General features: G+C 40.8%; 113 protein-coding genes (1 of these 113 running past the window's edge). 74 read left to right on the top strand and 39 right to left on the bottom strand.

What is annotated here, in order from left to right; translation table 11 throughout:
• The 6 genes from gyrA to dnaA form a co-directional block, all read right to left on the bottom strand.
• Positions 1-1363, bottom strand: the 5' portion of a protein-coding gene (gene gyrA, locus H605_RS0111705) for a DNA gyrase subunit A (RefSeq protein WP_029054394.1). Its footprint begins 1172 nt before the window's first position; the window shows 1363 of its 2535 coding nt (coding positions 1-1363); the start codon lies at positions 1361-1363; the stop codon falls past the left edge of the window.
• Positions 1364-1431: 68 nt separating this feature from the next.
• Positions 1432-3354: a DNA topoisomerase (ATP-hydrolyzing) subunit B gene (gene gyrB, locus H605_RS0111700; RefSeq protein ID WP_211225432.1), complete on the bottom strand. Its 1923-nt coding sequence runs from the start codon at positions 3352-3354 to the stop codon at positions 1432-1434.
• 48 nt (positions 3355-3402) lie between these two features.
• Positions 3403-4521: a DNA replication/repair protein RecF gene (recF, locus tag H605_RS0111695; protein WP_029054392.1), complete on the bottom strand. Its 1119-nt coding sequence runs from the start codon at positions 4519-4521 to the stop codon at positions 3403-3405.
• A complete protein-coding gene (gene yaaA / locus H605_RS0111690) occupies positions 4511-4750 on the bottom strand; it encodes a S4 domain-containing protein YaaA (protein ID WP_029054391.1) in 240 nt (79 codons plus the stop codon). The genes recF and yaaA overlap by 11 nt, the downstream gene beginning before the upstream one ends.
• Positions 4751-4869: 119 nt before the next feature.
• The gene (gene dnaN, locus H605_RS0111685) at positions 4870-6006 is read right to left on the bottom strand and encodes a DNA polymerase III subunit beta (protein WP_029054390.1); all 1137 of its coding nucleotides are present in this window, start codon (positions 6004-6006) and stop codon (positions 4870-4872) included.
• A 171-nt stretch (positions 6007-6177) separates the two neighbouring features.
• Positions 6178-7527, bottom strand: a complete 1350-nt coding sequence (gene dnaA, locus H605_RS0111680; RefSeq protein WP_029054389.1) for a chromosomal replication initiator protein DnaA — start codon at positions 7525-7527, stop codon at positions 6178-6180.
• Positions 7528-8031: 504 nt separating this feature from the next.
• Between dnaA and rpmH the strand changes: the two genes are divergently transcribed.
• The 11 genes from rpmH to H605_RS0111625 all read left to right on the top strand — a co-directional run bounded on the left by rpmH (position 8032) and on the right by H605_RS0111625 (position 18456).
• Positions 8032-8166, top strand: a complete 135-nt coding sequence (gene rpmH / locus H605_RS0111675) for a 50S ribosomal protein L34 (RefSeq protein WP_029054388.1) — start codon at positions 8032-8034, stop codon at positions 8164-8166.
• 119 nt (positions 8167-8285) lie between these two features.
• On the top strand, positions 8286-8624 hold the full coding sequence (gene rnpA / locus H605_RS0111670; protein ID WP_029054387.1) for a ribonuclease P protein component: 339 nt from the start codon (positions 8286-8288) through the stop codon (positions 8622-8624).
• A gap of 93 nt (positions 8625-8717) precedes the next feature.
• Positions 8718-9494, top strand: a complete 777-nt coding sequence (gene yidC, locus H605_RS0111665; RefSeq protein WP_198040303.1) for a membrane protein insertase YidC — start codon at positions 8718-8720, stop codon at positions 9492-9494.
• The gene (gene jag / locus H605_RS0111660; protein WP_029054385.1) at positions 9491-10315 is read left to right on the top strand and encodes an RNA-binding cell elongation regulator Jag/EloR; all 825 of its coding nucleotides are present in this window, start codon (positions 9491-9493) and stop codon (positions 10313-10315) included. Before yidC ends, jag begins: the two co-directional genes overlap by 4 nt.
• Before the next feature lie 554 nt (positions 10316-10869).
• Positions 10870-12255, top strand: a complete 1386-nt coding sequence (gene mnmE / locus H605_RS0111655) for a tRNA uridine-5-carboxymethylaminomethyl(34) synthesis GTPase MnmE (RefSeq protein WP_029054384.1) — start codon at positions 10870-10872, stop codon at positions 12253-12255.
• A 30-nt stretch (positions 12256-12285) separates the two neighbouring features.
• Positions 12286-14175, top strand: coding sequence for a tRNA uridine-5-carboxymethylaminomethyl(34) synthesis enzyme MnmG (gene mnmG / locus H605_RS0111650; protein WP_029054383.1), 1890 nt, complete (start codon positions 12286-12288; stop codon positions 14173-14175).
• Positions 14176-14226: 51 nt separating this feature from the next.
• Entirely contained in the window at positions 14227-14949 is a 723-nt protein-coding gene (gene rsmG, locus H605_RS0111645; protein WP_029054382.1) for a 16S rRNA (guanine(527)-N(7))-methyltransferase RsmG, read from the top strand.
• Positions 14950-15025: 76 nt separating this feature from the next.
• Positions 15026-15898 (top strand): nucleoid occlusion protein, encoded by an 873-nt coding sequence (noc, locus tag H605_RS0111640; protein ID WP_029054381.1) that lies wholly within the window; start codon positions 15026-15028, stop codon positions 15896-15898.
• A 194-nt stretch (positions 15899-16092) separates the two neighbouring features.
• Positions 16093-16854 (top strand): ParA family protein, encoded by a 762-nt coding sequence (locus H605_RS0111635; RefSeq protein ID WP_029054380.1) that lies wholly within the window; start codon positions 16093-16095, stop codon positions 16852-16854.
• Complete coding sequence (locus tag H605_RS0111630; RefSeq protein WP_029054379.1) at positions 16847-17680, top strand: ParB/RepB/Spo0J family partition protein; 834 nt, start codon at positions 16847-16849, stop codon at positions 17678-17680. Before H605_RS0111635 ends, H605_RS0111630 begins: the two co-directional genes overlap by 8 nt.
• Positions 17681-17751: 71 nt before the next feature.
• Positions 17752-18456, top strand: a complete 705-nt coding sequence (locus H605_RS0111625) for a DUF554 domain-containing protein (protein ID WP_029054378.1) — start codon at positions 17752-17754, stop codon at positions 18454-18456.
• Here H605_RS0111625 and yyaC read toward each other — a convergent pair.
• Entirely contained in the window at positions 18367-19008 is a 642-nt protein-coding gene (gene yyaC / locus H605_RS0111620) for a spore protease YyaC (protein WP_029054377.1), read from the bottom strand. The genes H605_RS0111625 and yyaC overlap by 90 nt on opposite strands.
• A 113-nt stretch (positions 19009-19121) precedes the next feature.
• Between yyaC and H605_RS0111615 the strand changes: the two genes are divergently transcribed.
• The 3 genes from H605_RS0111615 to ychF all read left to right on the top strand — a co-directional run bounded on the left by H605_RS0111615 (position 19122) and on the right by ychF (position 21433).
• Positions 19122-20060 (top strand): mechanosensitive ion channel family protein, encoded by a 939-nt coding sequence (locus tag H605_RS0111615; protein WP_051210565.1) that lies wholly within the window; start codon positions 19122-19124, stop codon positions 20058-20060.
• Entirely contained in the window at positions 20041-20238 is a 198-nt protein-coding gene (locus tag H605_RS0111610; protein WP_029054375.1) for a DUF951 domain-containing protein, read from the top strand. The genes H605_RS0111615 and H605_RS0111610 overlap by 20 nt, the downstream gene beginning before the upstream one ends.
• A gap of 94 nt (positions 20239-20332) precedes the next feature.
• On the top strand, positions 20333-21433 hold the full coding sequence (gene ychF, locus H605_RS0111605; protein WP_029054374.1) for a redox-regulated ATPase YchF: 1101 nt from the start codon (positions 20333-20335) through the stop codon (positions 21431-21433).
• A 223-nt stretch (positions 21434-21656) separates the two neighbouring features.
• Here the strand turns inward: ychF and H605_RS0111600 are convergent, their stop codons facing one another.
• Complete coding sequence (locus H605_RS0111600) at positions 21657-22199, bottom strand: DUF3267 domain-containing protein (protein ID WP_029054373.1); 543 nt, start codon at positions 22197-22199, stop codon at positions 21657-21659.
• Positions 22200-22354: 155 nt separating this feature from the next.
• Between H605_RS0111600 and rpsF the strand changes: the two genes are divergently transcribed.
• From rpsF to H605_RS0111520, 16 genes are all read left to right on the top strand, one after another.
• Positions 22355-22642, top strand: a complete 288-nt coding sequence (gene rpsF / locus H605_RS0111595) for a 30S ribosomal protein S6 (protein WP_029054372.1) — start codon at positions 22355-22357, stop codon at positions 22640-22642.
• A 48-nt stretch (positions 22643-22690) separates the two neighbouring features.
• Positions 22691-23212, top strand: coding sequence for a single-stranded DNA-binding protein (gene ssb, locus H605_RS0111590; protein ID WP_029054371.1), 522 nt, complete (start codon positions 22691-22693; stop codon positions 23210-23212).
• A gap of 45 nt (positions 23213-23257) precedes the next feature.
• The gene (gene rpsR / locus H605_RS0111585; protein WP_029054370.1) at positions 23258-23494 is read left to right on the top strand and encodes a 30S ribosomal protein S18; all 237 of its coding nucleotides are present in this window, start codon (positions 23258-23260) and stop codon (positions 23492-23494) included.
• Between the two features lie 252 nt (positions 23495-23746).
• On the top strand, positions 23747-24685 hold the full coding sequence (locus H605_RS0111580; RefSeq protein WP_029054369.1) for a DUF2232 domain-containing protein: 939 nt from the start codon (positions 23747-23749) through the stop codon (positions 24683-24685).
• 11 nt (positions 24686-24696) lie between these two features.
• Complete coding sequence (locus tag H605_RS0111575) at positions 24697-26673, top strand: DHH family phosphoesterase (RefSeq protein WP_029054368.1); 1977 nt, start codon at positions 24697-24699, stop codon at positions 26671-26673.
• Positions 26670-27116, top strand: coding sequence for a 50S ribosomal protein L9 (rplI, locus tag H605_RS0111570; RefSeq protein WP_029054367.1), 447 nt, complete (start codon positions 26670-26672; stop codon positions 27114-27116). Before H605_RS0111575 ends, rplI begins: the two co-directional genes overlap by 4 nt.
• Before the next feature lie 24 nt (positions 27117-27140).
• Positions 27141-28490 (top strand): replicative DNA helicase, encoded by a 1350-nt coding sequence (dnaB, locus tag H605_RS0111565; RefSeq protein ID WP_369823697.1) that lies wholly within the window; start codon positions 27141-27143, stop codon positions 28488-28490.
• 279 nt (positions 28491-28769) lie between these two features.
• A complete protein-coding gene (gene yycF, locus H605_RS0111560; protein WP_029054365.1) occupies positions 28770-29480 on the top strand; it encodes a response regulator YycF in 711 nt (236 codons plus the stop codon).
• 6 nt (positions 29481-29486) lie between these two features.
• Positions 29487-31310 carry a cell wall metabolism sensor histidine kinase WalK gene (walK, locus tag H605_RS0111555; protein ID WP_029054364.1) on the top strand — a complete coding sequence of 608 codons (1824 nt, stop codon included), beginning with the start codon at positions 29487-29489 and terminating at the stop codon, positions 31308-31310.
• On the top strand, positions 31301-32629 hold the full coding sequence (locus tag H605_RS0111550) for a YycH family regulatory protein (protein WP_029054363.1): 1329 nt from the start codon (positions 31301-31303) through the stop codon (positions 32627-32629). Before walK ends, H605_RS0111550 begins: the two co-directional genes overlap by 10 nt.
• Positions 32616-33428, top strand: a complete 813-nt coding sequence (locus H605_RS0111545; RefSeq protein WP_029054362.1) for a two-component system regulatory protein YycI — start codon at positions 32616-32618, stop codon at positions 33426-33428. The genes H605_RS0111550 and H605_RS0111545 overlap by 14 nt, the downstream gene beginning before the upstream one ends.
• Positions 33429-33439: 11 nt before the next feature.
• Positions 33440-34228 (top strand): MBL fold metallo-hydrolase, encoded by a 789-nt coding sequence (locus H605_RS0111540; protein WP_029054361.1) that lies wholly within the window; start codon positions 33440-33442, stop codon positions 34226-34228.
• Between the two features lie 106 nt (positions 34229-34334).
• Positions 34335-35579: a S1C family serine protease gene (locus H605_RS0111535; RefSeq protein ID WP_029054360.1), complete on the top strand. Its 1245-nt coding sequence runs from the start codon at positions 34335-34337 to the stop codon at positions 35577-35579.
• 411 nt (positions 35580-35990) lie between these two features.
• Entirely contained in the window at positions 35991-36470 is a 480-nt protein-coding gene (gene rlmH / locus H605_RS0111530) for a 23S rRNA (pseudouridine(1915)-N(3))-methyltransferase RlmH (protein WP_029054359.1), read from the top strand.
• A gap of 174 nt (positions 36471-36644) precedes the next feature.
• Positions 36645-37511 (top strand): ion transporter, encoded by an 867-nt coding sequence (locus H605_RS17790; protein ID WP_232321184.1) that lies wholly within the window; start codon positions 36645-36647, stop codon positions 37509-37511.
• A gap of 417 nt (positions 37512-37928) precedes the next feature.
• A complete protein-coding gene (locus H605_RS0111520) occupies positions 37929-38654 on the top strand; it encodes a 3-ketoacyl-ACP reductase (protein ID WP_029054358.1) in 726 nt (241 codons plus the stop codon).
• Positions 38655-38794: 140 nt separating this feature from the next.
• Here H605_RS0111520 and gshAB read toward each other — a convergent pair whose 3' ends face one another.
• From gshAB to H605_RS0111505, 3 genes are all read right to left on the bottom strand, one after another.
• On the bottom strand, positions 38795-41056 hold the full coding sequence (gshAB, locus tag H605_RS0111515; protein ID WP_029054357.1) for a bifunctional glutamate--cysteine ligase GshA/glutathione synthetase GshB: 2262 nt from the start codon (positions 41054-41056) through the stop codon (positions 38795-38797).
• A 254-nt stretch (positions 41057-41310) separates the two neighbouring features.
• Positions 41311-42153: an S-formylglutathione hydrolase gene (gene fghA / locus H605_RS0111510; RefSeq protein ID WP_029054356.1), complete on the bottom strand. Its 843-nt coding sequence runs from the start codon at positions 42151-42153 to the stop codon at positions 41311-41313.
• Between the two features lie 4 nt (positions 42154-42157).
• Positions 42158-43276 carry an S-(hydroxymethyl)glutathione dehydrogenase/class III alcohol dehydrogenase gene (locus H605_RS0111505; protein ID WP_029054355.1) on the bottom strand — a complete coding sequence of 373 codons (1119 nt, stop codon included), beginning with the start codon at positions 43274-43276 and terminating at the stop codon, positions 42158-42160.
• A gap of 125 nt (positions 43277-43401) precedes the next feature.
• Here H605_RS0111505 and H605_RS0111500 point away from each other — a divergent pair, with 125 nt between their 5' ends.
• From H605_RS0111500 to H605_RS0111490, 3 genes are all read left to right on the top strand, one after another.
• Positions 43402-43764: a winged helix-turn-helix transcriptional regulator gene (locus H605_RS0111500; RefSeq protein WP_029054354.1), complete on the top strand. Its 363-nt coding sequence runs from the start codon at positions 43402-43404 to the stop codon at positions 43762-43764.
• A gap of 74 nt (positions 43765-43838) precedes the next feature.
• Positions 43839-44363, top strand: coding sequence for a YehS family protein (locus H605_RS0111495; protein WP_029054353.1), 525 nt, complete (start codon positions 43839-43841; stop codon positions 44361-44363).
• Between the two features lie 44 nt (positions 44364-44407).
• Positions 44408-45091: a peptidylprolyl isomerase gene (locus H605_RS0111490; protein WP_029054352.1), complete on the top strand. Its 684-nt coding sequence runs from the start codon at positions 44408-44410 to the stop codon at positions 45089-45091.
• A gap of 131 nt (positions 45092-45222) precedes the next feature.
• On the opposite strand, the gene H605_RS0111485 is transcribed toward H605_RS0111490, so the two are convergent.
• Positions 45223-46011, bottom strand: coding sequence for a DUF817 domain-containing protein (locus H605_RS0111485; RefSeq protein ID WP_418346786.1), 789 nt, complete (start codon positions 46009-46011; stop codon positions 45223-45225).
• A gap of 121 nt (positions 46012-46132) precedes the next feature.
• Between H605_RS0111485 and H605_RS0111480 the strand changes: the two genes are divergently transcribed.
• Positions 46133-46909: a TatD family hydrolase gene (locus H605_RS0111480; RefSeq protein WP_051210564.1), complete on the top strand. Its 777-nt coding sequence runs from the start codon at positions 46133-46135 to the stop codon at positions 46907-46909.
• 51 nt (positions 46910-46960) lie between these two features.
• Here the strand turns inward: H605_RS0111480 and H605_RS0111475 are convergent, their stop codons facing one another.
• The gene (locus H605_RS0111475; protein ID WP_029054349.1) at positions 46961-47449 is read right to left on the bottom strand and encodes a hypothetical protein; all 489 of its coding nucleotides are present in this window, start codon (positions 47447-47449) and stop codon (positions 46961-46963) included.
• Between the two features lie 338 nt (positions 47450-47787).
• Between H605_RS0111475 and isdC the strand changes: the two genes are divergently transcribed.
• The 9 genes from isdC (at position 47788) to H605_RS0111430 (ending at position 56143) form a co-directional block, all read left to right on the top strand.
• Positions 47788-48438: a heme uptake protein IsdC gene (gene isdC, locus H605_RS0111470; protein WP_029054348.1), complete on the top strand. Its 651-nt coding sequence runs from the start codon at positions 47788-47790 to the stop codon at positions 48436-48438.
• A 2-nt stretch (positions 48439-48440) separates the two neighbouring features.
• Complete coding sequence (locus tag H605_RS0111465; RefSeq protein ID WP_029054347.1) at positions 48441-49856, top strand: NEAT domain-containing protein; 1416 nt, start codon at positions 48441-48443, stop codon at positions 49854-49856.
• Between the two features lie 90 nt (positions 49857-49946).
• Entirely contained in the window at positions 49947-51158 is a 1212-nt protein-coding gene (locus H605_RS0111460) for an NEAT domain-containing protein (protein WP_029054346.1), read from the top strand.
• A gap of 48 nt (positions 51159-51206) precedes the next feature.
• A complete protein-coding gene (gene isdE / locus H605_RS0111455; RefSeq protein WP_037561978.1) occupies positions 51207-52085 on the top strand; it encodes a heme ABC transporter substrate-binding protein IsdE in 879 nt (292 codons plus the stop codon).
• Positions 52086-52118: 33 nt separating this feature from the next.
• A complete protein-coding gene (locus H605_RS0111450) occupies positions 52119-53084 on the top strand; it encodes a FecCD family ABC transporter permease (RefSeq protein ID WP_029054344.1) in 966 nt (321 codons plus the stop codon).
• A gap of 6 nt (positions 53085-53090) precedes the next feature.
• Complete coding sequence (locus H605_RS0111445; protein ID WP_029054343.1) at positions 53091-53861, top strand: ABC transporter ATP-binding protein; 771 nt, start codon at positions 53091-53093, stop codon at positions 53859-53861.
• 11 nt (positions 53862-53872) lie between these two features.
• Entirely contained in the window at positions 53873-54646 is a 774-nt protein-coding gene (srtB, locus tag H605_RS0111440; protein ID WP_029054342.1) for a class B sortase, read from the top strand.
• Between the two features lie 110 nt (positions 54647-54756).
• Positions 54757-55377, top strand: coding sequence for an NUDIX hydrolase (locus tag H605_RS0111435; protein WP_029054341.1), 621 nt, complete (start codon positions 54757-54759; stop codon positions 55375-55377).
• Between the two features lie 19 nt (positions 55378-55396).
• Entirely contained in the window at positions 55397-56143 is a 747-nt protein-coding gene (locus H605_RS0111430) for an alpha/beta fold hydrolase (RefSeq protein ID WP_029054340.1), read from the top strand.
• 95 nt (positions 56144-56238) lie between these two features.
• Here H605_RS0111430 and H605_RS0111425 read toward each other — a convergent pair whose 3' ends face one another.
• Positions 56239-56661 carry an organic hydroperoxide resistance protein gene (locus H605_RS0111425; protein ID WP_029054339.1) on the bottom strand — a complete coding sequence of 141 codons (423 nt, stop codon included), beginning with the start codon at positions 56659-56661 and terminating at the stop codon, positions 56239-56241.
• A 162-nt stretch (positions 56662-56823) separates the two neighbouring features.
• Between H605_RS0111425 and H605_RS0111420 the strand changes: the two genes are divergently transcribed.
• The 5 genes from H605_RS0111420 (at position 56824) to H605_RS0111400 (ending at position 62816) form a co-directional block, all read left to right on the top strand.
• Complete coding sequence (locus H605_RS0111420; RefSeq protein ID WP_029054338.1) at positions 56824-58017, top strand: DUF4317 domain-containing protein; 1194 nt, start codon at positions 56824-56826, stop codon at positions 58015-58017.
• Between the two features lie 245 nt (positions 58018-58262).
• On the top strand, positions 58263-59774 hold the full coding sequence (locus H605_RS0111415) for a malate:quinone oxidoreductase (protein WP_029054337.1): 1512 nt from the start codon (positions 58263-58265) through the stop codon (positions 59772-59774).
• A gap of 241 nt (positions 59775-60015) precedes the next feature.
• Positions 60016-61038, top strand: a complete 1023-nt coding sequence (locus H605_RS0111410; protein ID WP_029054336.1) for a LytTR family transcriptional regulator DNA-binding domain-containing protein — start codon at positions 60016-60018, stop codon at positions 61036-61038.
• A 225-nt stretch (positions 61039-61263) separates the two neighbouring features.
• Positions 61264-62112 carry an ABC transporter ATP-binding protein gene (locus tag H605_RS0111405; protein ID WP_029054335.1) on the top strand — a complete coding sequence of 283 codons (849 nt, stop codon included), beginning with the start codon at positions 61264-61266 and terminating at the stop codon, positions 62110-62112.
• 8 nt (positions 62113-62120) lie between these two features.
• On the top strand, positions 62121-62816 hold the full coding sequence (locus tag H605_RS0111400) for an ABC transporter permease (RefSeq protein ID WP_338062907.1): 696 nt from the start codon (positions 62121-62123) through the stop codon (positions 62814-62816).
• A 42-nt stretch (positions 62817-62858) separates the two neighbouring features.
• On the opposite strand, the gene H605_RS0111395 is transcribed toward H605_RS0111400, so the two are convergent.
• Together H605_RS0111395 and H605_RS0111390 are read right to left on the bottom strand one after the other, a co-directional pair.
• A complete protein-coding gene (locus tag H605_RS0111395) occupies positions 62859-63395 on the bottom strand; it encodes an ECF transporter S component (RefSeq protein ID WP_029054333.1) in 537 nt (178 codons plus the stop codon).
• Positions 63396-63939: 544 nt separating this feature from the next.
• A complete protein-coding gene (locus H605_RS0111390) occupies positions 63940-64728 on the bottom strand; it encodes a TspO/MBR family protein (protein WP_029054332.1) in 789 nt (262 codons plus the stop codon).
• Positions 64729-64883: 155 nt separating this feature from the next.
• On the opposite strand from H605_RS0111390, the gene H605_RS0111385 reads away from it, so the two are divergent.
• Together H605_RS0111385 and H605_RS0111380 are read left to right on the top strand one after the other, a co-directional pair.
• On the top strand, positions 64884-65276 hold the full coding sequence (locus tag H605_RS0111385) for a (deoxy)nucleoside triphosphate pyrophosphohydrolase (RefSeq protein ID WP_029054331.1): 393 nt from the start codon (positions 64884-64886) through the stop codon (positions 65274-65276).
• A 24-nt stretch (positions 65277-65300) separates the two neighbouring features.
• Positions 65301-68204 carry a DEAD/DEAH box helicase gene (locus H605_RS0111380; protein ID WP_029054330.1) on the top strand — a complete coding sequence of 968 codons (2904 nt, stop codon included), beginning with the start codon at positions 65301-65303 and terminating at the stop codon, positions 68202-68204.
• 31 nt (positions 68205-68235) lie between these two features.
• Here the strand turns inward: H605_RS0111380 and H605_RS0111375 are convergent, their stop codons facing one another.
• Complete coding sequence (locus tag H605_RS0111375) at positions 68236-70011, bottom strand: multicopper oxidase family protein (protein ID WP_081657922.1); 1776 nt, start codon at positions 70009-70011, stop codon at positions 68236-68238.
• A 158-nt stretch (positions 70012-70169) separates the two neighbouring features.
• Here H605_RS0111375 and H605_RS0111370 point away from each other — a divergent pair, with 158 nt between their 5' ends.
• Together H605_RS0111370 and H605_RS0111365 are read left to right on the top strand one after the other, a co-directional pair.
• Complete coding sequence (locus H605_RS0111370; protein ID WP_029054328.1) at positions 70170-71027, top strand: YitT family protein; 858 nt, start codon at positions 70170-70172, stop codon at positions 71025-71027.
• A 255-nt stretch (positions 71028-71282) separates the two neighbouring features.
• Positions 71283-72737 carry a protein adenylyltransferase SelO gene (locus H605_RS0111365; RefSeq protein WP_029054327.1) on the top strand — a complete coding sequence of 485 codons (1455 nt, stop codon included), beginning with the start codon at positions 71283-71285 and terminating at the stop codon, positions 72735-72737.
• Positions 72738-72783: 46 nt separating this feature from the next.
• Here H605_RS0111365 and H605_RS0111360 read toward each other — a convergent pair whose 3' ends face one another.
• The 9 genes from H605_RS0111360 to H605_RS0111320 form a co-directional block, all read right to left on the bottom strand.
• Complete coding sequence (locus H605_RS0111360) at positions 72784-74082, bottom strand: hypothetical protein (RefSeq protein WP_029054326.1); 1299 nt, start codon at positions 74080-74082, stop codon at positions 72784-72786.
• Positions 74083-74368: 286 nt separating this feature from the next.
• Positions 74369-75907, bottom strand: a complete 1539-nt coding sequence (locus H605_RS0111355; protein WP_029054325.1) for an AbgT family transporter — start codon at positions 75905-75907, stop codon at positions 74369-74371.
• 11 nt (positions 75908-75918) lie between these two features.
• Positions 75919-77103: a M20 metallopeptidase family protein gene (locus H605_RS0111350; protein ID WP_029054324.1), complete on the bottom strand. Its 1185-nt coding sequence runs from the start codon at positions 77101-77103 to the stop codon at positions 75919-75921.
• 522 nt (positions 77104-77625) lie between these two features.
• On the bottom strand, positions 77626-78564 hold the full coding sequence (locus H605_RS0111345) for an ABC transporter permease (protein WP_029054323.1): 939 nt from the start codon (positions 78562-78564) through the stop codon (positions 77626-77628).
• Complete coding sequence (locus tag H605_RS0111340) at positions 78542-79465, bottom strand: ABC transporter ATP-binding protein (protein WP_029054322.1); 924 nt, start codon at positions 79463-79465, stop codon at positions 78542-78544. Before H605_RS0111340 ends, H605_RS0111345 begins: the two co-directional genes overlap by 23 nt.
• 84 nt (positions 79466-79549) lie before the next feature.
• Positions 79550-80221: an ABC-2 transporter permease gene (locus H605_RS0111335; RefSeq protein WP_029054321.1), complete on the bottom strand. Its 672-nt coding sequence runs from the start codon at positions 80219-80221 to the stop codon at positions 79550-79552.
• Positions 80218-81078, bottom strand: a complete 861-nt coding sequence (locus tag H605_RS0111330; protein WP_029054320.1) for an ABC transporter ATP-binding protein — start codon at positions 81076-81078, stop codon at positions 80218-80220. Before H605_RS0111330 ends, H605_RS0111335 begins: the two co-directional genes overlap by 4 nt.
• Positions 81079-81083: 5 nt before the next feature.
• The gene (locus H605_RS0111325) at positions 81084-81455 is read right to left on the bottom strand and encodes a GntR family transcriptional regulator (RefSeq protein WP_029054319.1); all 372 of its coding nucleotides are present in this window, start codon (positions 81453-81455) and stop codon (positions 81084-81086) included.
• Positions 81456-81579: 124 nt separating this feature from the next.
• A complete protein-coding gene (locus H605_RS0111320) occupies positions 81580-82908 on the bottom strand; it encodes a TrkH family potassium uptake protein (RefSeq protein WP_037561965.1) in 1329 nt (442 codons plus the stop codon).
• A gap of 130 nt (positions 82909-83038) precedes the next feature.
• On the opposite strand from H605_RS0111320, the gene H605_RS0111315 reads away from it, so the two are divergent.
• The gene (locus H605_RS0111315) at positions 83039-83266 is read left to right on the top strand and encodes a hypothetical protein (protein WP_029054317.1); all 228 of its coding nucleotides are present in this window, start codon (positions 83039-83041) and stop codon (positions 83264-83266) included.
• A 34-nt stretch (positions 83267-83300) separates the two neighbouring features.
• Here H605_RS0111315 and H605_RS18970 read toward each other — a convergent pair whose 3' ends face one another.
• Positions 83301-83456 (bottom strand): hypothetical protein, encoded by a 156-nt coding sequence (locus H605_RS18970; RefSeq protein WP_155979523.1) that lies wholly within the window; start codon positions 83454-83456, stop codon positions 83301-83303.
• Between the two features lie 75 nt (positions 83457-83531).
• Positions 83532-84449 (bottom strand): patatin-like phospholipase family protein, encoded by a 918-nt coding sequence (locus tag H605_RS0111305; protein ID WP_029054316.1) that lies wholly within the window; start codon positions 84447-84449, stop codon positions 83532-83534.
• Between the two features lie 170 nt (positions 84450-84619).
• Here H605_RS0111305 and H605_RS0111300 point away from each other — a divergent pair, with 170 nt between their 5' ends.
• Positions 84620-84967 carry a DUF378 domain-containing protein gene (locus tag H605_RS0111300; RefSeq protein ID WP_029054315.1) on the top strand — a complete coding sequence of 116 codons (348 nt, stop codon included), beginning with the start codon at positions 84620-84622 and terminating at the stop codon, positions 84965-84967.
• Between the two features lie 139 nt (positions 84968-85106).
• Here H605_RS0111300 and H605_RS0111295 read toward each other — a convergent pair whose 3' ends face one another.
• Together H605_RS0111295 and H605_RS0111290 are read right to left on the bottom strand one after the other, a co-directional pair.
• Positions 85107-85868, bottom strand: coding sequence for a purine nucleoside phosphorylase YfiH/LACC1 family protein (locus H605_RS0111295; RefSeq protein ID WP_029054314.1), 762 nt, complete (start codon positions 85866-85868; stop codon positions 85107-85109).
• Positions 85865-86998 (bottom strand): amidohydrolase, encoded by a 1134-nt coding sequence (locus tag H605_RS0111290; RefSeq protein WP_029054313.1) that lies wholly within the window; start codon positions 86996-86998, stop codon positions 85865-85867. The genes H605_RS0111295 and H605_RS0111290 overlap by 4 nt, the downstream gene beginning before the upstream one ends.
• A gap of 511 nt (positions 86999-87509) precedes the next feature.
• Here H605_RS0111290 and H605_RS0111285 point away from each other — a divergent pair.
• Entirely contained in the window at positions 87510-88991 is a 1482-nt protein-coding gene (locus H605_RS0111285; RefSeq protein ID WP_029054312.1) for a BCCT family transporter, read from the top strand.
• Between the two features lie 285 nt (positions 88992-89276).
• On the top strand, positions 89277-90833 hold the full coding sequence (locus tag H605_RS0111280) for an ABC-F family ATP-binding cassette domain-containing protein (RefSeq protein WP_029054311.1): 1557 nt from the start codon (positions 89277-89279) through the stop codon (positions 90831-90833).
• Between the two features lie 172 nt (positions 90834-91005).
• On the opposite strand, the gene H605_RS0111275 is transcribed toward H605_RS0111280, so the two are convergent.
• Entirely contained in the window at positions 91006-91872 is an 867-nt protein-coding gene (locus H605_RS0111275; protein ID WP_029054310.1) for a LysR family transcriptional regulator, read from the bottom strand.
• Between the two features lie 115 nt (positions 91873-91987).
• Here H605_RS0111275 and H605_RS0111270 point away from each other — a divergent pair, with 115 nt between their 5' ends.
• From H605_RS0111270 to H605_RS0111260, 3 genes are all read left to right on the top strand, one after another.
• Positions 91988-92683, top strand: coding sequence for a CoA transferase subunit A (locus H605_RS0111270; protein ID WP_029054309.1), 696 nt, complete (start codon positions 91988-91990; stop codon positions 92681-92683).
• Positions 92684-92698: 15 nt separating this feature from the next.
• Entirely contained in the window at positions 92699-93349 is a 651-nt protein-coding gene (locus H605_RS0111265; RefSeq protein WP_029054308.1) for a 3-oxoacid CoA-transferase subunit B, read from the top strand.
• A 71-nt stretch (positions 93350-93420) separates the two neighbouring features.
• Positions 93421-94353, top strand: coding sequence for a 3-hydroxyacyl-CoA dehydrogenase family protein (locus H605_RS0111260; RefSeq protein WP_029054307.1), 933 nt, complete (start codon positions 93421-93423; stop codon positions 94351-94353).
• A 43-nt stretch (positions 94354-94396) separates the two neighbouring features.
• Here the strand turns inward: H605_RS0111260 and H605_RS0111255 are convergent, their stop codons facing one another.
• From H605_RS0111255 to H605_RS0111240, 4 genes are all read right to left on the bottom strand, one after another.
• Positions 94397-95404, bottom strand: coding sequence for a FecCD family ABC transporter permease (locus H605_RS0111255; RefSeq protein ID WP_029054306.1), 1008 nt, complete (start codon positions 95402-95404; stop codon positions 94397-94399).
• The gene (locus tag H605_RS0111250) at positions 95401-96408 is read right to left on the bottom strand and encodes a FecCD family ABC transporter permease (protein ID WP_029054305.1); all 1008 of its coding nucleotides are present in this window, start codon (positions 96406-96408) and stop codon (positions 95401-95403) included. The genes H605_RS0111255 and H605_RS0111250 overlap by 4 nt, the downstream gene beginning before the upstream one ends.
• Before the next feature lie 70 nt (positions 96409-96478).
• Positions 96479-97411 carry an iron-hydroxamate ABC transporter substrate-binding protein gene (locus H605_RS0111245; RefSeq protein WP_029054304.1) on the bottom strand — a complete coding sequence of 311 codons (933 nt, stop codon included), beginning with the start codon at positions 97409-97411 and terminating at the stop codon, positions 96479-96481.
• A 3-nt stretch (positions 97412-97414) separates the two neighbouring features.
• Positions 97415-98209 (bottom strand): ABC transporter ATP-binding protein, encoded by a 795-nt coding sequence (locus H605_RS0111240; protein ID WP_029054303.1) that lies wholly within the window; start codon positions 98207-98209, stop codon positions 97415-97417.
• A 122-nt stretch (positions 98210-98331) separates the two neighbouring features.
• Here H605_RS0111240 and H605_RS0111235 point away from each other — a divergent pair, with 122 nt between their 5' ends.
• The gene (locus H605_RS0111235) at positions 98332-99378 is read left to right on the top strand and encodes an NAD(P)/FAD-dependent oxidoreductase (RefSeq protein ID WP_029054302.1); all 1047 of its coding nucleotides are present in this window, start codon (positions 98332-98334) and stop codon (positions 99376-99378) included.
• A gap of 52 nt (positions 99379-99430) precedes the next feature.
• Here H605_RS0111235 and H605_RS0111230 read toward each other — a convergent pair whose 3' ends face one another.
• Positions 99431-100051, bottom strand: a complete 621-nt coding sequence (locus H605_RS0111230) for an MOSC domain-containing protein (protein ID WP_051210567.1) — start codon at positions 100049-100051, stop codon at positions 99431-99433.
• A gap of 119 nt (positions 100052-100170) precedes the next feature.
• Positions 100171-100503 (bottom strand): DUF5658 family protein, encoded by a 333-nt coding sequence (locus H605_RS0111225; protein WP_051210563.1) that lies wholly within the window; start codon positions 100501-100503, stop codon positions 100171-100173.
• 176 nt (positions 100504-100679) lie between these two features.
• Here H605_RS0111225 and H605_RS0111220 point away from each other — a divergent pair, with 176 nt between their 5' ends.
• From H605_RS0111220 to H605_RS0111205, 4 genes are read left to right on the top strand one after another with little or no spacing between them, the layout of a single operon-like run.
• On the top strand, positions 100680-101042 hold the full coding sequence (locus H605_RS0111220; RefSeq protein WP_037561973.1) for a GntR family transcriptional regulator: 363 nt from the start codon (positions 100680-100682) through the stop codon (positions 101040-101042).
• Positions 101042-101950, top strand: coding sequence for an ATP-binding cassette domain-containing protein (locus H605_RS0111215; protein ID WP_037561962.1), 909 nt, complete (start codon positions 101042-101044; stop codon positions 101948-101950). The genes H605_RS0111220 and H605_RS0111215 overlap by 1 nt, the downstream gene beginning before the upstream one ends.
• Positions 101922-102671, top strand: coding sequence for a hypothetical protein (locus H605_RS0111210; RefSeq protein WP_029054297.1), 750 nt, complete (start codon positions 101922-101924; stop codon positions 102669-102671). Before H605_RS0111215 ends, H605_RS0111210 begins: the two co-directional genes overlap by 29 nt.
• On the top strand, positions 102668-103378 hold the full coding sequence (locus tag H605_RS0111205) for a hypothetical protein (RefSeq protein WP_029054296.1): 711 nt from the start codon (positions 102668-102670) through the stop codon (positions 103376-103378). The genes H605_RS0111210 and H605_RS0111205 overlap by 4 nt, the downstream gene beginning before the upstream one ends.
• A 60-nt stretch (positions 103379-103438) precedes the next feature.
• Here H605_RS0111205 and H605_RS0111200 read toward each other — a convergent pair whose 3' ends face one another.
• On the bottom strand, positions 103439-104308 hold the full coding sequence (locus H605_RS0111200; protein WP_051210562.1) for a dimethylarginine dimethylaminohydrolase family protein: 870 nt from the start codon (positions 104306-104308) through the stop codon (positions 103439-103441).
• A 232-nt stretch (positions 104309-104540) separates the two neighbouring features.
• Here H605_RS0111200 and nhaC point away from each other — a divergent pair, with 232 nt between their 5' ends.
• A complete protein-coding gene (nhaC, locus tag H605_RS0111195; RefSeq protein WP_029054294.1) occupies positions 104541-105983 on the top strand; it encodes a Na+/H+ antiporter NhaC in 1443 nt (480 codons plus the stop codon).
• 42 nt (positions 105984-106025) lie between these two features.
• On the opposite strand, the gene H605_RS0111190 is transcribed toward nhaC, so the two are convergent.
• The gene (locus tag H605_RS0111190) at positions 106026-107276 is read right to left on the bottom strand and encodes an HTH domain-containing protein (RefSeq protein ID WP_029054293.1); all 1251 of its coding nucleotides are present in this window, start codon (positions 107274-107276) and stop codon (positions 106026-106028) included.
• Positions 107277-107364: 88 nt separating this feature from the next.
• Between H605_RS0111190 and H605_RS0111185 the strand changes: the two genes are divergently transcribed.
• From H605_RS0111185 to H605_RS0111145, 9 genes are all read left to right on the top strand, one after another.
• A complete protein-coding gene (locus H605_RS0111185) occupies positions 107365-108477 on the top strand; it encodes a mandelate racemase/muconate lactonizing enzyme family protein (protein WP_029054292.1) in 1113 nt (370 codons plus the stop codon).
• Positions 108474-109130, top strand: a complete 657-nt coding sequence (locus H605_RS0111180) for a GNAT family protein (RefSeq protein ID WP_029054291.1) — start codon at positions 108474-108476, stop codon at positions 109128-109130. Before H605_RS0111185 ends, H605_RS0111180 begins: the two co-directional genes overlap by 4 nt.
• A 141-nt stretch (positions 109131-109271) precedes the next feature.
• Positions 109272-110318, top strand: a complete 1047-nt coding sequence (selD, locus tag H605_RS0111175; RefSeq protein ID WP_029054290.1) for a selenide, water dikinase SelD — start codon at positions 109272-109274, stop codon at positions 110316-110318.
• Between the two features lie 21 nt (positions 110319-110339).
• Positions 110340-111374, top strand: a complete 1035-nt coding sequence (gene mnmH, locus H605_RS0111170; protein ID WP_029054289.1) for a tRNA 2-selenouridine(34) synthase MnmH — start codon at positions 110340-110342, stop codon at positions 111372-111374.
• A 222-nt stretch (positions 111375-111596) separates the two neighbouring features.
• A complete protein-coding gene (locus H605_RS0111165; protein ID WP_029054288.1) occupies positions 111597-112025 on the top strand; it encodes a YugN family protein in 429 nt (142 codons plus the stop codon).
• 169 nt (positions 112026-112194) lie between these two features.
• The gene (locus H605_RS0111160) at positions 112195-113487 is read left to right on the top strand and encodes an MFS transporter (RefSeq protein WP_029054287.1); all 1293 of its coding nucleotides are present in this window, start codon (positions 112195-112197) and stop codon (positions 113485-113487) included.
• A gap of 126 nt (positions 113488-113613) precedes the next feature.
• On the top strand, positions 113614-113856 hold the full coding sequence (locus H605_RS0111155) for a PepSY domain-containing protein (protein ID WP_199083962.1): 243 nt from the start codon (positions 113614-113616) through the stop codon (positions 113854-113856).
• A gap of 94 nt (positions 113857-113950) precedes the next feature.
• Positions 113951-114430, top strand: coding sequence for a GAF domain-containing protein (locus H605_RS0111150; protein WP_029054285.1), 480 nt, complete (start codon positions 113951-113953; stop codon positions 114428-114430).
• Between the two features lie 650 nt (positions 114431-115080).
• A partial coding sequence (locus tag H605_RS0111145) for an IS3 family transposase (protein WP_029054284.1) occupies positions 115081-115343 on the top strand: 263 nt, incomplete at its 3' end.

The raw sequence follows: 115343 nt of genomic DNA, 5'->3' as shown, positions 1-115343 counted from the left end.
GTAATTCAGCAATAAGTGTCAGCAACTCCTGGTACTCTGACTCGATTTTGTCTCGTTCTAATCCAGTTAAACGTTGCAGACGCATGTCGAGAATAGCTTGAGACTGGCGATCAGATAACTCGAATGTCTCCATCAAGTTTGCTTTTGCTTCAGCCGTTGTCTTGGATGCACGGATTAGTGCAATGATCCGATCAATATGATCAAGCGCTATACGTAATCCTTCCAAAATATGTGCACGATCTTCTGCTTTATTCAAATCAAATTGAGTACGTCTGCGAATGACTACCTTTTGGTGTTCTAAGTAATGGTATAGAATTTCCTTCAACGACAATACTTTTGGTTGCTTGTCTACCAGTGCCAGCATATTGATTCCAAAACTAGTCTGCAAGGCAGTTTGTTTATATAGATTGTTCAATAATACGTTGGCATTCGCATCTCTTCTTACTTCAATGACAATACGCATACCTGTACGGTCTGATTCGTCTGCTAAGTGTGTAATGCCGTCAATCTTCTTATCACGCACGAGCTCTGCAATTTTCTCAATTAACTTCGCCTTATTTACTTGGAATGGAATTTCATTAACGATAATCGTTTCACGGCCATTTGCGGCTGTCTCAATTTCCGCTCTTCCACGAATGATCAATGAACCCCGACCCGTTTCATAAGCACGACGAATTCCACTACGCCCAAGTATCATACCGCCAGTTGGGAAATCGGGACCTGGAATGATTTCCATGAGTTCTTCGGTTGTAATTGCGCTATTCTCTGCCAAAGCAAGTACAGCGTCTATCGTTTCACCGAGGTGATGGGGTGGGATGTTTGTTGCCATACCTACGGCAATTCCCGATGTACCGTTTACCAACAAGTTGGGATAACGACCTGGCAAGACGGCAGGCTCTTTTTCCTGCTCGTCATAGTTTGCTTGGAAGTCGATTGTATTTTTATTGATATCACGCAATAACTCCATTGCAATACGAGACATACGAGACTCCGTATACCGCATTGCAGCCGCTCCGTCACCATCAACAGAGCCGAAGTTACCGTGTCCATCTACTAGCATATAGCGATAACTGAAATCTTGAGCCATCCGTACCATCGTGTCATATACCGCACTATCGCCGTGCGGGTGGTACTTACCAATAACGTCCCCTACAATACGGGCTGACTTTTTATGCGGTTTCTCCGCAGTGATGCCCAAGTCATGCATAGCATACAAAATGCGGCGATGTACGGGCTTCAAACCATCTCGAACATCCGGAAGCGCACGAGAAACGATAACGCTCATCGCATAGTTCAGAAATGAAGTCTTCATTTCCGTATTAATATTTATTTCCTGCACTCCGCCTTTTGGCAAATCTGCCATGTTGTCAAGCTCCTTTCACCACTTACATCTATGAGTTCGGTCATTGCTAAATAATCTGTCACGATTAATCAAGTATCGATATTTTGTACGTAAACTGCATTATCTTCAATGAACTTTCTGCGTGGTTCTACTTCATCACCCATTAGTTCTTCAAACGTTTCATTAGCTTCTATTGCGTCATCCATACGGACTTGTAGGAATGTGCGTTTATCAGGATCCATTGTGGTTTCCCATAGTTGCTCAGGATTCATCTCACCCAAACCTTTGTATCGTGTAATATCTGGCTTTGGTGAGGCAGGCATACTGCTCAGGATTTCTTGCAACGTTTCTTCGTCATAACAATATTCTTCTCTTTTTCCTGAACGGACACGATAAAGTGGTGGCTGTGCAATATATACATAGCCAGCTTCAATTAGCGGACGCATGAAACGGAAGAAGAAGGTTAATAATAATGTACGGATATGGGCACCATCAACGTCAGCATCTGTCATGATGACTAGCTTATGATAACGAGCTTTATCCAAGTTAAATTCAGGTCCGATTCCTGTACCGAGTGCCGTAATAATCATACGAATCTCTGCGTTCCCGAGAATACGGTCCAAACGTGCTTTTTCTACATTGAGGATTTTTCCTCGTAGCGGCAAGATTGCCTGGAAGTGACGATCGCGACCATTTTTCGCAGAACCTCCGGCAGAATCACCCTCAACGATATACAATTCACTGATAGCTGGATCTCTTGAGGAACAATCCGATAGTTTTCCCGGTAAACTCGAAATTTCTAACGCCGATTTGCGACGTGTCAATTCACGAGCGTTTTTCGCAGCCATACGTGCTCTTGCAGCCATCGTACTCTTACCTACTACCTGACGCGCTACTACTGGATTTTCAATTAAGAAACGTTGCAGTGCTTCGGAAAACAAAGAGTTCGTAATCGTGCTAACTTCTGAGTTACCCAATTTCGTTTTGGTTTGACCTTCAAATTGAGGATCAGGGTGCTTGATGGAGACGATAGCCGTCAGGCCTTCACGCACATCATCTCCGGTCAGATTGTCTTCTGACTCTTTCAATAAACCGTTTTTACGTGCATAGTCGTTAATCACGCGAGTTAAGGCAGTTTTGAAACCTTGCTCGTGTGTTCCGCCTTCATACGTATGAATATTATTAGCAAATGACAATAAATTTTCACCGTAGCCGCTGTTGTATTGCATAGCGACCTCAACAGTAATACCATCGCGTTCGCCTTCAATGTAAATTGGATCTTCAAAGATCGGCTCTTTATTTGCATTCAAATGCTGAACGTATGATTTAATTCCGCCCTCATAGTGAAACATTTCGGATACGGGTTCCTCACCACGTTCATCGGTAATACTAATACGCAAACCACGGTTTAAGTACGCAAGTTCACGCAAACGTGTGGCTAATATGCCATACTCGTATACCGTTGTTTCGGTAAAGATTTCAGAGTCCGCCTTAAAACGGATTGTAGTACCTGTTTCATCCGACTCACCAATGACTTCAAGCTCTTTTGAGACAGGGCCTCTAGAAAACTCAATTGCATATAACTTTTTATCCAGTTTAACATAGACTTCCGTCTTCTCTGACAAAGCATTGACGACTGAAGATCCTACGCCGTGCAAACCACCGGATACTTTATATCCACCGCCACCAAACTTACCACCTGCGTGAAGTACGGTCATAATGACTTCAACGGCTGGTCTACCTGTTGACTCCTGAATGCCGACTGGAATTCCACGGCCATTATCGGCTACTTTAATCCAGTTATCTTTCTCTATAGTTACTTCAATATGGTCACAATAACCTGCGAGAGCTTCATCGATACTATTGTCTACTATTTCCCACACAAGATGATGGAGCCCTTTTGCACTTGTTGTCCCAATGTACATACCAGGACGTTTACGGACAGCTTCAAGACCTTCCAACACTTGTATCTGACTTGCATCATAAGAAGTCTGCATATCCTTTTCTTCCATTGCCAAGGTGTTCACCTTTCCTTTCCAATACTATCAAACCGCAACAATCTAATCTCTAGGTAAAACAGATCCATCATGCACTTCAAAAATAGCTGCTTCCTGGATCGTGTTATGATCAATTCCTGCGATATTGGTTGTCGTCACAAATGTTTGAACTTGTCCTTGCATCGTACTCAACAAGTGTGACTGTCGGTAATCATCCAATTCGGATAACACATCATCCAGCAATAAAATTGGAGTTTCGCCCACTTCTTGCTTTACTAGCTCAATTTCCGCCAGTTTCAAAGAAAGTGCAGTCGTCCGTTGCTGTCCTTGTGAACCGTACGTTTGAATATCGTACCCATTGACAAAAAACTGCAAATCATCACGATGTGGACCTACCAGTGTAAGCCCTCGTTCTAATTCGCGTCTTCGCACACTCTTTAACTGATCAGCAAAAATCGTCTCCATCTCTTCAGCAGTCTGCCCAGAATGTAGGTCTTTTAAAGTCCCATATGAAACTTCCAGTGTTTCAAGACCACGTGAAATTCCTTGATGAATAGGATTTGCCCATTTTTGTAGTAATTCCATAAAGTAAAAACGCTTTAGAATAATTTGAACTGCCACTTGAATATACTGTTCTGTGTAAATATCGAACATTACATCCTGGAGATCCAATTTACCGCGATTTGCTTTTAACAATGCGTTGCGTTGCTTTAATATTTTTTGGAAATTGACCAAGTCATGCAAATAGACTCTCGAGATTTGTCCAATTTCCATATCTAAAAAACGCCTGCGCAGCTGTGGACTGCCCTTTACGATATTCAAATCTTCAGGCGCAAACATGACTACATTCATTTGGCCGACATACATACTCAAACGATTTTGTTCCAAATGATTGACTTTGGCTTTTTTCCCCTTTTTAGAAATCGTCAGCTCGATCGGCATATATCCAAATTTACGTTGGACGTCCCCTTCTATTTTACCACACTCTTGTTCCCAGCGTATCAGTTCTCGATCATTTGATGTGCGGTGGGATTTTGCCATTGCTAATACGTAAATAGCCTCCATGACATTGGTTTTCCCTTGTGCATTTTCACCGATCAATACATTCATCGTAGGAGAGAAATTTAATTCCAGAGCCTCATAATTTCGATAGTTCGTTAATTTAAGACGATCAATATGCATCCGACTGTCCAGATTCATCCGCTGACAGTTTGAATTTTCCTGCGCCCGGGATATTTACTACATCTCCGTCATATAATTTCTTACCACGTCGTTGTTCTGGTTCGCCATTCACGTAGACAATGTTTTCACCTAAAAACCATTTAGCCATTCCACCTGAGCTAATAACATTCGTCATTTTCAATAATTGACCTAGCGTAATATATTCTGAATTAAACTGTACGGTTTCCATTTTTACTCAATCCCTCATAATGTATTCTGTCTCTCTAGTTTACCTAACTTTTCTCAATAAGTAAAAAGGTAGCCAACATGTTGACTACCCGATTACAAGATATTTTCTTTAGTTACAAATTAAAACGTTCTAACCGGCAAAATTAATTGTAGAATTGCTTCGCTGTCAATTGACTTCAAGATGAATGGGCGCATGCTGCCGGTGAAATGAATCTTTAAATCTTGGCCATCAATTGCTTTTAAGGCATCCATCATATATTTTGCACTGAATGAAATTTTCAAAGGTTCCCCTTCAATATCCACAGCTTCTACCAACTCTTCTACATTTCCGACATCCGGTGAGTTAGAAGAGATTTGCACATGTGGACTACCATCTGTTGAGAAGTGCACGATATTATTCCGATCTTCACGAGCTAATAAGGACGCGCGATCAATTGCTTGTAATAAATTGCGTCCATTAATTGTGATAGACGTTTTGTATTCAATTGGGATCAGACGAGATGTGTCAGGGTAATTACCTTCCAGTAGTCTTGAATAGAACAAAACGTTGTGAAGCTTAAATAATACTTGTTGATTCGCAATAAAAATTTCTACAGCTGTAGAATCGTCAGGTAATATTTTGCTTAGTTCCTGAAGACTTTTACCTGGTATTACCGCATTGAATGGTGAGTTTGCTTGAATCTCAGGTGTCACAATTCGTCTAGCCAATCGGTGACTATCCGTTGCAATACAATACAGCTCATGCTCTTTCATAATCCATTGAACACCTGTAAGAACTGGGCGTGTCTCTTGTTGGGATACTGCAAATACAGTCTCTCTAATAAGTGATTTCATTAAGTCCGCAGGCATTTCAAAACGCTCTGCATCTTTTACATCCGGCAAAATGGGATATTCATCAGCACTTTGGGCAATGATATGAAATTCAGACTGTCCAGAACGAATATGCGTTTTCATTCCATCACGTAACTCAATCATGACTTCATTTGTTGGGAGCTTGCGAATAATCTCGTTGAAGACTTTTGCTTGTAACACCAATGTACCTGGTTGGATCGTTTGAATAATTTGAGTACCATCTTCTTCTACTGGAATGAAAGTGGATATCGTAATATCTGAATCACTTCCAGTCATCGTTAATCCCTTTTCAGTAATCTCTAATTTGATACCTGTCAAAATAGGCGTCGTTACTTTTGAACTGATCGCTTTCACTACATCGCTCAATCCATCCAATAATCTGTCTCTCATAATTTCAAACTGCATATAGATACCTCGCTTATATAATAATAATTAAGTAATTAAATATAGTAGTAATAGTAGTAGGGCCTGTGGATATGTGGAAAAGCCTTTTGAATGTATGAGAATCATAGTTTCCCACATGTGCATAATACGTGGACGACCCTGCACTACTTGTCCACAGTTATCCACAATACATTATGCTCTTCCTAATACCTTTTTAATATCTTGAATATCTTGTAGCAATGCTTTGTCTTCATCGAGCTGTTTGGAAATCTTCTCATGCGCGTGAATGACAGTTGAATGATCTCGGCCACCAAACTCCGAACCAATCTTCGGCAATGAGGAATCTGTGAGCTCTCTTGATAGATACATCGCAACTTGACGTGGAAATGCAATAGCCCGCGTCCGTTTTTTTGCTACAAAGTCTTCTAGTCTGATATTAAAGTGCTCACCGACTGCCTTTTGGATGTCCAGAATGGATATAATACGCGGGCGGGAATTTGGAATAATATCCTTTAATGCTTCAGCTGCCAGGTCAGTGGTGACATCAGCATTTACCAACGAGGAGTATGCAACGACGCGGATTAACGCGCCTTCAAGTTCTCTAATATTGGTATCAATCTGATTAGCAATATACAACATAACATCATTTGAAATGTCGACTAGACCGTCTGCTTTTGCCTTTTTACGTAAAATCGCAATTCTCGTTTCCAAGTCAGGTGGAGCTATGTCTGTGATCAATCCCCATTCAAAGCGGGAACGTAAACGGTCTTCCAGTGTAGGAATCTCTTTTGGAGGACGATCACTGGAAATAATAATTTGTTTTGATTCTTCATGCAACGTATTAAATGTATGGAAGAACTCTTCTTGTGTTTGTTCTTTTCCAGCTAGGAATTGAATATCATCAATTAAAAGAATATCTACATTGCGGTAACGATCTCTAAAATCGCCCGCTTTATTGTCCCGTATGGAGTTAATGAACTCATTCGTGAATTTTTCAGATGATAAATAGACTACCTTTAATGCAGGGTTTTGCTCCAGTACATAATGGCCGATTGCATGCATCAAGTGTGTTTTTCCTAATCCAACACCACCATATATAAAAAGTGGATTGTAGGCTTTTGCAGGTGCTTCAGCAACTGCAAGGGAAGCAGCATGGGCAAAGCGATTTCCTGATCCAATGACAAATGTATCAAAGGTGTACTTTGGATTTAGCATACCGGCTGAGTTGATCATAGGTGCTTTCTCTACTGGTTTCGGCTGTGTCTTTGGTAATTTAATATCGTTCTCCGCCAGATCTTGCGGAACGATAAATTCAACGATTCGATCTTCACCTGTCAATTCGGATAAGATCCCCGTGATCAAATGGACGTAATGTGTCTCGAGCCAATCTTTGGCGAATGAATTTGGAACAGAAATAGTTGCATGTTCAGCTTCATACGTCAGTAATTTTGTCGATTTTAACCACGTTTCAAAACTGGGTTTCGAAACCCTAGCTTCAATATTCTTTAATACTTGCTCCCATAAACTCGATAGATTTTCCAATCGTGTGCCTCCTTTACAATAAAATATTAAAAAGCCCGGAATACGCTTATGCACAGTATCCAAGGCTGTGGATAAAAATTATCGAAACATGTTGAAAAAACTATCCACACTGTATTCACATATGTGGATAAGATTTTAGCTATAAATTATATACACAACAAAAGCTTTTTAATTGTAACAGGGAAACTGAATATTGACAAGGAGTCTGATGATTTATGCACAATCCCATTAACTGTGCATAAAGTAGTTATCCACAGACCTGAATATGTGAAAAACTTGTCGACAAATGCCGGATTAAAAAATCCACAAATATAGGCATCAACATTTCATCCAGAGCATAACTTTCTCCCGCTGTGGATAAGTATTGTATGGAAATAGAAATGTTGTGAGTAGATCTCCCGAGTAGGAATAGAAAAGCATTGACATTCTTTTACTGAATCGCTATACTATTCAAGACTGTCATAGTAGGAAAAGAGACAATCAAAGCAGGAGGTGTCTTACGAAATGAAACGTACATTCCAACCAAATAAACGTAAACGCGCTAAAGTCCACGGCTTCCGCCAAAGAATGAGTTCGAAAAACGGCCGTAGAATTTTAGCAGCTCGTCGTCGTAAAGGAAGAAAAGTTCTTTCAGCATAAGGCCACTGACATCAGTGGTCTTTTTTTTAGCTATTAGAGCGATTTCAATTAACTAGTAGGTCTCCTCTATATAGTGGAGTAGCAGATTAAGACGGTAGAAAATAAAAGCAGGTGCTATTATGAAGAAAAGCCAGCGAATTAAAAAGAATAAAGAATTTCAAACAGTATTTAAAAAAGGAAAGTCTTTTGCCAACCGACAGTTTATTGTCTATACCTATAAGAAGGAAGATCAGCAAGAATTTAGAATTGGCCTATCCGTCAGCAAAAAGGTCGGTAATGCCGTTACGCGTAACAGGATTAAGCGTTATATACGACAATCGTTCCTGGAAATGAAAGATGAAGTCAAATCTGATCTAGATTATGTTATTATCGCAAGAAATCAAGCTGCCACGCTCGATTTCCATACGGCCAAAAAAAATCTGCGACATGTTTTAAAGATCGCAAAAGTCTTTAAGTGAAATTATAGTTCTACTTGGATGTAGAACGATCAAAGCCATCGTGTTACACTGAAAAAAATTTAAAATTGATCTTGCAACTGTTTGGAGGAAAAAATGTTGAAAAAGAAATTAGTGTTCCTTTCATTACTTGTTGTTGTCGCCGTATTCATGGCAGGTTGTTCGGAATTCCAACAGCCGATCACAGCAGAAAGTACAGGAGTTTGGAACGAATATATTGTTTGGCCACTTGTTACATTGATTATGAAATTCAAATCATGGCTAGGTACATACGGATTAGCGATTATCGTCGTTACGGCGATCATTCGTACTGCATTGCTTCCATTGATTATTCAACAAACGAAAAGTTCAAAGCGTATGCAAGAGATTCAGCCAAGACTTAAAGCGTTGAAAGAGAAATATAAATCAAAAGACGCTGTCACACAGAAAAAGTATCAAGAAGAAATGCAACAGATTATGATCAACGAAAAGATTAATCCAGTTGCAGGATGTCTACCGGTTATCATCCAAATGCCAATATTTATTGGTTTCTACCACGCGATCAGCCGGATGAATGCCACACCAACGATTGAGTTAGGCAACTTCCTGGGTGTTGCACTTGGTTCACCAAGTATTATATTTGCAGTCATCGCTGGTTTGTTCCAATTAACGGTTTTACGTACAGGACCCGCAATGGATAACCCACAGATGAAGATGATGATGTACATCATGCCATTTATGATCATGGTATTCGGTTCATTCTTACCAGCAGCACTCGCTTTATACTGGATTGTTGGGAATATCATTTCACTGCTCCAAAACATTTTCATCTATAAGCCGTTTGATAAGCCGAAAAACGTCGAAGTAGTGAAAACAGGAGGGAAAAAGAAATGAAACAACTTACACAAAGGGCAGCAACCGTTGAGCTAGCAATTGAATCAGCTTTACAGGACCTGGGTGTAACAAAAGAACAAGTAGAGATACAGGTAGTGGAAAATGGCAGGAAAGGTTTTCTTGGTTTTGGCGTAAAGCAAGCGGAAGTGCTTGTAACTGTCTTAGAGAAATCGAAACCAGACCCTAAACCTGCTATCGCTCGAGTAACTGAATCGACACAGACGTTTACAGATGACGGTGAAATATTATCTCCCGTTACTAAGGCACCGCAAGTTGTTCAACAGCCTCATATTAAAGCAAAGCCATCAGAAAACGTTGTGGATATAAAGGAAAGTGAAAGAGTACCTGAAGCTAAGATCTATAATGAAAAAGATGCTATTGAAGAAACGAAACAGTACATTGAGGACATGGCAAAAGAAATGGGTATCGAAGATTTGGTTATTACGTATGAAACAAAAGGGAAGTACATCAATTTCCAGCTTGAAAGTGAAAAAGCAGCATTCTTAATAGGCAAAAGAGGACAAACGCTCAATGCGATCCAGCAATTAGCGCAACTCGTAGCCAATAAGGTAACAAAGCAATTCAAAATTGTTCGAATAGATGTTGCAGATTACCGTGAGCGCCGCGAGCAATCGCTCGAACAGCTGGCAGATCGCATGGCAGACCGTGCAGTACGTACAAAACGTCAAGTTGCGCTAGAGCCGATGCCTTCCTACGAAAGAAAGGTCATCCATAACGCGTTGTCACTCAGACTTGATATCGAGACATTTTCAGAAGGAAAAGACCCATACCGCCACATTGTCATCAAAGGAATTGAATAAAACTAAACCCCGCAGCGTTTTCTGCGGGGTTTTTTAATGCACCTAAAATATTAAGAATAATGATTTGAGTACGAGGGGATTGCACATTCGGTTAGATACGCTTTGCATGAGACGTGAATTGAGCTGCTTTCTTCGCTAAGGGCATATCTATACACCTGCGCTCACCGCGGATCCATAAGACATGCGACCGCCTAGAGCAAGATCCTTCATGGAGAATGAATTGTGAAGCATAAGCGAAGCATTGAGAGTACATCCTGGCACTTCAAATCACCACCTCAAAACTACCTTCACTTTCGGGCATATTTTCTGCATCTCACATATTTCTTCAAGAAACTTTCTACACTAGAAAGCTTGAAACGACAGTGTTCTTTGTCGACTGCTAGCACATGATAAATTACCGTGACGCTTGGTTCAAAATTCCTGAAATTATCCACATAATTTAAATTCGCGTGCTAGGAGATTCCGACGCTTTATGATAATATAGGTTGTTAGAAAGTAGTATTCGCTATAAAAGATATGCACATGTGCACAACAAAGCCAGGAAGGTGAAAAACTTGCATTTTGATACGATAGCCGCCATTTCCACTCCCATGGGAGAAGGAGCGATTGCCATCGTTCGTCTGAGCGGCGATGACGCATGGAAGATTGCAGACCGTATATTTCAGTCACCAGCAGCCAAACCACTCTGCGAACAACCATCGCACACGATTCATTATGGACATTTACATGATCCCGCCACTGAAGAATTAGTGGAAGAAGTCATGGTGTCGATCATGAAAGCGCCAAAGACTTTCACGCGCGAAGACATAGTGGAGATCAACTGTCACGGAGGTATCACTTCGGTCAATAGGGTACTTCAATTGGTATTGACAGAGGGGGCTAGATTAGCAGAACCCGGCGAGTTTACTAAACGAGCATTTCTTAATGGGCGGATTGATTTATCACAGGCCGAAGCAGTTATGGATTTAATCAGAGCCAAAACAGATAAAGCCATGAACGTTGCACTTAACCAGATGGAGGGGAAACTATCCCACTTGATAGGTGAATTGCGACAAGCACTACTCGAAACACTTGCACAAGTGGAAGTTAATATAGATTATCCAGAGTATGATGATGTAGAAGAAGTGACGATTCCTTTGATGATTGAAAAAGGAACGTGGGTAATGGATGAGATTGATGAATTATTGCGTACATCATCACAAGGAAAGATCTTGCGTGAAGGATTGTCGACCGTAATTGTAGGACGTCCGAACGTTGGGAAATCATCATTGCTTAACAGCTTAGTGCAGGAAAACAAAGCGATTGTTACTGATGTTGCGGGCACTACCCGTGATATTATAGAAGAGTATGTCAACGTTCGTGGAGTTCCATTGCGTCTTGTCGATACTGCAGGAATCCGGGAGACGGAAGATATTGTCGAGCGGATTGGTGTGGAACGTTCAAGGAAGGTACTGAAAGAAGCGGATCTCATACTATTGATGGTTAATAGCTCTGAAGCGTTAACAGATGAAGATGAGCGATTATTCGAAGTGGTTGCCGGCATGGATATGCTCGTCATCGTCAATAAAACGGATTTACCAACAAAGATTGATCTGGAACGAGTCTACGAAGTGGCGGGAAGAGATCGCGTGATTACTACTTCCATTCTTCAAGAGCAAGGTATTACCGAGTTAGAAGAAGCGATTGCCACACTGTTTTTCGAAGGTTCACTGGAATCCAATGACCTGACTTATGTATCCAATGCTCGCCATATCTCGTTACTAAAACAGGCACGCAATACGATTAACGATGCGGTACAAGCAGCACAAGCAGGAGTTCCTGTCGACATGATTCAAATAGATGTTACACGCACATGGGAAATCCTCGGTGAAATAATCGGTGATACCGTACAAGACAGTTTAATTAAAGAGTTGTTCTCAAAGTTCTGCCTCGGAAAATAATGATTTTATAAATGGGAAGGATGAACGAACATGCCACAATTTGAAGCAGGCAGGTTCGATTGTATCGTCATCGGAGCTGGACACGCAGGCGCAGAAGCAGCCTATGCATCAGCCAAGATGGGCGCATCGACATTAGTTTTAACAATGAATTTAGACATGATTGCTTTCATGCCGTGTAATCCTTCATTAGGAGGACCTGCAAAAGGTATTGTAGTGCGGGAAATAGACGCACTTGGCGGTGTGATGGCAAAGGTCATAGACAAAACGCATATTCAAATGCGTTTATTAAACACAGGGAAAGGTCCGGCAGTGCGTGCTTTGCGTGCACAAGCGGATAAAGTACTGTATCAGCAAGAAATGAAGCGGATACTGGAAGAAGAGCCGAATTTGACACTTCGCCAAGGGGTTGTCGAGCAGTTGATCGTAGAAGACGACGAAATAAAAGGCGTAGTGACACAGATTGGTGCAATTTTCCGTGCGAAGACTGTCATTATTACAACAGGAACATTTTTACGCGGAGAGGTTATTATTGGAGATCTGAAATACTCCAGTGGACCGAATAACCAAATGCCGTCCATCAAACTGGCGGAACATCTGCAGGAACTCGGTTTACAGACGGTTCGATTCAAAACTGGAACACCACCACGTATCAACAGCAATTCGATTGATTACAGCAAGACAGAAATTCAGCCAGGAGATGACGTACCGCGTTCATTCAGCTATGAAACAACTGAATTCATTGTGGACCAGTTGCCATGTTGGTTAACGTATACAACTCCGGAAACGCATGAAATCATCAATGAAAATCTTCATTTATCTCCGATGTATTCGGGGATGATTAAAGGAAAAGGACCAAGCTATTGTCCGTCCATTGAAGATAAAATTGTGCGTTTTGCGGACAAGTCCCGTCATCAAATTTTCCTCGAGCCTGAAGGTCGTAATACAAAAGAAGTATATGTGCAAGGGTTGTCAACAAGTCTTCCTGAACATATACAGCATCGCCTAATTGCGAGTGTACCAGGACTTGAGAAGGCTGAAATGATGCGTGCTGGCTATGCAATTGAGTACGATTCTATAATTGCGACTCAACTATGGCCAACGTTGGAAACGAAAAAAATCAAAAACTTGTATACAGCTGGCCAAATCAATGGAACATCAGGGTATGAGGAAGCCGCGGCACAAGGATTGATGGCGGGAATCAATGCAGCATGCAACGTTCTTGGCAAGGAAGAGGTCGTTCTTGGACGCAGTGATGCGTATATCGGCGTACTCATCGATGACCTGGTCACTAAAGGTACGAGTGAGCCATATCGTTTATTGACATCACGCGCGGAATATCGCCTCTTACTTCGTCATGATAATGCTGATATGCGCTTAACGGAAATTGGTTATCAAAACGGCATGATTAGTGAAGAGCGCCATACGAAGTTTTTGGCGAAGAAAGCACAAATTGATGCGGAGATTGATCATTTACGCAAGGTTACTGTGAAGCCGACCGAAGAGATACAGGCAATTATTGCTGAAGTTGGTGGAACAGCACTTCGTGAGCCAATGAAGGCGGCTGATTTATTGAAGCGGCCGGAAATGAAGTATAGCGAGTTGCGTAAGGTAGTCCCACCACTTGAAGAAATTAACGAAGAAGTGGCGGAACAAGTAGAGATTTTCATTAAGTATGAAGGATACATTGAAAAGTCCATGCAGCAAGTAGCAAGAATGAAAAAGATGGAGAATAAGCGGATTCCGGAAAATATTGATTATGATGCGATTTCAGGTATTGCGAAAGAAGCAAAGGCAAACCTTAAAGAAGTACAACCATTGTCGATTGCGCAGGCATCGCGTATTTCCGGTGTCAATCCAGCAGATATCTCAATCTTGCTTGTCTATATTGAACAAGGAAAAATTGCGAAAGTATCCGGTTGAGTCTATGACTGGCGCTTAGTAGCGTCAGTCTTTTTGAAAAGGAATGAGAACATGACGGAAGAACAGTTTTACGAAGCTCTGCAAGAGAAAGGCTTTGAGTTGTCCGATACACAGAAGCAACAGTTCAAACGCTATTTTGAAGTACTCGTCGAGTGGAATGAAAAGATGAACTTAACGGCAATTACGGATGCACCTTCCGTATACTTAAAGCATTTCTACGATTCCGTTACAAGTGCATTTTACGTAGACTTCAAAAAGTATGAATCTGTGTGCGACGTAGGGGCCGGGGCAGGTTTTCCAAGCATCCCGTTGAAGATCATCTATCCGCACCTCCACGTGACGATTGTAGATTCATTGAATAAACGTATTACATTTTTAAATTATTTGGCGGGTGAATTAAAGTTTGAAAATGTGGCATTCGTCCATGCTAGAGCTGAAGAATTTGGTCGTAACCCGAAGTACCGTGAACAGTTTGATGTAGTGACTGCACGTGCGGTAGCAAGGTTATCGGTATTGTCGGAACTTTGCATTCCACTTGCCAAACAGGGAGGGCTTTTTGTTTCTATGAAAGGTGCAGCTGCATCTGAAGAAATGAAAGACGCCACTCGTGCTGTAAAACTACTAGGGGCAGTTTTGCAGAATGAACATGAATTCGTACTACCGGAAGAAAACAGTGAACGTCACATCTTTGTATTTGAAAAGAAAAAGCAGACACCTAAGAAATACCCGAGGAAACCAGGCGTACCTAATAAAACACCGATTACAGCAAACTGATTGTGGGAAATGTTTCACGTGAAACAATTGTATAGAAGAGAAAAAAGGGAATAGTTTCGAAAAGGTGGTGCAGAGGTTGAAAAGTACTTTTTCGCGTTTTTTTGGTGGGGGAGAAAAGATGACTACGATAGAAGAAGTAGAAGTTCATCATCTGGAGAAGGTAGCACAAATTGCAATTGATTCGATTACACCGAATCAATATCAGCCACGGACAATTTTTCATGAAGAAAAAATTGAAGAACTAGCTCGAACCATTCATACACACGGTGTTATTCAACCCATTGTCATTCGAACAAAAGATGACGGATCATACGAAATTATCGCAGGGGAACGAAGATTTCGAGCGATGCGTAAGCTTGGTTGGACAGAAGTACCGGCAATTGTGCGGAACTTGGATGATAAAGAGACAGCCTCAATTGCTTTAATCGAGAACTTGCAGCGTGAAGAACTGACGGCGATTGAAGAAGCGCATGCTTATGAACGTTTACTAGAACTACATGAATTAACGCAGGAAGCATTGGCGCAACGGCTCGGTAAAGGCCAGTCCACAATTGCGAATAAGATGCGATTGTTGAAGTTACCTGAACCCGTTCAAACAGCAATTTTACAAAAGAAGATATCTGAACGTCATGCACGTGCATTATTACCGTTAAAAGAATCCTCTCTTCAGCTGAAAGTACTAGAAGAAATCAAAATGAATCAATATAACGTCAAAGATCTGGAAGCTAGAATTAAAGAAATCATGTATCCAACGGAATCAGTTGAGAAAGTGCAGCCTGCAAGAAGACGCGGGTCTCGACAGAAAGCTGTTAGTAAGGATGTTCGTATTGCAGTGAACACGTTGCGAGAATCTCTTGCACTGATTGCAAAGAGTGGGATTGAAGTAGCATCCGAGGAAGTGGATTCTGAAGAATTCTACACGGTTACGGTAAAAATATGTAAAAAGTGACGAATGGAAACTCTTGCTGATTTACTAGCAAGAGTTTTCTTATATATCAATAGAGTTCGTACAGTGAAGATGATAAACTGAAGTAGACCACATAGAACATATTCTTTGTCAGGCATTTCAAACATACGAAGCAACAAGTAAAACTTTGGTATACTAGTAAGATAAACGAAATAGGAAAGAAAGCAGGTGCAAGAGTGGGTAAGATTATTGCTATAGCTAATCAAAAAGGCGGAGTCGGTAAAACGACGACTTCTGTAAACTTAAGTGCATGCCTTGCCCATTTAGGCAAAAAAGTGCTCTTAATTGATTCTGATCCGCAAGGAAATGCGACGAGTGGGGTCGGTGTTAACAAAGGTGATGTACAAGATTGTATTTATAATATGCTAATTGATGATGTGCCAGTACGTGACGTTATTCTACCAACGGAGATTGAAAACCTTGAAATTGTTCCTGCTACCATTTCACTTGCGGGAGCTGAAATTGAACTCGTCTCTACGATATCACGTGAGGTTCGCATGAAACACGCAATTCAAGACATTAAAGATGACTATGACTATGTCATTATCGACTGTCCTCCATCTCTTGGCCTTTTAACGTTGAACGCATTGACGGCTTCAGATTCAATTATTATTCCCGTACAGTGTGAATACTATGCGCTTGAAGGACTAAGTCAATTGCTCAGTACGATTCGTCTAGTCCAAAAACATTTGAATGAAGCACTTTATATTGATGGCGTATTATTGACGATGTTTGACGCCAGGACCAATCTAGGCATTCAAGTTATTGAAGAAGTAAAGAAATACTTCCAAGATAAAGTGTATAAGACAATCATTCCGCGTAACGTTCGCTTAAGTGAAGCACCAAGTCATGGTAAGCCGATTATATTATATGATCCACGATCCAAAGGTGCGGAAGTGTATTCAGAGCTGGCAAAGGAAGTGGTGGAGAATGAGTAAAGGTCTAGGTAAAGGTCTTAATGCATTATTTCCTCGTGAGACATTGGAAAAGGTAGAGCTTTTACGTCTGAAAAGCATTAAAGTCAATCCATATCAGCCACGTAAAGAATTCGATGAAGTGTCGTTAAATGAATTAAGCGAATCAATTAAGGAACACGGTGTTCTGCAACCAATTATCGTACGAAGTGTAGGCACACAGTATGAAATTGTTGTAGGGGAAAGAAGATTCCGTGCTTCTGAACTGGCAGGCAAAAAGGAAATACCAGCAGTTGTACGTGATCTAACAGATGAGCAATCAATGGAAATGGCTATTCTTGAAAACTTGCAGCGTGAAGACTTATCTCCCATTGAAGTAGCAGAGGCGTATCAGAACTTAATGGAAAGTCTGAAGCTAACACAAGAACAACTTGCCTTTAGGTTAGGTAAGAGTAGACCGCACATTGCCAACCACATTCGTTTACTGACGTTACCTGAGAAAGTGTTAAAAGATATTTCCCATGGAATACTTTCAATGGGACATGGACGTACACTTCTCGGGTTGCGTAAAAAAGAACAAATTTTACCTATTGCCGAAAAGACCAAGACAGAAGGTTTAAATGTTCGTCAATTAGAGAAACTAGTTCAACAATTAAATGAAGATGTTCCACGTGAAACAAAGAAGGAAAAGAAAAAAGATATATTTATTGAAGCACAGGAAAACACACTACGTGAACAATTCGGTACAAAAGTAACGATCAAGAAAACGAAGAGAAAAGGTAAAATCGAAATCGAGTTTCATTCGGATGAAGACTTTGAACGTATTCTTGAATTATTGAACGCTGAGTGATGATACACAAACCTATTTTGCTTTCATTGCAAAATAGGTTTTATTCTTGAAAAGAACTTGGACGTGACTACATGATATTGTTTGGTTCACTGTTTAATGTATTAACGATTATAATAGGTACATTAATCGGAAGGTTTTTATACGGAATACCGGAACGAATGAAAGAAACCATCATGTATGGAATTGGAATGGCCGTAGTAGCAATCGGTTTACAAATGACATTTGAAACAACACAAATTGTCATTGTGATTCTTAGTATTGTGATAGGCGCAATCCTCGGCGAATGGATTGACCTCGATCAAAAGGTTAATCAATTGGGACGATGGATTGAAAGAAAGTTACCGGCTAAAAAGGAAGGACCGGGAATTGCGCAAGGATTCGTTACAGCTACGTTGTTTTTTTGCGTAGGATCCATGGCAATTATCGGTGCTATTGATAGTGGTCTCCGCAACGACCACAACGTTTTAATAATGAAAGGGATATTAGATGGTTTCACTTCAATTATCTTTAGTTCTACATTAGGCATTGGTGTAGCGTTTGCAGCTATCCCTCTACTGATTTACCAAGGAAGTATAACCTTTCTTGCCACCATCCTCAGTCGGTTTGTCCCAGATGAATTAATGAAGTTGTTCATTTCTGAAATGACAGCTACAGGCGGCTTGATGATTGCGGCAATCGGATTAAATCTAATCGGCTTGACGAAAATACGGGTAGCCAATTTTATCCCAGGTATTGCGGTAGTTGCGGTCATCGTAACGATTGTATATGCTTTTTGAAGGCTGACGATGATGTGCTAATTGTAAGGCTCTACCAATCATACGACTCATTTCGAACGGTAGATGAAGACGAGTGCTTTGTAAAACGGCTTGCTCCATGAAGCCGCCGACATTGACGATTCCTTTGACAGATACATCACCAACTAGGGGGAGTTCTTTACCTACTGCTTTACCTGGTGCAATCGGACCGCTATGAAACAATAGGTCACCAACTGCGTCCTTTTTACTCAGGCAGGCATCGATCGCCACTACAAATGCATCGGGATATAATGATTTCGTGAGTTCAATCCGTTGTTGTAGATTAAGAGCGTGCAGCGGCTCTTGTAACGTGCCGACTACTGTATAAGGGAATAGACTTAGCTCCGACAAGTAGGAGCCCGTCAAAGGACCGAGTGAGTCGCCAGTAGAACGATCGGTTCCGATGCAATAAAAAATAATTGGTTGTTGTTTAAAAGGGATATGTTGCATGAAATAAGAACTTAATTTCCACACGACACCGGTTTCTTTACTAGAAATACGGTAATGATAAGAAGAGGGTTCGGCTGTATACATAGGGAGACACCAGTCCTTTGTGATATATTTACGCTGAAATTTATACTGCGCACGTATTGCTGTGCAGTATATCCTGAGGGGTAAGGGTTTATACGAAAGGAGGATTTCTTTCAATGGCATCAACTTCTGCTACAAAAGAAGAAGTGAAAGAAAACCTAGAAGTTCTAGACGAAGCAGTTCAACAGGTAAAAGAAACTCTATTTGACGCGGAATTTTGGCTCGGTACCGGATTCTTTGCTATTCGCATCATTTTAATAATTGTCGTGGCAGGTATCGTCGTAAAAGCCGGACAAGTATTGATTCGCCGATTTTTTGCCATTAAGCTAAAAAGTCCGATGCGTAAAACAGAACGACGTGAGAAGACTATGATTAAGCTTTTGGAAAATGCATTGAAGTATATCGTCTATTTTTCCGCTATACTAGCAGTTTTGACAGAGTTTGAAATAGATGTAAAAGGCCTTCTTGCAGGTGCGGGTGTGCTAGGTCTAGCTGTCGGTTTTGGAGCCCAGAGTTTAGTGAAGGACGTCATTTCTGGGTTTTTCATCATTTTTGAAGATCAGTTTGGAGTCGGGGATTATGTGCGTATTAATTCGGGTGAAGGAACGGTTATGGAAATCGGGCTTCGCACAACGAAAATCGCATTGTACGGCGGCGAGTTGTATACAGTACCTAACGGTCAAATAGGTGAAGTCATCAATTACTCTGTCACGAATTCCATGGTTTTGCTTGATTTAGCTCTATCTTACGAAACGGATATTGACCACGCAGAGGAATTAATCAAGGGATTCCTTGGGAAGTTACCGAGAGAACGCTATTCAGAAGTTATTGGAGTACCGGAAGTGTTGGGTGTACAAAGTATCGAACCGTCAAGAATCTTGCTACGCATTGCCGCAGAAACTGAACCGGTTGCTAACTTTAGTGTAGGTCGTAAATTACGACAAGACTTAAAAAAATTCATGGATGTGAATGGAATTGAAATGCCTTATCCACGAATGGTGATACGTGAAGAACATAAGGAAGGGGATTCAGATGATGGCGGACAAAGAGTTTAATTTGCATGACGTAGTGGAGATGAAAAAACAGCACCCTTGTGGCACAAATGCTTGGAAAATCATCCGAATGGGCGCTGATATTCGAATTAAATGTGAAGGCTGTGGACACAGTGTCATGATTCCGCGTAATGAATTTTCTAAGAAGATGAAAAAGATTCTAGTGAAGAACGAGTCTTGAGAACACATGGACAATCTACCGTATTGTCCTTATAATGAAGTGGTTGACTAACGAATAATGTAAGCTTTGGATAGATAAGAAAGGTGTGGGAATAATGGCGTTAACAGCTGGGATTGTAGGTCTTCCGAACGTGGGGAAATCAACATTATTTAATGCAATAACAAAAGCAGGAGCAGAGGCGGCGAACTATCCGTTCTGTACGATTGACCCGAACGTAGGAATAGTTGAAGTACCAGATGAGCGTTTAGACAAATTGACTGAGCTCGTCACACCGAAAAAGACCGTGCCAACTGCATTTGAATTCACTGATATTGCAGGGATTGTAGAAGGTGCAAGTAAAGGCGAAGGTCTAGGCAACAAGTTCCTTTCACATATTCGTGAAGTAGACGCAATTTGTCAGGTAGTTCGTTGTTTCGTGGATGAAAACATTACACACGTGTCAGGGAAAGTAAATCCAATCGATGATATTGAAGTCATTAATTTGGAATTGATTTTAGCGGATATGGAAAGTGTAGATAAGCGTTTGGCTCGCGTTTCCAAAATGGCGAAGCAAAAAGATAAGGAAGCAATGGCAGAAGAGCCCATTCTACTGAAATTACGTGATGCATTTGAAAATGCCATGGCAGCGCGTTCTGTTGAATTGACAGATGATGAGCTACAAGTCGTCAAAGGCATGCACTTACTGACGATCAAACCAATGTTATATGTAGCAAACGTTTCAGAAGATGAAATTGCAGACGCAGATAATAACCCCTATGTACAACAAGTTCGTGACTTTGCAGAGAAGGACAATGCAGAAGTAATCGTAGTTTGTGCAAAGATTGAAGAAGAGATGGCTGAGCTTGAAGATGAAGAGAAAGAAATGTTCCTTGAAGAGCTTGGCATTAAAGAATCCGGTCTTGATCAGTTGATTAAAGCGACGTACAACCTACTTGGATTTGCTACATACTTCACAGCGGGCGTACAAGAAGTTCGTGCATGGACGTTCCGTAAGGGCATGAAAGCACCACAATGTGCTGGAGTAATCCATACTGACTTCGAACGCGGATTCATCCGTGCAGAGACAGTAGCATACGATGACTTGGTCGAGCACGGTTCCATGACAGCAGCAAAAGAAGCGGGTAAAGTTCGTTTGGAAGGTAAAGAATACGTCGTTAAAGACGGCGACGTCATGCTATTCCGTTTCAACGTATAATACAAAAAGCTGATCCTCCAAGTGAGAATCAGCTTTTTTATGTTTTAAATGGTTTTAGTTTAAGACCTGCAAAGGCGATGTAAGACTTAGTAATATAGTGAGTACAAGGGGGGTGCAACTCCAGCCGGGTACACTTTCCGATAGGCGTGTCTAACGCTTATTCGGAAAGCGTCCCCTCCGAAGCGCAAATCCCCATACCTATCCCATTGCAAGCCTAACCACTTCATTCAGCAGGATAAATATACAACTTAGGCAACTCGGGATCATCCTTCACCATTGCATCATCCGGAAACTTCTTTAACTCCTTATACATAGCAAAATCTCCAGCCGCACCGCCAATCAGCATCGCACCTAACAGTAACAACACACCATCATTGAAATACAACGCAAGAACGGCAGGCAACACACCTGTCATCCAAAAGGGCAGCAATAACGCTTTGCGAATACCCTTATTGTCCATCAACTGATCGGCGGTAGCGTACGCAACACCCATCTTCAAATTGACACCATACGCCATGTTCTTCCACGGCACATGACAAAACATACGAAAACCTAGCAAATGAAAAAACTCATGTATAACAATTAATAAAATATATCCAACCAAAGCATAAACAACATACCACACTGAAAATGACATAAAGAGTCCACCTTGTAACAGACCACGAATTATTAAAAGTGCTATAAGCGGTAAGAAAGTGAGCCATAGACTTTGCTTCGCTATTTTCTGTAAATTGAGCTCTACAATTACAGGCTGTTGTTCTTCCATGTGAAATCACTCCTTAATTCATTCAGTATAGTATATTGAAGGTTGATATTCCAATTGTGATGTGATAGTATGTACTGATGTGAGTAATATTAAATTTACTTACTCCTTGCCCACTTGTAAAAGTAGGGCCCAAGTCCATAAGGAGGTGACTATTGATGAGAAAGTACGAAATTATGTACATTATGCGCCCAACTCTTGAAGATGACGCGAAAAAGGCGTTGATTGAACGCTTTGATACTGTCCTAACTTCAAACGGAGCGGAAATCATCGAGTCGAAAGAGTGGGGCAAGCGTCGTCTTGCTTACGAAATCGACGACTTACGTGAAGGCTACTACCAATTAGTAACTGCTAACGCTGGTGCTGAAGCAATCGATGAATTTACACGTCTAGCGAACATCAACGAAGGTATCATTCGTCATATGACAATTCGTGTAGATGCGTAATCTGATATAAAATTTATTAAATTTATGATGAGGGAGGTTTGATTCTGAATGATAAACCGTGTCGTTTTAGTTGGCCGATTAACAAAAGATCCTGAGCTGAAATATACACAAACTGGAATTGCAGTAACACGTTTTACACTGGCAGTGAACCGTGCGTTCGCTAATGCCCAGGGAGAACGGGAAGCGGATTTCATCACGTGTGTAGCTTGGCGTAAACAGGCTGAGAATATCGCGAATTATTTACGAAAAGGAAGTCTAGCCGGAGTGGATGGTCGTATACAGACGGGCAGCTTCGAAGGCCAAGACGGTAAGCGTGTTTACACGACAGAAGTTGTTGCGGATAGTACTCAATTCCTGGAACCAAGAAATGCTAATACAGAACGTCAGCAAACACCATCTTATGGTGGTGGAGCGCCTTCTTATAATGCACCTTCTCAAAACCAGGGACAAGGATACAATAACCAGCAATCCTACCAACCGAATCAGCAAAATATGACACGTGTCGATAATGATCCATTCCAGCCAGGCGGCGGTCCGATTGAAGTAACAGATGACGACTTGCCATTCTGATCGAACGGTTCACTTGATACGTAAATAGGAAGGAGGACAACAATTATGGCACCACGTCGTGGAGGTCGCAAACGCCGTAAGGTTTGCTATTTCACTTCTAACCACATTACTCACATCGACTATAAAGATGTAGATTTGTTGAAGAAGTTTATCTCTGAGCGCGGAAAGATGTTGCCTCGTCGAGTTACGGGTACAAGCGCTAAATACCAACGTAAATTGACGGTCGCAATCAAACGTGCACGCATCATGGCACTTCTTCCGTTCGTATCTGAAGAGCGGTAATATATAAACCGCCACTGACTGAATTAATCAGTCAGTGGCGGTTTTTTATTTGTATCGAAAACCTGATATTTGTGGGCATGTTGCGTATCCACTTTACTGGGAACTGTAACTGCCTGTATTTTTGATTTCACGTCGAATCGTGATACAATTAGAAGGATGATTGTAGCTTTATATGAATTAAGGTATACAACACTTTGTCTCCTTATTAACGATAGGCGGCAAAAGAAGCAGTGAATGAATTGAGGCGTAGATATGCAAGATCAAGCAAGTAGAATTACGTACGGTGCCATGATGGTCGCACTCTTCGCCATATTACTGGCAATGACTTTATACGTACCATTACTCGGCTTATTGACATTGTTGCTCGTTCCATTGCCCATTACAATTTATCGTTTACGTTATGACCGGATCTCTACACTGATGGTCGCGATGTGTACATGGCTAATCACTTTATTGATTGGCGGTCTGCTATCCATCCCAGCAGCGGTTGTATTGAGTGCAGTGGGATTCGTTATCGGTGATACTGTACGAACTGGCAAGACGAAACTTTATGTATATATGGCAACAGGTGTCACATTGCTCATTTCATTGAGTCTATTGTATCTTGGTACTGTGTGGTTCATGAAAATTAATCCGATTGAACAGTTGATGCAACAATTTTCAGCTATACAGCAAGAAGCACTTGTGATTCTAACAGGAATGGGAAATTCAACAAGAGACATAGAACGAACCGTGGCAGAGGCATTTACGTATTACCAAACCATTGTGCCTTCCCTGTTCATCTTATCTGTTTTTGTAACAGCCTACCTGTTCGTTATGCCCATTTTGGCGGTCGCAACACGTTTGCGATTTGAAGTTCCCAAGTTTGCTTCCTTTCTTACTATGCGTCTTCCGTTTGCAACGGTATTAGCCTATCTGGCATTGCTGTTGATATCTATTTTATCGCAGCCGGAACAGGGCACAACGTTTTATCTAATGGAGGCAAATGCCATTCTCATCTTTAGATTCTTATTCTTCTTACAAGGTTTGGCGTTAATTTATTATGCATTGCGCAAGATGAAGCTTCCAATGATCGTCAACGTGCTAGCTACATTATTCGCCATGTTCCTCAGTCCCTTTACCGTAATGCTGGGTGTTTTGGATATCGCCATTAACATTCGTACATGGATAGATAAAGACAAGAGAGCGTAGGAGATGAGACATTGAATTTATTTTATAAAAAACGAAAGATACGAATTCCATTAGCAGTCTTGTCTCTACTTGGAGCGGTAGGTTCCGTACTACTAATGCTATTGAACTTTTGGGTTGGACTGCTTTTTGCCGTCGCTTATGCGCTTGCACTAGGCATCGCTTGGAAAGTAGAGAATGATAACTACTTGGAAACAGAGAAATATATTGAAACCCTATCCTATCGAATGAAAAGGGTTGGAGAAGAAGCGCTACTGGAATTACCAATTGGGATTATCTTGCTGAATGATAAGCAGTTAATTGAATGGATCAATCCATTCGTAAGCACGATTTATCCTGACAAGACTTGGATTGGGTCACAGCTCTACGAAATGAGTGAAGCATTTCGTCAAGTAATTAGAGAAGACAGTGAGCAAGATGTCATTGTATTGAATGATCGCTCGTATCGTGTGTACTACAAACCAGAAGAGAAGTTGATCTATTTATTTGACGTAACAGAACGTATAAAGATGCAATCCCTTTACTACGCTGATCGAACGACGATTGGGATTTTATTGGTCGATAACTATGACGAGCTATCCCAGACAATGGACGATCAGACACGAAGCCAGATGAACTCACTTGTTACCTCATTGGTCAATCAATGGGCAGATGAATATGGGATCTTTGTAAAACGAATTTCTTCTGAGCGTTTCTTGGCCGTTTTCAATGAAGGTACACTGGCATTATTGGAGAAGACTAAGTTTGCATTGCTCGATACGATCCGCGAGAACACATCTAAACACAGCGTATCACTTACATTGAGCATTGGGGTAGGGACAGGTACTACATCGCTTACAGAGCTTGGTGAGCTAGCACAGTCGAGCTTGGATTTAGTTCTCGGACGTGGCGGTGATCAAGTAGCGATCAAACACCATGATGGGAAGCTGAAATTCTACGGTGGTAAGACAAATCCTGTTGAAAAACGTACACGGGTGCGTGCACGAGTCATTTCACACGCGTTGCGTGACTTAATCCAAGATAGTGACCGCGTGTTCGTCATGGGTCACAAAATGCCTGACATGGATGCGATTGGTGCATCGATTGGTGTACGTAAAATGGCAAGAATGAATGGTGTTGAAGGCTATGTCGTCGTTAATTTTGATCAGCTCGATGCTAGTGTCAGCCGTTTGATGGATGAAGTGCAGCAAGATGAAGAATTATATGATCACATGCTGATGCCTGAAGAAGCGTTGGAATTGATGACGGAGCGTTCATTGGTCGTGATTGTAGATACGCATAAGCCGAGCATGGTTATAGATGAGCGCGTGTTGGACAAGGCACCGAAGGTTGTATTAATTGACCACCATAGACGGGGAGAAGAGTTCATTAATAATACTGTGCTTGTCTACATGGAACCATATGCATCTTCGACGGCGGAACTGGTAACGGAATTACTGGAGTATCAGCCAAAGAACGAGAAGCTGACCATGCTGGAATCGACGGCGATGCTAGCAGGTATTGTAGTAGATACGAAAAGCTTTACACTCAGGACAGGTTCTCGTACATTCGAAGCGGCTTCCTATTTGCGAACGAATGGCGCCGATACCGTGCTAGTGCAGCGTTTGTTGAAAGAAGATATTACGACATATATTGAACGTTCAAAACTAATTGAGACTGTAGAATTTGTGGGCAATGGCGATATTGCGATTGCAAGAGGGCAGGATGAAGTAGTTCACAGCTCTGTGCTGATCGCGCAGACAGCTGATATCCTGCTGACGATGCAAGGTATTTCCGCTTCATTCGTCGTCGCAAAGCGTGATGATGGAAAAATGGGTATTAGCGCCCGCTCACTGGGCGAATTGAATGTTCAAGTCGTTATGGAAGAGTTGGGCGGTGGCGGTCATTTAACAAATTCCGCTTGCCAATTACAGGTTGATACGATGGATGAAGCAATCACGATGTTAAAGGACGTACTAGATCAATATGTAGAGAGGGGAAATGAAGGATGAAAGTTATTTTTTTAAAGGATGTCAAAGGTAAAGGCAAAAAAGGTGAAGTAAAAGAGGTTTCAACTGGATATGCACAAAACTATTTGTTGAAAAACAATGTAGCAGTTGAAGCAACTCCAGGTAATTTAAGTAAGTTGCAAGGTCAGAAGGAACGCCAGAAGAAAGATGCGGCTGCAGAATTGGCAGAAGCGAAAGAATTAAAAGAGCAAGTTGAAAAGTTGACTGTAGAGCTACAAGCGAAAACTGGTGAAGACGGCCGTCTCTTTGGTTCTATTACGTCCAAGCAAATCGGACAAGCACTAGAAAAGCAAAATAAAATTAAAGTAGATCGTCGCAAGATGGAATTACCAGAGCCAATTCGTGCACTTGGTTTTACAAATGTTCCGATCAAATTACACCCTGATGTAACAGCTACACTTAAAGTGCATGTTACAGAAGAATGATAAGGAGATAATAGCTTGAACCAGATGATCGAGCGCACACCTCCGCATAACAACGAAGCAGAGCAGTCGGTCCTTGGTGCAATATTTTTAGAACCACAAGCACTGATTACCGCATCTGAAATATTGTTGCCGGAAGATTTCTATCGGGTCGCACATAAAAAGATTTTCGAAACCATGCTTGTACTAAATGACAGAGGTCAGCCAGTCGATTTGGTAACCATCGCCGAAGAGCTCAAAGTGAAAAATGAGCTTGAAGACGTCGGGGGCATTTCGTATATCACAGAGCTTGCCAACGCGGTACCAACTGCTGCAAACATTGTTTATTACGCAAATATCGTAGAAGAAAAAGCTTTATTGCGCAGATTGATCCGCGTTGCAACTGACATTGTGGAAGACGGCTACACACGAGAAGATGAAGTAGAAGCCTTACTTGGTGAAGCCGAAAAAAAGATGATGGAAGTATCCAATCGAAAAAATGCTGGTGACTTCCGTCATATTAAAGATGTATTAGTGGAGACGTATGACAATATTGAATTATTGCATACACGTAAAGGTGATGTAACAGGTATACCTACCGGGTTCCGTGACTTGGATCAGATCACGGCAGGCTTCCAACGTAATGATTTGATTATTGTGGCGGCTCGTCCTTCTGTCGGTAAGACTGCATTTGCATTAAACGTAGCGCAAAACGTGGCAACGAAGACAGATGAAAATGTTGCGATTTTTAGTCTCGAGATGGGTGCAGAACAACTTGTCATGCGTATGCTCTGTGCGGAAGGGAATATTGATGCGCAAGTGCTACGTACAGGGAATCTTGAAGCGGACGATTGGCGCAAGCTGACGATGGCGATGGGCTCGTTATCAAATGCGGGAATCTTCATCGATGACAGTCCAGGTATTCGTATCAATGAAATACGTTCAAAATGCAGACGACTTCAACAAGAACATGGTCTTGGAATGATCATGATTGACTATTTGCAGCTAATCATGGGAAGCGGACGCGGCAGTGATAACCGTCAGCAAGAAGTATCTGAGATCTCTCGATCACTAAAAGCCTTGGCGCGTGAATTAAAAATACCAGTCATTGCACTATCCCAGCTTTCACGTGGCGTAGAGCAACGACAAGATAAGCGCCCAATGATGTCCGATCTTCGGGAATCAGGGAGTATTGAGCAAGACGCCGATATCGTTTCCTTCCTCTATCGGGAAGATTACTACGACAAAGAAACTGAAATGCAAAACATGATTGAGATCATTATTGCCAAGCAACGTAACGGCCCAACCGGTACCGTAACCTTGGCATTTGCAAAAGAATACAACAAATTCCTCAATATCGACTGGAGCCAGCACGAATCCCCTCCGTCTTACGAATAAAACAGCGCGCCTTTCTTCTGTGATTGTAGAAGAGGACGCGCTGTTTTTTCATTGTTCCACGCAAGTGATCCCCGCCTGAAAAAGTGCGATTTTACACAAATCGTGATAGAGTTAGAAGATATGGAATAATATATTTCAGCTTTAGAATCAGGCTGTGACCATAGAAAATTTAGATTAGCGTTTTATGTACCACACAAGTTTACATTGCCAAATTTAGTCGTGGAACAAGAACATAGCTTAAAAATTTGATCGCCAATTATGGTGAGAAAGGAACAAAACATGCAAAATAAAACTGTATTTATTGTAGACGATGAGAAACCCATCGCAGACATCATAGAATTTAATTTGAAAAAGGAGGGCTTCAACGTCTTTTGCGCATACGACGGTGAAGATGCAATCAACCGTGTAGAAGAAATTCAGCCGGACATCATGCTTCTTGATATCATGCTTCCTAAACGCGACGGTATGGAAGTCTGTAGAGAAGTACGAAAAAAGTACGATTTCCCCATTATTATGCTGACAGCGAAAGATTCAGAAATTGATAAGGTCTTAGGGCTTGAACTTGGCGCAGATGATTATGTTACAAAGCCATTTGGAACAAGAGAATTAATTGCCCGGGTCAAAGCCAATCTGCGTCGTCACGCGAGAACTATAGCGGAAGATCAGGAAGAAGAAACGAATGATATTACGGTCGGACAACTAGTTATTCAACCCGATGCTTACTATGTTCAAAAGCGTGGAGTTACAATTGAACTGACGCATCGTGAATTCGAACTACTGTATTACCTAGCAAAACATATCGGTCAGGTGATGACACGTGAGCATTTGCTGCAAACTGTATGGGGCTATGATTATTTTGGTGATGTACGAACAGTCGATGTAACGATTCGACGTCTTCGTGAAAAGATTGAAGACACGCCGAGCCATCCGAGCTGGATCGTCACAAGACGTGGCGTAGGTTATTACTTGCGGGATCCGGAACAGGAGTAGGCCACTATGCATAAGGTAGGTTTTTTCCGGTCGATTCAAGTCAAGTTTGTCTTGATCTATGTCTTGCTTATACTTGTGTCCATGCAGATTATTGGGCTGTATTTTGCTCGTGAACTGGAACAAACATTAAAAGATAACTTTACGAGTTCGATTGTAGACCGAATGAATTTAGTCGAGTTCAGTGTACGGGAAGAAGTATTAAAAAAACGTAAAGACAGTGATCCCACGCTGGAACAAAGCTTAAAAAATGTCTTGTTCGAGTTCACTTCAGACGACATTATTGAAATACGGGTTATAAATTCTAAATATCGTATTTTGGCTACATCTTCATTTGATAATCAGATGAGGGTAGGTCAACATTCGACCAATGATAATGTGCGAAAGTCTATTACATCAAAAGCGATGAAAGATGTCGTGACGATTGATCCGCAATCTCATAATCGTGTGCTTTCCTTAGCCAAACCGATTTTTAACGGCAATGAAATTATAGGATCGCTCTATGTAGAAGCCAATATTGAATCCGTTTTCCAGCAAATTGAAGAAATTAATCGAATATTGGCAGGGGCGGCGGCTGTCTCCCTAACCATTACAATAATAGTTGGAATTTTCATTGCCAGGGCATTTACCCGGCCAATTTCAGACATGCGGCGACAAGCACAGGCGATGGCAAAAGGGAACTTCACCCGAAAGGTTAAAGTGTACGGAACAGATGAGATGGGTCAGCTGGCCATCGCATTCAATCACTTAACCAACCAGCTGCAAGAATCTCAGTCCACTACTGAGAGTGAAAGGCGAAAGTTGGCCTCAGTTCTAGAAAATATGACGGACGGTGTCATTTCGACTGACCGAAAAGGACGAGTTAGCTTAATTAACGACTCTGCCCTACAAATGCTCGGTGTAACAAACGACCTCGTCATTAATCGACCTATCGCCAGTATTCTGGGTATAGACGATGAATATACGTTTGAAGAACTAATCCAAATGAAAGAATCGATACCACTGGACTTCAGTACAGAAGATCAAGCATATATTTTACGTGCTACAATTTCCGTTACCCAGCGTGAAACAGGCTTCGTAAAAGGCTTGATCGTTGTATTACATGACAATACGGAGCAAGAAAAGATTGATATGGAACGTCGAGAGTTCGTATCGAATGTTTCACATGAATTGCGTACACCGCTCACTACGATGCGCAGTTATCTCGATGCATTGGCAGAAGGGGCTTGGCGGAATGAAGATATTGCTCCAAATTTCTTACATGTTACGCAAAATGAAACCGAGCGAATGATTCGTCTCGTGAATGACTTACTGAAACTTTCACGTATGGACAGCAAAGAATATGAATTAAATAAGGAATGGGTAGAATTTAACCGGTTCTTCAATGCAGTTATCGAGCGCTTTGAATTTTCAAAGTCGCAAAATGTACGCTTCACACGAAATTTGTATTCAAGCAGTCTATTCGTGGAGATCGATACCGACAAACTCACGCAAGTACTAGACAATATTATTTCCAACGCCTTAAAGTATTCACCGGATGGCGGAGAAATTCGCTTCGGTGTAACAGTTTCAGGTGATTATATTAAAGTGATGATTTCCGACGATGGGATGGGTATTCCAAAATCCAATGTCAATCGAATATTCGATCGTTTCTATCGTGCAGACAGAGCCCGTTCTCGTGCCCTCGGTGGTACCGGCCTCGGCCTCGCAATTGCTAAAGAAATGATTGTAGCGCATAAAGGAGAGATATGGGCACAGAGTGAAGAAGGAACAGGAACGACAATCTTCTTCAAGCTACCATTTGAACAACAAGAGGACGGTGAGTGGGATTGAAATATATTGAAACAATTAAATCCATCGTATTGTTGTTGCTCGTCTCGCTGAGTGTGCTATTCACATTAGCGGTTTGGAACTATTCGCCGAATTACGAACCAATGGAACAACTACAGACTGTCGATATTTCTATTTCTGAAAAGAAAGCAATCGATGAAATCATTAAGCCGTATAAAATTATTACTAATTTAAAAGATCAGGTACTGGGCTCTACGGATACTGAAAAGGTCGATAGGATTCTGACAGAAATGAATACTTGGGATTTATCTGATCTACATTTGGTAAGTCAAGACATGAATAAGTTTGATATTGCAAAAATCTTACGGCAACCAAGCCAAATGACATTCTACTTTACTGGGGAAGTACCTATGCTCGTTTATGACAATGTATTACTAGTCGACGACGTGAATATTCCGGAAGCCACTTTTAATCGTCTAGTCATTGACTGGGGTCAATCCACACAAGCGCCAGTCATTCATTTACTGAGTGAAATGAGCGGCCTACATTACCAGATGCAAGTGACATTACCGAATAAAACAAGTTTTCTGCGCAACGTAGTAGATGTCGGTCAATCATTCGACGAGTATGCGGAAATCGATCGTGGCAATGCACCATTTCTTGCCGTACCAAAAGATCCTATAACTGTTATGCGTAATACGTATTATCAGGAAGAAATCAATCCATTACGCTTCCGTGATGCGTTGTTCAGTGATCCGAATGCCGTACGACGTAATCTAGTGGATTCAACGCATGAAGAATATGGAGACGACCATGCTTTCATGAATGTCGATACCGAGATTAAAAGGTTGAATTATGTCATGCCTGCAGTGGAAAGTCAGGAGATAGCAATACCATCAGAATTATTGTTAAATACTATTGATTTTATCAATGAGCATGGCGGCTGGACGGATGAGTACCGCTACGCTTATATGAATCCGATATCTCGTTATGTTCGGTTCCAACTATATGTCGATGGCTTGCCCGTCTTTAGTGATCAATCAGGTACTAGTGAAATAACGGAGACGTGGGGAAATCAACGCGTATTCAAATATATACGTCCGTATTACACATTGGATGTGAATATTGAACCAGTAGAAGAAACGTTGCCTTCAGGAGTGGAAGTGGCGGAGGCTTTACGTGAATCAGAAGAGTTAGACTTCGATTTGATAGAGGAAATCACTCCGGGATATTATATGATCCGTGATGTGGAACGCAAATTAATTATTTTGCAACCTTGCTGGTATTACCTTATTAAAGGTAACTGGTTACGCTTCGCTCCAGAAGAATTGCAAGGAGGTGACAAGATTGGATTGGAATAGAACCAAAACGATCTTCATCATCGTCTTTTCCATTCTAAATGTCTTCTTGTATTGGCTCTATTTAGATAGGCAAATGGGTGTCGGAAATATGCAGATTCTCGGGAAAGCATCCGTGGAAGAAACATTGGCGCTAGAGAATATTACGTATGAGCCCATTCCTTTTAATAAAAAAGATGTTTCATATTTGTCAGCTCATATTGCCACCTTTTCCAATGAAAAGTTGGATGAGTTAAGTGACCAATCATTTGTTTTGATCGAACAATCACGATTACTGTCCCATATGAAAAAGGCTGTAAAAGTAATTGATGGAAAAGACGAATATAATTTTGACGAGTTCTTAAAGAAGTATGTGCTCAATGGTGAAGATTACGTGCTTTGGGATGTGGACGAAGATGAGCAGAGCGCTGTATTTTTCCAAAGAGTAAAAAATGAAACCATCTTCTATAGTTCCAACGCCATGCTGATCTTGCACTGGAACGAGGATGGAGAAGTTACGCATTACGAACAAAGTATGCTCGATGAGTTCTTAAGCTTTAATCATAAGAAAGACTTACTTTCGCAAGACGACGCAGTCTCTTCACTTGTTACACGAGGTTATTTGAAATCGGGTTCTACTGTCATGCAGGTGAAATCAGGTTATTCAACACTCGTTCAGCTGACAGAAACTCAAGTATTTGCACCGACGTGGAATGTTCAGGTAAAATTGAAGGATGGAACGATAGAACATTACTTCATCAATGCGATTGAAGGAAAAATCATCGAGTTCCAATCGGATATATTAGAAGAACCAATAGAATAGGAGTTTTCCACATGCGATTTAGCATTTTGGCGAGTGGCAGTACAGGCAACTCGCTATATATAGAGACAGATGAGCATGCTTTTCTCGTAGATGCCGGCATGAGCGGTAAGAAAATTGAAGGTTTGCTCGGATCGATCAATCGCTCAATGAAACAAATTGACGGCATTTTCGTCACACATGAACACAGTGATCATATTAAAGGGATCGGTGTACTGGCCCGGAAGTATAAAACACCCATCTATGCCAACGCCAAAACGTGGCAGGCGATGGACGGACTTGTAGGAGAGATTCCCGTTGATCAGCGTTTCCACTTCGACATGGAAACGGTGAAAACATTTGGATCACTGGATATCCAGTCATTTGCTGTATCCCATGACGCAGCAGACCCAATGTTCTATACATTCAATGAAGGTGACCGTAAACTGGCGATTATTACGGACACAGGCTACGTCAGTGACCGTATGAAGGGTCATATCCACGGAGCTGACAGCTTTGTATTCGAAAGCAATCACGACGTTAGCATGCTACAAATGGGACGTTATCCATGGTCCATCAAACGTCGTATACTAAGTGACGTGGGCCACGTATCGAACGAAGATGCAGCCGTCGCAATGAGTGAAGTAGTAGCTCAAAAAGAAGCTCATATTTATTTAGCCCATCTTAGCTTAGATAATAATATGAAAGACTTGGCGCGCATGAGCGTAGCACAAACCCTCGAAGATTGCGGTATTCGTGCAGGAGAATTTGTTCATTTGCATGATACGGATGCATCAGAATCTACAGAGCTTGTGCTAGTCTGAAGTACTTGCGAAAAGCCTTGCTAAATTAGTGAGGCTTTTTGCATTTTCAAAGAGTTATTGGGGTACAGTACATGTAGGATTACTTTCTAATAAGGAGGAAATGCGAATGGATGATGAAAGAAGAGAAGAAAGAAAAGAAGAAACGGAATGGCAACAACCAATTCCGCCGGTAGAACCAAAACGAAACACAAAACGTAGAGGTAGTTTTTGGCCCGGCTTACTTGGCGCATTGTTGGGTGGTTTAATCGTATTTTTAGTCATGATGTACGCAACTGGCTCATCAAGTAATGACGATGTTGCAACACCTAAACAACCAGAAGACAAAACCAACTCGGAACATGCCCAAGTATCAATGGATATCTCAAGCGAAATTACCGATGTTGTAGGTGACGTCGCAAATGCCGTTGTTGGTATTACAAATATCCAGACAGTCCAAGACTTCTGGTCTTCCACAACATCTACTCAAGAAGCCGGATCAGGTTCTGGTGTCCTATATAAAAAAGAAGGCGACAAAGCATATATCGTCACCAATCACCACGTCGTAGAAAATTCCGAACAACTTGAAATTAGTTTTGATGATGGTACTAAAGTTGAAGGGAAATTAATCGGCAGTGACCTATGGACGGACTTGGCTGTAGTCGAAATTGATGCAGAACACGTTGATACAGTGGTAGAATTCGGTGATTCAGATGCGTTAAAACGTGGAGAATCAGTTATTGCAATCGGTAACCCATTAGGACTTGGCTTTGCAGGGTCCGTCACAGTAGGTGTAATTTCAGGTAAAGATCGCTCCATACCAATGGACTTAAACAAAGATGGGAATATCGATTGGCAAGCAGACGTCTTGCAGACAGATGCAGCAATCAATCCCGGGAACTCCGGTGGTGCATTAATCAACATGGCAGGTCAATTGATCGGGATCAACTCCATGAAGATCTCTGAAGCAACAGTAGAAGGAATCGGATTGGCGATCCCAATCAATATTGCATTACCAATTATTGAACACTTAGAAGAAACAGGACAAGTAAATCGTCCAACAATGGGCGTATCGTTACTTGATCTTCAACAGATTCCCATTCAGCAACAGCAACAGACGTTGAACTTGCCTGAAGAAGTAACGGAAGGCGTCGTCGTTACGGATGTCATATCAAATTCATCCGCATTAGAAGCAGGCGTGAAGAAGTATGATATAATCGTCCAGTTGGATGAAGAGAAAGTGACAGATATGGTCAGTCTACGTAAGTATTTGTATAATAAAAAAGAAATTGGCGATTCATTGAAAATTACAGTCTATCGGGATGGAAAGAAAGTAGACTTGGAAATGGTATTGAAAGACGGAAACACATTCTAAGAAAAAGTACATTGTCCACATAGTGAACAACTTTCCGCCCACATCAGGCATCTAGCGAAAATGCGCTATGATGCCTGATTTTTTTATGAAGTTATCCAATTGTGGATAAAATCTAAATAATGTGTATAATATTGTGTAAAAGAAAATGCTCGGAAAAAACTAAATAAAATTAAAGTGACAAGTGTTAATCCCTTACAGGTCAATAGGTTGGAGTATTTTCATTTTTTATGGGAATTAGATAATTCTATTCAAATTACAAAACGAATAAAAAGTTATCCACATTCGTATGATACACTAATCAGAGAAATTGACATGTAGTACAGAACAAATAATCGGACACAATATGTAGATAGAGTTGTGGATATGTGCATAAGTATTGTGTATAACATTTAGAGGGCGAGTGGATAAACTGTGAATATATCAATTGTGACCGTGGGTAAGTTAAAAGAGAAGTATTTGAAACAAGGAATAGAAGAGTATACAAAACGTCTGAACAGCTATGCAAAAATGCAATTAATCGAAGTGGCGGACGAAAAAGCACCTGAAACACTAAGCGAAGCCGACATGGAAATCGTTAAAAAGAAAGAAGCCGATCGAATTCTGGCGAAAATTGCACCAGACGCGCATGTCATTGCACTAGCAATCGACGGGAAAATGAAAACTTCTGAGGAATTTGCAGCTAGTATCGATTCGTTGATGACATATGGTAAAAGCAAGATTGTGTTTGTTATTGGCGGATCACTGGGTTTACATAGTAGTGTGCTGCAGCGTTCGAATGAGAAGTTATCGTTTTCTAAGATGACATTTCCGCATCAGTTGATGAAGTTGGTGTTGGTGGAGCAGATTTATCGTGGATTTCGGATTATTAAGGGAGAGCCTTATCATAAGTAGGTGAGGTTTTTATAAGCGGAATCTAGTTTGCCGTTTCCATCGTGCCTCATTTTGTGTCCTCTTTATCAGTTTGTCATCAAAATTATTGAATAAATTATCTTCCAGAGTAAATTAATTACGCAAGAACCTGTTATACTAGTAACGATTTAATTAATTAATGAAAGGAAATTTAGATTGCCGCAAACAAAATTTAAAAACAATAAAGAGTGGAATGGTAGAGGGTCTTTAAGAGACTTGATTACTAAGTTGGTAATGCACAAATACTTTCAGCCAGTTATTATTAGTCTTATACTGATAAATGGACTAATTATCGTTAGTGAGACTTACTTTGCTGGAAACTCCGTATTACTAGCTCTTGATCTAATCATTGTGTGGATCTTTGCCTTAGAGGTAATATTAAAATTAGTCGGCTACGGACTTAAAGGGTATTTTTCAGATCGATGGAACATATTTGATTTTATCATTGTTGTCGCGAGTTTGATATTTTACGCAACACCATTTGTCAGTATACTAAGGTTAATTAGAGTGTTGCGCTTAATTAGATTAATACCGGCCATTCCAGCATTGCGAAAAATTATTGACTCATTAATGAAATCCCTACCTGCATTAACAGGAATTTTAGGATTATCGTTTTTAATTTTTTCTATTTATGCGATTATTGGAACGACATTTTTTAGTGAAGTGCTTCCCTATGAATTTTTCGGTAGTTTTCATACAGCATTGTTCACACTATTGCAGGTTGTAACGTTTGAATCATGGGCCAGTCAAGTTGCCCGACCGATTATTAATGAGGTTCCGTGGGCTTGGGCTTATTTTGTATCTTTTATCATTATAGGTGCTTTAGTCATCTTAAATCTTGTCGTTGCTGTCATTCTAAGCTATTTGGGCCAGGATGATGAACATGAGCGAGAGAAACAAATGGAACGTCTACTTAGAGAAAATTCAGAAGTAAAAAGAGATATACAAGAAATCAAACAAATTCTTCTTGATAGTCATCATAAAACAAATGACCTTGAACAAGAGAATAATCTAAAACAATGAACCTTGGTCGTTTGTAATAATGGAATCCCGTTTGATCCTGAACCGTACAGGATCAAACGGGATTCTTTGTATGTAAAAAGAGTAAAGGATACGGATAAAGGAATTGAGCTGTTAAATAAACACTTTAATAATTTTGTAGTTCGGATAGGTGCATATATAAGAGAGATGATTAAAAATAATATTCATCAGAACTTCTTCCGATATGAGTTTGATTCTATTTACGTTTACCCTTCCGCACTTGACAAAATCCATAGAAGTGAGCCTTCTTTGTTTCGTTAAAAATGACTAAAGGAACTATGAGTAGAATAGTAGTTAACTTTACAAAATAGCTATACAAGCATCCATCCACGCTAAGGATCTTTTCAACGGTTATACTAAAAGAGAAAACATATAACGCTTGAAAGGGGTCTTTTAAAAATGGCACAATCATTAACTGGAAAAATAGCATTTGTTACTGGCGCAGCACGAGGAATAGGGAAAGCAACGGCACTTCACTTAGCAAAAGAGGGAGTCCATATTGGATTACTTGCAAGAACGGAATCTGCTTTAAAAGAAGTAGCGGCTGATATTGAAAGTTATGGTGTGAAAGTCGCTTATGCAACAGCTGATGTTTCATCTAAAGAGCAAGTTGAAGAAGCCATTGCATCATTAACTCAAGAGTTAGGAACTGCTGACATTTTAATTAATAATGCGGGCATTGCTTCATTCGGTACTGTTTTGGAGATGGACCCAGAGGAATGGAAGAGCATAGTAGATGTCAACTTGATGGGTACATATTATGTGACACGCGCCGTATTACCGCAGTTAGTCGAGAAAAATGCAGGTGACATCATTAATATTTCATCGACAAATGGATTGAATGGTGCGGCTACTTCAAGTGCGTACAGTGCATCGAAGTTTGCGGTAATTGGCTTTACGGAATCATTAGCACAGGAAGTACGTCGAAATAATATACGTGTTTCGGCTCTAACACCAAGTACTGTAGCGACGGATTTAGCGTTAGATTTAAATCTGATTAAAGAAAATGATGACTCTAAACTGATTCAATCGGAAGACATTGCTGAAGTTATTGTAAATCAATTAAAATTAAATCGACGTGTTTATGTGAAAACAGCAAGTTTCATTGCGACTAATCCATTTTAATTTATTTACTAACTTGATTAAGCATAAACAAGCCTATCCAGATATAAACTGGGTAGGCTTGTTTTAGTGGTGCAACATAGATTTTTATTATTCATGCGTAGTTACCATGCAACCACTTTTACTAATTGCATAAAAATACTTTATAGAAGTTCAGGGAATAAGTAATGTAAAATATCCGTCGTCACTCGACGTGATTCACCTTTATAAGGGTAAATATGCATATACATCGACGGGTTAAAGTTTGCTTCAATGATGCCATAGGCGCCTGGATTTGCTGCTGGCACATCAAGGTCCTCAATAATCAAATCGATACCGCTAATTTTTGCGCCTAGAGCGGCTACTGCATCTACTGCAATCTTTTTATAATCGTCGGTAAACTGATCAGTGACATCAATCGAGTCTCCACCAGTACTGACGTTGGAATTCTCACGCAAGTAGACGATTTCGCCGTCTTTGGGAATCGAATCTAGTTGATAACCTTGACCTTTTAGCATAAGAACCTCTAGTTCGCCCAGTTGAATAAGTTCTAATGGCGTGCGGTGGTCTGTACCTCTTAGTGGATCTCGGTTTTTTTCTTCAACGAGTTCCTTAATCGTGTGTGTGCCGTCGCCTGTGACGTTTGCAGGCACGCGCAACATGATCGCAAGTACTTTATCGTGTAATACGAAGAAACGGTACTCTGTGCCGTCTAGGAACTCTTCTACCAAGACAGACGAGTCTTCGTCGAATGCGAGTGTGATCGCTTTCTCATAGTCCTCATAACTGGCACCATCTTTAAAGATGGATATGCCTATTCCATAGTTCGTTGTTTTTGGCTTCACAACGAAAGGTGTCTTAGCAAACATATCAAAGGCACGCAATGCATCTTCAATATTACTGAACTCGTCACCGCCTGGTACACGATAGCCTTCTTGGTGAAGAATTTTCTTCGTTACCGTTTTATTTTCCATAATTAAAGTAGAGACATACGTATCTTTACTCGTCATGTTACCGTTCTTGACGAACTCTACATGTTCTCGTAATTTCAGCTTTAAGAACTGATCTTGACGGTCTAAAATTTCTACTTTGATGCCTTGCTGAAATGCATCAAACATGAGAATCTGCGTAGACAATTCCATATCGGTAAAGCCCGTTAACTCATACGGTTTTTCCCATAGATTCGCGTGGGTTTCTTTTGCAATTTCTATAGCTACCTGGCTTTGACTACTTTTTTTACTATCCGTATACAGTCTGCCAGCTAATGTCTTCGAAGGATCTTCTAGCATAGCTCTCAAATTGCTAAATAACGAGTCAGAAACAGGGAAGTCCAATTCCTTAGCCAACTTTTCCATACCTTCAACTAGCTCGTAAGCTTCTGCTTCAAACGCTGTATGTGACAATGGATGCTCAAGGGCAACTACATCATTACGTGCATCGCCGACTTTTCCATACTCATCACTTTCTGGATGTTCATCTTTCTGCAGAAGATACAGTGAGAAAATGTGCAGGAATTCCACTTGTTCATAACTAATTCCATTCGTCTCAAAAGGATTTAAATCAATATTTCGTAATTCTACATAACGGACGCCCTCGGTCAAGAATTTCTCTACGCGCTCGCTTCCACGTAAGCGCATAGCGGTATAGAATTCTTTTTCTTCCACAAGCAAACCTCTATTTACAACACAAGATAAATCTTCAATATACCTCTCTATCGAGCTGAATGAAACTTTCACATCATCGTGATTCACATAGCCAAATCTGCTGCTTCGAATACTTCTAACCGGTTCATTAGGCTGATCATCACATCCGTAGAAGTTCTCATTACTGGTAGGGGAGGCACCATAAAAGTACGTCACGAGCCAGCGGTAGTATAAATAATTTCTAGTAAGTTTTAAGTAAATGTTTGTTTTGAAGTATTGATAATTGTCGATTTCGGACTGTAAATTAAATAGTTTCTCGATCAATTCATCACTGAATTCAAAGTTAAAATGAATGCCACAAATCATTTGTTTCCGGCGACCGTATGAATTAGCCAAAGAGCGTCGATAGAGAACATTTTCAAAGTTATCCAGTTTCGCAATTATGATGTCTTCCTCTTTTTCAGGAAGTGCAGGTGGCATGCTTAAAGGCCATAGCATTTCACCTTTGCCCATGGAGCGGTATGCCACATCATGGATAGCCGATAAATAATTAAATAATTCGTCCCGTGTGTTCAGGACAGGCGTGATCAATTCCATTTGCGTTTCCGAGAAGTCGCGCTGAATATACGGATGTTCATCTGCCATTCCAATGCTTGTAGGGTGATCCGTCGTCGCTAAATTTCCCGCAAGATCCACGCGTTGGCCTTCTTTTTCAATACCATACCGAGCTTTTAGAACATACGGCTTCACACGTTCATCGGCTAACATTTTCTTTAGATCCATCGTAACTGTCCCTCCTATGTAAAAGATTTTAATACGTTCCTTCTATCTTAATTCATATACTCTAAAAAACAAAAACATCCACATTATAAGCAATGTGGACATTCGGAATGTAGGTAAATAAAATAGCGACAGGCACTGTTGATAGATGCTGCAGGGAAACGCATTCCCATAAGCATGGCTCAAACCACGCCCTCTGGAAAGCGTCCTCCCTGGAATTGAAATCCCATGCAGTATCCTACTTCAACTATCTACATTTATTCAAGTGATCCCAAGTTCTGCATATGGAAAGCAAAGTGTTCCTCTAAGAAGGAAGAGATGAAGAAATAGCTATGGTCATAGCCCTCTACTTTGTTATATTCCACTGCTTGATTATGCTGCTTCGCATTTTCAAGGAACGGTTTCTCATTCAACTGCTCCGGGTAAAAGCCATCTGCAGTTCCTTGTGTGATCAGGATTGGCGGAATACCTGCTATCTTCACTAGCTCAGCAGTGTCCCACTCTTTCCACGTCGTTTTGTCTTCACCTAGGTACGCCGTAAACGCTTTGATCCCCCAAGGAACATCACTCGGACTTGAAATCGGAGAGAACGCGGAAATCGCTTTGAAACGATCTGCATTCTTCATTCCGATCATCAATGCACCATAACCACCCATCGAGTGACCCATAATACTTTCTTTACCCGAGAAGTTAGGCACTAGAGTAGCAGCAATTTCACTAAGCTCCTGCGTTATATATGAATACATTTGATAATGCTTTGCCCATGGCTCTACTGTTGCGTTTAGATAAAAGCTCGCACCTTGTCCAAGGTCAAATGCTTCATCGTTCGCTACGTCTTCTCCGCGCGGTGATGTATCTGGAATAATCACTGCCGCTTGATGTTTTTCAGCCAAGCTTTGGAAACCACTTTTTTGACTGAAGTTATCATCGGTACATGTTAATCCCGATAAAAACCAAATGAGCGGTAGTTCTTTTTGTTCTTTATTTGACGGTAAGAAGATACTAAATGTCATATCACACTTGAGGACTTCTGAATAATGGTTGTACTTGTTTTGTTCCCCACCAAAAGATCGTCTTTGCTCAACGCGTTCTACATTCATGATCTCACTCTCCATATGTTAGTATTGATCGAATTGATTCACCTTTATGCAGTAAATCAAATGCTTCATTGATATCCGTGAAGTTTAGTTGGTGTGTAATGAATGAATCTAAATCAATTTCACCGTCCATGTAGTCATCAATCATCCCTGGCAATTCGGTTCTGCCTTTTACTCCGCCAAATGCAGAACCGCGCCATACGCGACCTGTAACTAGTTGGAATGGACGGGTATGAATTTCTTTACCAGCACCTGCAACGCCAATGATGACACTCTCGCCCCAACCTTTATGGCAGCATTCAAGAGCAGCTTTCATGACTTCAACATTACCGATACACTCGAAACTGTAGTCTACGCCGCCATCCGTCATGTCTACAATGACTTCTTGAATGGGCTTATCGAATGTAGAAGGGTTGATGAAATCTGTTGCGCCCATCTTCTTCGCTAGTTCAAATTTATCTTCATTGAGATCGATTGCAATGATACGGCTTGCTTTTGCTTGCTTTAGTCCTTGGATAACGGCCAAACCAATAGCTCCGAGACCGAAAACTGCTGTAACTGCACCTTCTTCTACTTTCGCAGTCTTATGAACAGCCCCGATACCCGTAGTGACGCCACATCCAAATAGACAAACTTTATCAAGTGGTACGTTGTGGTCTTCCACTTTAACTAAGGAGATCTCAGACACGACAGTATACTCACTAAATGTGCTCGTTCCCATGTAGTGATAAATAGGTTCTCCATTGTAAGAGAAGCGAGTCGTACCGTCAGGCATTAATCCTTTACCTTGTGTTTCGCGAATTGCACCGCATAGGTTAGTTTTACCGGATAGACAGAATTTACATTTCCCGCATTCAGGTGTGTAAAGTGGAATTACGTGATCGCCAGGTTTAACGGAAGTGACTCCTTCACCTACTGAAACTACGACACCAGCGCCTTCATGACCTAACACGGCAGGGAATACTCCTTCTGCGTCATCGCCAGATAATGTATATGCGTCTGTATGACAGACAGAAGTGTAAAGAATTTTGACTAATACCTCATTAGCTTTTGGTTCTTCTACATCGATTTCTACAATTTTAAGTGGTTCTCCAGGTTTAAATGCTACAGCTGCTCTACTTTTCAAATGAAACCCTTCTTTCTTTTGCTTTATAGTGTTTACATTTCTATCTTTACATATTATAATTCACCATGCAATACTGACTCTTTTGTCACTATGAACATGAATAGTATAGAAAGAAGTGAAGCAATATGATCATTCATTATAAAGATAAGCAGTACTTCACAAGCAAGGATTTAGCATTGTCCGTCATAGGAGGACGTTGGAAAATTGCGATCATCTGGTGCTTACTGCACGAAACGCCATTGAGACTAAGCGAAATACAGAAAAAACTTCCTGATGCCAATCAACGTATGCTGATCAGACAGTTACGTGAATTAGAAGAAGATAAAATTATTACGCGCTACGTCTATCCCGTTGTGCCGCCAAAAGTGGAGTATAAATTAAGTGAAATTGGCTTATTATTGGAACCAGTCGTTACATCGATTTGTGATTTTGGCGATCAGTTTATGCAAACGATTGAAAAGGAACCAGATCCAACGTCAGTCGACTGAATGAAGACAAATTATAACGAATCAGGCTATACTAAGAATTACAGCTATAGACTAGAGAGGGTACAGGTGATGATATGAATAATAATGATATTTTAAGCAGATTACGCTATGCACTGGATCTAAAAGATTCGGCAGTGGTAGAAATGTTTGCGTTAGGCGGACTGAAGACAAACAGGGCAGAAGTCAAAGAAATGCTGACGAAAACGAATGAGGATAGCATGGATGAAATGCAGATGAATGAATATGCAAAAGAAATTGACAACATGATGTTAGAGTCATTCTTAAATGGTTTGATTAGCTCCAAAAGAGGAGTACCAGAGAATACCAGTAATGCTCCACAGCCATTTCTTATGTCAGAGGAAGGCCATCGGAATGTCAATAATATTTTGCTAAAGAAAGTTAAAATCGCGTTATCTCTTACAAGTGAGGATATGCTCGATATTTTAGAAAATGCAGGGGTAACGATTTCTAAAAACGAATTGAGTGCTGTTCTTCGTAAAGAAGGCCATCGAAATTATAAACCGTGTGGCGATCGATATGCGCGTAACTTCTTAAAAGGATTGGCTATTCGTTATCGCGATCAAGACAACGAGGATTAATAGTTTTAATGATGAATATAAAGAGTTAGGAGTGTTAGAAAGATATGTTCAAGCGTAATAAAGCATGGTATTTCCTGATAAGTGTAATGGCGTTGGCCGTACTTTTAGTAGGGTGTGGGAAAGCGACTGAAGAACAACAAGTCGAGACACCGAATGAAGAATCTACAGAGCAACCTAAAGAAGCAGCGGTTGATTACTCGGCAGATGTAAAAGAGAACCCCATCGTGACAATTACGATGGAAAACGATGAGCAGATCGTCTTAGAGTTAGAGCCGACTGTTGCACCGAATACAGTAGCGAACTTCATTTCTTTAATTGAAGATGGCTATTACGATGGCTTGATTTTCCACCGTGTGATTCCAGGCTTTATGATTCAAGGCGGAGATTCATCCGGTGACGGCTCAGGTGGTCCAGGATACGCGATTGATGGAGAATTCTCTTCAAATGGTTTTGAAAATAATATGAAACATGAGCGCGGTGTGATTTCGACTGCACGGACGCAAGATCCGAACTCCGCAGGGTCCCAATTCTTTATTATGACAGACGATAACACTTCACTTGACGGCGAGTATGCGGCTTTCGGTAAAGTAACGGAAGGCATGGAGACAGTGGATGCTATCGTAGCTAATGAAACAGATGCTATGGACAAGCCTATTGAAGAGCAGAAAATGAAGACAGTTGAAGTAGATACAAAAGGTTTTGACTACCCTAAACCAACTACACATTAATCAGAAACAAAACGCAGTAGGCAATTGAGCCTGCTGCGTTTTTGATATATCATGTTCATTTATTTCCCGTGAAATACACTCTTCTAAGAAAATGTGCATAGTAAAAAATTTGCCTGTTACTATATACATATCTATTCCTTTTTTACTTGTTTTAACACAGCTACGATGAGGAAGTTGACGATGACTAATAATAGCCAAGAACTTAATTTACCTATGCCAACGAGATGCCATGTCTCGCTTTGATTGGGATAAGTCCAGGCACCGAAGAAAGTAGCAATATTTTCAGCTACCCAAACGAAAAAGCCGATTAATATGAATGAGAGGGATAATGGCATACGGTACTGGGTTTCGTTTATCCAATAGCTCACCGAGGCACGCCAAAAAACTAGTAATACGAATGCGGACAACCACCATCTTATATCGACCCAATAATGATGTGTGAAGAAGTTTCCATATATTGCGATGGCAAGCGGAACAACTGCCCAGAGCGGAGGCCATTGAATTAGGCTGACGTGTAATCTTCTCCAAGCTTGGCATAAATAGCTTGCCACACTCGCATACATGAAGCCGCTGTATAAAGGAACACCGAGTACTTTGAAAAAACCTTCTTCAGGATAAGACCAGGAACCCATATGTACTTTAAATATCTCTAAAGCTAGGCCTATAATATGAAATAACGTAATCACTTTAAGTTCGTCACGTGTTTCGAGTCCAGATTGTACCATCCACCACTGAGTTCCGATGAAAATGAGTAGTAGCCAGTCGTATCGTGGCAAGAAAGGTAAAGGTATGATTTGTGTAAGTGCCAGTGAACTGAAGATGATAACAGGGAAGATGCAAGCTAAAGCTTGTTGCCATCCAAAATTAAAGAGTTGTCGTGTAGAATTCATTGTCTTATTACGTAATACCTGAATATTCATATGCCACCGCCTATTTATTCATAATGGAGATTAGTATGACGCTCATATAATAGTGTAGGTTCATTTACGAATAGATGTTTCACGTGAAACATTGCAGATTAGTGGAAGCGGGTGATCGGTTTTGAGTAGACAGATAATTGATTCGCATATTCATTTGGATATGTATGAAGAGGAAGATCGGCTTCAAATCTTGAGCGAATTAGAAGAGAATGATGTAACTTCGATAGTGGCGGTATCAAATGACTTTGCATCTTCCGTTAAGCAATTAGAGCTTTCGAAAATAGATAGACGAATTAAACCCGCTATAGGTTATCATCCCGAACAAGCTCTACCGAGCGAAAGTGAGCTTTCAGCTATTCTGCGATTGATTAATGACAATGCAGATTGTCTCACAGCGATTGGAGAAGTGGGGTTGCCTTATTATTCGCAACGAGAGCAACCTGACTTAGACGTAGTACTATATAAAGAAGTGTTGGAATGCTTTGTTCGGAAGGCGGCTGAATATAACTTGCCAATTGCCTTACATGCCGTTTATGAAGATGCGGATATGGTGTGTGAGATGTTGGAACAGTATTCAATCCGGAAAGCACATTTCCACTGGTTTAAAGGGGACGATAGAATAGTGCAACGGATTGTTTCGAACGGTTATATGATTTCTGTGACACCAGAAGTTACGTATCGGAAAAAGATTCAGCATATCGTTAAACAAGTTCCGTTAACTCAGTTAATGGTAGAGACAGATGGACCATGGCCTTTTGAATATACTTTCAAAGGAAAATTAACACATCCCTCCATGATGCATGAAAGTATGAACAGTATTGCCAGAGTTAAAGGTGTAACTGTTGATGAAGCGTATAAAGAAATCTATGAGACGACAAAACGGTTCTTTTGCATATAAAACGGAGACACGCATCAAGCCGCGTGTCTCCGTTTTATCTAAGTACAAAATTTATGAGCAAATCACAATAATTTTATGTGGAGTAGTTTGCGGTGGGATACTCTTGGTAGTTGCACCATATAAAACTATCAAATTCCGCTCTGTTATATTTCCTGTGAAATACTGACCATTTGTCGAAAGTATTTCAGTTTGCGGAGACAGATTAAGTTGAAGCGTTCCATCACTACTTTGCAAGCGACGATTGAAGTAGTCAACTTTCACGTTTTCACGCCTGGAATCTTTGGACATAACTACCGCTCTAAATTGAGGGGGATAAATCATAGGCGTGGCAGCGTCGGCATCATAAAATCCTGTAACGCGATCCCCTACATGAACTTTCACATGATTAACGAAATAAGTTGTAGGCTCTACTACAAAGTTGACGACATTTCCTCGACCATTGTCGACCGTCATTAATACGTAGCAACCTGCGTCCTTATTTTGCCCTGTATAAAAATCATTTATTACCATTACGACACCACTGAAAGACTGAAGATTCATCGTAATACCCCTTTCATTCCTAAATCGTATCTATCTAGACTATGCGAAGCGTCCAATTTAGTGACTAGTTGAAAATCCTATAGCATAAATTGAAATAATTTTCCAAAAATCAATTGACATTACCAGCAAAACACTATATATTAAATGATAACTGTTCTCATTTGTGTACTTTGAAAGTCACATACTTGTCATAGTCTACTAGTTGATTGAGTTGCAATGATTTGTGTATGGGGCGATTTATGAGATAATTTAGAAGTGGAAATATATCCAGTGACTGGAAGTCGGTTGGTGGATTTATGTAGCATAAATATAAACAAGTGAGAGGGGATTATGTCCAAGTGAGAAAAGCATTTTTATACTTTTTAGTTGTAAGTTTTTTCGTGCTGACAATAGGTCTGCCGCAAGCATCCGCTAAAATAGCAAACGGTACCCAGCAATTAAATTATCAAGTTAATCAGCCGGACAGCACTAATGCATCTATTGCGAATGATTACTTCCAAAAACCGGCACTTGTAACGGTAACGAATGGTTCTGCCATCGTACAGCTTACGCTGAAGAACAGTTCTTGGATTACAAAGTTCGAGCCGGCAGGCGGAGCAGAAGTGGTCAATGAAGACCTGAAGGCAGATACGCGTGTTGTAGAGTTTAGCGTAAGTGATATTTCAAAGCCAGTGAAGATCCCGATGAAAGTGGACGTAGAGCACATCAATTACCACCACGAGTATACAGTTGATTTGGTGTTCGAGGATAAGAGTGCCGTGACACCGCCGGCAGTAAAACCACCTGCAACTACTACTACCCCACCACCTAGTACTAACACAAATACCAACACCAGTACCAGTACAGTCACAAAAAAACCAACTACTCAAGTACCAGTTAAGAATCCACAAACCAGTGATCCAACGCCGTACCTATTAATCTTTGTATTGGCAGGTTCTGCATTTTTATTGTATAAAACTAGATTCCAAAGAAAACAGGGGGAACAATAATTATGACAAAAAAAACATCATCTCGCGCAACGAAAGTAGTACTTGCTTCATTACTAGCAGCTTCCATTGCTATTCCAACAGCAGCATCCGCTAACCCGATCAGCACAAGTGACCGAGCAGCATCAGCTTTGACACAGGCGGTAGCAGTGGATCAAGTGATTGATTTGAATATATACAAGTCTGGAACAACGACACCCGAGCCGGCAATTAGCGGACACCTTGTACCACAAGGGACATTGGTAGAAAAAGACGGAGTGACCTATGCGAAGGTAACGGTTGCGGCTAAATCAGCTCCAATGATTGCAGGTCTTCAAACAAAACAAGGAGAAGAGTTTGATAATGCAACGGAAGTTAAAAATGCTGATGGCACAACTACTTATACTTTCCCAGTAGTAGCGGATCAAGTATATCCAGGAAAAATTCATGTAGTAGTACCTGCTGCTAACATGGACAAGTGGTATGAATTTGACTTTAAAGCAACAGTTGCTAAAGCAGATACAGACGGAGAAGCAATCAGCAATGTGAACGTAAAAGTATATAAAGATGGAACAACGGAAGAGTCCATTATGAATAATTATATGTCGCCAGTTGCATCTGTGAAGAAAGTAACGGACGGTAACGAAGTGACAGTAACTTTCCCTAAAGGCGACTATATCCACGGATTTAAAATCTCAGGTAAGGATGTACCTGTAGCAACAGATGATAAATCAACAGGCGAACGCACATATACATTCAAGGTAGCGGATCTAACGAAGTTAGTGAATGCTGATCTACACGTTATTGTAAATGAAGGGCCTATCAAATATGATTCAAACCATAAAGTACAAATTGGTCTTGATGGTGCAAAACCAACTGTGAACCCGTTTAAAGATATCGACAAAGACGGTAACAAAGAAGCGATCCTTGCATTGCTTGATAAAGGTATTGTAAAAAGCGCGGACAAGTTCAATCCACGCAATAACATTACACGTTCACAGTTCGCCTTGATGGTTGCACGTGCGTTAAACTTGGAATCCACCAAAGACGCAGGATTTAAAGATTTAGGAAAAATTACGGATAAAGAACGCCTAAGCGCAATCAATGCTCTTGCAGAAGCAGGCATTGTCCAATCGAATGAAAAGTTCAATCCGAACCATACATTGACTCGTCAGCAAGGTGCATTGATGTTATACCGTGCAATTCAATTTGCAGAAGGTAAAGAAATCAAAAAAGGTGATACAACTCTCCCATTCTATGCAGATGGAAAAGCAATTACAGATCCTGAAGCGAAGCAAGCATTTGCATTGTTGTATGCAGAAAAAATCATGACAGGTGCTCCTCAGCCAAACGGTAAAGTATTGATCAGCTCAGGCAGTTCATTACAACGTACACAAATGGCTAAAATTTTATATGGTTCGTTAGAATTTATGAATAAATAAGAACGAATACAGATACTTCCTTTCGCTTTTTCAAAAGCGGAAGGAAGTTCCTGTCGTTTTACATGATATGTAAAGGAGTGTACGTCTGAAATGAAAAGAATGGTTTTGTCACCTCTACTTTTGCTACTCATCTCTGCGTGGCTTCCTTTTCATTTTGTAAACGCAAACGAAGGGAAAGAAATTGCAAATGATGTGTATCAAGTTGAACTAAGTTTTCTACCACATGAAGCCGAGGGTACAAATATTTTATTTACTAAGCAGGCTACGTTAACTGTTAAGGAAGGTCGCTATACATTATCTATTGCGGCGAAGAAAGATCACATCCTAATGCAAATCACTGCCGTACAGCAAGGAAACAAAACGAGCACGCGTCTGGATCGAACAGAAAACTTAGTTCAGTTTGATATAGAGGATGTACAACAAAAGATTGAACTTACGGGCACATATCGTTTGCCGAAAGAACATGCACAGCAATCTTTTTCATATGAAGTGTTGATCAAGGAGCAGTCATTACCACCGTTTGATCAGATTCAACCAGCACAGTCCATTCAACCGGGTGACGATACCGTACACTACCGATTGCTTTCAGATGGTAAACCGTCGGCACTGAACGACTATGTTAATCAAGTACTGCACGTTATTAAACGTGACAATCGATACTTTGCACAGTTAGAGATTCTTCAACCGAGTAAGGTTAAAGGCTTCACAGTAGAGCAGCAAGGGAATTTAGTGGAACCCAAAGTGGTATCACAAAACAAGACACGTATTGTGCAGTTTGAAGTAGAAGATTTCCAGAAGGGGACTCGTATTTGGATGAAAGTGAAGGAATCTGAGAACTCGCATGTACAGGAAGAGTTTTTGCAAATAGCTTTCAATCAGCAACAGATAGCGAAGTTTTTGAACAAAGTACCTTCAAACAACAAAGCAGTTTCTTCATTGACTAAGCGAACTGAGCAACCTAAAAACCCCACTACTCCATTTAAACAAAACACGAATGAAAAAGAAAAAAATATAGAAAAGTCATCTGAAGAAAAAGAACAAAAACAGGACGAGTTACCGCCTCTTCTTCCTGAAGTGCAATTGGAATTCGATCGTTCGGTGGATGATGTGAAGGAGGAACCAGCCGAGGTCGTTACGCAAGTAGCAAGCGAACCGGAAGAACTGGCAACTCATGCACAAGATGAACAAACGATTCCCTTTGATATAATAAAAATGGGAATACTGTTTACATTATGTATGTTGTCGGGTGTCTTATTGATACGTCGACTACTAAAGAGAAATCACGTGATGAGTAATGAATAACGAGTGGAGGATTACAACGTGCAAAAAAAGTGGAGATATGTATGGCTGATGTTGGTAGTCATGACAGCAGCTATTATCGCAGGGTGCGGCAATGATAAAGAAGAGAAAGCTGTTTCAGCAGATACCGCCGAGAAAAGTGAAACGGCTGAAACAAGTGATCAGCGAATTATTGCGGGCACTGTAGTCATCGCGGATATTCTGGATAAGTTAAATATAGATGCCATCGCTATTCCTGAAACAGAAAAAGAATTGCCAGGCCGGTTTGATGGTCTTCCAACCATTGGCAATGCCATGACACCGGATATGGAAATTGTGAAATCAATGAATCCAACAGACTTTTTATCCGTTTCTACATTGGAATATGACCTCGAAGACGGCTTTGAACAATTGAAAATCCCGGCAACATTTTTAAATTTCCAAAGTGTGGACTCGATGATACAAGAAATCCAAGGACTTGGAGAGCGCTATGATCGTAAAACACAAGCAGATAAATTAGTAGGGGACTTACAGAAAAAGATTGAAGCTGCCGAAGTAGTGGCAGCGAATCGCAAAGGTCCAAGAGTATTAATATTATTAGGTATCCCAGGTAGTTACTTAGTCGCGACGGAAAACTCCTACGCGGGTGATCTCGTAAAACGTGCTGGTGGAACGAATGTCATGGAAGGTCAGGATCCTGAATACTTATCGTCCAATACTGAGTATCTTCATAATAGTAATCCAGATATTATCTTGCGTTTATCACATGGTATGCCAGATGAAGTCGTGGAAATGTTCAACGAAGAGTTCCAAACGAATGATGTATGGAAGCATTTTGATGCGGTGAAAAATGGTAAAGTCTATGATTTGGAAGAAGAGTTATTCGGTACAACCGCTTCATTGCAAGTACCTGAAGCATTAAGTGAGCTAATGAAGATTTTCTTTCGATAACTCGATGAATTTCGTTTGAAAAGGAAGGCCGTCATGAGAAAAAGAATTGCTAGTTATGTAATCGTATCCCTACTGCTCGTCGTAACCATCGTATATTCGGCTACGACAGGTAGTATTAAAATGGAGTTCTTTGAATTTTTCGGTGCGCTCTTTGAACAGGGCAACAGTCAGATGGAAGCAGTTCGTGACTTGCGCTTTCCGCGGATGATTGTGGCGTTATTTGCAGGCGCGGCATTGTCAGTATCGGGTGTCTTGTTGCAGTCTGTAATGCGTAACCCCCTTGCGGATGCAGGAATTATCGGGATATCTTCCGGTGCGGCATTCGTGCAGTTATTCATTATTTCGTTCTTTCCGGCGCTCTTTTTCATGACGCCTTTATTTGCATTTATGGGTGGGGCCTTCGCGTGTTTTCTGGTCTTTGCATTATCGTGGAAATCAGGTCTTAGCCCGTTGAAATTAATTCTTGTGGGGATTGCGATCAATGCAATGTTCACTGGTCTCACCGAAGCGTTCATTAGCTTTGGTGGTTCGTTGAATGTCTCAGCCTCAAGTGTGATCGGTTCAAATTTAACGATGCGTACATGGAGCGATGTATCGACCATTGCGACATACGGAACTATCGGATTGGTTCTGGCGTTTGCATTGTACAGCTGGTGTAATTTATTAGTGCTACAGGATAAGACCGCAAAGAGTATTGGCTTCCATGTTGCACGCGCACGTTTGCTCATTGCGGCAGTAGCTGTTTTACTAGCAGCGATTTCGGTCGTAGTGGCGGGTGTGATTTCATTCGTCGGTTTACTTGTACCGCATATTGCCCGCAGATTAGTAGGCTATGACCATAAGGTGCTTATACCGTTCACAGCGCTTTTAGGAGCATTGATTATTTTGTTGGCTGATACGCTCGGTAGAACGATCGTGGCGCCGCTTGAAATACCTGCTTCGACGTTGATGGCGATCATCGGCGGACCGTTCTTAATATTCTTACTGCGAAAAGAGTGACCTGTTATGGAAATGAAGCGCATTATTGTATCGCATGATAATATAAACAATCACTTGGATGATGTCTCGACGTCTATTTCTAAAGGGAAAGTGACAACGATCATCGGACCAAATGGTTGTGGGAAATCGACATTACTAAGTGTACTTTCACGAAGTAATATACCAACCTCGGGAACAGCTTCACTGGAAAATCGTGATTTAGTAATGTTTAAGCCGAAAGAGTTTGCGAAGAAGTTAGCGATTGTTTATCAGCAGAATGAAGTGCCAAAAGATTTGACGATTGAAAAACTGGTCGGCTTTGGTCGTTTGCCACATAAAACGTTATTGCAGCGAAACCAAGAAGAGGATCGCAAGGCAATAGACTGGGCATTGTCCGTGACGAATCTAACAGACAAACGCCATAATGACTTAGAAGCATTATCGGGTGGAGAGCGTCAGCGTGTATGGATTGCGATGGCACTAGCACAGCAGTCAGAAATACTGTGCCTGGATGAGCCCACAACTTATTTGGATATTTATTATCAGATTGAATTATTGGAACTTGTAAAATCACTAAACGAAGACTATGGATTAACGATTGTCATGGTATTGCATGATATCAATCAGGCAATTCGGTACAGTGATGAGATTATTATGATGAAGAATGGTCGAATCATTGCAGAAGGTCGGCCACGTGAAGTCATTACAAAAGATGTCATCAAAGAAGTATATGGAGTTAACGCTGTCTTCAAGGAAGATGACGAATTAGGTCTTTATATGATGTCTCTTGGTATTTAGGAGGTAAGCTGATGAAGAAACGCCTGTCGAAACTGATGCCTTTTGTTTATCTGGCAGTCTTTCTCTACTCAGGCTATTTACTCGTGCAGTATTTGTATACATACGTGGAATCAGCCAGCTCATTGAAGGAAACGCAACAGATGTACGAGACGGCGTTAGAAAATACAGCTCAGGTTGCTGTAACGGAAGACGCCAAAAAAGACCCCTCGGAAGATGATTCGATGCGTCCACAGTTTGAAGAATTAAATAAAGTGAATCAAGATATCGTGGGTTGGATTTCAGTGGAAGGTACCAATTTGCATAATCCGATCTTGCAAGCTGAAGACAACGACTTTTATTTAAATCGTAACTTCACACGAGAAAATAGTCGCGCAGGCAGTGTCTTCATGGACTATCGGAATGATATTACGGATATGAGCCACAACACGGTCCTTTATGGTCATGCGATGCGAAACGATACGATGTTCGGCAGCTTGAAGAAATTTGGAGATCAAGACTATGCAGACGAACATCCCGTTATTTATGTCGATACATTGTATGAAGGGTATGATATTGAAGTATTTGCAGCATACGAAACGACGATTGACTTTTATTATATCGAAACAGATTTTCAGACGGACGAGCAATTTTCGGAGTTTCTAGAGGAAGTAGAATCGCGTTCTCTAATCGATATGCCTGTTGAAGTAGGGGCGGATGATCGGATTGTGACGCTGTCGACTTGCAATAACTCTGTGAATAGTAAAGATAAACGCTATGTAGTGCAGGGGAAATTAGTGAAGCGCTAACGTATATAGATAGAATGAGGAGTTGCTCTTACAGGGTAGCTCCTTTTAATTTCTTTAACGATTCGTCTGGTAATGATACGATAGGATAAAACGATGAGGTGGGGGACTTCATGGACTTGGATCGACTGCAAAGTAAGTTATATGAAAATAAATCTTTATTCATCGGAGAAGATACTGCATTCCGTTCCGCTGTAATTATTCCGTTAGTAGAAGCGGAAGGGGAATGGCATGTACTGTTTGAGGTGCGTGCCTTCACGATGAGGAAACAGCCAGGAGACATCAGTTTTCCAGGCGGCAAAATCGATGTGACGGATGCGTCACCTATGGAAGCAGCTTTACGGGAGATGCACGAAGAGCTCGGAGTTGATCCGAAGACCGTACAGATGATAGGAGAGCTAAGTCCGTATATTGCGTCGCCTTCATTTGTCGTCTATCCGTTCGTGGCGGTTGTTGATTATCATGAAATTATTCGAAGCTATAATAAAGACGAGGTGGAGGAGGTATTCTCAATTCCATTAAAGTGGCTTGCGGAACATGAGCCCTACATGCATATGGTAGCAATTGAAACAGCACCGCCTAAAAACTTCCCGTTCGAAAAGATTATGAATGGAGATCGGTATAAATTCAGAAGTCATTCACTTGAAGAATGGTTTTATGAGTATGGTAATTATACAGTTTGGGGATTGACGGCTAGAGTGTTAAAGCATTTTATCGATATTGTGAAGAAATAAACTGGAATGAGGATCAAGTATGAAACAAAAGAGGACATGGAAATTCAAGTTGTTCGTCGGGCTAGCAATTTTCCTGTTAATGATTGTAGTTGGTTTCTTTATATTCGCCAGTACTTATTATACAGCTCAGTCTTACGCGGAAGAAAATGTACAATCAGATTCAGATGTAGCGGTTGAGAATGGTAAAGAGCTAGTGTTTGAACCTATATCAAATAAGAAAAACATCGGTTTTATTTTCTATCAAGGTGCAAAAGTAGAAGCTGAAGCATACGCACCGATGGCCAAGGAAATTGCTAAACAAGGCTATACCGTAATTATTCCTCACTTGCCGCTCAAGATGGCGATCTTATCGCCTGACCGAGCCGATAAAGTGATACGTAATCATCCTGGAATAGATACATGGATAATAGGCGGGCATTCTTTAGGCGGTGTGACAGCATCGGATTATGCATCTCGCCATGAAAAGATTTCTGCGCTTGTGTTGCTGGCTTCTTATCCTGGAAGTCATACGGATTTGAGTGAAGCGTCGGTGGATATTTTGTCGATTTCGGCGAGTCAGGATGAGGTGGCGGATGCGGAGGCTATTCAGGCAGCAAAGTCTAGTATGCCTAGTGATGCAAAGTTCATCGAGATAGAGGGCGGTAATCATGCAGGTTTTGGTGATTATGGCGAGCAGAAGGGTGACGGTAAAGCCACTATATCGAATGAAGAGCAGATTATGCAGACTTCTGCTGCGATTGTGGAATTACTTGAGGGGTTGGAGTAGTAGAAAATATCTTTTGGTGAAATAAAAGGCTGTGCAAGAGGTCGTGTATGCATGTTTTCCAGCACAGCCTGTAGCGTTATTTTTAGAATGTAGAATTAAAGTACTGTTAGTGTCACTTCAATATTGCCTCTAGTTGCTTTGGAATATGGGCAGACGTGGTGTGCTTTTTCTACTAGCTCTTCTAGTTGAGCCTTTTCGATGTCTGTGCCTGTCACTTGTAACTCAACTTCTAGCTTGAAGCCGCCGTCTGTCTCATCTTTGCACAGGCTTACGTTAGCTGTGACTTCCGATGAAAATTTAACACGTTCTTTGCTTGCGACGAGTTGAAGTGCGCTGTCGAAACAAGCTGCATAACCTGCAGCGAATAATTGCTCAGGGTTGGTAGAGTTCTCTAATTCTTTCGCCCTCTTTGTACCTGGCATTGCCGTATCAAATTCGACTACTTTGTCGGAGGATACTACATGGCCTTCTCTTCCTCCGTTAGCAGTTGCTGTGGATGTAAATAATTTTTCTGACATGAAATCACTACCCCTTGTCTAATTTTATAGTCTCACTCCATTGCGTACCCGAATATTGGATAATTATGTGTGAATTCTTTAATCTTTTATATACGTGTAAAGTAACGTCATCCAACGTAGTGAATACATTTAGTTAAATTAGTTAGGAAGTGGGAACACGAAATGAACAAAAATGATATTGCAGATATCCGTAAACGATTTAAATTAGATACAGATCTTTTGACGATCACTGACATTTACCATGTTTACATTAGGCAGGAAAGCAGTGAGATTTACCATGAAGAAAGTCAGGCTTTTGCTTTGCTTGACCGTGAGCAACAGGAACTGTTCATGACGAATTTCAAAAAAGTGCTAGGTGGTAAACTAGGCATGAAGTTATTTGAAGTGAAGTTCGAACGTCAGAATGAAGAGAATACCGAGGATCACGCACAAAAGATTTTGTATGAAGGGTTGCATGCGGAAGAAGCCGAAGAATGGAAAGAAGAGATGCAACATCTAGCACTCAAGATGGTGAAAGATGTCCAATACGAAAAGGATCTCGTCGTGACATTTATTCGTGGAAACTACTTTAAGAAGACCAAACGTAACAGTGAAGAGACGGAAATTGATATGCGGGATGAAGTGTTTACGACACCATTTATTCTATGCAGTATGAATCATACAGACTTGCCGAAGCGCTCCATTGTATTTGATTTTCAGGAGCGTGAATTCAAATCAAATACCATGCTCGATCCAATCATTAATCTTGCGTCACCAATAGGCGGCTTTTTCTTCCCTTGCTTTACAGACAATTCAGCTGATGTCAATCATGTATTGTATTCTGCGGGTAAAGCGAATAAGCCGGATTATGCGTTCATAGAGCATGTCCTGAATGGAGAAGAAGTGGTTACTGCTGCGGACGATAAGGCTGTTTTCGAGGAGATCGTGAAACAAGTAGTTGGTGGTGAAGTAGACACGGAAACACTAGGAAATGTATATGAAGCTATCTACCGTTTAACTGTAGCGGATGAAGAAGAGGAAGAACCGGAAGAGCCGCCAGCAATTGATGCGAAGCAAATAGAGCGTGTTTTGAAAATGAGCGGTGTCGACTACGTGAATACAGAGTCTGTAGAAACGGCTTTCCAGACCATAGTGGATGACACTTCTTATGAAATGAAAGCAACTCACATCGTCCCAAGTTATACGTCGAAATCGATTAAGATCGAAACTAAAGTAGCGAACATTTCAATCAGTCCACAAGACTTGAAGTATGTGAAACAAGTGAACTACGATGGCAAGCAATGCATTTTGATTGAAGTAGAAGAGGATACAATTATTGAAGGATTCAAAGTGATATCGGAAGATTTATTGACATGAAAATAGCCATAATTGAAACCAATCCGCAAAGTAGTTGAAAATTCGACACATTGCTGGCTTAATCCCGACAAATAAACAAGTCCCTTTAAACCAAGTTATATTTGATGTATAATAGAAAAGATGGTAGTAGATGTATGGTTAAACTGAGACAGAATAAAGTGCTCCTAGTACGCGCCATGTATGCTGTGACGCCTTATTTAGGAACATTTACGATTCTGTAAATTTCACATATAAGGAAGGTCAAAATGAGTAATAGACAAACTAAATCAGATGTTATATTAATTGGTGCCGGAATTATGAGTGCAACGCTAGGAACAATGTTGAAAGAATTAGCGCCTGACTGGAACATCTCGTTATTTGAGAAATTAGATAAAGCAGGGGAAGAGAGTTCGCATGAGATGAATAATGCGGGAACAGGACACGCAGCATTGTGTGAACTGAATTATACTTCCGAAAGACCGGATGGGACTGTAGATATCGCAAAAGCGGTTAAAGTTAATGAACAGTTCCAATTATCTATGCAATTTTGGTCCCATCTAGTAGAGAAAAACTTAATTAAAGATCCTGAGCAATTTATTATGCCACTGCCACACATGAGTCTTGTACAAGGTGAAGACAATGTGACGTATTTGAAGAAACGCTTTGAAGCGATGACAGCAAATCCACTATTCGAAGGAATGGAGTTTTCCGAAGATCCGGAGAAACTAAAAGAATGGATTCCGTTGATCATGAAAGACCGTACTGTTGATGAAGCAATTGCTGCAACAAAAATCGACACAGGTACAGACGTAAACTTTGGTGCATTGACACGTATGTTAATCGAGCATATGCAAAAAGTAGGCGTTGATGTAAACTACGGTCATCAAGTGGAAGATATCAAACGTACAAGTGACGGCGAATGGGAATTAAAAATAAAAAATAATAAAGATGGCAAGCTTGAATTCCATAAGACTAAATTTGTTTTCATTGGTGGCGGAGGCGGAAGTCTTCCATTGCTACAGAAAACAGGTATACCTGAAAGTAAGCATATCGGTGGATTCCCAATCAGTGGTGTCTTCATGGTCTGTAAAAATCCAGACGTAATTGCAAAACATCACGCGAAAGTATACGGGAAAGCAAAAGTTGGTGCACCACCTATGTCCGTTCCGCACTTGGATACTCGTTATATTGATGGCGAGAAGTCCTTGCTATTCGGACCGTTCGCGGGCTTCACACCGAAGTTCTTGAAAGAAGGATCCATGATGGACCTTATTGGTTCTGTGAAACCAAATAACCTTACGACAATGCTTGCATGTGGTGCAAAAAATCTGTCGTTGACTAAATACTTGGTAGAACAAGTAGTACAAACAAAAGAACAACGTATTAATGAACTGCGCGAGTTTATTCCTGACGCGAAAAGCGAAGATTGGGATCTATGGACGGCAGGTCAACGCGTACAAGTCATCAAAGATACTCCGAACGGCAAAGGTACGCTTCAATTTGGTACAGAGCTTGTAACGGATCAGGATGGTTCTATTGCAGCGTTACTTGGAGCATCTCCAGGAGCATCTACTGCAGTGGCAGTTATGCTGGATCTTATTAACAAGTGCTTCCCAGGACAAGTAAGCGATTGGGAGCCGAAGTTGAAAGAAATGATACCTTCATACGGTAAAGCATTAGCAGAGCATCCTGAATTATTGAAGGACATGCATGCATCTACTTCCAAGATATTGAAGCTAACCGAAAATGAGCTAGAAAAAGAAACAGTTCATAACTAATAGTTAGAATTAAAAACGCACTACTACGATGTATTTCGTAGTAGTGCGTTTTTTATTTCGGTTCTAATGAAGTAAGGAAATAGTAAATACTCGTTTACTATGTTTCGGGAAATTAAAATTCTATACAAGTAAAGAAATTTGGATATACAGTTAATTTGCAACCACATACATAATTCGGAAATAATTCAGTCTATAAACTGCTATAATTATGATGAAAGTTCAGGAAATGAGGGGTAGATTTATGTCACTTCAATTTATCAGTGTAGAAAAACGTATACATGATTCCATAATTTTTTCTTCTTTTAATTTATCGATACATCCCGGCCAAGGAGTAGCAATCTACTCCAGTGTAAATGTCCGTGAACAATTAATGGGATTACTGTTAGGAGATACCACGCCTTCGAGTGGAGAAGTTAAAATAGTAGGTGATCAATATACTGAATGCAAACAATCACTAGGATTCCTGTTTTTAGACAACGGTTTATACGAGCGTTTGACTATTGAAGAAATGATTAATTTTACTAAACGGCTCTATTCATCAACGCTGTCTGTAGATGAAGTAATTGGTATTGTGCAATTACGATCAAAACGAAAAATGAAAATAAAGAAGCTTTCTTATTCAGAAAGCAAACGTGTTCAACTAGCTTGTTTACTTGTGCAAAATCCAGACGTCTATATTTTTGAGGAAGCAGATCAAAATCTTGATCTCGAATCGAAGCGTATTTTTTTGACTGTTTTGCAAGAGCTTAAAAAGAAGGAAAAAGGTGCATTGGTTTTAACAGGAAACATGGAGAGTGCTGTCACTGTAGCTGATCAGATCTTTCGTTTGGATGAAAATGGTTTACATGCTATTCATACACATGATATGTCAGAAGAACAACCTACTATTGATGAAACAATAACCTTGGAGGAATCCATACAACCGGTTCGTTTTGAAAAAATCCCGACAAAAGTAAATGACAAAATTGTTTTATTTGATCCAACTGAAATTGATTATATTGAAAGCAGTGAGGGACAATCATTTCTGCACATAAAGGGTGAGTCTTTCCCGGCTAATTTTACATTGAATGAACTAGAAGGTCGATTACTACCATTTGGTTTCTTCCGTTGTCATCGCTCTTATATTGTTAACTTGCAAAAGGTGCGTGAGGTAATTACTTGGACAAGAAATAGTTATAGTCTCGTTTTGGATGATAAAGAAAAATCGACAATACCTTTATCTAAAACGAAAATGGCAGAGTTGAAAGAGATGCTTGGACTCTAACTCTGTGAAAATAAATATATTTCCCGGGTAATATATTCATATACATATCTCTCACTGTAAGGAATCGTCATGATTTCAGCTTAATTAGCTATCGATTCAACGTTTTATGTGCTCTATTCACCATCCGTAAATCTCCTTTCATTGGAAATATGATGTGACCAATGATTATTTCCCTTAATCTAAAAGTGTGAAGAAGACATACGGCAAATAATGAGGAGAATGGAAATGGTAAATATTATTGAGGTAAAGAAGTTAGCTAAATTATTTGGAAATCAAAGTGCAATTGAAAGTGTAGATTTTCATGTGAAAAGAGGAGAGATATTTGGCTTTTTAGGACCGAGTGGATCTGGTAAAACAACTACTATTAAAATACTGACTGGCCAATTAGAGCCTACAAGTGGAACAGCAGAGATTTTTGGAGAGTCGATCACTCAGTTGAAGAAGTCAAAATATCGCAGTCGCTTTGGGGTGGTTACAGATAATAGCGGGCTCTATGAAAGACTATCGATACATGACAATTTAAAGTTGTATTGTGATTTATATAATATTCCATATTCGGAAATTAATGTTGTTCTCAATACAGTGAACTTAAAGGATGATAAGACGAAGCGAATTTCTACATTATCAAAGGGAATGATGCAGCGTGTAATATTGGCACGAGCATTGATTCATAAACCTGAATTACTGTTTCTTGATGAACCAACGTCTGCACTTGACCCTGGAAACTCTTTTCATATACACGAGGGTCTGCGCGCTCTCAATAAAGGAGGAACAACTATATTCCTCACTACTCATGACATGCAGGAAGCAGAACTTTTGTGTGATCGAATTGCCTTTTTAGATCAAGGAAGGATTCAGCTACTCGATACTCCCGAAAAGCTTAAGCAGCGGTTCTCTGATTTAACAATCACCATAGAATTGGTGACAGGAGAAAAAGTTATGCTACCGGCGGGGAGTGAAGGGGCAGATCGTTTGTATCACTATATGAACAACAATCAAGTCATAACGGTTCATTCCAATGAACCTACTTTGGGAGAAATATTTATGAAAGTGACTGGGAGGGAATTGACATGATAGTTTCAATGAAGAGAATGAATGCAATATTAATGAAAGACTTCAAGGATTTTTCACGGAATTTGTACGTTTCTACTGTTCTCATCTTGCCTATTGGATTAGCAGCTTTATATGGAAGGACGGGTGTTAATTCAATAGAAAGTCAATTTATGTTGATCAACTTGGCATTCGTAATGATTGCTACATTTATTCAATGTTGTCTGATCGCTGAAGAGAAAGAGAAGAATACACTAAGGGGTCTTATGCTATCGCCTGCAAGTACCGCTGAGATTCTTGGCGGGAAAAGCTTACTAACATTCATACTTACCATGTTTGTTGTAGTAGTTACTGCGTATCTTTCTGACTATAGGCCGGCTAATATTAGTGTAATCTTCACTGCATTCTTTTTAAGTACATTTTTCTATATTGCATTGGGAACATTGCTCGGACTGTTTTCAAAGTCAGTATTGGAAGCTTCAATCATTGTGATGCCGGTATTTGCTATTTTCTCCTTAGGGTCATTTCTTCCGATGATTATCGATCAGTACCCGATTCTCAAAATAGGTATGTACTTGCCGAATGTTCAATTGATTGAACTGGCTACAAAAGTAGAAGCAGGAGCTGGTTTTGTGGACGTGTTATTGGAGCTGTTTATTATTTTAGCTTGGACAATTTTCATATTCTTGCTAACACGTATTATTTATCAAAAGAAAATGGTTGATTAAATGAAAAGAAAAGCAAACCCATGTAGCAAGGGTTTGCTTTTCCTATTTAAACATAGAAACCTTCTTCAACATCGCACAAACCGGTATAGCAATAGCGATGCCTACTGCACATTGGACCAGGTCGCCTGGAATGGAAGCAAGCGGGATAATTAAACTGTTATATAGAACACTTTCCCCGATATAATAACCAGCAATTGTGAATGGTATGGATACTAACATTGCGAGTAGATTGTATTTAAAGCTAGTTCCTTTACGGCCATTGGACCAAGCGACTTTACCTACAATATAACCTTGCAGTCCGCGTGTCAGAATTGTAATCGGTGCCCATAAAGCCCAACCGCTGACAAGATCGAACAAGCCCATTCCAACAGCTCCTGCAATCATACCTTTCTTCGGTCCAAATAAAATGGAGACAATGAACAACATGGCAGTACCGAGATGGATTAATCCACCGTTTCCTAGAGGCAGCTTAATATTGAGTAAAAGAGTAGCGACGAACACGAGTGATGCAAGCATGGATGTCAGTATTAAGTCAAACGTCTTCGTTCGTTGTGCTGGATAGCTCTGTGTTTTTTGCATAGTCTGAATCTTCCTCACGTATAAAAGTAGTAAATTTAGAATAAAGGCAATCTGATACTTTAGAAAGAGTCAATTTATAATAAATTTAAGTGGTCAGAACAGGAGACTTTTACATATTTTCAAAAACACTCGCTACATTAGTTGTGTAAGTTTTGTGGTATATATCTCCACTAACTATATGTTATGTGGTAATAGAAGTAAGAAAGTGAAGGAAATGATACAAGTACACGGAATGGGTGTAGGTAGGACAAGGTGAGTCAACGCTTTTTGACTCTGACACGCAGAAGATTTAGTCGAGGTTTATAAAAGGAGTTTATAGATGGTAGTACGTTTGAAATCGCTACTCGAACCAGTTGTTCCTCAGCAAATTATATCGGTTGACGTGCGCAACGATTGAATTGACTCCGATTGGAAAGACTATTATATTCATCACGATAGGTTTTTGTAGTAGTATGTAAGTATTGGGTATTGTATGATAACACGACCTGATGGCACAAATATTTGACGCAAAGGAAGAGGCAATTGCCTACTCCTTTGCGCTTTTTTATTTGCGTAGTTTTTTTACTGCAACGAGTACAATGGTCAAAGTTATAAGTCCCAAACAGATTAATATAGACAAGATAATAGAAGGATACTCTCCATTAAATCCACTTTCCGAAGTGTGCTTAGAATATATCCCGTAATATGCCCAAATCAATACAAGTGCGTAGGCTATATCCTGACGTCGGATCGTAGTTAGAATCCCGATAGCAGCTCCTACGAATAAAATGATAATCGTCCATGTGACGTCAGATAAGCCCAATCCGTCCCACTCAATAGAAACGAGAAAAGCGGTAATATTTGCAATCGTAGCGATTGTAATCCACCCAAAATAGATGCTGAATGGAAGTTTAATGAAGAATGCTTCTCTGCGAGTCAACGAAGCATCGAATGTGATGGTATTGATTTTTATTAATGTCAGCAACATCAGTAACATGACGATAACGGAAAGTAACAGATATTCATAATGCCATAAGAAAATCCATGATGCATTCAATACAGAGGAGATACAGAACCATATGCCTACTTGACTAAGTAGTTGTGGATTCTTCTTCTTCTCTTGAAAAAGACCAAGTTGATAGATGACATGAAATAATAACAGTAAGTAGATTACACTCCAAATAGAAAACGTAAATCCTGCGGGCGTAAATAAATTTCCATATTTATCTGATAGCTCACCAGTCGTTTGTCCATTTAGAGGAATGATATTAGCCAATGCATTTGCTGTGATCATGATTGCATAAGTGATAACAATAGCTACGCGTAAAAGTATAGATGTTTTCTTTTGTTTCATTTCTTCACCTCCACTTTGTTTCATTATAGTGTAGTCCATAGTTAAGTATTCCTGGTTTAATACAGTGTGAAACATGGGAAGCCTTCTTCATTTAATAGAGGTTGATGGTATAATGGATCCCAAATGGATTGGTAATAAAATGGAGGTCTGAATACATGAAGAAAAATGTACATGTAGTGGGAGCAGTGATTGAAAACGAGAGAGGTGAAGTGTTAGCTGCACTTCGTAGTCCTATGATGACACTGCCGAATTATTGGGAGTTCCCAGGAGGTAAAATAGAAACGGGGGAAACACATCAGGAAGCACTGCGACGAGAGATTCAAGAAGAACTGGGTTGCACCATTACTGTAGGGGAAGCAGTAGAAGACACTACTTATGAATACGAAAAAGTTATTGTTCGATTAGAAACGTTCATGGCGAAGATTGTGAAAGGAAAGCCTGTGGTGACAGAACATGCAGAATTACGCTGGATTGCAAAAGATCAGTTACACACGCTGGAATGGGCACCTGCGGATATACCGGCGATTGAAAAACTGGAAAATCAATAGTATTTGGAAAGAGGTGTCTGTGGGATGGGAGATTTTATTCGGCAACTAGAAGCGTCTTTGCATAAAGGGTTTGTGAATAAAGAACATAATCAGAATGGCAGTTATAAACCGGAGCTATTGGTGAATAATTCAATCAAGAATACGACGGTGCTATCCTCGATTCAGGATGAACTTCGACACTGTGAACAATTCTTATTTTCAGTGGCATTTATCACAGAAAGCGGACTGGCTACACTTAAGTCTTTGTTTTACGATTTACATAAACGGGGCGTAAACGGCCGAATCATCACATCTACTTACTTATACTTCAATCAGCCAAAAGTATTTCGTGAGCTTCTGAACATTCCGAATGTAGAAGTACGGCTTTCTGAAAAGGAAGGCTTTCATTCAAAGGGTTATATTTTTCAGCAAGGCGATCAATATTCATTAATTGTAGGCAGTTCAAACTTAACAGCACATGCGCTACAAGTGAATTATGAGTGGAATGTGAAACTGACGTCTCATCGTGATGGGGAAATTGTCTATCATTTTAAAGATCAGTTTGAGGATGTATGGTCAGATGCCAATGTATTAACTGAAGAGTGGATTGAACACTATGAAACGGTTTATCAGGAACATGCAGATCGGATAAGCGCTGCTCAAATATTTGAGCACCCATCCACCTATCAAACCAATGCACTAGAACAGGCGTTAGAGATTACACCAAATAACATGCAACAGGCGGCCCTTGCAAGTATTGAGGCGGTGCGGGCAAATGGTCAGGATAAAGGGCTGGTTATTTCGGCAACAGGTACAGGGAAGACGTATCTATCTGCGTTTGATGTACGTAAATTTGCACCCAAACGTATGCTATTCATTGTGCATAGAGAGCAAATCTTGAAGAAAGCTATGCAAGATTTTAAGCGGGTACTCGGGGGAATCGACGAAGATTTTGGATTGTATGTTGGGGCGAGTCGCCAGTCGGATAAGAAGTATGTGTTTGCAAGTATCCAAACGTTGTCCAAGCCCGAAAACCTTCAGGACTTTAACCCAGAAGACTTTGATTATATTTTAATTGATGAAGTACATAAAGCGGGTGCGGCGAGCTATTTGCGTGTGGTGGACTATTTCACACCTAAGTTTCTAATGGGGATGACCGCGACACCTGAACGAACAGACGATTTCAACATATACGAGCTCTTCGATTATAATATTGCTTATGAAATCCGTCTTCAGGAAGCACTGGAAGAAGATATGTTGTGTCCGTTTCATTATTTTGGCGTGACGGATTTTGAAATAGATGGTGAGCTAATTGGTGACCACACGATTCTTTCTAAATTGGTAACGAATGAACGTGTAGAGCATGTCATTGAAAAAATTGCCTATTATAGTCATGCCGGTGATCAAGTGAGGGGCTTGATGTTTTGCAGTCGAAAAGAAGAGGCGCGTGAATTATCAAGAGAGTTGAACTTACGTGGCTATAGAACCGTAGCATTAACGGGGGATGATTCGTATGATGAGCGTACGCGAAGAGTCGGTCAGCTGGAAAATGGCGAACTCGATTATATACTGACTGTGGATATTTTCAATGAAGGTATCGATATCCCAAGTATCAATCAGGTGGTCATGCTTAGACAAACACAGTCCAGTATCATTTTCATTCAACAACTAGGACGGGGACTACGCAAAGATCAAAATAAGCCATTCGTTACGGTTATTGATTTTATCGGAAACTATGCCAATAACTATTTGATTCCAATTGCGTTGTCTGGTGACCGCTCGATGAATAAAGATAATGTTCGACGCAATATGAAAGATACAAGTTATATTAAGGGCGTTTCGACAATAAATTTTGAAGAAGTTGCACAAAAGCGTATTTTCAACGCAATCAACAGCAGTAATTTAACGTCTTTAAAAATCTTGAAAGATGCTTATCAGAATCTGAGGAATAAAATTGGTAGAGTGCCTTATCTATATGACTTTATCGAACAGCACTCCATCGATCCAGTCGTTATTATAAACAAACACAATAATTACTTTGACTTTCTAATGAAAGTTAAATCTACAGAAGATCCTATTCCAACAATTACACCGTATGAAAGTCAGGTATTAACAATGTTCTCTATGGAATTGATCAATGGCAAACGGATTCATGAAGTAGTGCTAGCTCAGATGTTGCTCACTAAGGGAAGTGTTCGTTTGGACGAATTCATCTACGAGCTAGAAACTACAGGCTGTCAAGTTGATGACGATACGATCGAATCCGTCATGCGAATCTATGACTTATCGTTTTTTACACAAAATGCCCAAAAGAAATACGGAAATCAAGCGATTATTACGATGGATCACGACCAAGTGTTCACATTCAACGAAAAAATGCAACAAAGTATTGAACATGATTCGTACGTAGTATTTCTAATTGCAGACGTGTTGCGCAGTGCGAAGGAAAAGTCGAAAGTATACGATTGCGCAAACAAGTTAACGCTACATGCAAAATATTCACGTAAAGATGTATGTAAATTATTGAATTGGCAGACAGATGAGAGTTCAACGATGTATGGCTATAAGACAAAACATGGCACTTGCCCTATATTCGTAACGTATCATAAGCACGGAGAAGTAGAATCCAGTGTGGATTATGGTGATGAATTCATTAATCCTGAATTATTCAAATGGTATACGCGCAGTAACCGAACACTACGATCGAATGAAGTTCAAACTATTATTCAGGCTAAGGAAAAGAATATTGATATTCATCTATTCGTAAAGAAAGATGACGACGAGGGGACGGACTTCTATTATTTGGGTAAAGGCCTACCTGACCGGCAAAGTGTTGCGGAAGACCATATGACGGACGGTAAAGGGAAGCGTTTGCCTGTAGTCCATATGAACATGGTAATGGAACACCCAGTAGAAAATAAACTTTATAATTATTTGATAGAAGCCTAAAAAGCCCGCGAGAAATCTCGCGGGCTTTCGATCATTCACATTCGCATCGATGCGTCTCGGAACAAGGTGGGCATGTAGGGCATTTTTTATGACGACGTTCTTCTTTTGATTTCTTTTTCTTGCAAGTACATGACTTCTTGCATGTACACTTGCCGCGACATGTACACTTTTTATTGCACTCACATGTACGTTTTGGTTTATGCTCCTTACATATGCAGTTGGTTTTGCATTCACATTTGCGCTCTACTACTTCGAATTGCCGCATCATATCATGATCTTCGTGCTCTAAAATATGACAATGAAGCATATAGCGACCGGTGAATGGAGCAAAACGCATAATGACCCGTGTCACAAACCCAGGTGGAGACTGCACGACGTCTTTCCAACCACGCTCATTTACGTCAGGTTGTACTGGAGGCCCCGTGAAATTGAGTAATCCATTCGCAGTGAAGCCTTGGGCGTCGAAAGGAGTACGGTCGAGAATCTGGAATTGGATTAAGTGAATGTGTAAAGGATGCGTTGCACCAGCCGTGTTAATAAAGCGCCAGATCTCTGTATCATTGAGTTTAGGCTTAAAATCGATTCGTTTCATGAAGCCTTTATTGCCAAGCAAGAACTTTAAACGACCATATTCATCGATGTCTGCATCCAGTGTAATGTCGCGTGTTCGAGCGGCGTCGCATTCCCGTAGTTTCGGTATATAGCTGAGTATAGCGGGAACATTGCTCGTATCTGGCCCTGTTAAATCAACCAATCTGAACTGCATAATCTGTCCATCGGTTTCAGGATCAGGCGGAGTGCCTATTGGCGATGGGAAATCAAACGGAGTGGCTGCAGTATTTTCTAATACGATCGTATCATCGGGTGCCAGTTTGGAGAAGTCAATAATAACGTCCATCCGTTCAGCAGGTGCAATGGTTAACTCATCCATATATACAGGCGTTTCCAATAATCCACCGTCTGAGCCGATTTGTATGATCTTCTGACCGTTTGATAAGTTCATTTTGTAAAAGCGTTCATTTGAAGCGTTCAATATGCGGAATCGGTATTTTCGCGGCTCTACTTCTAAGTATGGCCAGACCTTACCGTTGACTGTGATGTTTTCAAACGCTTCACCAGGTGTGACGGATGGATGTGGGAATGTCAATCCGGGTTGTACAGGTCCCGGTCTAACATTTGTTGTATCTGAATAAAATAAGGAACCATCTTCATTAAAACCACGGTCAGCGATAATGAGTGGAATTTCATACGCACCAGAAGGAAGGTTCAGTTTACGTTCTTCTTCATCACGGATGATATACATTCCAACCAGTCCTGCATAGACGTTCAAACGCGTAATGCCGACCGCATGGTCATGATACCAGAGTGTGGCAGCGCGCTGATTATTGTTATATTTATAAACTGGAGAATCAAATAGAGCACCGACTGTATGATAGTTATTCGTAAACCATGCTTCAGGGTGTCCATCGCTTTCCGGCTCTACTTCTGCTCCGTGTAAATGCACTACCGTACGAACATCTGGCATATGTTCGCTTGAACCGTGGAGTGTTCTATCAATGGGTAGAAAATGTTGATCAGGTAGTTCGTTCTTCCACTTGATATGTGCACACTCACCGCTGTTTACGTTGACTAAGGGGCCAGGGAATTGCCCCTCATATCCCCAGATCTTTGTAGGTGCCAACTCTGAATGAAACTCATGAAAGAACTCCTTCATGCCAATTTCATAGTACGAGAAGCACTTATGCCTCTCGTGTGGAGTAAGATACTGAGGAATAGGTAGTTGATCAATAAACGGCGTTAATTTCAATACATCGCTTCCTTCCAAGTGAAGTTATTATCAAAACTAGTAGATGCACGAGGGGGACCACTTATGCCTATAAACTAATGATAGGCTATTCATAGCTCAACATATGATGTAAAATAGCAAAAGTACTTTTAGCTCATCACGATAGGGAGGTTTTATGAATGAAGACCCGTTCACCAAAGAAAAAGCTGCTGATAGAATACGTTTGGATTGTGATTGGATCCATTTTAGTCGGTTTAGCTTTCAATATATTTTTATTACCAGCCAGACTCGCAGCTGGAGGCGTATCTGGAGTGAGTACTATTCTATATGAGATGTATAGATTTGAACCTGCCTTTGTGCAGTGGCTTATCAATATACCGATATTTTTTATAGGTTTAATTCTTCTTGGTAAGGATTTTAGTCTGAAAACATTAGTGGGAACATTTTTTGTTCCGCTAACCATTTGGCTGACTGCTGACATCCCTTCGACAATTGATAATCCTTTATTGTCCGCAATCTATGGGGGGATTATGTTAGGCGTAGGGCTTGGAATCGTCTATCGAGGAAATGGATCGACTGGAGGACTTGCGACCGTGGCGCAAATTGTTAAGAAATATACGGGTTTGTCCAGTGGTTATGCGCAATTACTCGTAGATGGATTAGTTGTGATTGCTTCTGCCATCGTGTTTAATTTGGAATTGGCATTATTTGCGATGATGGCGATTTTTGTGACGAGTAAGGTAATTGACTTTGTGCAATTACAAACATCCCAATCAAAACTAGTATTGATTATTTCGGATAATGAAGAGCGTATCCAGACGATTATTAAAGAAGAAATTGACCGTGGGTTGACTAAAGTACGCTCCGTAGGCGGCTTTTCCAATCAAGAGAAGACCATGATTTTATGTGTGGTAGAACAAGCGGAAGCGATTTATCTGAAGAAGATCCTGAGAGAGGAAGAACCACAGGCATTTGTCGTATTCCTAAACGCATCTGAAATTCTCGGTAGAGGATTTTCACTATCAAAGGTATATTGAAGAAAGCTATCCTGGACACCAAGTGATGTCTCGGATAGCTTTTTTATGATCATACTGTTTACTCGGTCATAAGCTCAATGTAGGTTGGCTGATAGATGTTGGAAGCGACTTCATTAATTCGAAAGCTTTGGCTGATCGATAACCGGAATGATACAATACATGCGTCTGGATATAGAATAGTGAGTTAAGTAAAATAAGGCACAATAAATAAAAGTCATTCATACTAGGGCATCATATGGAAAGGAAGAAAAACATATGAAACGTAATCAAAATATCGGTTGGAAAGTCGAGTGCAGTTACCGCGAACTACCTGAAACATTTTATACAGTAGTGGAACCAAATACCGTCAGCTCACCGCAATTGGTTCTGACTAATGATGAACTGGCGGTCTCGCTTGGGTTGGATGAAAAACAATTGCATTCCGAAGAAGCAATCGCTGTTTTTGCTGGAAATGAAAAACTTGAAGGAATAGAACCTATTGCTCAGGCCTATGCAGGTCATCAATTCGGTAATTTCACCATGCTAGGTGACGGGCGTGCCATGCTGTTAGGAGAGCACCTGACGCCAGAAGGGCAAAAAGTGGATATTCAATTGAAGGGATCAGGAAGGACACCCTATTCGCGCGGTGGAGACGGACGTGCGGCTCTCGGGCCTATGTTACGTGAGTATTTGATTAGTGAAGCGATGCATGGACTGAATATCCCTACAACACGTAGTTTAGCCGTCACGGTAACAGGAGAGCCTGTTTTACGTGAAACAGCTTTGACAGGAGCCGTGTTGACAAGAGTTGCTTCGAGTCACTTACGTGTCGGAACGTTCCAATATGCGGCAGCCAGACAAGTAGTCGAGGATTTACGTGCTCTTGCAGATTACACAATTCAACGTCATTTCCCTGAAGTGAAACCGGAGCCACAGCCATATGTAGCACTACTAGAACAAGTTATAAAGCGTCAGGCATCTTTGATCGTGAATTGGCAGCTTACCGGCTTCATTCATGGTGTGATGAATACGGACAATATGGCTATTAGTGGCGAGACCATTGACTATGGACCGTGTGCATTTATGGATAGCTATGACCCGCAAACCGTCTTTAGCTCAATTGACGTGCAAGGACGCTATTCTTACCGCAATCAACCCGGTATAGCGGAATGGAATCTGACTCGTTTTGCCGAGACACTTTTGCCGTTGCTTCACGAAGAACAAGCGGAAGCAGTAAAACTGGCGGAGAGCAAGCTTTCCAATTTCGCCAGAATTTACGGCGCGGAATGGTTGGCAGGTATGAGGTCCAAATTAGGCTTGTTTAATGAAGAGGAAGCCGATGAAACATTGGTAAAAGATTTGTTAGCTGTCATGAAAGATCATCAGGCTGATTTTACAAATACTTTCCGTTCATTGACGCTTGGACAGCAAGAAGAGTGGTTCCATGAGCCGGACTTTTTAGAGTGGAAAGGGCGCTGGGGTGATAGGCTACAACGTCAGTCGGAAGATACACAATCAGTAGAAGCTTTGATGAAGCGACATAATCCATCGGTCATTCCGAGAAACCATAGGGTGGAAGAGGCGTTACAGGCAGCTGAAGCTGGCGATATGCAGCCGTTTATGAAGCTACTTGAAGTTCTCAAAAACCCTTATGCATATACGGCTGAACAAGAAGAATACGTGAATCCGCCAGAAGACGGAACTACTTTTCAAACATATTGCGGAACATAAAAAAAAACGGTCTATTCAACAAGTTTTTGTTGAATAGACCGTTTTATTATAAAAATGTATCATCTAGCTTGTATAACTTACTCGGTCTTCCTTTAGAAATAGCTTTTTCCTCACCTTGTTGTTGCATAAAACCTGCAGTGGTCAATGATAGAAGTGTTCGCTGAGCATTGCGATCACTCATTTTCAGTTCGAATGCCAATTCTTTCGCAGTGAATGTCGACCATTTTTTCCTTCGAATTACTTCACGTACTTTATTAAATAGTGAAATGTTGATATGCTCTTCGTTCAAGCGATTGAGCAATTTTTTTTCATGATACACCGAATTTTTATCATGATATTCGCTAGGCAAATCGAGTACTTTGCCTTCGTGATCAATCAGGATAATTGTATCAGGATCCCTTTGTGTAAGTTGCAGAGCCTTCCTTGCATGCATCTCAGCTTTAATAGCAGAATCACCAAACCCTATCCCGCTATTAATTTCCCTGTTCCATGTATGCTCCAACCTTTCGATGGTATCTAACAACACAGAGAATGTATCAATAATTTCTCCACGTGAACTAAATATCATATACTGACCCTCACGAAAATTAATAAAGGAACCATTCATTTCACGACTCAACAACAGTAGTTCCTCATTCATTTTCAGTGTTGTAAATTGGATATCATAAGAGAGTTTGGATTGATCTTCATAAAGTAAATTGTCGATATGAATTATACATACTCCAATTTGCGATCGTTTTAATAAAGAAATCTCCGCATGATTATCTATAGTTTCCAGTGCATGCCGCGTCGCAAGCTTGGTTGTACTAATCCAATCTGTTGGTATGCCTTTTTCTTGTAATGCAACCATAATGTCAGGATAACATGTCAACACTGCTTCTACCTTGTTCTCTTCCCAGAGCTGTACATGGTGCTCGTATAAAGACCAGTAATCTATAGCTGCATCAAAGGTCTTTACAAAGACATTTTTTACAGGGACATTCAATTGGCTTAATGATACATCGACTACATTGGAAGTGTTGACAATATCGATACTTAAGCGCTCAATGGGTTTTCGTACTTGATTTGTTAAATTGAGCAGTGCTTTATAAAAGCCTGTCTCCAATAATACTATGGAGAAGAATTTGTCGATATCTAACCCTGTACGTATAGCCAACTCATAAGGTATAGGACCGGAGAATAAAAAGTAATCATATGTATCGTACTGTGTTTTGACAATATCAATGGTTTCGATTGCTGACACGTAAATGAAAGGGGTAAACGATAGTCGTGAAGTAAAATCATCAGTTTCACTCACTATGCGTTCGACAGAAACTAGCGGACCAATAATAGCCACTTTAAACATTCTATATCACCTATCTAATGTATATATTTATAACAGTATAGCAAAGTAAATAGACATACCGTCAACTTTTAGAAAGAGAGCGAAAATTAAACCTTTAAGAGTTTTTCATTATAAAAAAAGAGGCTAGGACAAAAGGTTTTCAGCAACCAAAAAAGCCGAACTATTATTAGAAATGCTAATACAGCATTCTGCAATAGTTCGGTTTTCTGTATTTAGATAATAAAAAACGTATTTATCATTCGGCTTTGGACAAAGCTAAATTAGTTATGTCCCAGCCTCTTTCTTATTATTTACTTAAGAAAATAGAGGCATCTGGTCCGACCGGTATGCCAAGCAAGTACCATACAATCAACAAGATAATCCAGAAGATACCGTAGAATACAGAGTACGGGAACAGCCCCGCAATTAATGTACCTAGCCCAGCTTTTTTATCAAATTTCTGAGCAAATGCCAAGATGAGAACTAAATATGGGAACATTGGTGTAATCGGGTTTGTTATAGAGTCGCCAATTCGGTACATCATTTGAGTAAATGCCGGGTGGTAATCCAAATACATGAACATCGGCACAAAGATAGGCGCCAGAATAGCCCATTTTGCTGAAGCACTACCGATTAATAAGTTGATTACTGCTACAAATAGAATAAAAGAAACAAATAAAGGAATACCTTTGAACCCTACTGAATCCAAGAGATTGGCGCCTTTAATAGATAGGATAGCTCCCAAGTTACTAGCATTAAAGTAAGCAAGCATTTGAGCGGAAACGAAAACGAGAACGATATAAGGACCCATTGAACTAATTGCACGTCCAATTTGCTGGGCAAAATCTTTAGAGCTTCTAATCGTGCGAGCGCCGATTCCATAGAAAATACCCGGCACTAAAAATAAGATCATAACCAATGGAACAACTGAAGCCATTAATGGAGAGTCTTGAATAATAGAGCCTGTTTCAGCATTTCGCAACCAACCATTAACTGGGATGACACCTACCAATAAAATAGCAACAACAACTGCTACCGAGATATTGGCCCAACGTAGTCCTTTCTTTTCAAGAGATGTAATAGCTTCATTCTCGATTATTTCTCCTTCAAAAGCACCGAAACGCGGAATAGTGAATTTATAAGTAACCCATGTTCCGACAGCAAGTAAGAACACTGTCGATACAGCGATGAAATAATAGTTCATTGCAGGATTACCAACGAAGGTAGGATCGACAGTTCGGGCACCGATTTCTGTAAACCCAGCTGCAAGTGTGTCTGTCATACCTATCAAGATGTTCGCAGAAAATGCACCAAGTGTTGAAGCATAAGCTGCAATTAGCCCGACAAATGGGTGGTAGCCGAATGACATTAAAATAGTTGCTGCGAGAGGAGGTAATACAACTTGTGTTGCATCACCAGCAACGTTACCAATAATAGCAATTAGAATAATCATAGGGATGATAATCTTTTTAGGAGTAGAAAGTACAGCTCTTCTCATCAACGTCTTAAAGTATCCACTTTCATCTGCAAGTCCCACGCCCAGCATGATGACTAGCACTGCACCAAGTGGCGGGAAATCACTGAAATTCTTGACCATACCTGTAAGTTGTTCCAGTATGCCTTCCTTAGAAAGCAGGTTCTTAGCTACAATTTTGTCTCCATCTACTGGACTGATTGCAGATACGCCGAAGAAAGATGCTAAAGCTGAGATAATTATGATAGCTAAGGCAATCATGGCGAATAGCACAATGGGATCTGGTAGTTTATTACCCACAATTTCGATCCGGTTTAGGATGCGGTCAAAAAATGAGCTTTTTGTTTTAACCGATGTGGATTTTTTCGACATATTGTCACCTCTTATTTTTGGCTACTTAAAAATGTGGCAGTTGAAACGAAGTAAGAGATGCCTATTTTTAATGCCTTTTCATTAATTTCAAAGCGTGGATGATGATGAGGATAGAAAACGCCATCTCTTTCTTTTAAAGCACCGATTCCTATATAACAGCCTGGTATAATATTACTAAATGCAGAGAAATCTTCGCCACCCATTAGCGGTGGTACTTCCTCTATGGTTTCATCTGTAAAGAAATTAGTTAAATGTTTATGGACCTCAGTCGTTAAATCTATATTGTTATAAACGGGATCGTAGCCGTATTCATAAGATAATTCAGCAGATGCGCCATGTGCTTCCGCAATACTTTTGCTGATTCTTTCAAGGTTCACTTTTATCTTTTCTCGTACTTCATTGCATAGTGTACGAACTGAACCACCTATAATAGCTTGATCTGGAATTACATTGTAAGCATCTCCGCTATAGAAACGTGTGCAAGATACTACAGCGCTATCTAAAGGGCTTAATACTCTTGATACAATTTGCTGAAGGTTTGATACAATTTGGGAGCCAATAGCCAGTGCATCAATTGCACCATCAGGCTGTGAAGCATGACCTGATTTACCTATCACCGTAATATCAAAGATATCGGAAGCAGCAGACATTGGGCCTTTTGTTATTTGAATTTCTCCAACCGGTACATGTGACCATAAATGCATGCCTAATATACAATCCACGCCTTCTAGAACACCCGCCTCAACCATTTCCTGAGCGCCGCCAGGAGGAAGTTCCTCAGCATGTTGAAATATAAATATAAATTCACCTGTCAGTGATTTACTCATTTCCGAAAGAATCTTCGCTGTACCCAACAAAACAGAAGTATGCCCATCATGGCCGCAAGCGTGCATTTTTCCTTTTGTTTTAGATTCGAAATCAATTCCAGTCTCTTCATGTATTGGTAACGCATCAATATCCGCGCGCATGGCAATGGTTTTACCGTCTCCAGCCAATCCTTTTAATCGTCCCACCACACTTGTCTTAGTTGGTCTCGTTACTTCTATACCTTCAAAAGTATGTAGCTGTTCTTCAATAAACGTAGAGGTTTCGTATTCTTCGAATGATAGTTCTGGATGTTGGTGTAAATGGCGTCTCCATTTTACTACCTGTGGAAATATATCTTCAGTCATCTTTGTAACCGTTTTCCTTTGCATTGTATTATCCCCTCTAACTTTGCGCAAATTTAACGACATTGTCGCTATTTGCTTATTATAATATCTACAATAGAAAAATATCAATAGCTAAATTTTCATAGCATTCTAAGAATACAGATGTTTCTACACTTTAGTACTTCATAAAGAGATAGATATTAATACCAAAATGATTGTCTTAATAGGCTTTGTTTATACTTTATTAGTTGTCCTTCTACTATGTATTAATTACTTTTATTCAGAGAAATCTTATGTTATTAAAGTATATATACCTACAAATTCGTATAGTTACTTCGAATATGCTAATAATTTAACGTAGTCCTTCTACAATTACATGAATCATCGTGTAGGAAAGTGTGATAGGCAAAGAAAATGATTGATTTGTGACTTCTAATAAAATTATCTAACGTGCTTAGGAATTCTTATGCTTATAACTCAATTCCAAAAAACTTTAAATTATACATATCATGAACGAAAAAAAGGATTTGCTCAAAATAAACAGACCCTCTGATTTGAGGAACTTTCCTACGCAGTAATATCCCGCTTCGTAAACACAGTGTAGCTAATTACTAAGAAAACTACTAAATATGCCGCTAATACTACAAGCGAGAATGGCATAGTGATACCATCCACGAATACAGAATTTGTTTCATACATCGTCAGATTCATATGTGTAAATACGAGATACTTCACAATTTCATACTGTGAGAGCAATAGGACAATGGTGTTGCCTGTAAAGAAAATGAATAATGATAGGCCGATTGCCATGCTGTTTGAGCGGAAGACGCTACCAATCATGAATGCGAAAGTGGCGGTGATGATCACGTTAGCGAAAGAAAGAATCAGCATATACAAACCGTGTCCCCATATGGAAACGGGCACAATTGCATTGCCATCCCATTTCAGTTCCTGACCTACTCCTGAAGGGAACAGGATGTACGCACTCATAATAGTTACCGCAAATCCAATAAACATTAGTAAGACACCAAACAAAAGAACCGTTACGTATTTTGACGCCATGATTTTCCAACGGCTCACTGGTCGTGTCAACAACATTTTAATTGTGCCTTGAGAAAATTCGGAAGCTATGATGCTTGCCGCTGCAATGACTGTGAGAAGGACGACAAGACTACCAACCCCTACAGGATTGATAATCAGGGATTCCCGACCGTCTTCAGCAAGAGGTGGGATATCATTTGCTAAACGATATTCCAGAATCTTAATAGTCTCTTCATTTTGCTTGCGTTCCATCTCTGGCAAATCTAGCTGAGTAGCTTCATTTATATAGTTTATTTGTTCTTGTGCATTAGACTTCCAATCGGTCAGCTGTGTAGTGTTCTGGTTGTTTACCCATTTGGTTATCCCCATAAGACCAAAGACAGCAGCGATTAGCAAAATCGTCATAATCCACGTACCTTTTTTAGACCATAGTTTCATCCATTCATTTTGTATAAGATTCAGCAATCTGTCCGCCTCCCGTCATTTCTAGGAACTGATCCTCTAATGTTTTCCGGTGCGGTTGCACAGCAAACACTTCGATTTCATTGGCTGTCAGTAGCTGTACAATGAATGGAATCTGATCTTTTTCGACCTGCAGTACCAATCCAACCGGCAATAGCTTTGGCGTAAAACCATTGGACACCAACAGTCCGTGTGCTTTTTCAGTAGGTGACAGTTCGAAATAGTAATGAGATTGCGCAGTTTCTGACATATCTCGTATATCAACTAGCCGGCCGTTTTGAATTACAGCAATTCGGTCGCACATTAATTCGATTTCCGAGAGCATATGGCTCGAAACGAAGACAGAAACACTTTCCGTTTCAGCTATAGCCCGTAAATGCTGACGGAATTCCCGAATGCCTGCAGGATCCAGTCCGTTTGTCGGTTCATCTAAGATTAGGAATTTTGGACGATGCAATAAAGCTTGCGCTAGACCAAGACGTTGCCGCATACCTAGCGAATATGTGGAGACCTTTTCATGAATACGCTGTTCTAACCCTACTTGTCTAACGACTTCATTGATTCGTTCTTTACTAATATTTTTCTGCATACGTGCGAAATGCAAAAGATTTTTATAGCCGGACATGAACTTATACATTTCAGGATTTTCAACAATGACACCGACTTTTGACAGACCCTCTTCAAAGTTTTCCGAAAGTGGTCTTCCATCAATCAGAATCTCGCCACTTGTACGTTTCATCAAACCGACCATCATTCGAATGGTTGTGGTTTTACCTGCTCCGTTAGGTCCGAGAAAACCAGTAATCTGTCCGGGGTATAATGACAAACTAACATCATCAATAATTTTCTTGTTGCCAATGACTTTCGTCAGATTTTGTAATTCGACTATGGGTTTTATATTCATACATCCTCTCTTTTCATTAATTACTAACATTCTTCCTATACTAACTAACGATTTTTATTTGCAAAAGTTATTTGGTTTAATAAATTACGCATGATCAAAATCTGTTTTGTGTATGATTCGTATGGATAATAGAATGGATAACCATGTCAGTAAGGCGCTAATTAGTAGAACGGAGAGTGCGATTGTCCATTGATTGGTAGTAATAAGGTCTGCGGTTTGCAGAAAGAATTTTTGCTCTGCCGCCATTCTTGGATTTTCCATAATATTTAAGATGATTCTAAATGACATCATGCTCAGTAACGGCAAGGCAATTGTTAAAGAAGACGCCAGTATATAGCCCGCCTTGAATTGCAACGGATAAAAGAGGGAAATGATGAGATAAAAGCATCCAAGTGCGATGAGTAATTCAGGAATTGTCATCATCCGAGTAGGAAATGGAGCAAATATATCGAACAAGAAGATATAAAACAGCACAGCCACCGTTGACAGACCGAACCAGATGATAGCAGATGCATACTTCGCCAGTACGAATTGTTTTCTTGTAACTGGAAGGCTGTTTAGTAAGACAGATTCTTTCTCAAATGCCTTGTTACTTGTTGAAATAGCTATGAAATAGGCGACGAAGATTAGAAGTAAAACATGACGCACAGGTTGACCATCCGTAAAAAAATTTGTAAAGATAATGAACCACAGAGCCGAAATAAGGTAAGTACTCGTCTTTTGTGTGTATAAATCTTTTCGGATCAAAGCATTCATTCGAATTCTCTCCTTCCGGTGTAATACATAATGTCTTCGAGTGTCGGTTTTTCAATAAATAATTTTGACAGGTGATCTAAAGGAATCTCGGCAGTATCTGCCAAACATTCAAAGCCGACATCTGTAGTACGCAGTCCAATTACAGGGAGTCCATCAAGCAGAGTACGCTGATCTGTTGTACCTTTGACCAATACATAACGTTCGGTGAATTCGTCTTTCTCACCTTGAAAGATAATCTCGCCCTGATGAATGAAAACAATGAAATCTGCTATTTTCTCCAAGTCAGTCGTAATATGCGTTGAAAAGAAGATAGCCTTTTCTTCATCTTGTATGAGGTCTTGCATCATATCGAGTAGTTCGCGTCGGACGATTGGATCCAGACCGGCTGTTGGTTCATCCATAACGATAAAATCTGGATGGTGGGAAAGAGCCATTGCAAGTGAAAACTTCATTCGCATACCTTTCGATAAATGCTTTACGCGTTGGGCTGTATTCAACTGAAACTTTCTCAGATAGTAATAGAATAGTTCATCGTCCCACTTGGCATAGAAGGGGGCAAGAATCCTTTTATTTTTCTCGATAGTCAGTTCTTCATAATAGAAATCTGCATCATACACGAAACCTATGCGCTCCTTGATCTCCACCGTGTGGTTTTTATGTGACTCGCCAAACAAACGTATTTCTCCTTGATCAGCTCGAATTAAATCCATCAAACAGCGAATGGTCGTTGTTTTCCCAGCACCATTTGCCCCAATGAATCCCGTAATGAATCCTTTTTTAATATCGAAGTTGAGATTATTCAGTGCAAAGCCCTTAAACTGTTTGGTCAGACCTCGTACTTCCACTATATTTTCCATTCTCTTCACTCCTTATATAGAAATGTCAGCATATGAATTAACTCTTCAAGACTTACGTCAAAAGCTCGCCCATCCTCAATAACGTTCATCAGCTGTTCTTCAATTTTCTTTAACTGTTCTTCTTTTAATAGCTCGTGATTCTGCGCAGCAACAAATGATCCTTTGCCTGGAAAAGTCTCAATAAGTCCATCCCGTTCCAGTTCTTCATAAGCCTTTTTCGTTGTGATGACACTAATCTGCAGGTCTTTCGCTAATTTACGTATAGAAGGCAGTGCCTCTTTCTCTTTCAGTGTCCCTAATAAAATCTGCTCTTTCAACTGGTTTTTAATTTGCAGATAGATCGGTTGGTTCACCGAATTGGAGATGACAATATTCAATACATCACCCCTTTCTTCTTATACTGTATATGTACAGTATACACAGTGTGTGACAGTTGAGTCAACCATAAAAAAACCCCAGAATAGAGTTCTGGAGTTTTTCAATATGAGCAGTTACTATCAATTAACCTGTTTGCACTTGATCATACGAATAATGATAGGATTCTTTTTTGGTGTGAATGAGTAAGAAAAACAATGTTAATGGGCCGATGCGGCCTAAAAACATAACGAAACAAAGAATTACTTCACCTGCAGGGCTAATGTTTCCTGTAATTCCCAATGAAAGTCCTACTGTTGCAAAAGCAGAGACTGTCTCAAATAATAAAGGCAGGAATGGCACCTTTTCAGTAACAGTCAGCAAAAATAAAGCAACAAAGATAATGACAGAGCTAACCGCTCCTATAGCCATAGAACGAAATATGACTTCGGACTTGATGGTACGCTGGAAAATATGCGGTTCTTTTATTCCCCTAAAGTAAGAAATCGTTGCCAGTAAAATAATCATAAAGGTCGTTAACTTTATTCCGGAAGCGGTAGATGCGCTGCCCCCGCCTATAAACATGAGAAGAAGTGTCAGTAAGAGAGAGGACTCCTCCATATCTCCGACGATGATCATATTGAAACCGGCAGTACGTGGGGTCACGGCTTGGAAGTAGGAAGTCCAAAGCTTGTCAATAAAACTCAAACTGCCAATTGTTTTTTCATTATGAAACTCCAAGATGAATAAGAAGAGCGTAGCAATAACGTTCACAATCAGCGTGCCGAAGATCATCATTTTCGTGTGTAGTGTCCATTGTTGAATGGATCTCTTTTGAAGGATGTCCTTCACTACAATAAAGCCGATTCCGCCAATAATAAATAAACCAGAAAGGATAATTGTAATAATAGGATTACCTGCAAACGAACTCAAATTGTCCGGAAATAATGAAAACCCAGCGTTATTAAATGCAGATACTACATGGAATACACTGTAGTACATTCCTTGTTTCCAGCCAAACTCAGGTATCCATACAGTGCATAATGCGATAAATGCAATACTTTCTATTACAATCACGAACGTTACGATTTCACCTACAAAGCGAACGGTTCCACCAATGGACTGATAGTTGAATGTTTCCTGGATGAATATGCGGTTGGTCATACCAACTTTTCTACCTAAAATAATGAGCACTGCAACGGCAAATGCCATTAAACCGACGCCGCCTATTTGAATCAGTATGAGCAACACGACTTCTCCGAAAATGGTTAGTGTAGCGGTGATATCAAAGACGCTCAGTCCAGTTACAGTTGTAGCGGACGTGGCAGTGAAAAGTGCGTCAATCCAGCTAATTGGTTTATATGTAGCTATCGGTAATTTTAATAGTAAGGTACCGATTACTATAGTAAATAGGAAAGATGAGGCTATAAGAGCAGGAGGAGAAAAAGTTTTCCTACGTTTTTTAATAGCTTTCATGATCTTTTCATCTCCAGGTAGATCGAATAAAATAACAAAAAGACTCGTAGCTCTTACAAAATTAGCAACAAGTCTTCGTTTTAAGTTCATTAAAAAATATGATACAGTGTGAACAAGGGAGTGAATCCAGATGAGCAATTGTGCAATTGATCATACGCAACAAGAAGTTGTAGAAAAATTAGCAGAGCAGCAATCCTTCATGCCAGAAGAATTAGTGGAAAGCTGTGAGTTGTTTTTAAGCAAACCATTGAGTCAAGAGACATTGAATGTAGTATTTCATTTGTTAAAAAAATATGACTTGGCAACAGAAGAAGAACGTGCAGAACGTAATAAGAACTTGCAACAGTTATTTCTATGAGCTAAATGATCCGTCTACTCTATATGGTAAGTCATTACTGGACGTCACTTTGTAAAAGAGAAATCGCAGACTCAAGTAACTGAATATCTTGTAGGATAAAAGTTTTGATATCGGCGGGCGCAGTATGGTACTCGTCACTGAGTAGTTCAAGCTCTCGGATGAAAATAGAACTTTCATTTTGGTTGGTCATGATTGCAACCCTCCTTATAAGTCAATTTACCCCCTAAGATGGCGTTTTAAACTGTATTGAAATCAAATATTTCAATTACATTACATTTGGGTTGCTGACTAACTGAGACTTCGTTGGCGACCAAGTTAGCAAGAATTCCTGGGTACGACTACGTCCGATAGACAGCAAGTCATCCATTTGCTCTTCACTCAAATCAAATTGTGTCGCACTATAATTTTCTACGGGAATGAAGACTATATTTTGCACATGTCGTTTTGAGATATACTTTTCATCATGCGCATTCTTCATAGTAGAGAATAACGCTTCAAATAATTGCATAGCATTTCGAATGGTGCGGCCGGGAACTTCATCTTGATTGCGACTCAATTTGATCCCAATTACGGGTAGTTTACGCGACGATGTATCTTCGTCAAAAATCCACATCGGGAAATTACTTAATACGCCGCCGTCTACGACAATCGTTCCTTTTGGTGCATCGAGACGTACAGGTTCAAAAAAGTAGGGGATACCACAACTCATACGCAGTGCCTTTGCAATGGAAAATCGATCAGCATCATATCCGTATTCCTGTAAATCATCAGGAAGTACCATCATCTTGCCATTTGTTAAGTCAGATGCGACCAATTTTAACGAGCCTTTTGGAAGATCACCAAACGCATAACAACCTTTACGCGCAAGCTTTTCAAAAAACCAATCCTCCAATGCCTTTCCTTGATACAAACCCATTCTCCAATAAAGCGAGACCCATTTCATAAAAGGGAATGGCAATAGAGTCTTTCGCGGATCCAGCAGAGCTTGGAAATCTTCTTCAGCCAACATGACTTCAATTTCATCGGCTGTATAGCCGGCCGCCAAAAAACTCGCAACAATAGCTCCTGCACTTGTGCCAGCTACGTTTTCAAAGCGATAACCTTGTTTTTCCAATTCTTGCACCGCTCCAACTAGCGCAAAACCTTTTAATCCTCCGCCTGAAAACACGCCATTTATTCGCACTGTATCCCTGCTTTCATTTTTATTGGTCTACTAATGTAAGGTATTCGCAACAGAAATAGAACATTATTCATATGAATATGTATGAAAATTCTCTTTCAGTGAACTATAATAAGGAATCTATACAAACATGTACAGGATTCGATTATAGATTGTTGGAGGAGGTGTGCAACATGAGCGTATTTATGCGGATTGCACTGACGTTAGTCATTATTGGTGCTCTAAACTGGGGATTGATCGGCTTTTTCAACTTTGATTTGGTTGCCAGCGTATTTGGAGGACAAGACACGATTCTGGCGAAGATTGTCTATGCCATTGTGGGACTGAGCGGATTGGCAGCGATTGGACTTTTAGTTAAATCGAATGAAGAGATTATTGTCGACGAGGATGAGAAAGTAGAGCCCCATAAGCAGTTCGATCGAATTCGAAATGTGAATTACAACACAGAATTTGGGGAAGAACTGGATATGATGAAGAAGCGTAAAAAAGTGGATCGATCACCTAAGGACCCTAAAGAATAATCAAATAGTGTTCTCGTGTTAAAGCGGGAACACTTTTTGATGTAGTGGTGAGAAATAGTTGCCTATCCGAATTACCTGTCAGGCGATATCAACTAGAATTGAACTGAAAAGCGCAGTGAGGAGATCCTCACTGCGCTATTTAGATTGTCCTCCTGATAAAGCTAACATGACGACCGGCTTGTCTATCTTGGCGATAGGAAAAGCCTTCTGGGCTAAGGAATGTACATGTACGGTCGATTGTAATATTGGCTTCAGGAATTCCAACCAACGTGCATTGTTTCTTCACTGTCAGTTGGTTATCAATATGATATTTTCGTGTTACTGCATTATAGGATATGAATTCGTCTGCATAGCCGAGGTTGTGAAACTTCGTATAGACATCTTCATCGACTTCAAACATTTCTTGACTGAGTGCTGCACCGATTTGGACATGAACACGACTCAGGTCACAGTGCTCGTATTGCTGTAGGTGGCGGAACAGCTTTGGTGTGATTTCCTTCACCGTGCCTTGCCAACCGGAATGAATGGCTCCAATCAATGGACTAGCCTCACTGTAAAATAATATAGGAACGCAGTCCGCCGTTAAACTGCACAGCACGATATCTGATTCAAGTGTATATAGTGCATCTGTGTCAGGAATTGCCGTATCTTGTCGCAATGCACCTTTACCTCTTTCTTGTGCAGTCACTTTATAAAAGTTTGCGCTATGTGTTTGATTGGCAAATACGAAATCTTCCAAATTACATTGCAAAAAATTCGCCAACTGTCGGCGATTGTTCATCACGTCAACGGGTGAAACGCATGCATGTAAAGCAGTATTATTGCACTCAGGTTGACTGCAATCTTTCAGAGTCATACCTAGTAGGATATTGTTATGGTCTTGATGGATGGTTGTTTTCATAACTCTCGATCCGCATTCAGCAATAGTTGCGTTAGAATTTGTGCACCATAAATTAAGGCATCGGTATTAAACGACATCTGGGGATGATGCAAGCCTGGTTTCAAATCACAACCGAGTCCAATCATCGTGGCAGGAATTTCAGGCGTTTTCCACGTGTAGAAATGAAAGTCTTCCGCCCCTTGAGAAATACATGGTCCATCTATGTTTTCTTCACCTAATACTGAGCCGATCGCCTGTTGTGCCAGTTGGATTGCTGTGGCATTTTCCGTAGCAGCAGGTGAATAGCCTTCTTCTTCATAAGCAATCTTCGTCTCTGTCAGTGCAGCAGTGTGCTGTATAATGTGGCGGGCTTTTTTCAGCAAAGCATCCATCGTCTCATTCGTTTCAGCGCGAACGTCGAGCGTAAATCGAGCGCTGGCGGGGATGGAGTTACTTGTTTCACCACCATGTAGCTCTGTAATTTTGATGGAAAACTTTTTATTGCCTGGCAAGCGGATCTGACGCAGTGACTGGATTAGGAAACTCGCTGCTTCAATTGGGTTATTACCTTCTTCAGGTCTCGCTGCATGCGCAGGTGTACCTGTAATCGTGCCTATAATAGTTGCAGACGATCCATGTAAAATTGCAGGGGCAGATTTACCGAACGGAACTTCCGTATGTGGACGTACGTGCAGGCCGCCTAGAAATAGAACATCTTCAAGCACGCCTTCTTTCATCATTTGCAACGCACCTTCTGCCAACTCTTCTGCAGGTTGGAAAATGAATCGGATCGTATGATGTAAATCTGTTTCGCTGTTCTTTAATGCTAGTGCGGTATATAACGCCATTGTACTGTGTGCGTCATGTCCGCACGAGTGGTTAGCTATTACTTCGCCGTCGACTTCCTGTACCAGTGCATCCATATCCGCACGCAACGCAATGACGCCCTTCGTACGACCGGCAATTTCTGCGATGAAGCCGTGATGCCCATTGTAGGTAGTGATACTTAATCCGGCAGATGAAAGCTGATCCTGTAAATAACATGAAGTCTGCTGCTCTTGCCAACTAGGTTCAGCAATAGCATGCAGGTCTTGATAGGTCTGTAGGATTTCCTTTTTATGAAGTTCTATATAGTTTAGTGGATCAGACATTATGCATTACCTCCGTTTGTATGAAGTGGATGATCTTAAAAGTAAAACATATTGACTAGTATACAGCAATGAAGGTGACTATTCGTCAAGAATTAATTGACTTTTCAAAAACGGTTATTTGAACATAATAAAGTAATAGCTCGCACCATAAATGGAAGGAGAATTTTTATGAAACTTATAATAAATAAAGAATTCTAAAAAACAATCGATGATGTATTGTGGGTTCAGTTAGCGCACACGACGCCACCTATTGGATTAGCTGAATATGTAAAAGACTTTGAACCCCATCCTATGAAAAGTAATAATTTTACAGGTTATTTCTACTAGTAAAATATAGTGATGAAAATAAAATGAGATAGTTTAAGACGTAGAAGAAAACTTACTACAATAGGGTTTAGGCTATATCACGTTCTAATTAAATCAAATAAATTGCTTGTATTCATTTGATTTCTAGTTTTTTTTACAGTATAGTGTAAACCTGCTTGTGTAATTCATCTCTAAAGGGGGAACTATGAAGAAAATATCAAAGGTTTTTTATATTACCATTGTCTTAATAATAATTGCGGTAGGATATGGAGTAATAAATCCAGTACATTTCGAGGAAATCACTTCAGCTGGTAAAGCTTTTGTAGCATCAACATTTGGTTGGTACTATATGTTAATTATGACAGCGTTACTGTTGCTCAGTATTTTTATGATATTCAGTCCATACGGTAAAATCCGTTTAGGAAAAGATACAGATCGTCCGCAATTCTCTACGATTACGTGGATTGCGATGCTATTCTCGGCCGGGATGGGAATCGGACTCGTTTTCTACGGTGCCGCAGAACCATTATCCCATTACGCAGTACCAGCAACAGAGGATCCGCTAACACCTGCTGCTTTTAAAGAATCTATGCGGAAAACATTTCTACACTACGGTCTTCATATCTGGGCTTTGTATGGAATGGTCGCATTGGCATTGGCATACTTCCAGTTCAGAAAAGGCGAACCAGGCCTAATCTCAACAACATTGAAGCCAATCTTCGGAGAAAAAGTAAAAGGTCCTTTAGGAACAGTAATTGACGTACTCGCAGTTTTTGCAACTGCTTTCGGTGTGGCAACTTCACTAGGATTAGGTGCTGTTCAAATTAACGCAGGATTGGATTACTTGTTTGGCTTTACGATAGGTATCCAATCGCAAATTATTATCGTGACGGTCGTAACGGTACTATTTATTGGATCAGCCTGGTCTGGATTAAGTAGAGGGATTCGCTATCTGTCCAATATCAATTTGATATTAGCAGTAGCCCTTTTAGGATTAATTCTTATTCTTGGACCTACTTTATTGATCTTTAATATGTTCACGGATTCAGTTGGTGGTTATTTTACAAATCTCATCGATATGAGTATGGGCACAGCTCCACTCAATGGTGAAAATCGTGGATGGTTAGATGGATGGACTATATTTTATTGGGCTTGGTGGATTTCTTGGTCACCATTCGTCAGTATGTTCATTGCGCGAGTGTCTAAAGGGCGTACAATACGTGAATTTATGGCAGGCGTCTTGCTTGTACCTTCATTCTTTGGGTTCTTATGGTTCTCAACGTTTGGTACTACAGCAATCGAAATGCAGAATAACGGAGTAGCAGATCTCGCTTCTTTAAATATTGAAGTAGTTGCATTCGAAATGTTTCACGCAATGCCATTTTCATTAGTTCTATCATTGTTCGCGATTCTTTTAGTGACATCGTTCTTCATCACGTCGGCTGACTCAGCGACTTACGTGTTGGGCATGCAGTCAACGTATGGTTCGTTGACGCCACCAAACTCCGTAAAAGTGGTTTGGGGTATCATTGTTTCGACAATTGCATTGATTTTGCTTTCAGCAGGTGGACTTCTTGCCTTGCAAAATACAATCATCATAGCGGCCTTGCCATTCTCATTCGTCATCTTACTGATGATGTATGCGTTGTTTAAGTCAATGAATGAAGAGCTATATAAAATGAAATAAAAGGAAGGAACATGCGAATTATTTTGCATGTTCCTTTTTTATAAGAAAAGGACAGTATAGCAGAGGGGCGACGTTTCACTGCGTACAATTTGTAGCTAGTTCTTAAGTGTATAAAAGGAAATATAATCAGTAAATAAACTAGATATTCTTGAAGTAACGAAAACTAATTTCAGTTGCTCTAAACTACATATTGTTTTCTCTTTTCTTAAGTAATTATAAGCATAGGATGTTAAAATAACGTAGATAAGTTGGATTGAAACAATGGAAAAGGAATAGGTGTACAATATGAGTTTATTAACAGTAAAAAATATTAGCCATGGATTCGGTGACCGTGTAATTTTTGAAGATGTGTCATTTCGTCTATTAGCAGGTGAACATATAGGATTAGTAGGTGCCAATGGAGAAGGTAAATCTACGTTTATGAATATCATTACGCATAAGCTGGAGCCGGATGCGGGAACTGTCACGTGGTCAAAGCGTGTTCGTATCGGATACTTAGATCAACATGCGGCTTTGAAGCAGGGGATGTCCATCCGTGATGTATTGCGCACAGCGTTCCAATATTTATACGATATGGAAACTGAAATGAATAGTCTCTTTGCGAAGATGGGTGAAGTGGAGCCGGATGAACTGGAAAGTTTGCTTGAAGATACTGGACAAATTCAAGAATCTCTAGAGCAGAGTGATTTTTATATGATTGACGCAAAAGTAGAAGAAGTTGCAAATGGTCTTGGACTCGATGAATTTGGTTTGGATACTGACGTAAATGACTTGAGTGGTGGCCAGCGTACAAAAGTATTACTGGCTAAATTGCTGCTTGAAAAGCCCGATATCTTATTGCTTGATGAACCAACGAACTACTTGGACGTTGAGCATATTGAATGGTTGCGTACGTACTTACAAGAGTATCCAGGGGCATTCATTTTGATATCGCATGATATTCCATTCTTGAACAGTGTCATTAACTTGATTTATCATATGGAAAATCAACAGGTCAATCGTTATCCTGGCGACTATGACGAGTTTTTGCGTGTGCGTGAAATGAGATTGCAACAAGTCGAAGCTGCTTATAAAAAGCAACAAAAAGAAATTTCGCATCTGAAGGATTTTGTAGCTCGCAATAAGGCGAATGCAGCAACCAGTCGAATGGCAATGTCCCGCCAAAAGAAACTGGATAAGATGGACGTTATAGAGCTAGATTCAGAAAAACCAAAGCCGCATTTTGATTTCAAAATGGCAAGGACACCCGGGAAATATTTATTTGAAACGACAGATCTAGTGATTGGATACGATGAACCTCTTTCGAAGCCTTTAAATCTATCTATGGAACGTGGACAGAAAATCGCTCTTGCTGGAGCAAACGGAATCGGTAAAACAACACTGTTGAAAAGTATTCTCGGGGAAATAAACGCTCTTTCCGGTAAAGTAGAGCAAGGTGAGCATCTATCAATTGGTTATTTCGAACAGGAAATGAAAACAGACACAGAGCATACGTGTTTGGAAGAAATCTGGAGTGAGTTCCCACACTTTGCGCAATATGAAGTACGTGCAGCTTTAGCGCGTGTTGGATTAACTACGAAACATATTGAAAGTAAAGTAAAAGTATTAAGTGGGGGAGAGCGTGCAAAGGTACGTCTTTGTAAACTGGTAAATAGCGAAACAAATCTACTAGTATTGGATGAGCCCACAAACCACTTGGACTATGATGCAAAAGAAGAACTGAAACGTGCTTTGAAAGAATATAAAGGAAGCATCTTACTCATATCACACGAGCCTGACTTTTATGAAGATGTAGTATCTACTATTTGGAATGGTGAGACGTGGACTACGAAGATGTTCTAAACAAACGATACTGTTCCACGTGAAACAAAAATCCAACCGATGCCGGTTGGATTTTTTTATTCAGTTACGCATTTCCATTTGCTGACAACATGATAGGGTGTAGGCGCGTTTCACTCAGTACTTGTGATCATTGATGCAATCCGCTTCTTTGTAGGAATCAATTCAATTGTTCTCAAAATAATTGCATAAACTTTTTTAACGCAAATGAATGATAACTGTTCTTCTTAGTGACGATGCCAAGCTCCCATAGTAAAGGCGGCTCTTGAAGGGGAATCATCTTTATTTTTTTATTTGTAAACTTCGTTGAGATGGATTGAGGAAGAAGCGTGATACCTAGTTTGGCTGCCACCAGTTCAATGATCAAATCCCATTGGGAGCTTTCATACGATATAGTCGGATTAAAGCCTGCCTCTTTACATGCGCCTATAATATAGCGATGTAAGGCAAAGCTTTTAGAAAACAGGATGAGTTGTTCATTTTTTAACTCGGATAATGCAACAGCATCTCGTTTCGCAAAGGGATGATCAGTATGGACAAACAGAAAGAATTCATCTGATATAAAAGGATGAACCTGGAAAACATCTTGATTAGTCGGCAACACAATAATACCAGCATCAATCTGACCTTTATCTACAAGCTCTTCTACTACTTTAGCACCCAGTTCGTGCAACTCGATTTTAATATGGGGATAATTCTTTGAAATGTTTTTAGCAATCTGTGGAAAGAACAGTGTGCCAATCAAAGGTGGCATGCCGATTTTAATTTCTCCCGACACGCCCTCGGCAAGTTCTTCGAGTAAGACAGGAAGCTCTCCGAGTAATTGTAGAATTTGCTGTCCTTGCTCATATACAATGTCTCCCGCATCCGTCATTCGAAGGCTACGTGTAGAACGGTTGAAAAGTATGACATTTAGTTCTTCTTCAAGTTTTTTCACTGATTTACTTAAAGAGGGCTGTGATATATAGGAATATTCAGCGGCTTTTGTAAAGCTTAAATGATTTGCTACGTGTATAAAAGCTTGAAAGTCTTTGAGTTCGATGATCATCCAACCTTTCATTTATGCATATTGAGAATAAAGTTCATTCACTATATTCATTTTACATATAAGTCAGAAATCTGTACACTATTACTAAAGAGTCGGAGGAGGTTACAGTATGAGTAAAGTAATGAATTCATTTTTGGAAGCGGTTTCAGATATTCAAGACGGTGCTACGTTAATTGTAGGAGGTTTCGGATTATGCGGTATTCCGGAAAAATCCATTGAGGCGTTACAGGATCGTGGCGTGAAAGATTTAACTGTAGCTAGTAATAACTGTGGAGTAGATGATGCAGGTCTTGGGAGGTTGCTAGTGAATAAACAGATTAAAAAGATGATTGCATCGTATGTTGGAGAAAACAAGACTTTTGAAAAGCAGTTCCTTAACGGGGAGTTAGAAGTGGAACTGAGTCCGCAGGGAACACTTGCCGAGAGAATTAGAGCGGGGGGGGCAGGAATTCCTGGATTCTACACAGCAACAGGAGTAGGTACGCCCATTGCAGAAGGTAAAGAAACGAAAGAGTTTAACGGTAAGACGTATCTGCTTGAAGAAGGGATCGTCGGAGACTTTGCGCTTGTGAAAGCTTGGAAGGCCGATACCCTTGGAAACTTAGTGTACCGCAAGACGGCAATGAACTTTAATCCACTTGCTGCGATGGCAGGAAAAATAACGATTGCGGAAGTGGAAGAAATCGTAGAAGCTGGCGAACTTACTCCAGAAGAAATAGATACACCGGGTATTTATGTACAGCGGGTCTTACTTGGAACGGATTATGAAAAACGTATTGAGCGCTTAACAGTGAGAAAAGCGTAAAAAGGAGAGATGAACATGACAGAAACACGAAATTCAATCGTAAAACGTGCGGTCGAAGAAATTCAGGACGGCATGAATGTTAACCTTGGGATCGGTATGCCAACACTTGTCGCCAATGAAATACCAGATGGGATGACGGTTTTATTGCAGTCGGAGAACGGCTTGCTAGGTATCGGTCCTTACCCCGTAGAAGGACAAGAGGATGCAGATTTGATTAATGCTGGAAAAGAAACGATTACGACAGTCCCTGGTTCATCCTTTTTTGATAGTGCGGAATCGTTTGCGATGATTAGGGGTGGACATATCGACTTGGCGATTCTTGGCGGCATGGAAGTTTCGGAGAGCGGAGACTTGGCTAACTGGATGATTCCAGGAAAAGTCGTTAAAGGAATGGGCGGCGCAATGGACTTAGTTGTCGGTGCAAAACGTGTCGTAGTGATTATGGATCATGTCAATAAACACGGTGAATCGAAAGTTAAGAAAACCTGTGCGTTGCCGTTAACGGGACTTAGTGTTGTAGATCGACTCATCACAGACTTGGCTGTGTTTGATTTCACGGAAGACGGCATGGTGCTCGTTGAAACATCTGCTGGTATTACAATAGACGAAGTAAAAGGTAAGACAGAAGCAACGTTTACGGTTTCACCAGACTTCATAATTAGATAATATATTTTGACGATACCCTCTATTGTAGGTATCGTCTTTTGCGTTCACATGACAGACTTGGAGGTAGGTTTATGGAAAGAATAGCGATCATAGGATGCGGTACAATGGGTCATTCCATTGCACTGAGTGTTGCATGGGCTGGATACGATGTGACGATGCATGGCATAGCCGCTGAAGTACTCGAGTGCGCCCAGGCAAGCATCGCAAGTAAGTTGAAAGTGCTAACGGATAATGAGTTATTGGCGTTTGAAGAAGTGGAATTAGTGAAAGAGAGAGTAACTACAGTAACTACAATAGAAGAAGCTGTGAAAGATGCGACGTTCATTATCGAAGCGGTGCCTGAACGTCTAGAGTTGAAGCAACAAATCTTCAAGCAACTGGATCAGCTTTGTGATCCGTCCGTCATTCTTGCAAGTAATACTTCGGCAATCAGTCCGACAGATATCGCGGATCTAACAATACATCCTGAACGCACAGTCATCACACACTTTTGGCATCCGGCGCACTTAATTCCGTTAGTCGAAGTAGTTAGAGGAACCAGAACGAATGATGAAACAGTTGAACGTTCCATAGCACTACTGAATGAGCTAAATAAGAAGCCAATCGAAGTAAAAAAGGAAGCACCCGGCTTCGTAGGAAATCGTTTGCAATTCGCTTTATTGCGTGAAGCACAGCATATTCTACAAGAAGGAATCGCGACGAAAGAAGATATAGATGCTGCGGTGCTTTATAGTATCGGTAGAAGACTACCTGTCACCGGTCCTTTCCTATCAGCAGATATGGGTGGTTTGGATGTATACACAGACATATCGAATTATCTATATAAGGACTTATCGAATGCAAAACAATCCGCAACAAGTATGCAGGAATTATTGGACGCGGGCGAACTCGGCAGTAAAACAGGTAAAGGGTATTATGAGTGGAATTCTACATTTACTGAGGAGATAAATACTGCACGAGAAAAAGAGCTGATCCGTTATATGAAGCAAGATAGAGGGTTATGAAGGGAAAATGCCAGAACACCCAAAGCGGGTAGTTCTGGCATTTTTATTTTTTAATTAGTAAATAGCAAAAGTACGGTGCGCCTATCAATGAAACGATAATACCTGCTGGAATACCACTTGGCTCCAAAATATTTCGACCAATTGTATCTGCTAGCAATAGAAGAAAGCTACCGAGCAAAATAGCAATAGGTAAATTCATTTGATGGCGTGGGCCGATTAGGGACTTGGCGATATGAGGCGCCATCAGCCCGATGAACGCTATGCCACCTGTGACCGACACAGCGGAAGCGGCTAGAGCTACGGCGGCCAGCAATAATATTGCACGCTCTCGTTCGATCGACACGCCGATACCCGTCGCAACAGCTTCATTCAAACCGAGCATGTCCAGTCGGTGTGCTTTAAATAAAGCGAAAGGAATTAATATGAGCAACCAAGGGGCAAGTGCCCAAATATAAGGCCAATCAGTTCCCCAAATATTCCCGGCTATCCATCTTGAAATAAAATCCACTTTCTCTTGCTTGGCAGAAGAAGTCAATACGACCATTACACCTGAAAGAGCCATCGAGAATCCAATACCGACTAGTACAAGGCGCATAGGCTGTAGTCCGTTTTTTCTACTGTAAGCAAATAGATAAATTAAAACGGAGGTGATGGTGGCTCCCAAAAATCCTACTAACGGCAATAAGTAAGCGAATGCGCCAGCCTCAATCGGTACAAACAAGAAAAATACCGCAATAGCGACTCCAGCGCCGGAATTAATACCGATGATACCCGGATCCGCAAGATCGTTTCGCGTGATACCTTGTAAAATAGCACCAGACAAGGCAAGCGCAGCACCAGCCAGCAACGTAATGATGATTCTAGGAAGGCGAATAGAAAACAGTACAAACTCTTCTTTAAAAGTGCCTTGGCCAAGGAAAGTAGGGCCTAGCCGGTTCCATTCAATAGAAGCAGCTCCTAAACCAAGCGCGAGAATAGTTATGAAGAGAATTAAAACAACTAAACATACTCCGAGAATTCTTTGTTTTCTTCGTATACGTGGATGTATCATGAGAATGCTCGACCTCCCTTGCGTACGATCAAAAGAAAGAACGGTAAGCCAATGATGGCAATCAATGCAGCAACAGGCGTTTCAAACGGTGCTTGTAGCATTCGTCCAACAGTATCCGCTAGCAACATAAAAGTTGCACCTAAAAGAGCGGAAATGGGAATGATGAATCGGTAATCTGTTCCGACGATTGCACGAACAATATGTGGAATCATTAATCCGACAAATGCTAGGTTACCCGCTAATGCCACAGCAGCTCCTGCTAATAAAATAATAACAATAAACAACATGACTTTTATTTTCAATGTATTTTGTCCAAGTCCAATCGCTACTTCTTCATTCAAGCTCAATAATGTCAACTGGCGTGAAAGTACGAGTGCGACGAAGATACCTATGATGATGACGGGCGCAATAGTCTGAAGCTGTCCCCATGAGGTGCCAATCAATCCGCCGGCTGTCCACATTGCCACATCCTTTGAAATCTTAAAATACAAACCAACGCCCTGTGCGATGGCGAATAAAAATGTAGAGACGGCTGCGCCTGCCAATACCAGTCGAATGGGTGCAAAGCCGCCTCGCTTCGCGGAAGCAATACCGAAGACGATCAGCGCACCAACAGCCGATCCAATGAAGCAAGCTGTCATGATACCGAAATAGTTGATAGTTGGAATGAAGGCAAGTGCAATAGCTAATGCGGCATTTGCCCCGGCAGTCAGTCCAAGCAATCCCGGATCGGCCAAAGGGTTTCGCGTCATGCCCTGCATGATAGCCCCTGAAACGGCCAAAGCGGCACCCACAAACACGGCACCTACTTCACGCGGAAAGCGTATTTCTTTTAGGATCTGAATGTTGTCTTCTTGGTTTGATGTGAATGAAAGTAAAACATCTTGCCATGAAGTGTGAGCGGCACCAAGCTTCATAGCAAATAGGAAACTGATTATTAAAAGGATCGTGCTAGCAAATAATTTAAAACTAAACGGTATAGCTTTTCCAACGGGTTTATCCATTCTATTCATCCGCTCCTTTCTTGTCATAAAAAAAGGGATCTTCAATGAAGAAGAGCCCCATCTTGTTTGATTACTTAGTTCCTAAAAAGCTTTTGATGAAGAAATCAAGTTGGTTATCAAGTGTGTAAGCATCGTTGAAAGAGAATTCTGCTGTGTTTACCTGATAGACTTGATCATTTTTGACGGCAGGAATATTCTTGTATGTTTCTGTTTCCAGGAATGAATTATCTCCTGTATCACTTTTACTCAAGATGACATAATCCCCGGCAAATTCAGGCAAGACTTCTGCAGATAGGGCGTAATATCCGTCTTTCTCGGTCATTTCCTTGACCTTTTCAGGCATAGCCAATTTCATTTCCTGGTATAGGATTTCAGTTCCTCTACCCCAGTTATCGCCGAAGACGTAAATTTGTTTGTCAAACTCTTCGATGACGGAAACTGTCGTATCTTCTCCAATCTTGGCTTTAATATCTTCTCCTGCCTGCTTCGCACGTGCCTTAAATGCATCTACCCATTCTGTTGCTTCTTTTTCCTTATTCAATAACTTACCGATTTCGATTTGTTGTGTTAAATAATCTACTTTTCCGTATGTATACGTAACAGTAGGTGCAATTTCTTTTAATTTATCAATGTTCTTAATTGTGTTCAGTCCAATAATTAAATCGGGCTCCAGTTCAATGATTTTTTCGATATTTTCGTCTGAAACTTCTTCTACATCTTTCAGAAATGAATCAAAGCTTGGATTATCCTTTGACCAAGATTCTGCCCCTACCAAATTCACGCCAAATTGATGTACAGTACCAGCAAAACTTGATAATACCACAACACGCTGTGGGTCTGCAGGAACCTCCACAGGACCTTCTTCGGATTCATAAGTAATCGTGCCGCTTGTTCCTTGTTCTTTTGCAGGTGTATCTTCTTTCGCAGGTTCTTCCTGTTTATTGCCGCAAGCTGCTAACGCAAGTACGATAAGCAAAAGGGCAGGTAATAGAATTTTCTTCAACAGTTATTCGTCTCCTTTTAGTAGATCATATGTGATGCATAACGGTTTGCCCGTTCTTGGATCCGTTCCGATTTCCGCGTCAATTCGAAATACTTCTCGCAGTATGTCGGGTCGTATTACGTTTTCGCACATACCCGCACGTACAATTTCTCCATCTTTCATGGCAATGATGAAATCGGCAAAACGTGCTGCCTGATTTAGGTCATGAAGTACCATGACAATGGTGCGTTGCTGCTCTTCATTAAGCCTTTGCAACAGCTCTAGTACTTCCAACTGGTGTGCCATATCCAAATAAGTAGTCGGCTCATCTAGGAAAATTATATCTGTTTCCTGAGCAAGTGCCATCGCAATCCAAACGCGCTGCCGTTGACCACCGGATAATGCATCGACTTGACGGTATTTGAAATCAGTCGTATTGGTGACTTCGAGTGCCCAGTTGATGACGTCCATATCACGCGGTGTCAAACGCCCCATTGCATTCTGGTAAGGAAATCTACCGTAGGATACCAATTCACCAACCGTTAAACCACTGGCGGCTTCTTGTGTCTGAGGAAGAATAGCCATCTTTTGTGCGAGCTGTTTCGTCCTTTGTTTCACGATATTCCCACCATCTAATATGACGTCTCCTGATTGATGAGGAATTAAGCGTGTAACGGCTTTTAGAAAGGTTGATTTGCCACATCCATTTGCTCCGATGATGGCAGTCACTTTCTTGTCAGGTATTTGAACCGATAATCCTTTAACAATCAGGCGATCATCGTATGAAACTTGTAGATTATCTGTATACAAGCGAACCATTTCGTGAAATCAAACCTTTCCTACTAAATAATCATTGATAATGATTATCAATGTCGTTACAATGAGAACTATAAATTGAAATGCAAGCGATGTCAATAATTATTTTAAAGGGAGAAGATGGAATGAGACAAGATCAGCTACTGGACGTAACGATTATCGGCGGCGGACCTGCGGGGTTATATGCTGCATTTTATAGTGGATTGCGTGAAATGAAGACGAAAATCATTGAATATCAACAGCAGCTTGGTGGAAAGATCCATGTCTACCCAGAAAAAATGATTTGGGATATTGGCGGTATGACCCCGGCACCAGGAGCTCAAGTAATTGAACGGCTTGTGGCTCAGGGATTAACATTTGACCCAGAAGTCGTACTCAATGAAAAAATTGTGAAGATCGAAAAGACAGAAGACAAGTACTTTGCATTACATGGCTCCTCGGGTACTGTTCATTATAGTAAAACCGTGATAATTGCGACAGGTACGGGTATTTTGAATCCACAGAAGATTGAGGTGGAAGGCGCAGAACGATTTGAAGTGTCGAATTTGAACTATACGGTAAAATCTTTAGGACGCTTCAAAGGGAAGACCGTTCTGATTTCAGGTGGTGGCAACGCAGCGATTGACTGGGCGAATGAACTGCAGCCGATTGCTAAGAAAGTATATTTAACTTATCGAAAAGAGAATTTGAACGGCCATGAAGCGCAAGTAAGACAACTTTTGGAGAGCGGTGTGGTCTGTCACTTTAATACAAATATATCTCGATTTATAGCGTCAGAAGATCATAGCTCAATTGAGAGGGTGGAGCTGCGACACAATGAAGAAGAAAAAGTTACCACGATAGCTGTGGATGAAGTGATCATTAATCACGGTTACGCGCGCGATACTTCGTTAATTGGCGATCAGCAACTTGGCGTTGAACTAACGGAACATAAACAGATCGCGGGTACTTGCACAAGTGCTACGTCCATAGAGGGGATGTATGCGGCAGGGGATGTACTGAGCCACAAAGGCAAGTTGCATTTAATTGCAGGGGCATTTCAGGATGCAGCGAATGCAGTAAACTGCGCCAAAATCTATATTGATCCCGAAGCAAATGAAAATGGCATGGTATCTTCCCATAATGAACTCTTCAAGGAACGAAATCGAGAATTAGTGAAACAGCTTATATAAACAAAAAAAGGAACTGACCGACGATTTATATTATCGTAGGTTAGTTCCTTTTTTAGATCTTCATCAGCTTCTCCAGACGTTTCGTTAGCATATCGCGCCATTCTTCAGCTAGTGCTTCGACTTCCAATATCCGTTTCAATCCTTCTAAATCTTTAGGACGCTGAAAATACACTTCATTTGCATAAAGAATGGAAACGTGGTTTGGGTCTTGTTGAAGCAAAGTAATCGGAGAATCCGAACGAACAATTCCTTCTTTAACAACACGGCATAGGTATCCTGTGAATCCGGTGTTGACCATTCCTTTCATCAGACCAGGCAACCCAGTGCGCTTACTAATGGTGCTGCAAGGTACTCGACCTTGAGTGACTTGAATCACTGCATCTCCAACTGTAAACATATCTCCAATACATATATCTTTCTCGAGCATCCCGTCTACTGTCAGATTTTCTCCGAATGTAGAAGTGGGCAACATGCAGGAGAATTCCCTTTGCCAGAGATCATAGTGTTCACTTGGATAGATACAGACCGCTCGGTCGGGACCGCCATGGTGCTTCGTGTCTGCAATTCCATCCCCTTGAAAACCATCTACAGAAAGAAATGCTTCTTTTGCAGTCTGTTTACAAATAGCGCTAGAAAATTCTCCGCCATTAGCAGATTGTAATGTGCGCGGCATCCCAATAGAAAGTGTTCGTAGTGATGGTTCAATGTTCAATAATAACCCCTTCTTTCCGTGTAATTATACATTAAGTATACGATAAACACGGGATATAGAAGAGGTAATTAAAGCACATATTAGATTGCGACCACGATCAACCAAAAGATATGCATGCATAGTACTGCGATATAAATGAATAATGCAGTAGTCAAAGCGATACGTACGACAATCCCTGAAGAACTTACTGTCACGATATACAAAAGTATCAAAGGTAATCCTAGTTTCACTACATAGAACAAAGGAATACTTTGTTCATATAAAAACGCTACTAGTAGATTGGCTTCATCTATATGACCAAGCCGTAAACCATAATCCGTGAAAACGGCATCTAATAAACATAAGCAAGCTAATAGAAAGCCCGCATTTAATAATCTGTTTTGCTGAATAGGAAAGTCCTTTACTGTATTCATTTTATTCGCTCCTTAGATACAGTGTAGTTACCTAGGATGAGTAGTAAGTGACTATTTTATTCATTGTTTCACAACAATATTTATATTTTTATTTGCATTATACTATAAAAATGCGTATAGTACATTACAACAGTAATGCACTAGGTAACCTTAAGGTGGTGAAGTTCTTGCTTGAAATGGATGGAGAAAAGCCAATTTATATACAAATTGCAGAATGGTTAGAAACGGAAATTATTGACGGTACGTTACAAGCGGACGATAAAGTGTACTCACAGTATCAACTGGCAGATCTTTTCAATATTAATCCTGCGACTGCGGGGAAGGGGCTGACGATTTTGCTTGATGCGGAACTTATTTACAAGAAACGGGGCCTTGGCACGTTTGTATCTGCTGATGCACGTGAGAAACTGCTGACGAAACGGAAAAGCGGCAGGTTAAGTCGTCTCGTGCAGGAGCTACTTAATGAAGCTGCATTGCTTGGCCTGCAAGAGGAACAACTCATTAAATTAATTCGGGCAGAGCGAAAGGAGAGGTCATAATGCCAGCAATTACTTTGAAAAACGTGACGAAAAGCTATCGATCTATTACAGTACTGAATCAGTTAAATTTAGAGATCCGTGAAAATGTCATTACGGGATTGGTAGGACGTAATGGTGTGGGAAAAACGACACTTATGAAGATGGTCGCAGGATTCATAAAAGAGTCAGACGGAGAGCTTCGTGTGTTTGGTGAGCGTCCCTTCAATAGTCTTAAGGTTTCTGCCAACATGATTTTCATAGACGATATGATGGGCTTTCCGGATGCGCTAACACTGGGTGATTTACTAATGGAATGTGATCGCTTCTATGAAAATTGGGATCAGGACCTGGCTATGCGTCTGCTCGAGTACTTCAAATTACCGCTGACGCTGAACCATCGTGTCCTGTCTAAAGGTAAACGCAGTACATTCAATGCTGTTGTCGGTATTGCTACACGTTGTCCACTAACCATGTTTGATGAGCCGATTACGGGAATGGATGCTGGAGCGCGAAGAGATTTTTACAGGGCGCTTCTGAAAGATTATTTAGCACATCCACGAACCATTCTTTTATCGAGTCACCATATGGAAGAAATGGAGGACTTGCTGGAGGATATTCTGATAATCGACGGGAAAAGCATTGCTTTTCATGGTCCGATTACGGAACTGCAGGAAAAGTTCCTCTCACTTCAAGCTAAAGAGAGTGTGCTTAAATCTCACGCGACTCGATACGGGGTCGTTCATCGATCGAATGCGGGTCCGATGACAGAATGGATTGTTGACAATGAGCATACGGAGGCTGAAGTGGATGAGCTGAAGCAGGCTGGTATCCGCGTATCGGCACTATCTGCAAGCGAAGCCTATTTGGCAATGACAGGCCAGACGACAGGAGGGGTAGACGATGTTTACAACGCAATGGAGCGTGAATGAATTGGCAAAGCGTCAGTATTTATTTAAATTGAGTACCAACGGAGCCGTATTTACGACACTGATTGTATTGCAGATCATTGGAACTATTTTCATAAGTGGCGCTGGATCTACTTTCATGAACGATTGGGGAGAGGGTATAACTTTCAACTTTACGTCGATATCGAATGACGGACAGGTAGGATTGACATTATTCTGGGCTCTCATTGTAGGATTCCTGTTGACATCGGCTGCCCAACGCAATGAATCTTTTTCATTCGTGACGAATCGTCTAACCTTTCAGCTCGCGAACTTCTATTTCATTTGTACTGCGGCATTACTCGGCGGTGTAACAACAGTGCTACTCGGGTCGGTCATGAAAATTGTCGCGCTGTTCGGCGACAATATCATCATAGAAACGACAGGTCTACTGACATCGCCGCTTGATTTCTTCTCACGGATTCTAGTGATGACAGCGTACACATTGTTGCTCATGATGATCGGGTATTTACTTGGAACCTTAATACAATTCAGCAAGTTGTTTATCGTCTTGTTTGGATTGATCTGGTTTATGTATTTCACGTTCGGTATCAACTTGTCAGTTGGCGAAGGTGAAAGCTTATTGTACTTTTACTACGGAGAGACATCGATTCTGTTATTTATTTTGAAAGTAGTAGTGTCGGTTTCCGTACTGTTTGGTATCAGCTTCTTTGTGACAAACCGTTTGGAGGTGAGAAATCCATGATGATTTTTATGGTTTTAATACCTGTGTTGCTGCTGCTTGGTCTAGTTTTAATTGTGATATTCACGAAAAATATGAAGCGCACGCGATTGAAGAAAAAGTTTCATCGCAATTTCATTTTTGGTTATCTTCTGTTGCTGCTGCTTGGTCTTGTCGTGGCGGAAGTCATGGAACGTAAGGTAGAACATCAAAATCCCCCAAAAGTAAACGTAGAGGACGTGGAGTTTGATTTGCCGGCAGCAATAATAGAAGGGACACCGATTCCTGAAAAATTTGTTTTGGCGAAGCGGTCGCATAAAGTAAAAGGTGAACTAGTGATACCCTCTTTCACAAATGCTTATCTTTTAATCGAACGTACACCTGACAACAGCCATACCATTACAGAAACCGTCTACACCCCTGAACTGATGGCGAATATAGGGGACGAAAATGATGTGTATTATGACGTTACAGAACGGCTTGAAAGTGCATTGCCGATTTGGGAAAGTAATTTAATGACTGTACCTAAACAACCACTTAATAATATACAGTATACGTTTTATCATGATTCAAATATATTGAATCAGTTCACTGGGGAAAAAACGTATGGTTATTCTTCAGGTTCGGTGTCAAGATCTATGACGATTCACTTGATCGTACCCGAATCAATTGTGCTGAAACTTCCAGAGCTAGAAAATGAATATGGAACTTATATAGATGTGATTGAATAGAAAAAGACTGAAGCGTAAAACGCCGCATTGTTTGTGGCATTTAAGCTTCAGTCTTTTGTATTATCCGCGTTCTACAGGCATCGAACAACATCTGAAAGAACCGCCTGATTTAATGATTTCAGAGAAGTCGACTTCTATGACTTCAAATCCATTTGCGCGTAAGTTTGCATTCACTTGTTCGTTTTGTGGAAGGCTGAATACTTTATTATTACCAATGGAGAGAACATTAGTACCTAGCGAAAACTGTTCATCTTCCGCCACTTCGATCAGTTGGTACGAATCTGCCAGTTGATGGAGTGTTTCCTGATCAAACGCTGCTGGAAAGACTAGCGCTTTTTCGGGAGAAAGGATATTGAAAACGCAGTCTAGATGCAAGTACCGTCCGTCAAATGCAATTCGCTTAAGTTGATGATCAGGAAGCTGTTCTTCCAGCTTGTTAACAGCTTCCTCGGATGTACGGCTACTGATGCCGATGTAGAGAGTATCCCGGTCGACAATAATGTCTCCGCCTTCCATTCGATCCGTCGCGGATTGATAGGGAATGTCTTGTGCGATCAGCCATTCTTTTAGCGTGAGTTCTTCCCCTTTTCGTATATTTGCAGCCAAGTCTGCGATAAATACTTCATTACCGATTGTGAATCCAATATCCCGTGTAAAGACTTGTTCAGGGTATTTTTCAGAAGTAGGCAGCGTGATGACCTCCACTCCGTTCTCCTTCAAAAGCTTCTCAAATTCTGCGTGCTGATTCATTGCACGGCTTTTATTGATATTTTCATTTTCATACTTTTTTTGTACTTCGTTAATGACTTCATCAATCGCCATGAATTCTGGCTGGCATAATATGACTCGGCGCAATGTATCATATTCTGTTACGCATTTTACCGTATCTATTCTTTGGTTATTAGCGGTCACTGTCAGTGTGCCTCCCATTCATGAAAGTACTTTGTATTATTCCCATTTACGAATTTTATAAACTTCTCTAGCTAATAGGTTCCACTGTTTCAGAAAGGCCTCTCACAGCGCCTGACAATCGGTTAGAAAAACAATACAGTAAACGCTTACATATTTCCATTGACAAATAATTTAGAAAACGTTTAAAATAGGTTAAACGACTATATAGCGACACTTTTGAGTTGATTGAATTTGGATGGGGTGAAGTGCAATGGATCAGAGGAAAAGAGAAATAGGGTTCTGGTGGTCGGTCTTACCGTTAGTATTGATGATTCTGGTCATGATTATTACCGTAGTACAGCTTAAAGAAGGACCGCACATGCCGCTAATTGTAGGAACTGCCATTGCGTCACTCGTAGCTTGGCGTCATGGCTTCTCGTGGAAAGAAATTGAGGAAATGATGTACAAAGGAATTCGTTTGGCCCTTCCGGCAGTAATCATCATTATGCTTGTCGGTTTGGTTATTGGCTCGTGGATGGGCGGTGGAATAGTCGCGACAATGATTTTTTACGGATTGAAAATCATTACACCTTCTTGGTTCCTAGTAGCCATTGCACTGATCTGCTCAATTGTTTCATTGGCAATAGGTAGCTCCTGGTCGACAATGGCAACGATTGGTGTAGCCGGAATGGGTATTGGACTCAGTATGGGAATCCCTGCAGGTATGGTAGCGGGAGCTGTCATTTCTGGCGCATATTTTGGAGACAAAATGTCACCGTTATCGGATACAACCAATTTAGCCGCAGGACTTACGGGAACGAATTTGTTCGATCATATTAAGCATATGTTGTATACGACAATTCCTGGATTAGTAATTGCTCTTGGTGCGTTTACATTCCTTGGAAGAAAATTTGGTTCAGGTGAAGCAGAATTAACATCGATTGCACAAACAGCCCAGGTCATGCAAGATAGCTTCGTTATATCGCCTTGGCTATTGCTAGTTCCTTTAGCAGTCATTTTGATGGTCGCTATGAAGATTCCTGCAGTGCCGGCACTGATTATCGGAATTGTTTTAGGTTTTTTATCGCATGTAACAATTCAGTCGGGGACGTTTGTGGATGCACTTGGTGCTCTGCAGAGTGGTTTTGCGATTGAGACAGGTAACCAGCTTGTAGATAAACTATTTAATGGTGGCGGCTTGGATAGTATGATGTATACCGTCTCTATGACTATTGTGGCCATGACCTTCGGTGGTATTCTTGAGTATTCAGGTATGTTGCGAGCAATTATGACGCAATTACTGAAGGTTGTAAAATCTACGTCCACATTAATTATTTCAACGATTGGTGCGTGTATCATGACCAATGCAACTTGTTCTGAACAATATATTTCGATCGTTGTACCTTCCAGAATGTTCAGTAAAACATATAAAGATATGGGACTGAGCTCGAAGAACTTGTCGCGTGCATTGGAAGATGGAGGAACGCTTACGTCCGTATTTATTCCTTGGAATACTTGTGGTGTGTTTATATTCGGTACGCTTGGTGTCAGTGTAGTAGAATACGGCCCATACGCTATTCTGAATTTTGCTGTTCCTCTTATTTCAATTATCTACGCTTTTACAGGTTTCGCTGTTGTCAAAATGACGTCTGAAGAAATTGTGGAAATGAATGAGCAAGAAGCGAAGTTGGAACTTGAGGCACAGCTCGAATAATGTAAAAAGGCAAAGCCGAGGTATTTTAACGGCTTTGCCTTTTTAATAGATAGCAAGCTTCATTTTGTACAATGCACGTGGTCTACCTTGGCTGTAGGTCATTTCTTCACCAACTGTATCGACAAATTGTTGATCCATTAGCTTTTTAATTGTACGTTCAGCAGTTCTTCTGGAAACGGCTAAATATCCTGCTAAGTCATTAGCGGTGAATGGTGTAGATTGCCTGAATTGATCAAACTGAGTTAGCTTGGAAATGACAGCTGGGCTCAATGTCGTCTTTTCACTGATCTTAAGCAAGTCTGGGTCGTCCAACCTCAGCGCAACTGAAGGTTTTGTAGCTGGCAAAGGACCGTGTAGTTTCTTATGTTCATCAAGCATGAAAATCCCTTTGTCTATTGCTTGTTTACCAAGTTGCAGTGCACTCATTGCATTGTCACTAGCTTCTACGATCGTTTGTCCTAATCCAAAAGATAAAGTAGATGCAGGATGGAGGGATTCACAGAACTGGATGAAGTCCTTCATTGCTAAAACAAATTCGATGGTTCCTATAGTAGTGTAAAAAAAGAAGCTACTTTCTTTCTCTTTCCATTGTGCCTGCAAGTAGTTTGCTAGTGTCTCAATGGTGTCCTGTGGAAGTTGCTCAGGTTGATGAACTTGCAGTATACCTACAGCGATTTTAGTCGCTTCGCTTCTTGTTAAATTCGCTTGTTGGACAGCGTGTTCCATTGCACGTAAAATATTGCTTGCAGGATCCAACATCCGGAATGACGGGATGCCTGCCGCTTGTAATTGATCATACACGGCATGCACACTAGTTACTGCCATTTTTGACTTTCCGCTTTTTACATGCTCAATATGAAAGTTCATAACAGCCTGCAAATCACTATTGGATTGCAGTTCATATATAGCAGGCTTCTGCATGGAAGAGAGAGGACCGAGATCTTGCAGAATCTGTTCAATGTGTATTTTGTTTTTTATATCTAGAGAAATATCATGAATTGCGATATTTTTTTCTGAAGCAAGGTATAATAAAGTGACAGCGATAGTATGTTCATTTTGCTGAATATAAAATGTTGGAATCGAGATAGTCCGAAGAACTTGCTCAGACGCTTCATAAGGCAAGGAGCCAGAGAACAAAATAGCGTGACAAGGTTTCAGTGTCTCCAGTAAACGAGGAGCTTCGGACGGACTATCATATTGATAGTAATCAATGCGCATATTATGGGGCAACATAATATTCTCTGCTTGTCGACAAAATTCTTGTGAGCCGACCAATGCAATAGTAACCTTCATAATGGGACCTCCTCTTCTCATTAGCGACTATTTAACGACAATCATACAATACGAATGAAAAGCTGCCAATAGGAAAGGAAGAAAAATAATGAAAATAACTGAAATTGAAATTTTTGCAATTCGATTACCGCTCTATGAACCATTTGTAATTAGCTACGCATCTTATGATGATATGCCTTCTATTATCGTAAAACTTACAACAGACACAGGTTACGTAGGGTATGGTGAAGCAGTAGCAGACGACCATGTCACGGGTGAAAGTTGGGAAGGTACATTTGCTGTACTTCGTCACACACTTGCTCCTGCTTTACTCGGAGAAAATCCAAGTCGCTTTGGGAAAATTCATGAAGTGATGGATCAAGCGATTTACGGTGTACCTACAGCGAAAGCGGCGCTAGACATGGCTTGCTTTGACGCAGTAGGGAAGGCATATGGTATCCCTGCCTATAATTTACTTGGGGGTCGTTATCATGAGAAGTTTCCAATTACGCATGTGTTAAGTATTGCTTCACCTGAACATATGGCACAAGAAGCTGCTGATCGTGTGGCAGCTGGCTATAGTTCATTAAAGATGAAAGTCGGTACCAACGCAGCTGAAGACGTCAAGCGAATTCAGGCCGTGCGTGAGCGTGTTGGCAAAGATATTGCAATCCGAGTGGATGTTAACCAAGGTTGGGTCAACAGTGCGACGACATTGCAGGCAATGAAACAATTGGAGAGCTGTGAACTGGATTGGCTCGAGCAGCCAGTCAAAGCGGATGATATCGATGCAATGGTAGAAATCAAATCGAAAATCGCGACGCCTCTAATGGCTGATGAGGGATTGCGTGGCGTGCGCGAGATGCGTGAAATCATAGCAAAACGTGCAGCAGATAAAGTGAATATCAAGCTCATGAAATGTGGGGGTATGTATCCTGCAATGAAGCTTGCACATATGGCGGAGATGGCAGGTATCGAATGTCAGGTTGGATCAATGGTGGAGTCGTCTATTGGATCTGCAGCAGGCTTTCATGTAGCATTCTCACAAAAAGCGATGACGAGTGTAGAATTGACCGGCCCGTTGAAATTTAGTAAAGACGTCGGCAATCTGCACTATGATGTACCGTTTATTGAACTCAATGAAAAGCCTGGACTTGGCATCGATGTAGATGAACAAGCGCTAGAAGAATTGACGGTGCGTAAAGAAAAGGTGATACTATGACATTGCAAGCATCACTTTCACTTCTAACAGAAGATCAGCTGCCGGAAGTTCTAGCTTTACAACAACGAATCATTGCTGTTCTTGAGCAACCTGATTTTCTTCAACCGCTAACAGAAGAAGAGTTTGTGTATATTCTACGCGGTAATGGCATGATGGTAGGAGCTTTCATCGATCATCGTCTCATCGCGTTCCGTGCTATGTTGGACCCTGGTGAAGATGAAGAGCATTTAGGAATCGATGCGGGAGTATTAACAAATGAATTATCTAGTGTGCTGTACTCGGAGATTTCGGGTGTGGATCCAGACTATAGAGGGCATGGACTGCAAACGAAACTCGGTAAATGGCTAATGGAACATGTCGAGAGAGATCGTTATCGCTATATTTGTACAACCGTTGCACCATTTAATATTCCAAGCTTGAAAGATAAATTTGCACTAGGTTTACGAATCAAAGAACTCAAAGTGAAATATGGCAATAAACTGCGCTATATTTTATTCAAGGATCTCCAAGAGCCTTCCCGTGGAACGACGTCGGAACAGCAATTTGTTCTGATGGAGAATACCGAACAGCAGCAAAAATTGTTGAAACAAGGTTGGATTGGAGAATATATTGAGAAAAAGAACGACCACTGGTATGTAAAGTACGTAAAATAATGCATTTGCATCATGTAAGACTATGCCTTTAAGCGTAGTCTTTTTTTCATTGTCCATAAGCATTTCAAGTGCCCAACAGATCTAGAATGCCAACTCTATGGTAAAATTAAGGAACTACAAATTGAAAGGTTGATATCCGTAATGCAAAATTCTTCTGTAAAACTCACTTCATTATCTTCAAAAGGAGGCTGCGGTTGTAAAATAGGACCCGCTGATTTAGCTGAAGTTCTACGAACATTGCCTCCTGGCGTCGCGGACCCTAATTTACTTGTCGGATTGGATACAGGCGACGACGCAGGTGTATATAAGATAAATGATACGACTGCTATCGTGCAGACCCTAGATTTCTTCACACCCATTGTCAATGATCCATATGATTTTGGACAAGTGGCAGCGGCGAATGCGATCAGTGATGTCTATGCAATGGGCGGTAAACCAATTACAGCGTTGAATATCGTCGCATTCCCGATCCATACACTTGACCGCAGTATCTTGACGGAGATCTTGCGCGGAGCTGCTGACAAATTAAAAGAAGCGGGTGCAGTTCTTGTCGGTGGCCACTCCATTGATGATCAGGAGCCAAAGTTCGGTATGCAAGTAACTGGAACGGTACATCCTGACAAGATTCGTACAAATGCAGGGGCGAAACCAGGCGATCGTTTGATTCTGACAAAACCGATTGGTGTAGGTATCATGACCACTTCGTTGAAAAACGGATTATTGTCTGAAGAAGAAGAAATTCACGTAACAAAAGTGATGACAACACTCAATAAAAAAGCGGCTGAAGTAATGGATGATTACAGCATTCATGCATCAACAGACGTAACAGGCTTTGGCTTACTTGGACATGCTTCTGAAATGGCAACAGGTAGTGGTGTATGCTTGCGAATCGATAACGAGAAAGTTCCTGTATTACCACGTACAAGAGAACTAGCAGAAGCCGGTTCGGTTCCGGGCGGTACGAAAAACAACTTTGCACATATAGAAGATATGGTCGAATATCCAGAATCATTGGATCAAATCGGCAGATGGATTTTATGTGACGCAGTAACTTCTGGTGGCTTGCTAGTAGCAGTTGCTGGAGATGAGGCAGATCGTTTGCATGCACAATTACGTGAAGCTGGAGTCGATGCGCATATTATTGGAGAAGTAACCGATGAACATACCGGTCGAATTATCGTGCAGTAAATCAAGGAGATGGAAAATAACATGGTACGAGATATTACATTGACGGACGCACTCGAATTACAGAAAAACCATTCACATACATTAGTCGATGTACGCTCTCCGAAAGAGTTTGAGGAAGCAACTATTCCAGGCAGTATTAACATTCCGATTTTCACGAATGAAGAACGCGCGGAAGTAGGTACGCTTTATAAGCAAGTAGGAAAACAAGCCGCTATGGATCATGGTCTGGCTATTTTCTCTAAAAAACTACCCGAGTTCATTGCGGAGTTCAGGAAAATAGACACGCAAATCACTGTGTTTTGCTGGCGTGGTGGCATGCGAAGCAAAACGGCAATGACCGTACTGGAATTGATGGGCATCCGCTCAAGCCGAATCAGTGGCGGGATTCATACATATCGCCAGTGGGTCATTGCGAAACTGCAAGAACCAATCAAACCTAAATTGCTTGTATTAAATGGCTATACAGGAAGCGGCAAGACGAAGATTCTTCACAAGCTAATGGAAGACGGCTGTCCGGTCATCGATCTAGAAGGTATGGCAGGACATCGAGGTTCGATATTCGGACAAATCGGTGTAAAGCCGAACAACCAGAAGAAATTTGAATTGCTAATTGCAGATAAACTGGAAAAGTATGAAAATGAACCATATATCTTCATAGAAGGCGAAAGCAAACGCATAGGGCAAGTACATATGCCGGAACTACTGTTTGAGAGAAAAGGCCAGAGTCCGCAGTGGATTATTAGATTGCCGGTCAAAGCGCGGGTTGAAGAAATCCTTTCCGAGTATGAACCGGAAAAACAACCAGAACTGTTTCTAGAAGCATTCTCAAGAATTCGCAAACGCATCCACCAACCCATTGCGGCAAAAATTCAGGAAGACCTGGAAAACGGACGTTTCGCGGAAGCTGTAGAACAGCTATTGACTCACTACTACGATCCGCAGTACGAACACTCCGTAGCCCGCTTCGCTACAACTGGCCAAGACGTGATCGAGGCTGAATCCGTGCAAGAAGCGTATGAAGAATGCCTGAAACGGTATAAAGAGCTAATGAAATAAATGAAGGTAGACTATCCTGTCGGGTAGTCTTTTCTTTTGCGTAAAAATAAAATGAGTTGAGTGCAGTCCGCCTGCGTAGATCAAAGAAACTCTCACTTCTGGTTAATATTATTCAATTCAGACCACTAGAAAAGTTTGTCAGACAACTAACTAGGGTATTCTTAAAACTATCATCAATCAGACATTCAACGAGAAAAACTGATATAGAAAAGAGGAAATGCCATGATCGAGCTGAAAACAAATCTACCAGGAAAAAAATCACTATTTGGAGATGCGCGGAACATACTTCTGGAACATGATATCCAAATGGGAGGCAACTGGGACTTTGACCGCGGAAACTTCGACACTATCTTGAATCAGGACGGTAGCGATACGATCTACTTACGAATACCTTTTCACGTAGTGGACGGTGAACTCGATGAAGATAGCGCAATGATCGAATTTGACGTACCTTTTATCATCAATCACGTAGTAAATATTGGATTGGATGACGATGACAGCCCTGTATTAGCTTCTGTCGGACTCGACCAGTTCCAGACACCGGAAGATAAAGACGGACCTATTGTATACGATGAAAAGTGGGTACATGAAGGGGAAGCGCGAATAGCAAAGTTCTCAGATCATCCTATTTTTATCGCTCCACTAGTATAAAATCTTATACTATGAAAGGACAAGCAGGCCTGGCAAAACAGGGCCTGCTTGTTTTCTTGTACGGAAAAGCCCCCTCATTATCCTGACTAATGTATGATAAGATAAATAAAGTGTAAAAAATCAATGAACTTGCAAATCCATTACGTGGTAATAAAAAGGTGGGAATTTCATGTCAAGACAGCAAGATTATTCATACTATACAAAATCTAAAGCTGCACAGAAGCAATTGTATAAGCGCTCCTTACTTGTCGTGATCATTTCCCAAATATTTAGTGGTGCCGGACTTGCAGCTGGAATCACAGTAGGTGCGCTATTGATCCAAGACATGACGGGAAATGAAAGCTTAGCCGGTATGCCGATTGCGCTGTCTACTTTTGGTTCCGCATTCTCTGCCTATCTCGTCGGCAGGTTATCTCAGCGTTACGGTCGTCGACTCGGCCTCGGTGCAGGCTTTATTACCGGTGGTGTAGGGGCATTCGGTGTGATATTTGCTGTGATGACCGGCAGTCTTGCTGTGTTATTCATCTTTCTGTTTATCTATGGGGCAGGTACATCTTCCAATCTACAAGCTCGCTATGCTGGAACAGACCTTGCGAGTGAAAAGCAACGAGCTACTGCAGTCAGTGTCGCTCTTGTTTCAACCACAGTTGGTGCTGTAGCTGGCCCCAATCTCGTCTTACCAATGGGACATATAGCAGATCTACTCGGTATTCCTACATTAACTGGCGTATTTCTACTGGCGGGTGTCGCCTACGTATTATCAGGGCTGACATTCTTGCTGTTTTTACGACCCGATCCGTTACTCGTTGCACGTGAGATTGAACTGGCTGAACAAAAGGAACGTGAAGAGTCTCATGAAGGATATGTTGTTCATCAGCATAAGGCAAATAAGATGGGTATTTGGGTAGGTGGCATCGTGCTCGTACTGTCGCATGGTGTCATGGTTGCTATTATGACGATGACCCCTGTCCATATGCAGCACCATGGCGCTGAGATATCAGGTATTGGTTTGGTAATCGGCTTACATATAGCGGGTATGTATTTACCGTCCGTTTTTACGGGTGTGTTAGTAGACCGGATTGGACGACCTACTATGGTTGTAGCTTCGGGCGTGACACTTGCGTTAGCAGGTATTCTCGCAGCCTATGTAGCAGGCGGATCGATATTCTGGATGTCCGCATCACTCATATTACTAGGTGTGGGCTGGAACTTCGGATTAATCAGTGGAACGGCCATTGTTATCGATTCTACTGATGTGTTAACTCGCGCGAAGATCCAAGGGAGCATCGACGTGTTTGTCGCACTAGCAGGAACAATAGGTGGACTTGCATCGGGAATTGTCGTGGCGTTCTTAGGTTTTTCCATGTTAAGTTTTCTCGGAACCTATATTTCCTTACTACTTATTCCGCTCATTATTTGGATGCGGTATAAACAAAAGAATATTCCTGCACAGACTGCCTGACAAAAACGGATTATTTCCTCGGAAATAATCCGTTTTTCTTGCGTAAACGACAGGCTTGGCTGTGGGGCATCTTATCATTCTTTCGCATAGAGTAACAACGTAGAAAGAAATAGGAGGGATCGTTCATTGAATCAGCAAAGTGAGTATTGGATGAATCACTGGCAACATCCGCAGTATCGTAGGATTTCAATGGAGCAGGCAAACGAAATTGCCAGACAAAGAGTACCCGGTGAAGTAGTCAAATCAGAACTGGAATTTGACGACGGTATGTTGATATATGAAGTGGATATTCGCACAGCAGAAGGGCATAAGTATGAAGTCAAATTAGATGCGGTGACCGGTGAGGTACTGAGGGTGAAATTAGATTGATGTGAAACAAGGAATGAAGTTCGATTACTTTTCCAAGTCTATTATTCTGTGTATGATGAAAGTAAGAACTATACACAGAAAGCAGGGAATTAGTATGTACACACCTATTGATTACTCCAATAACCTACAAGAGAAGTACGCACAACTTGCAACACAGTTGGATGCACTAGTATCGGGAGAGCCAAACGTATACGCAAACTTAAGCAACGCATCTGCATTACTCAATCAATTCTTCGATCGCATCAATTGGGTTGGTTTTTACTTGATGGATGGCGATGAACTCGTTCTCGGCCCGTTCCAGGGATTACCGGCATGTATCCGTATTCCGCTCGGTAGAGGTGTTTGCGGAACAGTTGCGAAGACAAGAGAGGGCTTAGTCGTACCGGACGTCAACGCGTTCCCAGGCCATATAGCATGCGACGCAGCATCTCGTTCCGAAGTCGTTGTACCGTTGATTAAAGATGGAGAAGTGTTTGGTGTACTCGACATCGACAGTCCTGAACTAGATCGCTTTACGCAAGATGACTTGGCGGGATTGACGCAAGTAGTAGAAGCACTTATGAAGCATATCTAGTGAAGAAATGAGGTAACAGGAAGATATAGTTGTTTGACGTTACATGCGGACGCTTTCCCATGGGCTCGGCTTGAGCCAAGTGAACAGTGAAGGGTCTACTTTGCCGTATTTTTGTGTACTTTGCAGAAATTAAGGCACCTAGCCAGGATCTCAAGGCTCTCGCTAATCCATAGGGAGTGGCCGCCGTCCATTTACAATCAACTAGTATCTCTTTCTCGATTTAGAGACCTTAATAACAAATTGATAAATAGTAATGTACATTATTCAGTAGAACTTGAAATAACTAAGTAAGAAATTAATACTTAGTTATTTCATAATTGCAGTGAAGTTGTAAGTTCCTTTAGTCATTGTATAGGATTGAAATGGAAGAGGGGGCGACTCCGAGAGGATCAGCGTGCGCCTTGAGATCCCGCAGAAGCGAAGCGCACGAGGAAGCTCAAGCCACGCCCTCCGGAAAGCGTCCCCCTCTGGAATGTAAATCCCGAACCGTTTAGTACTTATCTTTTAAAGATTCTGTTCACTTTCGCTATTAAAATTAAAAAGCACGCCGGAGAAGTTTAGTTCTGGGCTAACCTAAATTTTTGAGACAATATAAAACACCTTCGAAGTGGTACACTTGTAAAAAGTACTTATAACGGAGGTGTTTTTGCGTGGGCAAAAACGTATATTCAAGCGAAGTAAAATGGGCAGTTGTCAAAGATAAATTAAGTGGTGAGTTAACAACTAACGAAATTATGGAGAAACATGGAATCAAAAATAAATCCCAGGTTGAAACTTGGATGAGATGGTATCGTGCAAATGAAATGTATCGTTTTGATCAACCTATAGGTAAACAATATACCTTCGGTCACGGGCCAGAACTTTCGAGTGAAGCGGACAAGAAGGAACGACAGTTGTCCCATTTAAAGATGGA

Source organism: Sporosarcina ureae DSM 2281 (assembly GCF_000425545.1).
In the GTDB taxonomy this organism is placed as follows: domain Bacteria; phylum Bacillota; class Bacilli; order Bacillales_A; family Planococcaceae; genus Sporosarcina; species Sporosarcina ureae.
Note: the sequence above shows the minus strand (reverse complement) of the source record. Positions and strands in the feature narration are given on the sequence as shown.

What these genes read in the sequence shown, in the direction of transcription:
- H605_RS0111490 (WP_029054352.1), top strand. Translation starts at nt 44,408, where the DNA reads ATGTTCAAGCGTAATAAAGCATGGTATTTCCTGATAAGTGTAATGGCG.
- yidC (WP_198040303.1), top strand. Translation starts at nt 8,718, where the DNA reads ATGTTGAAAAAGAAATTAGTGTTCCTTTCATTACTTGTTGTTGTCGCC.
- H605_RS0111540 (WP_029054361.1), top strand. Translation starts at nt 33,440, where the DNA reads ATGCGATTTAGCATTTTGGCGAGTGGCAGTACAGGCAACTCGCTATAT.
- H605_RS0111435 (WP_029054341.1), top strand. Translation starts at nt 54,757, where the DNA reads ATGGACTTGGATCGACTGCAAAGTAAGTTATATGAAAATAAATCTTTA.
- H605_RS0111330 (WP_029054320.1), bottom strand. Translation starts at nt 81,078, where the DNA reads ATGGAAAATATAGTGGAAGTACGAGGTCTGACCAAACAGTTTAAGGGC.
- H605_RS0111315 (WP_029054317.1), top strand. Translation starts at nt 83,039, where the DNA reads ATGAGCAATTGTGCAATTGATCATACGCAACAAGAAGTTGTAGAAAAA.
- H605_RS0111165 (WP_029054288.1), top strand. Translation starts at nt 111,597, where the DNA reads ATGATCGAGCTGAAAACAAATCTACCAGGAAAAAAATCACTATTTGGA.
- dnaN (WP_029054390.1), bottom strand. Translation starts at nt 6,006, where the DNA reads ATGCAGTTTGAAATTATGAGAGACAGATTATTGGATGGATTGAGCGAT.
- H605_RS0111210 (WP_029054297.1), top strand. Translation starts at nt 101,922, where the DNA reads ATGTTTACAACGCAATGGAGCGTGAATGAATTGGCAAAGCGTCAGTAT.
- H605_RS0111415 (WP_029054337.1), top strand. Translation starts at nt 58,263, where the DNA reads ATGAGTAATAGACAAACTAAATCAGATGTTATATTAATTGGTGCCGGA.
- H605_RS0111255 (WP_029054306.1), bottom strand. Translation starts at nt 95,404, where the DNA reads ATGATACATCCACGTATACGAAGAAAACAAAGAATTCTCGGAGTATGT.
- H605_RS0111285 (WP_029054312.1), top strand. Translation starts at nt 87,510, where the DNA reads ATGAAGAAAATATCAAAGGTTTTTTATATTACCATTGTCTTAATAATA.
- H605_RS0111615 (WP_051210565.1), top strand. Translation starts at nt 19,122, where the DNA reads ATGGCATCAACTTCTGCTACAAAAGAAGAAGTGAAAGAAAACCTAGAA.
- H605_RS0111235 (WP_029054302.1), top strand. Translation starts at nt 98,332, where the DNA reads ATGAGACAAGATCAGCTACTGGACGTAACGATTATCGGCGGCGGACCT.
- H605_RS0111450 (WP_029054344.1), top strand. Translation starts at nt 52,119, where the DNA reads ATGAGAAAAAGAATTGCTAGTTATGTAATCGTATCCCTACTGCTCGTC.
- H605_RS0111390 (WP_029054332.1), bottom strand. Translation starts at nt 64,728, where the DNA reads ATGAAACAAAAGAAAACATCTATACTTTTACGCGTAGCTATTGTTATC.
- rpsR (WP_029054370.1), top strand. Translation starts at nt 23,258, where the DNA reads ATGGCACCACGTCGTGGAGGTCGCAAACGCCGTAAGGTTTGCTATTTC.
- rsmG (WP_029054382.1), top strand. Translation starts at nt 14,227, where the DNA reads ATGACGGAAGAACAGTTTTACGAAGCTCTGCAAGAGAAAGGCTTTGAG.
- H605_RS0111355 (WP_029054325.1), bottom strand. Translation starts at nt 75,907, where the DNA reads ATGTCGAAAAAATCCACATCGGTTAAAACAAAAAGCTCATTTTTTGAC.
- yycF (WP_029054365.1), top strand. Translation starts at nt 28,770, where the DNA reads ATGCAAAATAAAACTGTATTTATTGTAGACGATGAGAAACCCATCGCA.
- H605_RS0111625 (WP_029054378.1), top strand. Translation starts at nt 17,752, where the DNA reads ATGATATTGTTTGGTTCACTGTTTAATGTATTAACGATTATAATAGGT.
- H605_RS0111265 (WP_029054308.1), top strand. Translation starts at nt 92,699, where the DNA reads ATGACAGAAACACGAAATTCAATCGTAAAACGTGCGGTCGAAGAAATT.
- H605_RS0111160 (WP_029054287.1), top strand. Translation starts at nt 112,195, where the DNA reads ATGTCAAGACAGCAAGATTATTCATACTATACAAAATCTAAAGCTGCA.
- H605_RS0111485 (WP_418346786.1), bottom strand. Translation starts at nt 46,011, where the DNA reads ATGAATATTCAGGTATTACGTAATAAGACAATGAATTCTACACGACAA.
- isdE (WP_037561978.1), top strand. Translation starts at nt 51,207, where the DNA reads ATGTTGGTAGTCATGACAGCAGCTATTATCGCAGGGTGCGGCAATGAT.
- H605_RS0111250 (WP_029054305.1), bottom strand. Translation starts at nt 96,408, where the DNA reads ATGGATAAACCCGTTGGAAAAGCTATACCGTTTAGTTTTAAATTATTT.
- recF (WP_029054392.1), bottom strand. Translation starts at nt 4,521, where the DNA reads ATGCATATTGATCGTCTTAAATTAACGAACTATCGAAATTATGAGGCT.
- H605_RS0111535 (WP_029054360.1), top strand. Translation starts at nt 34,335, where the DNA reads ATGGATGATGAAAGAAGAGAAGAAAGAAAAGAAGAAACGGAATGGCAA.
- H605_RS0111400 (WP_338062907.1), top strand. Translation starts at nt 62,121, where the DNA reads ATGAAGAGAATGAATGCAATATTAATGAAAGACTTCAAGGATTTTTCA.
- jag (WP_029054385.1), top strand. Translation starts at nt 9,491, where the DNA reads ATGAAACAACTTACACAAAGGGCAGCAACCGTTGAGCTAGCAATTGAA.
- H605_RS0111500 (WP_029054354.1), top strand. Translation starts at nt 43,402, where the DNA reads ATGATCATTCATTATAAAGATAAGCAGTACTTCACAAGCAAGGATTTA.
- rpmH (WP_029054388.1), top strand. Translation starts at nt 8,032, where the DNA reads ATGAAACGTACATTCCAACCAAATAAACGTAAACGCGCTAAAGTCCAC.
- H605_RS0111230 (WP_051210567.1), bottom strand. Translation starts at nt 100,051, where the DNA reads ATGCCGCGCACATTACAATCTGCTAATGGCGGAGAATTTTCTAGCGCT.
- H605_RS0111185 (WP_029054292.1), top strand. Translation starts at nt 107,365, where the DNA reads ATGAAAATAACTGAAATTGAAATTTTTGCAATTCGATTACCGCTCTAT.
- H605_RS0111295 (WP_029054314.1), bottom strand. Translation starts at nt 85,868, where the DNA reads ATGAAAACAACCATCCATCAAGACCATAACAATATCCTACTAGGTATG.
- H605_RS0111600 (WP_029054373.1), bottom strand. Translation starts at nt 22,199, where the DNA reads ATGGAAGAACAACAGCCTGTAATTGTAGAGCTCAATTTACAGAAAATA.
- dnaB (WP_369823697.1), top strand. Translation starts at nt 27,141, where the DNA reads ATGATCGAGCGCACACCTCCGCATAACAACGAAGCAGAGCAGTCGGTC.
- H605_RS0111260 (WP_029054307.1), top strand. Translation starts at nt 93,421, where the DNA reads ATGGAAAGAATAGCGATCATAGGATGCGGTACAATGGGTCATTCCATT.
- H605_RS0111360 (WP_029054326.1), bottom strand. Translation starts at nt 74,082, where the DNA reads ATGTTTAAAGTGGCTATTATTGGTCCGCTAGTTTCTGTCGAACGCATA.
- H605_RS0111425 (WP_029054339.1), bottom strand. Translation starts at nt 56,661, where the DNA reads ATGTCAGAAAAATTATTTACATCCACAGCAACTGCTAACGGAGGAAGA.
- H605_RS0111630 (WP_029054379.1), top strand. Translation starts at nt 16,847, where the DNA reads ATGAGTAAAGGTCTAGGTAAAGGTCTTAATGCATTATTTCCTCGTGAG.
- H605_RS0111610 (WP_029054375.1), top strand. Translation starts at nt 20,041, where the DNA reads ATGGCGGACAAAGAGTTTAATTTGCATGACGTAGTGGAGATGAAAAAA.
- H605_RS0111220 (WP_037561973.1), top strand. Translation starts at nt 100,680, where the DNA reads ATGGATGGAGAAAAGCCAATTTATATACAAATTGCAGAATGGTTAGAA.
- H605_RS0111420 (WP_029054338.1), top strand. Translation starts at nt 56,824, where the DNA reads ATGAACAAAAATGATATTGCAGATATCCGTAAACGATTTAAATTAGAT.
- H605_RS0111495 (WP_029054353.1), top strand. Translation starts at nt 43,839, where the DNA reads ATGAATAATAATGATATTTTAAGCAGATTACGCTATGCACTGGATCTA.
- H605_RS0111395 (WP_029054333.1), bottom strand. Translation starts at nt 63,395, where the DNA reads ATGCAAAAAACACAGAGCTATCCAGCACAACGAACGAAGACGTTTGAC.
- walK (WP_029054364.1), top strand. Translation starts at nt 29,487, where the DNA reads ATGCATAAGGTAGGTTTTTTCCGGTCGATTCAAGTCAAGTTTGTCTTG.
- H605_RS0111520 (WP_029054358.1), top strand. Translation starts at nt 37,929, where the DNA reads ATGGCACAATCATTAACTGGAAAAATAGCATTTGTTACTGGCGCAGCA.
- rnpA (WP_029054387.1), top strand. Translation starts at nt 8,286, where the DNA reads ATGAAGAAAAGCCAGCGAATTAAAAAGAATAAAGAATTTCAAACAGTA.
- yaaA (WP_029054391.1), bottom strand. Translation starts at nt 4,750, where the DNA reads ATGGAAACCGTACAGTTTAATTCAGAATATATTACGCTAGGTCAATTA.
- H605_RS0111475 (WP_029054349.1), bottom strand. Translation starts at nt 47,449, where the DNA reads ATGAATCTTCAGTCTTTCAGTGGTGTCGTAATGGTAATAAATGATTTT.
- H605_RS0111410 (WP_029054336.1), top strand. Translation starts at nt 60,016, where the DNA reads ATGTCACTTCAATTTATCAGTGTAGAAAAACGTATACATGATTCCATA.
- H605_RS0111385 (WP_029054331.1), top strand. Translation starts at nt 64,884, where the DNA reads ATGAAGAAAAATGTACATGTAGTGGGAGCAGTGATTGAAAACGAGAGA.
- H605_RS0111180 (WP_029054291.1), top strand. Translation starts at nt 108,474, where the DNA reads ATGACATTGCAAGCATCACTTTCACTTCTAACAGAAGATCAGCTGCCG.
- H605_RS0111350 (WP_029054324.1), bottom strand. Translation starts at nt 77,103, where the DNA reads ATGCAAAGGAAAACGGTTACAAAGATGACTGAAGATATATTTCCACAG.
- mnmH (WP_029054289.1), top strand. Translation starts at nt 110,340, where the DNA reads ATGGTACGAGATATTACATTGACGGACGCACTCGAATTACAGAAAAAC.
- H605_RS0111445 (WP_029054343.1), top strand. Translation starts at nt 53,091, where the DNA reads ATGGAAATGAAGCGCATTATTGTATCGCATGATAATATAAACAATCAC.
- H605_RS0111205 (WP_029054296.1), top strand. Translation starts at nt 102,668, where the DNA reads ATGATGATTTTTATGGTTTTAATACCTGTGTTGCTGCTGCTTGGTCTA.
- H605_RS0111290 (WP_029054313.1), bottom strand. Translation starts at nt 86,998, where the DNA reads ATGTCTGATCCACTAAACTATATAGAACTTCATAAAAAGGAAATCCTA.
- ychF (WP_029054374.1), top strand. Translation starts at nt 20,333, where the DNA reads ATGGCGTTAACAGCTGGGATTGTAGGTCTTCCGAACGTGGGGAAATCA.
- H605_RS0111200 (WP_051210562.1), bottom strand. Translation starts at nt 104,308, where the DNA reads ATGGGAGGCACACTGACAGTGACCGCTAATAACCAAAGAATAGATACG.
- H605_RS0111190 (WP_029054293.1), bottom strand. Translation starts at nt 107,276, where the DNA reads ATGAAGGTTACTATTGCATTGGTCGGCTCACAAGAATTTTGTCGACAA.
- H605_RS0111465 (WP_029054347.1), top strand. Translation starts at nt 48,441, where the DNA reads ATGACAAAAAAAACATCATCTCGCGCAACGAAAGTAGTACTTGCTTCA.
- H605_RS0111280 (WP_029054311.1), top strand. Translation starts at nt 89,277, where the DNA reads ATGAGTTTATTAACAGTAAAAAATATTAGCCATGGATTCGGTGACCGT.
- ssb (WP_029054371.1), top strand. Translation starts at nt 22,691, where the DNA reads ATGATAAACCGTGTCGTTTTAGTTGGCCGATTAACAAAAGATCCTGAG.
- H605_RS0111240 (WP_029054303.1), bottom strand. Translation starts at nt 98,209, where the DNA reads ATGGTTCGCTTGTATACAGATAATCTACAAGTTTCATACGATGATCGC.
- gyrB (WP_211225432.1), bottom strand. Translation starts at nt 3,354, where the DNA reads ATGGAAGAAAAGGATATGCAGACTTCTTATGATGCAAGTCAGATACAA.
- rplI (WP_029054367.1), top strand. Translation starts at nt 26,670, where the DNA reads ATGAAAGTTATTTTTTTAAAGGATGTCAAAGGTAAAGGCAAAAAAGGT.
- srtB (WP_029054342.1), top strand. Translation starts at nt 53,873, where the DNA reads ATGAAGAAACGCCTGTCGAAACTGATGCCTTTTGTTTATCTGGCAGTC.
- rpsF (WP_029054372.1), top strand. Translation starts at nt 22,355, where the DNA reads ATGAGAAAGTACGAAATTATGTACATTATGCGCCCAACTCTTGAAGAT.
- H605_RS0111370 (WP_029054328.1), top strand. Translation starts at nt 70,170, where the DNA reads ATGAAGACCCGTTCACCAAAGAAAAAGCTGCTGATAGAATACGTTTGG.
- H605_RS0111460 (WP_029054346.1), top strand. Translation starts at nt 49,947, where the DNA reads ATGAAAAGAATGGTTTTGTCACCTCTACTTTTGCTACTCATCTCTGCG.
- mnmG (WP_029054383.1), top strand. Translation starts at nt 12,286, where the DNA reads ATGCCACAATTTGAAGCAGGCAGGTTCGATTGTATCGTCATCGGAGCT.
- H605_RS0111335 (WP_029054321.1), bottom strand. Translation starts at nt 80,221, where the DNA reads ATGAATGCTTTGATCCGAAAAGATTTATACACACAAAAGACGAGTACT.
- H605_RS0111270 (WP_029054309.1), top strand. Translation starts at nt 91,988, where the DNA reads ATGAGTAAAGTAATGAATTCATTTTTGGAAGCGGTTTCAGATATTCAA.
- nhaC (WP_029054294.1), top strand. Translation starts at nt 104,541, where the DNA reads ATGGATCAGAGGAAAAGAGAAATAGGGTTCTGGTGGTCGGTCTTACCG.
- gshAB (WP_029054357.1), bottom strand. Translation starts at nt 41,056, where the DNA reads ATGGATCTAAAGAAAATGTTAGCCGATGAACGTGTGAAGCCGTATGTT.
- H605_RS0111380 (WP_029054330.1), top strand. Translation starts at nt 65,301, where the DNA reads ATGGGAGATTTTATTCGGCAACTAGAAGCGTCTTTGCATAAAGGGTTT.
- H605_RS0111365 (WP_029054327.1), top strand. Translation starts at nt 71,283, where the DNA reads ATGAAACGTAATCAAAATATCGGTTGGAAAGTCGAGTGCAGTTACCGC.
- H605_RS0111150 (WP_029054285.1), top strand. Translation starts at nt 113,951, where the DNA reads ATGTACACACCTATTGATTACTCCAATAACCTACAAGAGAAGTACGCA.
- H605_RS0111405 (WP_029054335.1), top strand. Translation starts at nt 61,264, where the DNA reads ATGGTAAATATTATTGAGGTAAAGAAGTTAGCTAAATTATTTGGAAAT.
- yyaC (WP_029054377.1), bottom strand. Translation starts at nt 19,008, where the DNA reads ATGTATACAGCCGAACCCTCTTCTTATCATTACCGTATTTCTAGTAAA.
- H605_RS0111215 (WP_037561962.1), top strand. Translation starts at nt 101,042, where the DNA reads ATGCCAGCAATTACTTTGAAAAACGTGACGAAAAGCTATCGATCTATT.
- fghA (WP_029054356.1), bottom strand. Translation starts at nt 42,153, where the DNA reads ATGAATGTAGAACGCGTTGAGCAAAGACGATCTTTTGGTGGGGAACAA.
- H605_RS18970 (WP_155979523.1), bottom strand. Translation starts at nt 83,456, where the DNA reads ATGACCAACCAAAATGAAAGTTCTATTTTCATCCGAGAGCTTGAACTA.
- H605_RS0111300 (WP_029054315.1), top strand. Translation starts at nt 84,620, where the DNA reads ATGAGCGTATTTATGCGGATTGCACTGACGTTAGTCATTATTGGTGCT.
- H605_RS0111340 (WP_029054322.1), bottom strand. Translation starts at nt 79,465, where the DNA reads ATGAATATAAAACCCATAGTCGAATTACAAAATCTGACGAAAGTCATT.
- H605_RS0111225 (WP_051210563.1), bottom strand. Translation starts at nt 100,503, where the DNA reads ATGAATACAGTAAAGGACTTTCCTATTCAGCAAAACAGATTATTAAAT.
- H605_RS0111320 (WP_037561965.1), bottom strand. Translation starts at nt 82,908, where the DNA reads ATGAAAGCTATTAAAAAACGTAGGAAAACTTTTTCTCCTCCTGCTCTT.
- H605_RS0111430 (WP_029054340.1), top strand. Translation starts at nt 55,397, where the DNA reads ATGAAACAAAAGAGGACATGGAAATTCAAGTTGTTCGTCGGGCTAGCA.
- selD (WP_029054290.1), top strand. Translation starts at nt 109,272, where the DNA reads ATGCAAAATTCTTCTGTAAAACTCACTTCATTATCTTCAAAAGGAGGC.
- H605_RS0111580 (WP_029054369.1), top strand. Translation starts at nt 23,747, where the DNA reads ATGCAAGATCAAGCAAGTAGAATTACGTACGGTGCCATGATGGTCGCA.